Annotated in this window: 111 protein-coding genes, 3 tRNA genes and 1 pseudogene (2 of these 115 only partly in view); 35 read left to right on the top strand and 80 right to left on the bottom strand. The window is 72.3% G+C overall.

Going from position 1 to position 112,735, the window contains the following annotated elements; translation table 11 throughout:
* Together NBW76_RS05585 and NBW76_RS05580 are read left to right on the top strand one after the other, a co-directional pair.
* On the top strand, positions 1-41 hold the final stretch of the coding sequence (locus NBW76_RS05585) for an adenosine deaminase (RefSeq protein ID WP_082480234.1). 970 nt of this gene lie to the left of the window's left edge; 41 of the gene's 1,011 nt are visible here — the last part of the coding sequence; its start codon lies off the left edge, out of view; its stop codon occupies positions 39-41.
* Complete coding sequence (locus tag NBW76_RS05580; protein ID WP_156364857.1) at positions 38-364, top strand: DUF4190 domain-containing protein; 327 nt, start codon at positions 38-40, stop codon at positions 362-364. Before NBW76_RS05585 ends, NBW76_RS05580 begins: the two co-directional genes overlap by 4 nt.
* Positions 365-399: 35 nt before the next feature.
* On the opposite strand, the gene NBW76_RS05575 is transcribed toward NBW76_RS05580, so the two are convergent.
* From NBW76_RS05575 to NBW76_RS05530, 10 genes are all read right to left on the bottom strand, one after another.
* Complete coding sequence (locus tag NBW76_RS05575; RefSeq protein WP_055964152.1) at positions 400-1,425, bottom strand: UDP-N-acetylmuramate dehydrogenase; 1,026 nt, start codon at positions 1,423-1,425, stop codon at positions 400-402.
* A 115-nt stretch (positions 1,426-1,540) separates the two neighbouring features.
* Entirely contained in the window at positions 1,541-1,711 is a 171-nt protein-coding gene (gene rpmG / locus NBW76_RS05570) for a 50S ribosomal protein L33 (RefSeq protein WP_055964149.1), read from the bottom strand.
* A gap of 51 nt (positions 1,712-1,762) precedes the next feature.
* Positions 1,763-1,836 (bottom strand) — tRNA-Met (locus NBW76_RS05565).
* A 29-nt stretch (positions 1,837-1,865) separates the two neighbouring features.
* A tRNA-Thr gene (locus tag NBW76_RS05560) sits at positions 1,866-1,938 on the bottom strand.
* Between the two features lie 74 nt (positions 1,939-2,012).
* On the bottom strand, positions 2,013-3,032 hold the full coding sequence (locus tag NBW76_RS05555; protein ID WP_056555917.1) for a quinone-dependent dihydroorotate dehydrogenase: 1,020 nt from the start codon (positions 3,030-3,032) through the stop codon (positions 2,013-2,015).
* 164 nt (positions 3,033-3,196) lie between these two features.
* Positions 3,197-4,543 (bottom strand): NAD-dependent succinate-semialdehyde dehydrogenase, encoded by a 1,347-nt coding sequence (locus NBW76_RS05550; RefSeq protein ID WP_056555919.1) that lies wholly within the window; start codon positions 4,541-4,543, stop codon positions 3,197-3,199.
* A 116-nt stretch (positions 4,544-4,659) separates the two neighbouring features.
* A complete protein-coding gene (locus tag NBW76_RS05545) occupies positions 4,660-5,460 on the bottom strand; it encodes an ABC transporter permease (protein ID WP_055964139.1) in 801 nt (266 codons plus the stop codon).
* Positions 5,461-5,469: 9 nt separating this feature from the next.
* Positions 5,470-6,390 (bottom strand): ABC transporter permease, encoded by a 921-nt coding sequence (locus NBW76_RS05540; RefSeq protein ID WP_235493043.1) that lies wholly within the window; start codon positions 6,388-6,390, stop codon positions 5,470-5,472.
* A gap of 1 nt (position 6,391) precedes the next feature.
* Positions 6,392-7,567, bottom strand: a complete 1,176-nt coding sequence (locus NBW76_RS05535; protein WP_055964136.1) for an extracellular solute-binding protein — start codon at positions 7,565-7,567, stop codon at positions 6,392-6,394.
* A 38-nt stretch (positions 7,568-7,605) separates the two neighbouring features.
* The gene (locus tag NBW76_RS05530; protein WP_055964133.1) at positions 7,606-8,637 is read right to left on the bottom strand and encodes an ABC transporter ATP-binding protein; all 1,032 of its coding nucleotides are present in this window, start codon (positions 8,635-8,637) and stop codon (positions 7,606-7,608) included.
* 175 nt (positions 8,638-8,812) lie between these two features.
* Between NBW76_RS05530 and NBW76_RS05525 the strand changes: the two genes are divergently transcribed.
* Together NBW76_RS05525 and NBW76_RS05520 are read left to right on the top strand one after the other, a co-directional pair.
* On the top strand, positions 8,813-9,556 hold the full coding sequence (locus NBW76_RS05525; RefSeq protein ID WP_055964130.1) for a FadR/GntR family transcriptional regulator: 744 nt from the start codon (positions 8,813-8,815) through the stop codon (positions 9,554-9,556).
* Between the two features lie 5 nt (positions 9,557-9,561).
* Complete coding sequence (locus NBW76_RS05520) at positions 9,562-10,254, top strand: cache domain-containing protein (protein WP_056555922.1); 693 nt, start codon at positions 9,562-9,564, stop codon at positions 10,252-10,254.
* Positions 10,255-10,279: 25 nt separating this feature from the next.
* Here NBW76_RS05520 and NBW76_RS05515 read toward each other — a convergent pair whose 3' ends face one another.
* Complete coding sequence (locus NBW76_RS05515; protein ID WP_056555925.1) at positions 10,280-11,167, bottom strand: LysR family transcriptional regulator; 888 nt, start codon at positions 11,165-11,167, stop codon at positions 10,280-10,282.
* Positions 11,168-11,275: 108 nt separating this feature from the next.
* On the opposite strand from NBW76_RS05515, the gene gabT reads away from it, so the two are divergent.
* Together gabT and NBW76_RS05505 are read left to right on the top strand one after the other, a co-directional pair.
* Positions 11,276-12,628 (top strand): 4-aminobutyrate--2-oxoglutarate transaminase, encoded by a 1,353-nt coding sequence (gabT, locus tag NBW76_RS05510; protein WP_056555928.1) that lies wholly within the window; start codon positions 11,276-11,278, stop codon positions 12,626-12,628.
* Positions 12,625-13,962 (top strand): annotated as a pseudogene (locus tag NBW76_RS05505) (aldehyde dehydrogenase family protein); the annotation flags it as partial. The gene gabT and the pseudogene NBW76_RS05505, both read left to right, overlap by 4 nt.
* Before the next feature lie 168 nt (positions 13,963-14,130).
* On the opposite strand, the gene NBW76_RS05500 reads toward NBW76_RS05505, so the two are convergent.
* On the bottom strand, positions 14,131-14,769 hold the full coding sequence (locus NBW76_RS05500; protein WP_056555930.1) for a TetR/AcrR family transcriptional regulator: 639 nt from the start codon (positions 14,767-14,769) through the stop codon (positions 14,131-14,133).
* Between the two features lie 93 nt (positions 14,770-14,862).
* On the opposite strand from NBW76_RS05500, the gene NBW76_RS05495 reads away from it, so the two are divergent.
* Both NBW76_RS05495 and NBW76_RS05490 read left to right on the top strand, forming a co-directional pair.
* Entirely contained in the window at positions 14,863-16,395 is a 1,533-nt protein-coding gene (locus tag NBW76_RS05495) for an MFS transporter (RefSeq protein WP_055964111.1), read from the top strand.
* A gap of 28 nt (positions 16,396-16,423) precedes the next feature.
* Positions 16,424-17,236 (top strand): oxidoreductase, encoded by an 813-nt coding sequence (locus NBW76_RS05490; RefSeq protein ID WP_056555933.1) that lies wholly within the window; start codon positions 16,424-16,426, stop codon positions 17,234-17,236.
* Between the two features lie 3 nt (positions 17,237-17,239).
* Here the strand turns inward: NBW76_RS05490 and NBW76_RS05485 are convergent, their stop codons facing one another.
* A complete protein-coding gene (locus tag NBW76_RS05485) occupies positions 17,240-18,256 on the bottom strand; it encodes a LacI family DNA-binding transcriptional regulator (RefSeq protein WP_055964104.1) in 1,017 nt (338 codons plus the stop codon).
* Between the two features lie 274 nt (positions 18,257-18,530).
* Between NBW76_RS05485 and NBW76_RS05480 the strand changes: the two genes are divergently transcribed.
* The gene (locus NBW76_RS05480; RefSeq protein ID WP_056555935.1) at positions 18,531-19,796 is read left to right on the top strand and encodes an Nramp family divalent metal transporter; all 1,266 of its coding nucleotides are present in this window, start codon (positions 18,531-18,533) and stop codon (positions 19,794-19,796) included.
* 200 nt (positions 19,797-19,996) lie between these two features.
* Positions 19,997-20,911, top strand: coding sequence for a dihydrodipicolinate synthase family protein (locus NBW76_RS05475; protein ID WP_055964098.1), 915 nt, complete (start codon positions 19,997-19,999; stop codon positions 20,909-20,911).
* 175 nt (positions 20,912-21,086) lie between these two features.
* Here the strand turns inward: NBW76_RS05475 and NBW76_RS05470 are convergent, their stop codons facing one another.
* A complete protein-coding gene (locus NBW76_RS05470) occupies positions 21,087-21,722 on the bottom strand; it encodes an isochorismatase family protein (protein WP_056555938.1) in 636 nt (211 codons plus the stop codon).
* Between the two features lie 102 nt (positions 21,723-21,824).
* On the opposite strand from NBW76_RS05470, the gene NBW76_RS05465 reads away from it, so the two are divergent.
* Positions 21,825-22,778: a GlxA family transcriptional regulator gene (locus NBW76_RS05465; RefSeq protein ID WP_056555941.1), complete on the top strand. Its 954-nt coding sequence runs from the start codon at positions 21,825-21,827 to the stop codon at positions 22,776-22,778.
* 95 nt (positions 22,779-22,873) lie between these two features.
* Here NBW76_RS05465 and NBW76_RS05460 read toward each other — a convergent pair.
* Positions 22,874-22,955: transfer RNA gene (locus tag NBW76_RS05460), tRNA-Tyr, on the bottom strand.
* A 127-nt stretch (positions 22,956-23,082) separates the two neighbouring features.
* Here NBW76_RS05460 and NBW76_RS05455 point away from each other — a divergent pair.
* From NBW76_RS05455 to NBW76_RS05445, 3 genes are all read left to right on the top strand, one after another.
* Positions 23,083-23,487, top strand: coding sequence for a helix-turn-helix transcriptional regulator (locus tag NBW76_RS05455; RefSeq protein WP_056555944.1), 405 nt, complete (start codon positions 23,083-23,085; stop codon positions 23,485-23,487).
* 1 nt (position 23,488) lies between these two features.
* Entirely contained in the window at positions 23,489-23,974 is a 486-nt protein-coding gene (locus tag NBW76_RS05450; protein ID WP_056555947.1) for an SRPBCC domain-containing protein, read from the top strand.
* Positions 23,975-24,149: 175 nt separating this feature from the next.
* A complete protein-coding gene (locus tag NBW76_RS05445; protein ID WP_055964084.1) occupies positions 24,150-24,641 on the top strand; it encodes a YajQ family cyclic di-GMP-binding protein in 492 nt (163 codons plus the stop codon).
* A 42-nt stretch (positions 24,642-24,683) separates the two neighbouring features.
* On the opposite strand, the gene NBW76_RS05440 is transcribed toward NBW76_RS05445, so the two are convergent.
* From NBW76_RS05440 to NBW76_RS05430, 3 genes are all read right to left on the bottom strand, one after another.
* The gene (locus tag NBW76_RS05440; RefSeq protein ID WP_055964081.1) at positions 24,684-25,067 is read right to left on the bottom strand and encodes a hypothetical protein; all 384 of its coding nucleotides are present in this window, start codon (positions 25,065-25,067) and stop codon (positions 24,684-24,686) included.
* 82 nt (positions 25,068-25,149) lie between these two features.
* A complete protein-coding gene (locus tag NBW76_RS05435) occupies positions 25,150-25,890 on the bottom strand; it encodes a TIGR02206 family membrane protein (RefSeq protein WP_162239226.1) in 741 nt (246 codons plus the stop codon).
* Positions 25,891-25,907: 17 nt separating this feature from the next.
* Positions 25,908-26,495 carry a bifunctional 2-polyprenyl-6-hydroxyphenol methylase/3-demethylubiquinol 3-O-methyltransferase UbiG gene (locus tag NBW76_RS05430; RefSeq protein WP_056555953.1) on the bottom strand — a complete coding sequence of 196 codons (588 nt, stop codon included), beginning with the start codon at positions 26,493-26,495 and terminating at the stop codon, positions 25,908-25,910.
* Positions 26,496-26,588: 93 nt separating this feature from the next.
* Here NBW76_RS05430 and rarD point away from each other — a divergent pair, with 93 nt between their 5' ends.
* Positions 26,589-27,530, top strand: coding sequence for an EamA family transporter RarD (gene rarD / locus NBW76_RS05425; protein ID WP_082480402.1), 942 nt, complete (start codon positions 26,589-26,591; stop codon positions 27,528-27,530).
* Positions 27,531-27,640: 110 nt separating this feature from the next.
* Here the strand turns inward: rarD and NBW76_RS05420 are convergent, their stop codons facing one another.
* The 16 genes from NBW76_RS05420 to NBW76_RS05345 form a co-directional block, all read right to left on the bottom strand.
* Entirely contained in the window at positions 27,641-28,621 is a 981-nt protein-coding gene (locus tag NBW76_RS05420; protein ID WP_369797006.1) for a polyprenyl synthetase family protein, read from the bottom strand.
* 28 nt (positions 28,622-28,649) lie between these two features.
* Entirely contained in the window at positions 28,650-30,266 is a 1,617-nt protein-coding gene (gene nuoN, locus NBW76_RS05415; protein ID WP_056555958.1) for an NADH-quinone oxidoreductase subunit NuoN, read from the bottom strand.
* The gene (locus NBW76_RS05410; RefSeq protein WP_056555960.1) at positions 30,266-31,846 is read right to left on the bottom strand and encodes an NADH-quinone oxidoreductase subunit M; all 1,581 of its coding nucleotides are present in this window, start codon (positions 31,844-31,846) and stop codon (positions 30,266-30,268) included. The genes nuoN and NBW76_RS05410 overlap by 1 nt, the downstream gene beginning before the upstream one ends.
* A complete protein-coding gene (nuoL, locus tag NBW76_RS05405) occupies positions 31,843-33,735 on the bottom strand; it encodes an NADH-quinone oxidoreductase subunit L (RefSeq protein ID WP_056555964.1) in 1,893 nt (630 codons plus the stop codon). The genes NBW76_RS05410 and nuoL overlap by 4 nt, the downstream gene beginning before the upstream one ends.
* Before the next feature lie 10 nt (positions 33,736-33,745).
* Positions 33,746-34,015 (bottom strand): NADH-quinone oxidoreductase subunit NuoK, encoded by a 270-nt coding sequence (nuoK, locus tag NBW76_RS05400; protein WP_055966220.1) that lies wholly within the window; start codon positions 34,013-34,015, stop codon positions 33,746-33,748.
* Positions 34,016-34,035: 20 nt separating this feature from the next.
* Positions 34,036-34,842, bottom strand: a complete 807-nt coding sequence (locus NBW76_RS05395) for an NADH-quinone oxidoreductase subunit J (RefSeq protein WP_082482010.1) — start codon at positions 34,840-34,842, stop codon at positions 34,036-34,038.
* Positions 34,839-35,435: an NADH-quinone oxidoreductase subunit NuoI gene (gene nuoI / locus NBW76_RS05390; protein WP_055964060.1), complete on the bottom strand. Its 597-nt coding sequence runs from the start codon at positions 35,433-35,435 to the stop codon at positions 34,839-34,841. Before nuoI ends, NBW76_RS05395 begins: the two co-directional genes overlap by 4 nt.
* A complete protein-coding gene (nuoH, locus tag NBW76_RS05385; protein ID WP_056557128.1) occupies positions 35,432-36,694 on the bottom strand; it encodes an NADH-quinone oxidoreductase subunit NuoH in 1,263 nt (420 codons plus the stop codon). The genes nuoI and nuoH overlap by 4 nt, the downstream gene beginning before the upstream one ends.
* Positions 36,687-39,158, bottom strand: a complete 2,472-nt coding sequence (locus NBW76_RS05380) for an NADH-quinone oxidoreductase subunit G (protein ID WP_056555966.1) — start codon at positions 39,156-39,158, stop codon at positions 36,687-36,689. Before NBW76_RS05380 ends, nuoH begins: the two co-directional genes overlap by 8 nt.
* The gene (gene nuoF / locus NBW76_RS05375) at positions 39,155-40,465 is read right to left on the bottom strand and encodes an NADH-quinone oxidoreductase subunit NuoF (protein ID WP_056555969.1); all 1,311 of its coding nucleotides are present in this window, start codon (positions 40,463-40,465) and stop codon (positions 39,155-39,157) included. The genes NBW76_RS05380 and nuoF overlap by 4 nt, the downstream gene beginning before the upstream one ends.
* On the bottom strand, positions 40,458-41,318 hold the full coding sequence (gene nuoE, locus NBW76_RS05370; RefSeq protein WP_082482011.1) for an NADH-quinone oxidoreductase subunit NuoE: 861 nt from the start codon (positions 41,316-41,318) through the stop codon (positions 40,458-40,460). Before nuoE ends, nuoF begins: the two co-directional genes overlap by 8 nt.
* The gene (locus tag NBW76_RS05365) at positions 41,315-42,664 is read right to left on the bottom strand and encodes an NADH-quinone oxidoreductase subunit D (protein WP_055964043.1); all 1,350 of its coding nucleotides are present in this window, start codon (positions 42,662-42,664) and stop codon (positions 41,315-41,317) included. Before NBW76_RS05365 ends, nuoE begins: the two co-directional genes overlap by 4 nt.
* Positions 42,661-43,554 carry an NADH-quinone oxidoreductase subunit C gene (locus tag NBW76_RS05360; protein WP_082482012.1) on the bottom strand — a complete coding sequence of 298 codons (894 nt, stop codon included), beginning with the start codon at positions 43,552-43,554 and terminating at the stop codon, positions 42,661-42,663. Before NBW76_RS05360 ends, NBW76_RS05365 begins: the two co-directional genes overlap by 4 nt.
* Positions 43,554-44,108: an NADH-quinone oxidoreductase subunit B family protein gene (locus tag NBW76_RS05355; RefSeq protein ID WP_055964040.1), complete on the bottom strand. Its 555-nt coding sequence runs from the start codon at positions 44,106-44,108 to the stop codon at positions 43,554-43,556. Before NBW76_RS05355 ends, NBW76_RS05360 begins: the two co-directional genes overlap by 1 nt.
* Positions 44,108-44,467, bottom strand: a complete 360-nt coding sequence (locus tag NBW76_RS05350) for an NADH-quinone oxidoreductase subunit A (RefSeq protein WP_055964037.1) — start codon at positions 44,465-44,467, stop codon at positions 44,108-44,110. Before NBW76_RS05350 ends, NBW76_RS05355 begins: the two co-directional genes overlap by 1 nt.
* 184 nt (positions 44,468-44,651) lie before the next feature.
* Positions 44,652-45,344: a demethylmenaquinone methyltransferase gene (locus NBW76_RS05345; RefSeq protein ID WP_055964025.1), complete on the bottom strand. Its 693-nt coding sequence runs from the start codon at positions 45,342-45,344 to the stop codon at positions 44,652-44,654.
* 32 nt (positions 45,345-45,376) lie between these two features.
* Between NBW76_RS05345 and NBW76_RS05340 the strand changes: the two genes are divergently transcribed.
* Positions 45,377-46,657, top strand: a complete 1,281-nt coding sequence (locus tag NBW76_RS05340) for an isochorismate synthase (RefSeq protein ID WP_082482013.1) — start codon at positions 45,377-45,379, stop codon at positions 46,655-46,657.
* A gap of 100 nt (positions 46,658-46,757) precedes the next feature.
* Here the strand turns inward: NBW76_RS05340 and NBW76_RS05335 are convergent, their stop codons facing one another.
* From NBW76_RS05335 to NBW76_RS05320, 4 genes are all read right to left on the bottom strand, one after another.
* Complete coding sequence (locus tag NBW76_RS05335) at positions 46,758-48,302, bottom strand: aldehyde dehydrogenase family protein (protein WP_082482014.1); 1,545 nt, start codon at positions 48,300-48,302, stop codon at positions 46,758-46,760.
* Complete coding sequence (locus NBW76_RS05330; protein WP_056555972.1) at positions 48,299-49,894, bottom strand: GMC family oxidoreductase; 1,596 nt, start codon at positions 49,892-49,894, stop codon at positions 48,299-48,301. Before NBW76_RS05330 ends, NBW76_RS05335 begins: the two co-directional genes overlap by 4 nt.
* Positions 49,895-50,107: 213 nt before the next feature.
* Complete coding sequence (gene menD / locus NBW76_RS05325) at positions 50,108-51,700, bottom strand: 2-succinyl-5-enolpyruvyl-6-hydroxy-3-cyclohexene-1-carboxylate synthase (protein WP_056555975.1); 1,593 nt, start codon at positions 51,698-51,700, stop codon at positions 50,108-50,110.
* Positions 51,697-52,626 (bottom strand): o-succinylbenzoate synthase, encoded by a 930-nt coding sequence (locus tag NBW76_RS05320; RefSeq protein WP_055966210.1) that lies wholly within the window; start codon positions 52,624-52,626, stop codon positions 51,697-51,699. Before NBW76_RS05320 ends, menD begins: the two co-directional genes overlap by 4 nt.
* 149 nt (positions 52,627-52,775) lie before the next feature.
* On the opposite strand from NBW76_RS05320, the gene NBW76_RS05315 reads away from it, so the two are divergent.
* On the top strand, positions 52,776-53,429 hold the full coding sequence (locus NBW76_RS05315) for an SDR family oxidoreductase (protein ID WP_055964017.1): 654 nt from the start codon (positions 52,776-52,778) through the stop codon (positions 53,427-53,429).
* Positions 53,430-53,458: 29 nt separating this feature from the next.
* On the opposite strand, the gene NBW76_RS05310 is transcribed toward NBW76_RS05315, so the two are convergent.
* Both NBW76_RS05310 and NBW76_RS05305 read right to left on the bottom strand, forming a co-directional pair.
* Complete coding sequence (locus tag NBW76_RS05310; protein ID WP_055964015.1) at positions 53,459-54,493, bottom strand: AMP-binding protein; 1,035 nt, start codon at positions 54,491-54,493, stop codon at positions 53,459-53,461.
* A gap of 29 nt (positions 54,494-54,522) precedes the next feature.
* Positions 54,523-54,726 carry a hypothetical protein gene (locus NBW76_RS05305; RefSeq protein WP_055964012.1) on the bottom strand — a complete coding sequence of 68 codons (204 nt, stop codon included), beginning with the start codon at positions 54,724-54,726 and terminating at the stop codon, positions 54,523-54,525.
* Positions 54,727-54,836: 110 nt separating this feature from the next.
* On the opposite strand from NBW76_RS05305, the gene NBW76_RS05300 reads away from it, so the two are divergent.
* Together NBW76_RS05300 and NBW76_RS05295 are read left to right on the top strand one after the other, a co-directional pair.
* Positions 54,837-55,727, top strand: coding sequence for a 1,4-dihydroxy-2-naphthoate polyprenyltransferase (locus tag NBW76_RS05300; RefSeq protein WP_056555978.1), 891 nt, complete (start codon positions 54,837-54,839; stop codon positions 55,725-55,727).
* Complete coding sequence (locus NBW76_RS05295) at positions 55,724-56,272, top strand: metallophosphoesterase family protein (protein WP_235493045.1); 549 nt, start codon at positions 55,724-55,726, stop codon at positions 56,270-56,272. The genes NBW76_RS05300 and NBW76_RS05295 overlap by 4 nt, the downstream gene beginning before the upstream one ends.
* Here NBW76_RS05295 and NBW76_RS05290 read toward each other — a convergent pair.
* Complete coding sequence (locus tag NBW76_RS05290; RefSeq protein WP_056555984.1) at positions 56,265-57,365, bottom strand: PLP-dependent cysteine synthase family protein; 1,101 nt, start codon at positions 57,363-57,365, stop codon at positions 56,265-56,267. The genes NBW76_RS05295 and NBW76_RS05290 overlap by 8 nt on opposite strands.
* Positions 57,346-57,612 (bottom strand): DUF4229 domain-containing protein, encoded by a 267-nt coding sequence (locus tag NBW76_RS05285; RefSeq protein WP_055964001.1) that lies wholly within the window; start codon positions 57,610-57,612, stop codon positions 57,346-57,348. Before NBW76_RS05285 ends, NBW76_RS05290 begins: the two co-directional genes overlap by 20 nt.
* A gap of 151 nt (positions 57,613-57,763) precedes the next feature.
* Here NBW76_RS05285 and NBW76_RS05280 point away from each other — a divergent pair, with 151 nt between their 5' ends.
* Positions 57,764-58,039 (top strand): PLD nuclease N-terminal domain-containing protein, encoded by a 276-nt coding sequence (locus NBW76_RS05280; protein ID WP_055963998.1) that lies wholly within the window; start codon positions 57,764-57,766, stop codon positions 58,037-58,039.
* 43 nt (positions 58,040-58,082) lie between these two features.
* On the opposite strand, the gene NBW76_RS05275 is transcribed toward NBW76_RS05280, so the two are convergent.
* The 7 genes from NBW76_RS05275 to hemL form a co-directional block, all read right to left on the bottom strand.
* On the bottom strand, positions 58,083-59,024 hold the full coding sequence (locus NBW76_RS05275) for a DUF559 domain-containing protein (protein WP_056555991.1): 942 nt from the start codon (positions 59,022-59,024) through the stop codon (positions 58,083-58,085).
* A gap of 142 nt (positions 59,025-59,166) precedes the next feature.
* A complete protein-coding gene (gene ccsB, locus NBW76_RS05270; protein ID WP_056555993.1) occupies positions 59,167-60,117 on the bottom strand; it encodes a c-type cytochrome biogenesis protein CcsB in 951 nt (316 codons plus the stop codon).
* Positions 60,114-61,772: a cytochrome c biogenesis protein ResB gene (locus NBW76_RS05265; protein ID WP_056555997.1), complete on the bottom strand. Its 1,659-nt coding sequence runs from the start codon at positions 61,770-61,772 to the stop codon at positions 60,114-60,116. The genes ccsB and NBW76_RS05265 overlap by 4 nt, the downstream gene beginning before the upstream one ends.
* On the bottom strand, positions 61,772-62,518 hold the full coding sequence (locus NBW76_RS05260; RefSeq protein WP_055963986.1) for a cytochrome c biogenesis CcdA family protein: 747 nt from the start codon (positions 62,516-62,518) through the stop codon (positions 61,772-61,774). Before NBW76_RS05260 ends, NBW76_RS05265 begins: the two co-directional genes overlap by 1 nt.
* On the bottom strand, positions 62,515-63,099 hold the full coding sequence (locus tag NBW76_RS05255) for a TlpA disulfide reductase family protein (protein ID WP_082482017.1): 585 nt from the start codon (positions 63,097-63,099) through the stop codon (positions 62,515-62,517). The genes NBW76_RS05260 and NBW76_RS05255 overlap by 4 nt, the downstream gene beginning before the upstream one ends.
* A gap of 3 nt (positions 63,100-63,102) precedes the next feature.
* Positions 63,103-63,759 (bottom strand): histidine phosphatase family protein, encoded by a 657-nt coding sequence (locus NBW76_RS05250; protein ID WP_055963980.1) that lies wholly within the window; start codon positions 63,757-63,759, stop codon positions 63,103-63,105.
* Positions 63,756-65,129: a glutamate-1-semialdehyde 2,1-aminomutase gene (hemL, locus tag NBW76_RS05245; RefSeq protein WP_055963977.1), complete on the bottom strand. Its 1,374-nt coding sequence runs from the start codon at positions 65,127-65,129 to the stop codon at positions 63,756-63,758. The genes NBW76_RS05250 and hemL overlap by 4 nt, the downstream gene beginning before the upstream one ends.
* 206 nt (positions 65,130-65,335) lie before the next feature.
* Here hemL and NBW76_RS05240 point away from each other — a divergent pair, with 206 nt between their 5' ends.
* Positions 65,336-66,562 (top strand): lytic murein transglycosylase, encoded by a 1,227-nt coding sequence (locus NBW76_RS05240; RefSeq protein WP_055963974.1) that lies wholly within the window; start codon positions 65,336-65,338, stop codon positions 66,560-66,562.
* A gap of 129 nt (positions 66,563-66,691) precedes the next feature.
* Here the strand turns inward: NBW76_RS05240 and hemB are convergent, their stop codons facing one another.
* The 7 genes from hemB to NBW76_RS05205 form a co-directional block, all read right to left on the bottom strand.
* Positions 66,692-67,720, bottom strand: coding sequence for a porphobilinogen synthase (hemB, locus tag NBW76_RS05235; protein WP_082482019.1), 1,029 nt, complete (start codon positions 67,718-67,720; stop codon positions 66,692-66,694).
* A 4-nt stretch (positions 67,721-67,724) separates the two neighbouring features.
* On the bottom strand, positions 67,725-69,398 hold the full coding sequence (locus tag NBW76_RS05230) for a bifunctional uroporphyrinogen-III C-methyltransferase/uroporphyrinogen-III synthase (RefSeq protein ID WP_082482020.1): 1,674 nt from the start codon (positions 69,396-69,398) through the stop codon (positions 67,725-67,727).
* Entirely contained in the window at positions 69,395-70,375 is a 981-nt protein-coding gene (gene hemC / locus NBW76_RS05225; RefSeq protein ID WP_055963969.1) for a hydroxymethylbilane synthase, read from the bottom strand. Before hemC ends, NBW76_RS05230 begins: the two co-directional genes overlap by 4 nt.
* Positions 70,372-71,685, bottom strand: a complete 1,314-nt coding sequence (locus tag NBW76_RS05220) for a glutamyl-tRNA reductase (RefSeq protein WP_055963966.1) — start codon at positions 71,683-71,685, stop codon at positions 70,372-70,374. Before NBW76_RS05220 ends, hemC begins: the two co-directional genes overlap by 4 nt.
* Entirely contained in the window at positions 71,682-72,365 is a 684-nt protein-coding gene (locus tag NBW76_RS05215; RefSeq protein WP_055966207.1) for a redox-sensing transcriptional repressor Rex, read from the bottom strand. The genes NBW76_RS05220 and NBW76_RS05215 overlap by 4 nt, the downstream gene beginning before the upstream one ends.
* 154 nt (positions 72,366-72,519) lie before the next feature.
* A complete protein-coding gene (locus NBW76_RS05210) occupies positions 72,520-72,798 on the bottom strand; it encodes a glutaredoxin family protein (protein WP_056556001.1) in 279 nt (92 codons plus the stop codon).
* Positions 72,795-74,480: a class I adenylate-forming enzyme family protein gene (locus NBW76_RS05205; RefSeq protein ID WP_200932685.1), complete on the bottom strand. Its 1,686-nt coding sequence runs from the start codon at positions 74,478-74,480 to the stop codon at positions 72,795-72,797. The genes NBW76_RS05210 and NBW76_RS05205 overlap by 4 nt, the downstream gene beginning before the upstream one ends.
* Before the next feature lie 94 nt (positions 74,481-74,574).
* Here NBW76_RS05205 and NBW76_RS05200 point away from each other — a divergent pair, with 94 nt between their 5' ends.
* From NBW76_RS05200 to NBW76_RS05190, 3 genes are all read left to right on the top strand, one after another.
* Positions 74,575-75,453, top strand: coding sequence for an HAD family phosphatase (locus NBW76_RS05200; RefSeq protein WP_055963961.1), 879 nt, complete (start codon positions 74,575-74,577; stop codon positions 75,451-75,453).
* 88 nt (positions 75,454-75,541) lie between these two features.
* Positions 75,542-76,252: a sigma-70 family RNA polymerase sigma factor gene (locus NBW76_RS05195; protein WP_056556005.1), complete on the top strand. Its 711-nt coding sequence runs from the start codon at positions 75,542-75,544 to the stop codon at positions 76,250-76,252.
* A 145-nt stretch (positions 76,253-76,397) separates the two neighbouring features.
* Positions 76,398-77,486: a DUF5667 domain-containing protein gene (locus tag NBW76_RS05190; protein ID WP_056556008.1), complete on the top strand. Its 1,089-nt coding sequence runs from the start codon at positions 76,398-76,400 to the stop codon at positions 77,484-77,486.
* Between the two features lie 84 nt (positions 77,487-77,570).
* Here the strand turns inward: NBW76_RS05190 and NBW76_RS05185 are convergent, their stop codons facing one another.
* The 6 genes from NBW76_RS05185 to proC all read right to left on the bottom strand — a co-directional run bounded on the left by NBW76_RS05185 (position 77,571) and on the right by proC (position 82,468).
* On the bottom strand, positions 77,571-78,932 hold the full coding sequence (locus tag NBW76_RS05185; RefSeq protein WP_056556011.1) for a 1-acyl-sn-glycerol-3-phosphate acyltransferase: 1,362 nt from the start codon (positions 78,930-78,932) through the stop codon (positions 77,571-77,573).
* Positions 78,929-79,912 (bottom strand): NAD-dependent epimerase/dehydratase family protein, encoded by a 984-nt coding sequence (locus tag NBW76_RS05180; protein WP_056556014.1) that lies wholly within the window; start codon positions 79,910-79,912, stop codon positions 78,929-78,931. Before NBW76_RS05180 ends, NBW76_RS05185 begins: the two co-directional genes overlap by 4 nt.
* 6 nt (positions 79,913-79,918) lie before the next feature.
* On the bottom strand, positions 79,919-80,020 hold the full coding sequence (locus tag NBW76_RS05175) for a 30S ribosomal protein bS22 (RefSeq protein ID WP_012359487.1): 102 nt from the start codon (positions 80,018-80,020) through the stop codon (positions 79,919-79,921).
* 66 nt (positions 80,021-80,086) lie between these two features.
* Entirely contained in the window at positions 80,087-80,272 is a 186-nt protein-coding gene (locus tag NBW76_RS05170) for a helix-turn-helix domain-containing protein (protein WP_055963945.1), read from the bottom strand.
* A gap of 147 nt (positions 80,273-80,419) precedes the next feature.
* Positions 80,420-81,628: an acetoin utilization protein AcuC gene (locus NBW76_RS05165; RefSeq protein ID WP_056556016.1), complete on the bottom strand. Its 1,209-nt coding sequence runs from the start codon at positions 81,626-81,628 to the stop codon at positions 80,420-80,422.
* Between the two features lie 9 nt (positions 81,629-81,637).
* Entirely contained in the window at positions 81,638-82,468 is an 831-nt protein-coding gene (proC, locus tag NBW76_RS05160; protein WP_056556019.1) for a pyrroline-5-carboxylate reductase, read from the bottom strand.
* A 33-nt stretch (positions 82,469-82,501) separates the two neighbouring features.
* Here proC and NBW76_RS05155 point away from each other — a divergent pair, with 33 nt between their 5' ends.
* A complete protein-coding gene (locus tag NBW76_RS05155; protein ID WP_200931199.1) occupies positions 82,502-83,449 on the top strand; it encodes a bile acid:sodium symporter family protein in 948 nt (315 codons plus the stop codon).
* Positions 83,450-83,544: 95 nt separating this feature from the next.
* On the opposite strand, the gene NBW76_RS05150 is transcribed toward NBW76_RS05155, so the two are convergent.
* The 3 genes from NBW76_RS05150 to NBW76_RS05140 form a co-directional block, all read right to left on the bottom strand.
* Complete coding sequence (locus NBW76_RS05150) at positions 83,545-84,192, bottom strand: LysE family translocator (protein WP_056556025.1); 648 nt, start codon at positions 84,190-84,192, stop codon at positions 83,545-83,547.
* A 64-nt stretch (positions 84,193-84,256) separates the two neighbouring features.
* Positions 84,257-85,078, bottom strand: a complete 822-nt coding sequence (locus NBW76_RS05145) for a sugar phosphate isomerase/epimerase (RefSeq protein WP_055963929.1) — start codon at positions 85,076-85,078, stop codon at positions 84,257-84,259.
* A gap of 45 nt (positions 85,079-85,123) precedes the next feature.
* Positions 85,124-86,047, bottom strand: a complete 924-nt coding sequence (locus NBW76_RS05140) for an exopolyphosphatase (RefSeq protein WP_055963926.1) — start codon at positions 86,045-86,047, stop codon at positions 85,124-85,126.
* Positions 86,048-86,110: 63 nt separating this feature from the next.
* Here NBW76_RS05140 and NBW76_RS05135 point away from each other — a divergent pair, with 63 nt between their 5' ends.
* From NBW76_RS05135 to disA, 4 genes are all read left to right on the top strand, one after another.
* On the top strand, positions 86,111-86,869 hold the full coding sequence (locus NBW76_RS05135; RefSeq protein WP_055963923.1) for a hypothetical protein: 759 nt from the start codon (positions 86,111-86,113) through the stop codon (positions 86,867-86,869).
* A 94-nt stretch (positions 86,870-86,963) separates the two neighbouring features.
* Positions 86,964-87,602, top strand: a complete 639-nt coding sequence (locus NBW76_RS05130) for a VOC family protein (RefSeq protein ID WP_056557150.1) — start codon at positions 86,964-86,966, stop codon at positions 87,600-87,602.
* A 290-nt stretch (positions 87,603-87,892) separates the two neighbouring features.
* On the top strand, positions 87,893-89,299 hold the full coding sequence (gene radA / locus NBW76_RS05125; protein ID WP_056557153.1) for a DNA repair protein RadA: 1,407 nt from the start codon (positions 87,893-87,895) through the stop codon (positions 89,297-89,299).
* 9 nt (positions 89,300-89,308) lie between these two features.
* Entirely contained in the window at positions 89,309-90,376 is a 1,068-nt protein-coding gene (gene disA, locus NBW76_RS05120; RefSeq protein ID WP_055963921.1) for a DNA integrity scanning diadenylate cyclase DisA, read from the top strand.
* A gap of 152 nt (positions 90,377-90,528) precedes the next feature.
* On the opposite strand, the gene NBW76_RS05115 is transcribed toward disA, so the two are convergent.
* A complete protein-coding gene (locus NBW76_RS05115; RefSeq protein ID WP_156364859.1) occupies positions 90,529-91,284 on the bottom strand; it encodes a hypothetical protein in 756 nt (251 codons plus the stop codon).
* Positions 91,285-91,331: 47 nt separating this feature from the next.
* Here NBW76_RS05115 and NBW76_RS05110 point away from each other — a divergent pair, with 47 nt between their 5' ends.
* Positions 91,332-92,267 carry an A/G-specific adenine glycosylase gene (locus NBW76_RS05110; protein WP_056556031.1) on the top strand — a complete coding sequence of 312 codons (936 nt, stop codon included), beginning with the start codon at positions 91,332-91,334 and terminating at the stop codon, positions 92,265-92,267.
* A 38-nt stretch (positions 92,268-92,305) separates the two neighbouring features.
* On the opposite strand, the gene NBW76_RS05105 is transcribed toward NBW76_RS05110, so the two are convergent.
* From NBW76_RS05105 to NBW76_RS05080, 6 genes are all read right to left on the bottom strand, one after another.
* Positions 92,306-92,623: a hypothetical protein gene (locus NBW76_RS05105; RefSeq protein WP_156364860.1), complete on the bottom strand. Its 318-nt coding sequence runs from the start codon at positions 92,621-92,623 to the stop codon at positions 92,306-92,308.
* 79 nt (positions 92,624-92,702) lie between these two features.
* Positions 92,703-95,216: an ATP-dependent Clp protease ATP-binding subunit gene (locus NBW76_RS05100; protein WP_056556034.1), complete on the bottom strand. Its 2,514-nt coding sequence runs from the start codon at positions 95,214-95,216 to the stop codon at positions 92,703-92,705.
* A 188-nt stretch (positions 95,217-95,404) separates the two neighbouring features.
* A complete protein-coding gene (locus tag NBW76_RS05095; protein ID WP_056557156.1) occupies positions 95,405-95,662 on the bottom strand; it encodes an HPr family phosphocarrier protein in 258 nt (85 codons plus the stop codon).
* A 28-nt stretch (positions 95,663-95,690) separates the two neighbouring features.
* Positions 95,691-97,766: a fructose-specific PTS transporter subunit EIIC gene (locus NBW76_RS05090; protein WP_082482023.1), complete on the bottom strand. Its 2,076-nt coding sequence runs from the start codon at positions 97,764-97,766 to the stop codon at positions 95,691-95,693.
* Between the two features lie 49 nt (positions 97,767-97,815).
* The gene (locus NBW76_RS05085; RefSeq protein ID WP_056556037.1) at positions 97,816-98,793 is read right to left on the bottom strand and encodes a 1-phosphofructokinase family hexose kinase; all 978 of its coding nucleotides are present in this window, start codon (positions 98,791-98,793) and stop codon (positions 97,816-97,818) included.
* Entirely contained in the window at positions 98,790-99,557 is a 768-nt protein-coding gene (locus NBW76_RS05080) for a DeoR/GlpR family DNA-binding transcription regulator (protein ID WP_056556040.1), read from the bottom strand. The genes NBW76_RS05085 and NBW76_RS05080 overlap by 4 nt, the downstream gene beginning before the upstream one ends.
* Before the next feature lie 174 nt (positions 99,558-99,731).
* On the opposite strand from NBW76_RS05080, the gene NBW76_RS05075 reads away from it, so the two are divergent.
* Together NBW76_RS05075 and NBW76_RS05070 are read left to right on the top strand one after the other, a co-directional pair.
* On the top strand, positions 99,732-101,378 hold the full coding sequence (locus tag NBW76_RS05075) for a putative PEP-binding protein (protein WP_056556043.1): 1,647 nt from the start codon (positions 99,732-99,734) through the stop codon (positions 101,376-101,378).
* 203 nt (positions 101,379-101,581) lie between these two features.
* Positions 101,582-102,511, top strand: coding sequence for a TauD/TfdA family dioxygenase (locus tag NBW76_RS05070; protein WP_056556047.1), 930 nt, complete (start codon positions 101,582-101,584; stop codon positions 102,509-102,511).
* 16 nt (positions 102,512-102,527) lie between these two features.
* Here the strand turns inward: NBW76_RS05070 and NBW76_RS05065 are convergent, their stop codons facing one another.
* Together NBW76_RS05065 and lysS are read right to left on the bottom strand one after the other, a co-directional pair.
* Positions 102,528-103,544 carry a hypothetical protein gene (locus NBW76_RS05065; protein ID WP_056556050.1) on the bottom strand — a complete coding sequence of 339 codons (1,017 nt, stop codon included), beginning with the start codon at positions 103,542-103,544 and terminating at the stop codon, positions 102,528-102,530.
* Between the two features lie 70 nt (positions 103,545-103,614).
* Positions 103,615-105,120, bottom strand: coding sequence for a lysine--tRNA ligase (gene lysS / locus NBW76_RS05060; RefSeq protein ID WP_055963901.1), 1,506 nt, complete (start codon positions 105,118-105,120; stop codon positions 103,615-103,617).
* 160 nt (positions 105,121-105,280) lie between these two features.
* On the opposite strand from lysS, the gene nhaA reads away from it, so the two are divergent.
* Complete coding sequence (gene nhaA, locus NBW76_RS05055; RefSeq protein ID WP_235493046.1) at positions 105,281-107,110, top strand: Na+/H+ antiporter NhaA; 1,830 nt, start codon at positions 105,281-105,283, stop codon at positions 107,108-107,110.
* An 86-nt stretch (positions 107,111-107,196) separates the two neighbouring features.
* Here nhaA and NBW76_RS05050 read toward each other — a convergent pair whose 3' ends face one another.
* From NBW76_RS05050 to NBW76_RS05040, 3 genes are all read right to left on the bottom strand, one after another.
* Positions 107,197-107,367, bottom strand: a complete 171-nt coding sequence (locus tag NBW76_RS05050) for a CsbD family protein (RefSeq protein WP_082480264.1) — start codon at positions 107,365-107,367, stop codon at positions 107,197-107,199.
* 113 nt (positions 107,368-107,480) lie between these two features.
* Positions 107,481-107,654 carry a CsbD family protein gene (locus tag NBW76_RS05045; protein ID WP_082482024.1) on the bottom strand — a complete coding sequence of 58 codons (174 nt, stop codon included), beginning with the start codon at positions 107,652-107,654 and terminating at the stop codon, positions 107,481-107,483.
* A 138-nt stretch (positions 107,655-107,792) separates the two neighbouring features.
* Complete coding sequence (locus NBW76_RS05040) at positions 107,793-108,584, bottom strand: TetR/AcrR family transcriptional regulator (protein ID WP_056556055.1); 792 nt, start codon at positions 108,582-108,584, stop codon at positions 107,793-107,795.
* A gap of 153 nt (positions 108,585-108,737) precedes the next feature.
* Between NBW76_RS05040 and NBW76_RS05035 the strand changes: the two genes are divergently transcribed.
* Entirely contained in the window at positions 108,738-110,072 is a 1,335-nt protein-coding gene (locus NBW76_RS05035) for an HNH endonuclease signature motif containing protein (RefSeq protein ID WP_250246816.1), read from the top strand.
* Positions 110,073-110,442: 370 nt separating this feature from the next.
* On the top strand, positions 110,443-110,853 hold the full coding sequence (locus NBW76_RS05030; protein ID WP_156364861.1) for an ankyrin repeat domain-containing protein: 411 nt from the start codon (positions 110,443-110,445) through the stop codon (positions 110,851-110,853).
* On the opposite strand, the gene NBW76_RS05025 is transcribed toward NBW76_RS05030, so the two are convergent.
* The 3 genes in view from NBW76_RS05025 to panC are tightly spaced (at most 2 nt apart) and all read right to left on the bottom strand, a layout consistent with a single transcriptional unit that may run on beyond the window.
* A complete protein-coding gene (locus NBW76_RS05025; protein ID WP_056556058.1) occupies positions 110,816-111,592 on the bottom strand; it encodes a type III pantothenate kinase in 777 nt (258 codons plus the stop codon). The two genes, NBW76_RS05030 and NBW76_RS05025, sit on opposite strands and share 38 nt — an antisense overlap.
* A complete protein-coding gene (gene panD / locus NBW76_RS05020; RefSeq protein WP_055963884.1) occupies positions 111,589-112,059 on the bottom strand; it encodes an aspartate 1-decarboxylase in 471 nt (156 codons plus the stop codon). Before panD ends, NBW76_RS05025 begins: the two co-directional genes overlap by 4 nt.
* A gap of 2 nt (positions 112,060-112,061) precedes the next feature.
* Positions 112,062-112,735, bottom strand: the 3' portion of a protein-coding gene (gene panC / locus NBW76_RS05015; RefSeq protein ID WP_056556061.1) for a pantoate--beta-alanine ligase. It continues 175 nt past the right edge of the window; the window shows 674 of its 849 coding nt (coding positions 176-849); its start codon lies beyond the right edge, outside the window; its stop codon occupies positions 112,062-112,064.

Genomic DNA, 112,735 nt, shown 5'->3' with positions numbered 1-112,735 from the left:
CTGCGGCCCTGGCCGACGTCGACCGGTGGCGGACGTCGTGAGCGGCATCGACGTGCCGGACCTCGACCACCCCGCGCCCACCGTCCACCCCGGCGCGGACCGGGCCTACGTGCTGGGCCTGCTGTCCCTCGTCGGGGCCGTGTTCGTGCTGCCCGCCCTGCTCGGCCCGTACGTCTGGCACCTGGGGGTCTCGACGCGTCGCGAGATCGACCGTGATCCTGCACGGTGGGTCGGCCGCCGACAGGCCACGGCCGGCATGGTCCTCGGCGCGCTCGCCACGGCACTGGTCGTCGTCGGCCTGCTCGTCCTGGTGGGCTTCGCCGTACGGGCCCACCTGCAGCTCTCCGCGGACACGGGGTACTGAGGCCCTCGCCCGAACCGTTCGTCCGCGAGGCCGGCTCAGAGGGTGCAGCCGACGAGCACGGGTTCCGGCACGAGGGTGATGCCGAAGGCGTCGCGCACGCCGTCGCGCACCTCCCGGGCCAGGGCGAGCAGGTCCTCGCCCGTGGCGTCGCCGCGGTTCGTGAGGGCCAGGGTGTGCTTGGAGGAGACCGCGGCCCGCCCACCGGCCACCGTGTGACCGCGCTCGAACCCGGCGGCCTGGATGAGCCATGCCGCGCTCGTCTTGACGGTTCCGTCGGCCTGCGGGAACCGCGGGGCCCCCTCGGGCAGACGCCCGGCCGCGTCGGCGTCGAGGACGGGGTTGGTGAAGAACGACCCCGCGCTCCACGTGTCGTGGTCGTCGGCGTCGAGCACCATGCCCTTCGCGGCCCGCAGCCCGAGCACCGCCCCACGGACGTCGGCCAGGGGGGCGCGGTCGCCCACGTCGACGCCCAGGCGGGTGGCCAGCTCGGCGTACGCGACGGGCGCGGACAGGTCGCCCAGACGCAGCTGGAACGCCACGGCGAGCACCACGAACCGGCCGGGCTCGGCCTTGAAGCGGCTGTGCCGGTAGCCGAACCCGCAGTCCACGGCGAACAGGGTGCGCACCCGCTGCTCGGCGCGGTCGTAGACCCGCACCGAGGCGATGGTCTGCGCGACCTCCTGGCCGTAGGCACCGACGTTCTGGATGGGCGTGGCCCCCACGGACCCGGGGATGCCCGACAGCGCCTCCAGCCCGACCCAGCCGGACTCGACGGCCACCGCGACGAGCGCGTCCCACGACTCCCCCGCCTGCACGGTGACCATGGCGCCGCTGCAGGCGTCGGCGTCGACCTGGCGCCCCGTCGTGCGCACGAGCACGACGGTCCCCTCGAAGCCGGCGTCGCCGACCACGAGGTTGCTCCCGCCCGCGACCAGCAGGAGCGGGACGCCGGCGTCGTCGGCCGTCCGCACCGCGTCGACGAGCTCCTGCTCGGTGGTGGCCTCGACGACGTCGCGCGCCGGCCCCCCGAGGCGCAGGGTGGTCAGCTGCGCGAGATCCATGCGTCGAGCCTAGGACCCGCTCCCACGGTCAGGGGAAGGAGGTGACGCACCGGACCAGGACGCACGAGACCCCCGGCCGTGCGGCCGGGGGTCTCGTGACGGTGGTGCGGGAGGCTCAGCGCGTCTCGCGGTGGACCTGGTGGGTCTTGCAGCGCGGGCAGAACTTCTTGAGGTCGAGACGATCGGGATCGTTGCGACGGTTCTTCTTGGTGATGTAGTTGCGCTCCTTGCACTCGGTGCAAGCCAAGGTGATCTTGGGTCGAACGTCGGAGCTCTTGCTCGCCACTGGTCTGCCTCTTCTGGTCTGGGGGTGATGCCGTGCACGTGCGGTCTTCGGTAGCTGGGGCGGGACTCGAACCCGCGACACCACGATTATGAGTCGTGTGCTCTAACCACCTGAGCTACCCAGCCGCGAGGGGACGAGTCTCCCCGTCTCTCAGAGCCCCTTTACGGAATCGAACCGTAGACCTTTTCCTTACCATGGAAACGCTCTGCCGACTGAGCTAAAGGGGCAAGCCGACAGCCAACAGTACCCAATGGTCGGCGCAGGACGAAATCGGGGGGTCCCCCTTCTCCGCCGACGTCGCTCAGAGCCTGGAAGCGCGGGCCAGACGGGCCGGCCACAGCGGCCCGCCGTAGACGAATCCGGTGTACGCCTGCACCAGGTCCGCACCCGCGTCGAGGCGGTCGCGGACGTCCTGCGGCGTGGTCACGCCGCCGACGCCGACCAGGGCCAGCCGGTCGCCCACACGTCCCCTCAGGCGGCGCAGCACCTCCGTGGACCGGTCGGCGAGCACCGGCCCGGAGAGGCCCCCGGCACCCGCGGCGTCGACCGTCGCCCGGGGCGTGCGCAACGAGTCCGGGCGCGCGATCGTCGTGTTGGTGGCGCTGATGCCGTCCAGCCCTAGCTCGAGAGCCAGGTCGGCCACCGCGTCGACGTCGGCGTCGGCGAGGTCCGGCGCGATCTTGACCACCAGAGGAACGCCCTCTCGGGCGGTGACGTCGCCCACGGCCTCGAGGATGGGCCGGAGCGAGTCGACGGCCTGCAGGTCGCGCAGGCCCGGGGTGTTCGGGCTCGAGACGTTGACCACGAGGTAGCTCGCGTAGGGGGCGAGCAGGCGGGCGCTCTCCACGTAGTCGGCCACGGCCTCGGCCGCCGGCACGACCTTCGTCTTGCCGATGTTGACGCCGATCACCGCGTCGGCACCCGCACGGGTGCGGCGCAGCCGGTGCAGGCGGGACGCCACCACGGCCGCACCGTCGTTGTTGAACCCCATCCGGTTCACGATCGCCTCGTCCTCGAGCAGCCGGAACAGGCGCGGCCGTGGGTTCCCCGGCTGCGGGCGCGCCGTGACCGTCCCGACCTCGACGTGCCCGAAGCCCAGCCCCAGCAGGCCCGGGACGGCGCGGGCGTTCTTGTCGAAGCCCGCCGCCAGCCCGAACGCGTTCGGGAACTCCACCCCCATCACGGTGCGGGGCGCCGGGGGCACCGACGTCAGCGGAGCGGCGAGGCGACCCCCGAGCCGGATCGCCCGGAACGCCTGCTCGTGCGCGACCTCGGGGTCCATGCGGGCGAAGACCGTCGAGAACAGCGCGTCGTAGGCCACGGCCGCCAGCCTAGTCCGGGCCGATCACGCCCATCGCGGCGACGCTGCCGTGGCCCGGGGTGCCGGCCCCGCCCGCCCTGTTGCCGAGCGGGACCGGCACCTACTGGGACGGAGCAGGACCCCGGTCATGACGCGGGACCGGGCACCTCGTCGAGGTGCGGCGCTCAGCCGACCGTGCGGATGAGCTTCTTGTTGACGAACTCGTCCATGCCGAAGCGTCCGAGCTCGCGGCCGAACCCGGACCGCTTGACGCCGCCGAAGGGCAGCTCGGCACCCTCGGCGCCGACGCCGTTGACGAAGACCATGCCGGCCTCGATGCGGTCGGCCACCCGCTGGGCCTGGTCGGCGTCGTCGGTGAACACGTAGGAGCCGAGACCGAACGGGGTGTCGTTCGCGAGCTCCACGGCCTCCTCCTCCGACCCGACCTTGAACACGATGCCCACCGGGCCGAACAGCTCCTCGTGGAAGGCGTCGTCACCGGGCTTCACGCCCGTGAGCACGCCGGGCGGGAAGTGGGCGCCGTCGCGCTCCCCCGCGCTCTCCAGGTGCGCGCCCTGCTCGACGGCACGCTCCACCTGGTCGGCCAGCCGCTCGGCCGCGGCGACGGACGACAGCGGCGCGATGCCCTCGGCGGCCGCGAGCATCTTGGCGGTGAACTTCTCGACGAACGAGTCGTAGAGGTCCTCGACGACGATGAACCGCTTGCCCGCGTTGCAGGCCTGGCCGGTGTTGTCGAGCCGCGCCGCCACGGCCTTGTCGACCGTGTCGTCGAGGTCGGAGCTGCCCAGCACCACGAACGGGTCGGACCCGCCGAGCTCGAGGACGACCTTCTTGAGGTGGCGACCAGCGATCTCGGCCACGGCCGCACCGGCGCGCTCGGACCCGGTGAGCGAGACGCCCTGGACCCGCGGGTCGGCGATGACGTCGGCGACCTGCTCGTTCGTGGCGTAGACGTTGACGTAGGCACCCTCGGGGAAGCCGGCGTCGAGGAAGATCCGCTCGAGCGCCGCGGCGGACTCGGGGCACTGCGGTGCGTGCTTGAGGACGATGGTGTTGCCGGTCGCGAGGTTGGGGCCCGCGAAGCGTGCGATCTGGTAGTACGGGAAGTTCCACGGCATGATGCCGAGCAGCACGCCCACGGCCGTGCGCTTCACGACGGCCGATCCCTCGCCCTCGAGCAGCTCGAGCGGCTCGTCGGCCATGAACGCCGCGGCGTTGTCGGCGTAGAAGTCGTAGATGGCGGTGCAGAAGTCGACCTCGCCCAGGCACTCCTCGAGCGGCTTGCCCATCTCGCGCTGGATGATGGCGGCCAGCTCGTTGCGACGCTCGTGGTGCAGCGCGCCGACGCGGCGCACCAGCTCGGCCCGCTCGGCCACGGTGGAGGACCGCGACCACGTGCGGAACGCCTCGTCCGCGGCCGTGACCGCGTTCTCGACGTCGGCGTCGCTGGCGGTGGGGTACTCCTGGACGACCTCGCCGGTGGCGGGGTTCGTGACGGCGTAGAGGCTCATCGGGGGCTCCTTCGATCAGGGGCGGAGGGTGGTGGCTGGTCGTGAGGTCGGGAGTCCGACGTTACGCGGTGCGCGGGTCCTCGGCCCGGCGACGAGCGGCGGCACGGGTGCGCCGCTCATCGAACCGTCTCCGCCTCGCCGGCGATGCGCTGCGCGATCCAGATCGGCACCACGGAGACGACGATCAGCACCACGGCCACGACCGCGACCACCGGCGCCTGGTTGGGACGGAACAGGTTGTTGAGGATCCAGATCGGCAGGGTCGTGGTGCCGGGCCCGGCCGTGAAGGTGGTCACGATGATCTCGTCGAAGCTCAGCGCGAAGGCGAGGAGACCACCGGCGAGCAGCGCCGAGCGCAGCTGCGGGAACGTGACGAGTCGGAACGTCGTCCAGAGGCCCGCGCCCAAGTCGGCCGAGGCCTCCTCCAGGTTGCCGCCCATGCGGCGCAGCCGGGCGATGACGTTGTTGAACACCGTGACGATGCAGAAGGTGGCGTGCGCGACGATCAGCGTGGCCACGCCCAGCTCGATGGCCAGGATCCCGCGGAAGGCGTTGTTCAGCGCCACGCCGGTGACGATGCCGGGCAGGGCGATCGGCAGGATCACGAGCAGGTTCACCGTGTTGCGCCCGAAGAACGCGAACCGCTGCAGCGCGAAGGCCATGAGCGTGCCGAGCAGCAGCGCCACGGCGGTCGAGGCGAGCGCCACCTGCACGCTCGTGAGCACCGCGTCGCGGGCGCCCGCGCTGTGGAACGCGCGCACCCACCACTGGGTGGTGAACCCCTCGGGCGGCCACGTCATCGACGGGTCGGGGTTGAAGGAGTTGGCCACCACGACCAGCAGCGGCGCGTACATGAGCACCAGCACGAGGCCGGTGACGCCGAGCAGCAGACGTCGCGCGAGAGGACTGAGGGTCACGACGCGCTCCTAGAGGGTGTCCAGGGCGCCCGTGCGGCGGACCGCCGCGAGGTACCCGAGCATGACGACGATGGGGATGAGGGCGATCGCGGCGGCGAGCGGCAGGTTGTTGGCCGCGCCGACGTTCGTGTAGACGAGGTTGCCGAGCATCTGGTTGGCACCGCCCACGATGTTGACGCTGATGTAGTCGCCCAGCGTGAGGGAGAAGCTGAAGATCGAGCCCGCGGCGACCGAGGGCAGCAGCAGCGGCATCACGACGGTCCGGACGGTGGTGCCCGCCGACGCGCCGAGGTCGCCCGCAGCCTCGAGCATCGAGTCGGGGACGCGCTCCATGCCGGCGAAGATCGGCAGGATCACGTACGGCAGCCAGATGTAGGCCTGCGTGAGCACGACGGCGGTCAGCCCGTAGCCGGGCGTCTGGCCGCCGAACGGGTTCAGCACCCAGTCGACGAGCCCGCCCTCGCTGAGCAGCGACCGCCAGGCGAACGCCTTGACGAGGTAGCTCGCCCACAGCGGCGTGAGGACCGCGACCACCAGCAGACGCCGGGCACGCGGCGACGCGACCTTGGCCATGTAGAAGGCGATCGGCAGCGCGATCGCGACGTCGACGACCGTCACCAGCGCCGCGACACCGAGCGTGCGCAGCGTGACCGTGCGGTAGAGCGAGTTGGTGACGACCTCGCGCAGGTTGTCGAGGGTGAGGCCGCGGTCGATCTCACCGGTGAAGCTGTCGACCGACCACAGCGCCGTCACGAGCAGCGCCGAGAGCGCCACCACGTAGACGAGCACGAGCCACGTCAGCGGCGCGGTCAGGAACAGCCCGAGCCTCAGCCGCGGCCGCGTGGCGAGGAAGGAGGAGGCCCGGCGGGTGGCCGCCCCGGTCCCGGACAGGGACGGGACGGCCACCTCGGACGTGGTCGACTGGGTCACGTCAGCCCTTGATCTCGGTCCAGGCCTTGGTCCAGTCCGAGTAGTCGGTGCACTCGACGTCCGTGCGGCCGTCGAGGCACTCGGCGATCGGCGTGCGCCAGTACCAGATCTTGTCCGAGTAGGCCTTGTCGCCGGCGTGGTACGTCTCGCAGAAGCCCTCGCTCGCGAAGTCGCACGCCTCCTCGCTGTTCGGCGACTCGCCGAAGTACTCGGTGGCCTGCGCGTTGGTCTTCGGGTCCTCGATGTGGTCGAGCCACTTGTAGGCGCAGTTGGGGTTCTTGGCCTTGGCGGCGATCATCCAGGTGTCGTTCCAGCCCGTGACGCCCTCCTTCGGCACCGTGACCTTCACGTTGTCCTGGTCGATCGTGTTCGCGATGACCTGCCAGGTGGTGCCCACCACGGAGTCGCCGGTCTTGAAGGCCGAGGCCTCCTTGAGGTAGTCCGACCAGTACTCGCCGACGTTGGTGCGCTGGCCCTTGAGCAGGTCGACCGCGGCGGCCAGCTGCTTCTCGTCGAGGGCGTAGGGGTTCTCGATCTTCAGCTCCGGCTGCGTCGACATGAGGTACATGGCGGCGTCGGCGATGTAGATCGGCGAGTCGTAGGCCGTGACCTTGCCCTTGTACTGCGAGGACTTGTCGAACACGACGTCCCACGACGTCGGCTCGTCCTTCACGACGTCGGCGTTGTACATGAGCAGGTTGGCGCCGTAGCCGTGCGGGACGCCGTAGTTCTTGCCGTCGACGGTGTTCCACTCCTGGTCCTTCAGGAAGTCGAAGACCTTCTCGTAGTTCGGCACCAGGTCGGTGTTGACCTCGGCGGCCGCCTTGGCGGCGATCATGCGCAGCGTGAGGTCGCCGGACGCGGCGACGACGTCGTAGTCGCCGGACTTGGCGAGGTTGAACGCCTCGTCGGACGTGCCGTAGACCTTGCTCGTGACCTTGCAGCCGGTCTCCTCCTCGAAGGAGGTGACCCAGTCGGCGTCGGGGTCGTTGCTGCCGTCCTCGACGTAGCCGGGCCACGCCAGGATCGAGACCTGGCCCTCGGTCTTGCCGAGCTTCGTGGGTGCACCCGTGGCGGCGTCGTCGTCGGAGCCCCCGCCACAGGCGGCGAGAGCGAGGCTGCAGGTGACGGCGGCGGCGATGGCGCCGACGCGGCCTCTCCTGGTCGTGGGGATCATCTCGGATTCCGTTCTCTTCTGTGGGTGTGGTGGGGGGATCAGGTGAGCGTCACGAGGTCGTCGTGGCGCCACGAGGCGACGACGGCGTCGCCCCGCTCGACCGCCGCCAGGGCGGTGGAGGGCTCGAGGACGACCAGGCGGGCGCCCTGCTCGGTGTCGACGACGACGCGCCGACCGATGCCGAGGTAGATGGTCTCGGCGACGACGCCGCGGACGCTGTCGCGACCGTCGACCGGGTCGCTGGCGATGCCGGAGGCCGCGAGGTGGATCTTCTCCGGCCGCAGCGCGTAGCGACCCTCCCGTCCGAGGACGGTGCGCGAGGCGTCGGGGTCGAAGAGGTTCGACGTGCCGACGAACGACGCGACGTACTCGTCGACCGGGGTCTCGTAGACGTCCCGGGGGCTGCCCAGCTGCACGATCCGCCCCTCGTTGAAGACGGCGACGCGGTCGCTGAGCGTGAGCGCCTCCTCCTGGTCGTGGGTGACGAAGACGAAGGTGATGCCGAGCTCGCGCTGCAGCTGCTTGAGCTCCACCTGCATCTGCTCGCGCAGCTTGAGGTCGAGGGCGCCGAGGGGCTCGTCGAGCAGGAGCACCTTCGGGCGGACCACGACGGCCCGGGCCAGGGCCACACGTTGGCGCTGGCCGCCCGAGAGCTGCGTGGGGCGACGGTCGGCCACGTGCTGCAGGCGCACCGTCTCGAGGGCCTCGAGCGCACGGGACCGGCGCTCGCGGCGGTCGACACCGCGCACCCGCAGTCCGTAGGCCACGTTCTCGAGCACGCTCATGTGCGGGAACAGCGCATAGTCCTGGAACACGGTGTTGACGTCGCGCTCGAAGGGTGCCGAGCCGGTGACGTCGCGGCCCCCGAGCTCGATCGAGCCCGCGGTCGGCTGCTCGAAGCCGGCCACGAGACGCAGCACCGTGGTCTTGCCGGACCCCGACGGACCCAGCATCGAGAAGAACTCGCCGTCGGCGATCTCCAGGTCCACGCCGTCGACGGCCCGGACCTCGCCGAAGTGCTTCTGCAGGCCGCTCAGTCGGATCGCGGGGGTGGCGCCGGTGCCGGTCATCGGGCTCCTTCGACGGATTCTCCCCGTCCGTCCTGACGGTCGGGAGGAGTGGTGCGGATCACCTTCCGCCGCAAAACATATGGTCTTGGATGTTAAATGTCCACACCTTCGTGTCACGATCCGGTAAACATGTGCGCACCGGCAGCCCGGCCGGTCCGAGGACACGAGGAGATCCATGGCCGCCGTCCGTCGACGCTCGACCCGGGCGCGGACCGCCGTGTTCGCGCCGATCGGCGAGCTCGGCCGCGCGGTCCGCGTGGAGCAGCGTCTGGCGCAGGCGATCCGCTCGGGGATCCTCGAGGACGGGGAGCGACTGCCCAGCGAGTCCGAGCTGGCGAGCATGCTCGGCGTCGCCACGGTCACGGCGCGCGAGGCGCTCGTGTCGCTGCGCGCGCAGGGGCTCGTCACCACCACGCGCGGGCGCGGCGGCGGCTCGTTCGTCACCCGCCCCGTCGGCGCGACCGACGACGTCCTCGAGCGTCGCGTGGCTGCCATGACGCGCGTCGACATCGCCGACCACGGCATCCACTACGCGACCGTGCTGAGCGGGTGCGCCGAGCTGGCCGCCGAGCGGGCCAACGTCGAGGAGGTCGAGGACCTGCGGGCGATCCTGCCCCCCGACGACACCGACGACGCGGCCACGTGGCGCCACGTCGACACCGAGCTCAACCTCGCCGTGGCGGCGCTCTCGCACTCGGCCCACCTGGCCCGCGACGTGATGCGCCTGGAGATGGAGTTCGGTGGGCTCCTGCGGCTCGGGTTCGGGCACGCGGACCAGCAGTCCGCCCTGCGCGACCACCACGGTGCCCTGCTCGCCGCCATCGCGAGCCACGACGGGAACGAGGCCCGACGCGTGGTGCGCGCCCGGGTGCGACGTCTGCTCGGCGAGCTCGCCGAGCTCCACGCGAGGATCAGGTGAGTCCGATGTCCCAACCCCCGAACGCCTCCGCCCCGGGTCCCGGCACCGAGGTGCCCCCTCAGGTCGCGGCCTGCGTGCAGGCCGTCGAGGACCTGTTCCACCCGCTGCTGGTGACGCTGCGCGAGAGCGGCGAGGCCCTGGCCCCCCTCTTCGACGGCCCCGTCGACGCCGCGCGGGTGCTCACCGCGTCGCGCCCCCACGCCCTCGAGGTGCTCGCCGACCCGCACACCGTGGGCGCGGGCTTCGTCGTGTCACCGGGGATCCTCACCGACGAGACCTACCTGCTCGCGTGGTGGCAGGGCGACGACCAGGGGCTCATCCCCGACTCCATCGCCCTCGTGCAGTCGACGGACTACAGCCGCCAGGAGTGGTTCCGCACCCCGCAGCGCACCCACGCGTCGCACGTGACCGGCCCCTACATCGACTACGTGTGCACCGACGAGTTCATGCTCACCTCGACGGTCCCGGTGGAGCGGGACGGACGCATGCTCGGGGTCATGGGGGCGGACGTGCTGGCCGAGACCGTCGAGCGGACGCTGCTCGAGGTCTTCCGCGCCGCCGACGCGACGCTCGTGAACGACCACGACCGCGTGGTCCTGTCCTCGCACGTGCACCTGTTCGCCGGCGAGCCGGTCGACCGCGGCGACTTCACGGCCCAGGTACCGTGCCCGGGACTGCCCTTCACGGTGCTGGTCTGACCCAGCAGGGCACCGGGCACTGGGATCAGGCGGGACCCGCGCCCGGGTAGGCGTCCACGACGAAGGTCCGCAACCGGTCGGCCAGGGCCGCGAGCGTCTCCTGCGCGGGATGGGTCGAGGACCAGGCCACGAACAGCCGGACCGTGAGGTCGGCTCCCCCGGCCCGGACACGCACCCCGTGCAGGCCGTACCGGCTGTCGTCGGAGACCACCGCCACGCCGCGACCAGCGGCGGCGAGCGCCTGCGCCACGGTGCCGCTGCTCGCCTCCACGAGCGACGCCGGCCAGCGCTGCTCGCGCTCGACCACCGCGTCGAGCACCTGCCGGGCGGCGAACGTCCGGGGCACGGTGACCACGACCTGCTCGAGCAGCTCGGCGAGCCCGACCCTTTCGCGGTCGCCCCATGGGTGGTCGGCCGGCACGAACGCCCACACCGGCAGCTCCGGAAGCGCGGCCGAGCGCAGCGGTCGGCGCGGGCGGCGGGTGGTCACCACGAGGTCGGCACCCCGACGCAGCGCCTCGTCCACGTCGAGCGGATCGGTCTCGACCACCGACGGGGTCGGGTCGTCGGGGGCCAGGCTGGCGAGGAAGGGCGACACGACGTCGGTGAGCGTGGTGGCGGGAGCGGCGATGGTCACGCGGTCCAGACCGCCCTCGGCCCGCACCCGGGCAGCGGTGCGCAGGGCGTCGGCCGAGGCCAGGACGTCGCGGGCCAGTGGCAGCAGGCTGCGACCCGCGGAGGACAGCACCAGCCGCCCGCCGTGCCGCTCGAACAGGTCGACACCCAGGTCGCGCTCGAGCTGGCGGACCTGGCGCGAGAGCGACGGCTGGGTCACCCGCACGCGTTCCGCCGCCGCGCTCACGGTCCCGGCGTCGACCACCGCGACGAAGTAGGTGAGGGTCCGCAGCTCCATCCGCCCACCATATGCCTGTCAGGCATCGACTTGATCCGATATCGGCATTGGACGGCATGACGTGACCGGCGGGAGACTGGCGTGGTCACCGCGTCCCAGGAGGAACCGATGTCCGTGCGACCGCCCGTCGTCCAGAAGCGCCACCTGGCCACCGAGCTGCCCGGACCGCGCTCGCGCGAGCTGATGGCCCGCAAGCACGCCGCGGTCGCCGCCGGCGTGGGCACGACCATGCCCGTCTTCGCCGTCGAGGCCGGGGGCGGCATCGTCGTGGACGTCGACGGCAACAGCCTCATCGACCTGGGGTCCGGCATCGCCGTGACCACAGTCGGCAACAGTGCGCCGCGCGTCGTGGCGGCCGTGCAGGAGCAGGTCGCCGCGTTCACGCACACGTGCTTCATGGTCACGCCCTACGAGGGCTACGTGGCCGTCGCGGAGACACTCAACCGGCTCACCCCGGGCGACCACGACAAGCGCACCGCCCTGTTCAACTCCGGCGCCGAGGCGGTCGAGAACGCCGTCAAGATCGCCCGCGCCCACACGAAGCGGCAGGCCGTCGTCGTCTTCGACCACGCGTACCACGGCCGCACGAACCTGACGATGGCCATGACCGCGAAGTCGATGCCGTACAAGCACGGCTTCGGACCGTTCGCCTCGGAGGTCTACCGCGCCCCGCTCTCCTACCCGTTCCGCGACGGCGACCTCGACGGGGCGACCGCGGCCGCCCGCGCGCTCGACGTGGTCGAGAAGCAGGTGGGGGCCGCCAACCTGGCCGCGATCGTCATCGAGCCCGTCCAGGGCGAGGGTGGCTTCATCGAGCCGGCGCCGGGCTTCCTCCCCGCGCTGGCCGCGTGGTGCCGCGCGAACGACGTGGTGTTCGTGGCCGACGAGGTGCAGACCGGCTTCGCGCGCACGGGCGACCTGTTCGCCTGCGACCACGAGGGCGTGGTCCCCGACCTGATCGTGACGGCCAAGGGCATCGCCGGCGGCCTGCCGCTGTCGGCGGTGACGGGCCGCGCCGAGATCATGGACGCCGCGCACGTCGCTGGGCTCGGCGGCACCTACGGCGGCAACCCGCTCGCCTGCGCCGCCGCGCTGGCCGCGATCGAGACCATCGAGGCCGAGGGGCTCGTCGAGCGGGCCCGCGAGGTGGGGACGCTCATGACGGAGCGGCTCCGAGCCCTGCAGGCGCGCGACGACCGACTCGGTGACGTGCGCGGCCGTGGCGCGATGATCGCCGTCGAGCTGGTGAAGCCGGGCACGACCGACCCCGACCCCGACCTCGCGAAGACCGTGGCGTCGGCCGCCCACGCCGAGGGCGTCATCGTGCTGACCTGCGGCACCTACGGCAACGTGCTGCGCTTCCTCCCGCCGCTGGCCATCGGTGACGACCTGCTCCACGAGGGGTTGGACGTGCTCGAGGCGGCCTTCGCGGCCGCGCCGCGGTCCGGGCAGACCCGATGAGCGTGCAGGTCACGTCCGCCCACGTCGAGGCCCTCGACCCGACCCGTGGCGTGCTCGTGGGTGGCGTCTGGCGGGCCGGGGGCTCGGGGCACTTCGACGTCGTGGACCCGGCCGACCTCTCGGTCGTCGCCCAGGTGTCCGACGGCGACCTGGGCGACGCCACCGCGGCCGTCGACGCCGCCGCGGACGCGTTCGTGGCGTGGCGTCGCACGTCGCCGCGCCAGCGGTCGGTGGTGCTGCACCGAGCGTTCGAGCTGATGATCCGCGACACCGACCGGCTGGCCGACCTCATCGTCAGCGAGAACGGCAAGTCCGTCACCGACGCGCGCGGCGAGGTCGTCTACGCCGCCGAGTTCTTTCGCTGGTTCGCCGAGGAGGCGGTGCGCCCTCACGGCGACTACGGCTCCTCCCCCGCCGGCGGCACGCGCACGATCGTGACGCACCGACCCGTCGGCGTGGCCGCGCTCGTGACGCCGTGGAACTTCCCGGCCGCGATGGCCACGCGCAAGATCGCGCCGGCCCTCGCAGCCGGCTGCACGGTGGTGCTGAAGCCCGCCGCCGAGACGCCGCTGACGGCCCTGGCCGTCGCCCGTCTGCTGACCGAGGCCGGCGTGCCCGACGGTGTCGTGAACGTGGTGCCGACGACCGACGCCGCCGGGGTCGTGGGCCACTGGCTCGCCGACCCGCGGATCCGCAAGATCTCGTTCACCGGGTCCACCCGCGTCGGCTCGATCCTGTTGGGCCAGGCCGCCGAGCGCGTCGTGAACGCGTCGATGGAGCTGGGCGGCAACGCCCCGTTCGTCGTAGCGGACGACGCCGACGTCGACGCGGCCGTGGCCGGCGCGATGGTCGCGAAGTTCCGCGGTGGCGGCCAGGCCTGCACGGCGGCGAACCGCTTCTACGTGCACGCCGACGTCGTGGACGCCTTCGTCGAGCGCCTCGGCGCCGAGGTCGAGCGGCTGTCGGTCGGTCCGGCACGCGGCGGCGCCACGGTCGGCCCCCTCATCTCCACCACGGCGGTCGAGACCCTGGGCCGCGTGGTGGACGAGGCGGTGCGGGCCGGCGCGCGCGTCAGCCACCGCGCCGAGCTGCCCGACGCACCCGGCCACTTCTTCGCGCCGACGGTCCTCGTGGACGTCCCGGCCGACGCCGCGATCCTCGACCACGAGCTGTTCGGTCCCGTGGCCCCGATCGTCACGTGGCACGACGACGAGGAGCTGCTCCGGCTCGTGAACGCCAGCGAGATGGGCCTGGCCGCGTACGTCTTCTCGCGCGACCTGCAGCGAGCGATCCGGCTCGGGGAGGCGTTCGACGCCGGCATGGTCGGCGTGAACCGCGGCCTCGTCTCCGACCCGTCGGCCCCGTTCGGCGGCGTCAAAGCAGAGCGGTCTGGGCCGCGAGGGCGCCCGCGAGGGCCTCGAGGAGTACACCGAGACGCAGTACCTCAGCGTCGACTGGCCCGCCTGACCCCGCGCCTCGGGAGTCCTCACGAGGTACGACGGCTACGGCAGCAGGTCGCCGGCGCGCGTCTCGGTGCCGGTCGTCGCTCCGTACGACCGGTCGATCGCGGTGAGCACGGTCTCCAGAGCGGCCTCCCGCTCAGCGTCGGACGCACCGCGCACGGCGCCGTCGACGGCGAGCACGGAGAACCCGTGCATCGCGGACCAGCACGTGATCTCCGCACCCGGGCGAGCCTGTGCCGACAGGAACCCGACCTCGACCAGCTCGTCCAGGGCCTGGCCCAGCAGCAGGTAGGGACCGGCTCCCTCCAGGTCCGTCGAGACCGCCACGCTGGAGAACGCCAGCGAGAACAGGCCGGGCTCGCCCACGGCGAACTCCACGTACGACCGTCCGACCGCCGCGAGGCGACGGCGCGCCCGCAGCACGGGATCGTCGGTGTCGACGTCGGCCCAGCGCCGCTGCATCGTCTCGACCAGGCGGTCCATGACACGGCCCGCGACCTCCGCCACCAGGTCGTCGCGATTGGCGAAGTGCCGGTAGGCGGCGTTGTGCGAGACACCCACCCGGCGCGCGAGGTCGCGCAGCGCCAGGCCGTCGGCACCTCGCTCGCGGGCGGCGTCGACCGCGGCGTCGACGAGTGCCTCGCGCAGGTTGCCGTGGTGGTACGCGGGGGACGCCATGGCACCACCCTAGCGAAGGACGGCTCTGATGTTGACAGCGACAACACTAGCCCTCATGCTCGATGTTGACGCCATCAACTTCGAGGAGCGCGCATGCCCCGGAAGTCCCTGATCCTGCTCACCGTGTGCCTCGCGACGCTGACGATCAACCTCTCCACGATGATCGTGAACATCGCGCTGCCGTCGCTCGCGGACGAGCTCGACGCCGGCACGCGTGACCTGCTGTGGATCGTCGACGGCTACAACCTGGCCTTCGCCTCGCTCGTGCTCGCGATGGGCAGCCTGTCCGACCGGTTCGGCCGACGCCCTGCGCTCGTCCTCGGCCTCGCCGGCTTCGGACTGAGCAGCGGCGCCGCCGCGCTGGTCGACAGCAGCGGGCAGCTGATCGCCCTCCGGTTCGCCATGGGCGTGTTCGCCGCCGTGATCTTCCCGACCACGCTGTCGATCATCGCCAACACCTTCACCGAACGCCGCGCACGTGCGTCCGCGCTCGGTCTGTGGGGCGCATCGGTGGGGGTCGGCGTCGCCATCGGGCCCGTGGTCGGTGGCATCCTGCTCGAGCACTACTCCTGGCACAGCGTCTTCTGGGCGCTCGTGCCCCTGACCGTCGCCACCATGGGCATGGCGATCGCGTTCGTCCCGGAGTCACGCGACCCGTCGGTGCCGCGCATCGACCGGTACGGCTTCGCCGTCTCCGTCGCCGCCCTGGGCACGCTGACCTACACGATCATCGAGGGACCCGAGCACGGGTGGCGCAGCATCGAGACGTTGACCGGGTTCGCCGGCGCCGCGGCGCTGATCGCCGCGTTCATCGCGATCGAGCGGGCGGTGGAGCACCCCATGATCGACGTCACGCTGTTCCTCGACCGCCGGTTCAGCGCCGCCTGCGCGGCGGTCACGATCGCCTTCTTCGCGCTCTTCGGCTTCATCTTCCTCATCACGCAGTTCTTCCAGTTCATCCGTGACTACACGCCGCTCGAGACCGGCCTGCGCTTCCTGCCCGTCGCCCTCTCCCTGGCGGTCGCCTCGATCGTCGGCGCCCAGCTGGCACCGCGCATCGGCACGAAGCTCGTCGTCGCGCCCGGGCTCGCCCTGCTGGGTGGCGCCTTCCTCTGGATCTCCCAGATCCCGGCCGACGTGGACTACCCGACCGTCGTCGTGCCGCAGATGCTCATGCTCGGCATCGGGATCGGACTGGTCAGCACGCCGGCCACGGAGTCGATCATGCAGGTGCTCCCGCCCGCCCGCGCCGGGGTCGGCTCGGCCGTCAACGACGCGACCCGCGAGCTCGGTGGCACCTTGGGCGTCGCCGTCGTGGGCTCGATGTTCGCCTCCCGGTACGCCGACGCGCTCCGCTCGGCCCTCGAGGGGCGCGTCGAGGGGACGGTCCTCGACCGGGCCGCCGACTCCGTCGGGTTCGCCGACGTCGCCGCGTCCCAGGTCCCCGGCCTGTCCGCGGTGGTCGACGCGTCGTTCCTCGACGGCCTCGAGCTGGCGTGCGTCGTCGTCGGCGTGCTGTGCCTCGTTGGCGCCGCCGCAGGACTCCTGGCCCTGCCCGGCGACCGCTACGACCCCCTCGACGCCGAGGACGAGCCCGCCGACGGCACGGCACGCCTCGACGCGTGACTCCCTCACCCCCACCACGGAGGACCACATGAACGAAGCACGCCCCGTCGCCATCGTGACCGGTGCGTCGTCGGGCATCGGCCAGGCCGCCGCCCGGGCGCTCGCAGCCCGCGGGTTCGTCGTCGTCGGCACCAGCCGTCGCGGCAGCGGCGAACCCGACACCGACGGCACGCTGCTCCTGCCGCTCGACGTCACCAGCGACACGTCGGCGACCGCCCTCGTGCAGGACGTGCTCGACCGGTTCGGACGGATCGACGTGCTCGTCAACAACGCCGGCATCGGGCTGCTCGGTGCCGCCGAGGAGAGCTCGGCCGAGCAGGCCGCGAAAGTGTTCGACGTCAACGTGCTCGGTGCCATCCGGATGACGAACGCCGTGCTTCCGCACATGCGCGGACGCGGCAGCGGACGGGTCGTCAACGTCTCGTCGGTGCTGGGCCTGATGCCCGCCCCCTTCATGGCGGTCTACTCCGCCACCAAGCACGCGCTCGAGGGCTACTCGGAGTCGCTCGACCACGAGGTCCGCGCCCTCGGGGTGCGTGTGCTGCTGGTGGAGCCCGCCTACACCAGCACGTCCTTCGAGGGCAGCGCCCTCGCTCCGGACCGACCCCTCACCGGGTACGACGCGCAGCGGGCCACTGCGGCCGACGTGCTCGCCGGCGCCATGCGCGGTGCCGACGATCCGGCCGTCGTCGCCGACGTCGTCGCGAAGGCGGCCACCGACCGCCGACCTCGCGTCCGCTACCCCGCGGGCCCCCTCGCGCGGCGGGTGTCCGTCCTGCGTCGGCTCGCCCCGCGGGCGGCGTTCGACCGCCAGGTCCGCAGCCTGAACCGCCTGCCGTGAACCTCAGCGGGGCGGACGCGCCGACGTGCTGCGCGGGATGAGCGTGGGGGCGACGGTGACGTGCCGCGGCGACGCTCCGGCACGCGCCTCGTCGAGCAGCTCGAGCGCGGCGGCGGCGATCTGGTCGAACGGCACGCGCACCGTCGTGAGCGGACGGGGCAGGCGGGCCGAGACCGGGACGTCGTTGTAGCCCACCACGGAGAGGTCCTCGGGCACCGAGAGACCCAGTGCCTGGGCCGCCGCGAGCACGCCGATGGCCGTGTTGTCGTTGACCGCGAACACCGCGGTCGGCCGGTCGCGTGCCGCGAGCACCTCGCGCGCGACCAGCTCGCCGGACTCCATGCTGAACGCCGACTCGTGCACCAGGTCGTCGACGTCCGTCACCCCGGCCTCGGCCATCGCGCGCCGGAAGCCCGCCTGACGACCGACCGCGCTCGAGGCGAACGAGGGCCCGGCCACCAGGGCGATGCGCCGATGACCGAGGTCGAGCAGGTGCCGGGTGGCGAGGTAGCCACCGAGCTCGTCGTCACCGGTGGCCGACGGGGTGGTTCCGTCGGAGCGCAGAGCCAGCACCACCGGCACCCCGTGCCCACGCAGCCCCGACGTCACGTCGTCGTCGAGGCGCGCGGTCGTGAGCACCAGGCCGTCGATCCGTTGGTCGAGAAGCTGCTCGACGGCCTCGGCCTCGGCGGCCGGGTCGTCGTCGGTCGTGGCGACGATGGCGAACTGACCGCGGCGGGCGCACGCCGCAGCCAGCTGCTCGAAGGTCATGGCCATCACCGTGTCGGTGAGCCGTGGCACCAGCACGCCGATAGTGCGGGTCTGCTGGCGTCGCAGCGCAGAGGCGAAGCGGTCGCGTCGGTAGCCGAGCCGTCGCGCGGCCTCGCGGACGCGCTCCGCGGCCGGACTGCCCGACGGCGGCAGTCGCTCGTCGAGAACCCTCGAGACGGTCGACTTCGAGACGCCTGCCTCGCGCGCGACGTCGAGGATCGTGGGGGGACGCACGGGCGTCTCGGTCACGCTGTCCTCCTCTGGTCGACGAGCCGGGTGCTGGCCAGCATAGGCGCAGACGGTGCTCGCACCCATCTGCCCGCTCCCGAAGACGCTCACCCGAAACAGTTGACACCGTGGTCCCGGTCACACACGATGGGAACGTTCCCGTGAACGTTGTCACACTCCGGCTGCGCAGCGTGGCCACCCGCCGACGACGTCCGTCCACCACGAGGACACCGCCCGGACCGACCGGACTGCCCACACGGACGAGCCCCCGTGGGATAGACAGAGAAGGACGACCATGACTGACACCGCCCCCGCCACCGCCGAGCAGGCGGGACCCCGCTCGGACCGATCCCGCCGCTCACGCCGCGGGCTCGCCGCCACGCTCGCCCTCATGGGACCCAGCTTCATCGCCGGGGCCTGGCAGTTCGGACCCGGCAACCTCGCGTCGGCCGTGCAGGCCGGCAGCGCCCACGGATACGCCCTCATCTGGGTCATCGCCGTCTCGACGCTCCTCATGATCGTCTTCACCGACATGAGCGTGCGCCTGGCCATCGTCTCCCCCGGCTCCCTCGTGCAGACGATCAAGGACCGACTCGGCCGCCCGGTCGGGACGGCCGCCGGCATCGGCGTCTTCCTCATCAGCCTCTGCTTCTCGGTCGGCAACGCCGTCGGGTCGGGCCTGGGCTTCTCGATGCTGTTCGGGGGCTCCCCCACCCTCTGGACCATCGGCTGCACCGTCGTCGTCGGGGCCGTGGCCTGGGCACCCAACTACTACAAGCTCTTCGAACGCGCGATGCTCGGGCTGGTCGTGCTCATGGGCATCGGCTTCGTGCTCGGCGCCTTCCTGTCCAAGCCCGACTGGGTCGCCGCGGCCGACGGCCTCTTCCCGACCATCCCCTCCGACGCGGGCCTGCTGATCATCGCCCTCGTGGGCACCAACTTCTCGATCAACGCCGCCTTCTTCACCGGGTACGCCTCGCGCGAGCGGGGTCTGAAGGCCGAGGACTACCGCACGACGACGATCGCGGACACGATCCCCGGCATCCTGGCGCCCGGCATCATGACGGCCCTCGTCATCGTCACCGCGGCCGCCGCGCTGCAGAACACCGGCACCGGCGCCGCCACCTTCCCCGAGCTGGCGAACGTCCTCCGTCCGGTCGCGGGCGAGCTCGGCGCCACGCTGTTCGGGCTCGGCTTCTCCGCCGCTGCGTTCTCGTCGATGGTCGCCAACGCGACGGCCGGCGGCACGCTGCTCTCCGACGGCCTCGGACGCGGCAACACGATGGACCGGGTGAGCGTCAAGCTCGGCATGCTCGCGGTGCTGGCCTTCGGGCTCGTGGTCACGCTCGTCTCGAACGGCTCACCCGTGGAGCTGATCATCACGGCACAGGCCCTCACGGTGATCGTCGCACCGCTGCTCGGCCTCCTGCTGTTCGTCATGACCACGCGCCGCGACCTGATGGGTCGCTACGTGAACCGGTGGTGGCAGAACGCGCTCGGGCTGGTGGGGCTCGTGGCGATCTTCGCGCTCTGCTACCGACTGCTCACGATCGTGCTCTGACCCGCTGCGCAGCACGCCGCCGTCGGCCCCGCTCCTTCTCGAGGAGCGGGGCCGACGGCGTTCGCAGAGGCCGTCCCGATCGATCTCGGGTCGACGTCGCTTGGCCCTTGACACGGTGACCGGGGTCACGCACACTCATTGCGGGAACGTTCCCGCGAACGTTCCGTAACCACGACCGACCCGTTCGAAGAGGACCCACCATGACGCTCGATCTCCGCGGCCTCACCCCGGCCCCCGTCACCCCGTTCACCCGCGACCTCGAGGTCGACTACGACGCCGTGGCGTCACTGACCCGCTGGTACGCCTCCATCCCCGGCATCACCGGCCTGGTCTATCTCGGCCACGCGGGCGAGGGCACCTACCTCACGCAGGAGGAGCAGGTGAAGGTCATCGAGGTGGCCGTCGCGAACGCCGGCGACGTGCCGGTCATCGCCGGCATCACCGGCGAGGGCGACAAGGTCGCGGGTCTCGAGGCCAAGCGCGCCGTCGACGCCGGCGCCAGCGCCGGACTCCTGTACCCCTCGCACGGCTGGCTCCGCTTCGGCTACCAGCAGGGCGCCCCGCAGGAGCGCTACCGCATCGTGCACGAGGAGTCGGGCCTGCCGCTCATCCTGTTCCAGTACCCCGATGCGACCAAGGCCTCCTACGACCTGCAGACCCAGCTCGAGATCGGCGCGCAGCCCGGCGTCTTCGCGACGAAGAACGGTGTGCGCAACATGCGCCGCTGGGACACCGAGATCCCCGTCCTGCGCCAGGAGCTGCCCGACCTGCAGATCCTCTCGTGCCACGACGAGTATCTGCTCCACACGATGTTCGACGTCGACGGTCTGCTCGTCGGCTACGGAGGAATCGCCCCCGAGCTGCTGGTCGAGCTCATCGCCGCCGGCAAGGCGCACGACTACCCCGCGGCCCGCGCCCTCCACGACGCGCTGCTCCCGGTGACCAAGAACGTCTACCACCGCGGTTCGCACATGGAGGGCACCGTGGCGCTGAAGCTGGCCCTCGTGGAGCGCGGCAAGCTCGAGCACGCCGCCGTCCGCCCTCCGCTGCTCGACCTCGCCCCCGAGGCGCAGGGCGAGATCAGCCTCGCCCTGAAGCAGGCCGGGATCATCTGATCCCACCCCGCGACCCGGTGGCTCCCGGCGTCGCGCCCCGACCCGCCGTGTGGACACGCGGGGCTCGGACCCACCTGACGGGTCCGGCTCGGGGCGCGACCCTGGGGGTCACCAGCGCACGAGACGCCCCTCGCCGACCGGCGAGGGGCGTCTCGTCGTGCGGGACGCGTGGCGCTCAGCCGCTGAAGCGCTCCCGGCCCTGGAGAGCAGACGTGCCGAGGTCGCTCTTCGGCAGCGCGGTGCCCGCCCGGGCGGCCTCGACCCAGTCGTCCGTGGTCCCGACGGCGGCGAAGTTGGAGTTGAGCAGCACCATCAGCGTCGAGTGCACCTGCTCGGCCGACGCGCTCCCCGCCTCGTTCGCGAGGTGGATGGCCCCGGTCGCGTCCGACAGCACCTCGGCGGCGATGCCCCGCGTCTCTGCGTCGGCGGCCGTGGCGAGGTCGCAGTTGTTGGTCATGTAGCCGACGATCGTGATCGTGTCGACCTGCCGGTCGGCGAGCCACTCGGTGACACCGTCGGCGCTGAACGCGCTGCCGTGGACCTTCGAGGCGCGGCCGAACTCCGGCCTCAGGCGGCGCTCGACCTCCGGGTGCAGCTCCCAGCCCTTCGAGCCGACCGCGAAGACGGGCGAACCCTCCGGCAGCTCGTGCTGGAGCACCAGGACCGGCACGTCGAGCTCGACGGCGACGTCGATGGCTCGGGTGATGTTGGCGAGCGACTCCTCGCGGGGTGGGTGCTGGACCTCGAGCGGACCGTCGACGTACTCGTTCTGGACGTCGACGACGACGAGGGCGCGGCGGGTGGCGGTCACGATGGTGCTCCTTGGTTCGTCCGGGTGGACCTCCATCCTCGGGGTGGGGGCCAGGTACCGTGAGTGGCCCGAACGCCACCTATCGATGCTTCCAGGACAATCATGCGGATCGCGGTCCACGCCTTCGACGGCATCAGCCTGTTCCACCTTTCCGTGCCGACGACCGTCTTCGCCGAGGTCGCGCGGCTCGGCCTCGACTCCTCCTGGCGCACCACGGTCTGGAGCAGCGAGGCCCGCGTGATGACGGCGGAGGGAGTCTCCCTCGGCGACCTGGCCGGTCCCGACGCGACGACGGACGCCGACCTGCTCGTCTTCCCCTCGTGGCACGCCGACCTGCGCCCGGCCGACGACACCGTGGCCACGGTGATCCGGGAGGCGGCCTGGCGGAGTGCTCGCCTGGTGGGGCTGTGCCTGGGAGCGTTCCCCCTGGCCGGAGCGGGGGTGCTCGACGGACGGTCCTCGGTCACCCACTGGGGCGCCGCCGAGGACCTGGCGGCGCGGTACCCCGACGTCGACGTCGACGCCGACGCGATCTACGTCGACCACGGCGACGTGCTCACCTCGGCCGGGACGGCCTCGGCCATCGACGCCTGCCTGCACGTCGTCCGACGCGAGCTCGGCTCCGAGGCGGCGACGACCCTCGCCCGGCACCTCGTCGTCGCACCCCACCGCGAGGGCGGGCAGGCGCAGTACATCGCTCGCCCCATGCCCGAGCCCGACGGCGTCGGACAGCTCGGTGACACCATCGCGTGGACCATCGAGCACCTGGACCAGCGGATGTCCGTCGAGGCGATGGCCGACCACGCACGGATGAGCACCCGCAACTTCACCCGTCGCTTCACCGAGGCCACCGGCGCGAGCCCCGCGCGGTGGCTGTCCGGACGCCGCCTCGACGAGTCGCGCCGACTCCTGGAGCGGACCGACCTGCCGGTCGCGTCGGTCGCGCGGCGGTGCGGCTTCGGCAGCGTCGTCACGTTCCGCCAGCGCTTCACCGACGCCTACGGCACCACGCCGACCTCGTACCGTCGGCGCTTCGCTGCGCTTCCCCATCACTGAGCCGCCCGCAGCGGGTGGAGCTCGATCATGAAGAACGGGCCCCGCCGGGCTCTCGCCCGACGAGGCCCGTCGGTTCCAGCGACTCTCTCACGCTGTGGCAGGTGCAGGATTCGAACCTGCGAAGGCAATGCCGGCTGATTTACAGTCAGCTCCCTTTGGCCGCTCGGGCAACCTGCCAGGGATGCTGCCCGCCGAGACGGGCAACGACGAGAAACCATACCGCAGAGGGGCCTGCGCAGCCCAACCGCATCCGTGCCGTCGAAGGGGTTGACAACCTACAACCATCTAGTTGTAGGTTGTGCTCATGAGTGATCACCAGGACGACGACCGGGCCGATGCCCTGTTCGGCGCCCTGGCCGACCGGACCCGGCGCGACATCCTGCGCCGCGTGCTGGCCGGGGAGCACTCCGTGAGCCGGCTCGCCGAGCACTACCCGATGAGCTTCGCCGCCGTGCAGAAGCACGTCGCCGTGCTCGAAAGGGCCGGTCTGGTCACCAAGCGTCGGGTCGGCCGCGAGGCCCTCGCGAGCGGGGACGTCGAGGCCGTGCGGTCCGTCGCCTCGATGCTCGGCGAGATCGAGGCCGTGTGGCGCGGACGCGTCGCCCGGATCGACGACCTCCTCGCCCAACCGACAGCCCAACCCACCGCACCATCCGCCACACCGTCCGAGCAGCACGACACCACCACCCACACCACCCAGGAGAAGTGACATGCCCGTCATCGACGTCCAGAAGGACCTGGACCAGCGCACCATCACCATCACCGCCGAGTTCGCCGCTCCCGTCGAGCGCGTGTTCGGCATCTACGCCGACCCCCGCCAGCTGGAGAAGGTCTGGGGACCGCCCACCCACCCCGCGACGTTCGTCGACCACGACCTGACGCCCGGCAGCCGCATCACCTACTACATGACCGGCCCGGAGGGCGAGAAGTACGGCGGCTACTGGGACGTGGTCTCCGTCGACGCCCCGCACGGCTTCGAGGTGCGGGACGGCTTCGCCGACGCGGACCTGAACCCCGTCGAGAGCATGCCGTCCTCGACCAACAGCTTCCGCTTCGAGCCGATCGACGGCGGCACCCGCGCCACCTACGTCTCCACCTACCCGACCGCCGAGGCCCTGCAGCAGGTGCTCGACATGGGGGTCGAGGAGGGCGCGCGCGCCGCCATGGGGCAGATCGACGACTTCCTGGCGGCCTGACCCGGCAGGGGTGCCGGGCCCTGGGCGGCAGACGGCCCGGCAGGGGTGCCGGGGCTGCGTCACGGCCTGGGGCGACGGACGGCACGGCGGGCACTCGAGGCGAGCGCCTAGTCTGAGGGGCGGGACCCGCGGGTCCCGCCCCTTCGCCGTCCCAGCCAGCACAGGAGAGAGAACCGTGGCCGACTCCTCGTTCGACATCGTCAGCAAGCTCGACCGTCAGGAGGCCGACAACGCCCTCAACCAGGCGATGAAGGAGATCTCCACCCGGTACGACTTCAAGAACACCGGCGCACTGCTGGAGTGGAAGGGCGAGGAGGGCATCGAGATCACCGCGAACGCCGACGAGCGCGCTCTCGCCGTGCTCGACGTGTTCAAGGAGAAGCTCGTCAAGCGCGGCATCAGCCTCAAGGCGCTCGAGACCGGCGATCCCCGTCAGAGCGGCAAGGACGTCAAGATCAACGGCACGTTCAGCCAGGGCATCAGCACCGAGCAGGCCAAGAAGGTCTCCAAGCTCATCCGAGACGAGGGGCCCAAGGGCGTCAAGGTCCAGATCCAGGGCGACGAGCTGCGCGTCACCAGCAAGAAGCGCGACGACCTCCAGGAGGTCATCGCGCTGCTGAAGGGTGCCGACCTCGACTTCGCGGTGCAGTTCGTCAACTACCGCTGACGGACGCACCACCCGGTCGAGGCCGGCCGCACCCCCTCGGCGTCAGCGGTCGACGCGGACCACCGACAGGTCCTCGGCGATCTCGACGCTGACGTCGTCGTCGTTGCCGAGGTCGACCTCGACCTCGTAGGCGTGGTCGCGGTCGTCGCTGCGCTCGACGTCGGTCACGCGCCCCTGGCCGACCTCGTCGAGGGCGACCTTCTCGAGCTGGCCGCGCAGGTCGGCGTCGGTCACGTCGTCACCGTCACCGCCGTTCGTGGACCCGGCCGACGGGCTCTCCGACGTCGGCGCACTCTCGGTGGACTGCGCGGACGAGGTGGCGGCGGGGACGACGTCGTCATCGGCGTCGTCGGAGCCGCAGGCGGTCATGCCGAGTGCGAGCACGAGGGCGGTGGCGGAGGCGGCGAGCAGGCGGGTGGTCTTCATGGGGTTCTCCTCGGGGGCTTGGTGTGGTCCCCATGCAAGGCCCCGTGCGTGAGAGCGGCATGACGCGACGGTGAGAGGCTTCTCATGCAGGGCGCGCGGCGCCGGCGAGGGTGCCGGTGCGGGCGCGCGTCCACGGCCACACCAGCAGAGCCCAGACTGCGGCGACCACGGCGATCTCGACCGCCACGTACCAGGGCCACGCCGGCAGGACGTCGAGCAGCGAGGCCCGGCTCGGCTTGCCGTTGAGGTAGCCGTAGTTGGTGTCGGCGAGCGTGTTGTAGACCATGACCGACACCGCCCACACGAGCGTGATCACGACCGTGCGGCGGTAGGTCGACCACGTCGGCAGCACACCGAGCCCGAGGACGAGGTAGACCGCGGCCCACACGATGAGCAGGTGCATCGCCCAGAACATGACGAACCTCGGCTCGGGCCACGCCGAGGCGAGGTCCGGAGTGGCCATGCCCTGCGTCGTGAGGGTGAGGCCCCAGAGGTAGGTGACGGTCGACGTGAGACGAGAACGCGTCCACAGGGCGTGCACCGCGAACATCCAGGCCAGGTCGCACAGCTGGAAGGGCAGGGACGTGCGCGGGTTCCACTCCGCCGGCAGCAGCTGCAGGACCTGCAGGGGCACCGTCACGGCGACGATGCCGACGGCCAGGACGCGGCTCGTCGTGGCCTCCCCTGCCGTTCCGCGCACCCGCCGGCCGAGCAGCACGATCGGCACCAGGCCGACGGCGAACAGCACGAGCACCGTCACGTGGCTGGTGTCGTACGCCTGGAACTCCCCCGCTGCGAGCACGTCCCGTCCGTCGATCACCACGACCGCAGCGTAGACCGCTAGGCGGGCCGCCGGGCGATCGTCACCGCGAAGTCGGACGCAGGGGTGAGCGGCCGCAGGTCCCACGTGGCGAACCGCTGCTCCACGGCGAGGCCGGCGGCGTCGAGGTCGGCGTCGAGGTCGGGCAGGCCGTAGTGCCAGTCGAGGCGGAAGCCGAGCACCAGCGCTCCGTCGTCGGTCACGTGGCTCGCGAGCCGCTGCACCACCTGCCGTTCGGTGCCCGGCGCCAGGAAGACCATCACGTTGCCGGCGGTGACCACGACGTCGAACGTCTCGCCGAGGTCGAGCCCGGCGAGGTCGGCGACCAGCCAACGAGGCCCGGGGTGCGTGGCCTGCGCCTCGGCGACCAGCACCTCGTCGGCGTCGACGCCGGTGACGTCGTGCCCCCGCCGGTGCAGGGTCCCGCCGAGACGTCCGGCGCCGCACCCGGCGTCGAGCACCCGGGAGCCGCGCGGGCTCAACGCGTCGACGAACCGCGCCTCGCCCTCCAGGTCGGCACCCTCGGCCGCCAGCTCGCGGAACCGGTCGCGGTACCAGGTGGAGTGGTTCTCGTCGGTGTCGGTGAACCAGCGTGGTGTCGACGTCATGGACACCATCGTGGACGATCGCCCACCCCCGTGCGCGTCCGGCCGGACGGCCCGTCGCATCGACTCGGACCGGACCGGGCCTACGCTCGGACGGTGACGCAGCAGGACACCCCCACCACCACGGCGCCTCGAGAGGGCAGCGGGCTCCCCTACGGCATCGGCGCGTACCTCTGCTGGGGACTGTTCCCGCTGTACTGGCCGCTGCTCGAGCCGGCCGGACCGCTGGAGGTGCTGGCCCACCGCATCGTGTGGTCGCTGGTCTTCGTGCTCGTGCTCATCGCCGCGACCCGACGCTGGGGACGCTTCCGCGACATCGCCCGTGACCGCACGCTCATGCTGTTCCTCGCGCTCGCGTCGGTCACGATCGCGCTCAACTGGGGCGGGTTCATCTGGGGCGTCACCAACGGGCACGTCATCGAGACGTCGCTCGGCTACTTCATCAACCCGCTGGTCACCGTGCTCCTCGGCGTGTTCGTGCTCAAGGAGACCCTGCGGCCCGCCCAGTGGGCCGCCGTCGGCATCGGGTTCGTGGCCGTGGTCGTGCTCACCGTGGACTACGGGCGCCTCCCCTGGATCGCGCTCCTGGTCGCGGGCTCGTTCGCGACCTACGGGTTCCTCAAGAAGCGGGCCTCGCTCGGGGCCTTCGAGGGGCTCGGCATGGAGACGCTCATTCTGGCGCCCGTGGCCGTGGCGTTCCTGGTCGTCCTCCAGCTGCGCGGCGACCTGACCTTCGGCCACGCGGGTGCCGCGAACGCGACGCTGCTCGTCGGGACCGGTGTGGTCACGGCCATCCCGCTGCTCATGTTCGGGGCCGCCGCCACCCGGCTGTCGCTCACCACCATCGGGCTCCTGCAGTACCTCGGACCGTTCCTGCAGTTCCTGCTCGGCCTGTTCGTCTTCGACGAGGCGATGAGCACCGCGCGCTGGATCGGCTTCGCCCTCGTGTGGTCGGCGCTCGTGATCTTCACGATCGACGCGATCGGCAACCGGCGCCGCATCCTGCGCCAGACCGCCACCAACGCAGAGGCCTGCTGACCTCCCCGTTCGCTCCCGGGACCGCGTCCTGACGCGTCGCGTCGATCCCTCCCGGCAAGACCGACGCGAACGCGTCAGAACGCGGGGTGGAGGCGCGGGCGGTGGGGCTGTCAGGCCAGACGCGTGGCGAGGGAGTCGCAGAGCGCCTCGAGGGCGCGGCGGGCCGGCACGTCGGGCAGGTCGGCCAGCAGGGCTCGGGCGGCGTCGGCCTCGGCCTGCACGTGCGCCCGCGCCTCGGCCATGGCCGGGTGCACCCGCAGCGCGGCGAGCACCTCCTCGACGACGGCGTCGTCCTCGATCGGGCCGGCGAGGAGCTCGCGCAGCTCGGCGTCGGCCGGGTCGGTGCCGCGCAGGGCGAGCAGCGTGGGCAGCGTCGGGACGCCCTCTCGCAGGTCGGTGCCGGGCGTCTTGCCCGAGTCGTCGCTCTCGCTGGCGATGTCGAGCACGTCGTCGCTCAGCTGGAACGCCACGCCGATGCGCTCGCCGAACTCCGTGAGCGCGGCCTCGACCTGCTCGCCCGCGCCCGCCGCCCGCGCACCGAAGCGCGCCGACGTGGCGATCAGCGAACCGGTCTTGTCGGCCACGACGTCGAGGTAGTGCTGCAGCGCGTCCTCACCCTCGGACGGACCGATGGTCTCGCGGATCTGCCCTCGGACGAGCCGCGAGAAGGTCTCGGCCTGGATGCGCACGGCCTCGGTGCCCAGCGTCGAGACGAGCTCGGAGGCCTGCGCGAAGAGGTAGTCGCCCACGAGGATCGCCAGCGAGTTGCCCCAGCGGTCGTTGGCGCTCGGCGCCCCCCGCCGCAACGGGGCCTCGTCCATCACGTCGTCGTGGTACAGCGTGGCCAGGTGGGTGAGCTCCACGACGACGGCCGACGGCACGACGTCGGGGTGGTCGGGGTCGCCCAGCTGCGCGGCGAGCACCACGAGCAGCGGCCGGAACCGCTTGCCCCCGGCGTTCACGAGGTGGGCGGCGGCCTCGGCCACGAACGGGTCGGGGCTGTCGACGGCCTCGGCGAGGCGACGCTCGACGGCCTCCACCCCGAGGCGCACGCGCTCCTCGAGGGTCGGGTCGTCGAACGAGACTCCCAGCGACACGTCTGCTCCTGGTCCGGTGGGCTCAGCGCACGAACGTGCCCGCGTGCTGAGCGAGATCGAGCACCGGCCCTGGAAGGATGCCCATGGCCACCGTGCCCACAGCGGCTGCTGCGATGACCACCGTAGTCAAGAGGCTCGGCAGCGCGACCGTCGGCCCGTCGCCGACGGGGTCGGTGAAGAACATCAGCACGATGACGCGCACGTAGAAGTAGGCCGCCACGGCGCTGGTCAGCACGCCGGCGACCACCAGGGCGCCGTACCCGCCCGACCATGCGGCGCTGAACACGCTCCACTTGCCGATGAAGCCGCCGGTGAGCGGGATCCCGGCGAACGACAGCATGAACAGGGCGAACGACCCGGCCAGGAACGGCGACTCCTTGCCCAGCCCGGCCCACCGCGACAGGTGCGTGGCCTCGCCTCCGGCGTCGCGCACCACCGTGACCACGGCGAACGCCCCGATGGAGGCCACGCCGTAGACACCGAGGTAGAAGAGGATGCCCGAGACCGAGGTGATCCGGTCGGTGTCGGCCACGTAGGCGCCGGCCAGCCCCACCATGAGGAACCCGGCGTGCGCCACCGACGAGTAGGCGAGCATGCGCTTGACGTCGGTCTGCGCGATGGCGATGACCGAGCCGACGACCATCGTCAGCAGGGCGATCACCCACAGGGTCGGACGCCAGTCCCACGAGGCTCCGCCGAAGGCCACGAACAGCACGCGCATGAACGCGATGAACGCCGCGGCCTTCGTGCCCGCCGCCATGAACGCGGTGACCGGGGTGGGGGCGCCCTGGTAGACGTCGGGGGTCCACTGGTGGAAGGGCACCGCGCCGACCTTGAACAGCATGCCGACGCTGATCAGCGCGACGGCCGCGAGCAGCAGGTGCTCACCGCCCGTGCGCGACGTGACCGCGGTGTCGATCTCCGAGAGCCGGAAGCTGCCGGAGTACCCGTACGCCAGGGCGACGCCGTAGAGGAAGAACACCGACGAGAACGCACCGAGCAGGAAGTACTTGAGCGCGGCCTCCTGGCTGAGCAGGCGCCGACGTCGCGCCAGCCCGCACAGCAGGTACAGCGGGAGGCTCATGACCTCCAGCGCCACGAACATGGTGATGAGGTCGTTGCTGGTGGCGAACAGCATCATGCCCGTCAGCGCGAACAGGGCCAGCGGGAAGGTCTCGGTGTGCTCGAGGCGCAGTGTCGTGGCCTCGGCCTCGCCGGCCGAGCCGGGAGGATCGACCGCCCGGCCGGTGAAGGCGCTGAGCCCACCGTCGAGGCGACGCTCGGCGAACAGGGCCACGCTGAGCAGGGCGAACAGCAGCAGCAGGGCCCACGTGAAGACGCCGGGCCCGTCCACGGCGAGGGCGCCCTCGGTCACGACCGAGCCGCGCGCCGTGACGTCGCCCTCGATGCGGTCGAGGGACAGGTAGACCCGCACCGTGTCAGCGAACGCGGCCACGATGCCAACGGCGGCGAGCAGCGCCTGTGCGGCGAATCGCGTGCGGCGGGGCCAGAAGGTCTCCACGAGCACGGCCACCATGGCCACGCCGCCCACGATCAGCAAGGGGGAGACGAGCGACCACTCGACGGTGGGCGCGGCGATGTCGGGTCGGTCGGCGACCAGTGGCAGCAGCGTCGACATCAGTGACCACCCTCCGTCTCGTGCGACTCACGGGTCGGGACGTAGGCCCCCGACTCGCTCAGACCGTCCAGGCTGGCCGGGGTCCGCGGCGCGGGGTCGCCGACGCCGACCTGGCTCACGACCTCGGTCACCGCGGGGTTGATGACGTTGAGCAGCGGCTGCGGGTAGAAGCCCAGTCCGACGATCAGGACGATCGCCGGCGTCAGGGCGGCCACCTCGCGCGGCTCGAGGTCGCGCACGGCCTCGGCCCCCGGCTGCAGCGGTCCGGTCATCGTCCGCTGGTACATGATCAGGATGTAGAGCGCCGCGAGCACGATGCCCAGCGTCGCGAGCACCGCGGCGGGCACCGACCGGGTGAACGTGCCGGCCAGCACCATGAACTCGCTGACGAACGGCGCGAGGCCGGGCAGCGACAGGCTCGACAGGCCCGCGACCAGCAGGATCCCCGCGAGCACGGGCGCGATCTTCTGGACCCCGCCGAAGTCACGGATGCTCGCCGACCCGCGGCGCGAGATCATCATGCCGGTCACGAGGAACAGCGCGGCCGTCGAGAGCCCGTGGTTGAACATGTAGAGCGTCGAGCCCGCGGTGGCCGTGTGGGTGAAGGTGAAGATGCCCAGGATGATGAAGCCGAAGTGCGAGACCGACGTGAACGCCACGAGCCGACGGATGTCGTCCTGGCCGATCGCGCACAGCGCCCCGTAGAGGATGCTGATGACCGCGAGGGTGATGACCACGGGGCTGGCCCACTCCGAGGCGCCGGGGAAGATCTCCAGGCACCAGCGCAGCATGCCGAACGTGCCGACCTTGTCGATCACGCTGACCATGAGCACCGACGTGCCCGGCGTGGCCGTGCCGGCGGCGTCGGGCAGCCAGGTGTGGAACGGGAAGAGCGGCGCCTTGATCGCGAACGCGGCCATGAAGCCGATGAACAGCAGCCGCTCCGTCGTGGTGCTCATCTCCAGCCCCGAGAGGTCCGAGAGCAGGTACGTGGGATCGCCGGCGCGGGCCGTGACGACGTACAGGCCCACGATCGAGGCGAGCATGAGCAGGCCGCCGACCAGGTTGTAGATGAGGAACTTGACCGCCGCGTAGGTGCGCCCAGCCCCACCGTAGGAGCCGATGAGGAAGTAGATCGGGATCAGCGTCGCCTCGAACAGGACGTAGAACAAGAAGGCGTCGGTGGCGCAGAAGACACCGATCGCGAGACCTTCCAGCACGAGCATCCATGCGAGGTAGGAGTTCACGCTGCGGCTTGAGGGGATGCGGTCGTCCCAGGCGGCGAGCAGCACGATGGGCACGAGCACCGTGGTGAGCAGCACGAGCGTGAGGCCGATGCCGTTGACGCCCAGCGAGTAGTGCGCCCCCAGGGGACCGATCCAGTCGTGCAGCTCGGTCAGCTGGTAGCCACCGGCCTGCACGTCGTAGCGGGCCATCATCGCGAGCGAGAGCACGAGCGTCAGCACGCTGAACGCGAGCGCCACGATCTTCACCGAGCGCGCGCTCGCCGCGGAGCGCGGCATGAGCGAGATGGCCAGGGCACCCACGAGCGGGGTGGCGGCGAGGACGGACAGGATCATGCGAGGGTCACCGCCAGGAGAGCGAGCACCACGACGAGCGAGCCGACGAGGATGCTGAGGGCGTAGCTGCGCACGTAGCCGGTCTGGGGCTTGCGCAGGAACTGCGAGGTGTCGCCGAGTCGGTCGGCGAGGCCGGTGACCAGTCCGTCGACGAGCTTGGCGTCGAGGTACACGAGCACCCGGGTGAGGTGGCTCGTGGGCCGGACGACCAGCACGTCGTTGACGGTGTTGCCGTAGAGCTCGTGGCGGCCCGCGCGGGTGAAGGGGGAGACGTCGCCGTCGGACGGCGCCACCTGCGTGATGGGGCCGCGTCCGAACGAGCCCCGCGTGTAGGTGAGCCAGGCCAGGGCGACGCCGACCGCGACGACGAGCGTCACGATGATCGACATGCCCCACGCCGGAACCGCGAGCTCGTGGTGCTCGGTGGGTCCGACGACCGGCTCGAGCCAGTGCTCGATCCAGCCGCCGAGGAGCAGCACGCCGCCGAGCACCGACAGGGCGGCCAGCACCATGAGCGGCACCGTCATGACGCGCGGCGACTCGTGCGGGTGCACGTCGTCGAGCCAGCGCTTCGGCGAGGTGAACGTCATCACCATGAGCCGGGTCATGTAGAACGCCGTGACCCCGGCACCGATCAGCGCCGCGAGGCCCACCCAGAACGAGTGCCCGAACGCCGCCTCGATGATCTTGTCCTTGGAGAAGAAGCCGGAGAACCCGGGGAACCCGATGATGGCGAGGTAGCCCAGGCCGAACGTCGCGAAGGTGATGGGCATGGCTCGCTGGAGCGCGCCGTAGTGCCGCATGTCGACGTCGTCGTCCATGCCGTGCATCACCGAGCCGGCCCCGAGGAACATGTTGGCCTTGAAGAAGCCGTGGGTGATGAGGTGGAAGATCGCGAAGGCGTAGCCCGCCGGGCCGAGTCCGGCGGCCAGCATCATGTAGCCGATCTGGCTCATGGTCGAGCCGGCCAGCGCCTTCTTGATGTCGTCCTTCGCGCAGCCGATCCATGCACCGGCCAGGAGCGTGACGAGGCCGACGACCACGACCGCCGTCTGCGCCGTGGGCGCCGCGTCGTACACCCCGTTGCTGCGGACCACCAGGTAGACGCCGGCGGTGACCATCGTGGCGGCGTGGATGAGGGCCGAGACGGGCGTCGGGCCCTCCATGGCGTCGAGCAGCCAGGCCTGCAGGGGCACCTGGGCGGACTTGCCGCACGCGCCGAGGAGCAGGAGGAGGCCGAGCGCGGTCGCGACCGACTCGCTCGCCGAGCCGACCGCACCGTTGACCGCCTGGATCGACGACGTGCCGAACTGCGCGAACATCAGCATGATCGCGAGCGCCATGCCGAGGTCGCCCACGCGGTTGAGCACGAAGGCCTTCTTGGCCGCGGCGGCCGCCGACGGCTTGTGCTGCCAGAACCCGATGAGCAGGTACGAGGCCAGGCCCACGCCCTCCCAGCCCAGGAACAGCACCAGGTAGTCGTCCGCGAGCACGAGCGTGAGCATCGCCGCGATGAAGATGTTGAGGAACGCGAAGAACCGACGGCGCCGCTCGTCGTGCTCCATGTAGCCGATCGAGTAGACGTGGATCAGCGTGCCCACGCCGGTGATCAGCAGCACGAACAGCGCCGACAGCGGGTCGAACCGGTAGGCCATCTCGACGTTGAACGGACCGGCCGAGATCCAGGTGAACAGCGAGTCGGCGACCGAGCGGTCGTCCTCGGGTCGACCGAGGAGCTGGACGAAGGCCACCAGCCCGATGACGAACGAGGCCGCGGAGGCCGCCGTGCCGACGAGGTGGCCGACGCGGTCGCCCTCCTTGCCCCACACGAGCAGGCCGAGGCCGCTGACCAGCGGCACCACGACGAGCAGCCAGACGAGATCGAGCACGCCTACCCCTTCAGAGCTTCAGGAGGCTCGCCTCGTCGACCGAGGTCGTACGACGCGTGCTGTAGATGGACACGATGATGGCGAGGCCGATGACGACCTCCGCCGCGGCCACGACCATGACGAAGAACGCCGCGATCTGGCCGTCGAGGTTGCCGTGCTGACGGGCGAAGGTGACCAGGGCGAGGTTGGTCGCGTTCAGCATGAGCTCGATGCACATGAAGACGACGATCGCGTTGCGGCGCACGAGGACGCCGACCGCACCGATGGTGAACAGGATCATCGACAGCGTCAGGTACTCGTTCACGACTCGTCCTCCCGACCCGCGGCCCCGGAGCCCCGCCGGGGCTCTCCGTCGTCCTCGTCCTCGTCACGGAGCTGGTCGGTGACGGCGTGGATGTCGTCGTCGAAGCCGTCACGCAGCTGGCCGCGCGCGACGATGCTCGGCGAGACCGAGTCGTCGGCGGGGGTGCCGTCGGGCAGCGGGGCCGGGGTGTCGACCGCGTTGTGGCGGGCGAAGACGCCCGGCGTCGGCGGGTTTCCCGGGTGGCGACCGGTGGCGGCGTACTCGGCCATCCGGTCCCGGGCGATGTCGCCCTGGCTGCGCCGGGGCGACAGGGCCTCGCGGTGCGCGAGCACCATGGCGCCCAGCACCGCGGTGACCAGCAGCGCGGCGGTGAACTGCATCGCCACGACGTAGGGGCTGAACATCAGCTCCGCGAGCCCGAACACGTTGCCGTTCTCGTTGGCCGATCCGAGACCGGTGACCGGGCCGAGGGCCGTCTGGCCGACGGCCGTGACGAGCACGAGGCCGAACCCGAGACCGGCGACCGACGCGGCGAGCCGCTGGCCCTTGATGGTCTCGGTCAGCGACTCCGAGGAGTCCACGCCCACGAGCATCAGCACGAACAGGAAGAGCATCATGATCGCGCCGGTGTAGACGATGATCTGCACGGCGAACAGGAACGGGGCGCCCTGCGCGGCGTACAGCACGGCCAGCCCGATCATGACGACCGCGACGCTGAGCGCCGCGTGCACCGCCTTGCGCGCGAAGACCAGCCCGAGGGCGGCCACCACCACGATCGGCGCGATGATCCAGAACGCGGTCACTCGCCCGGCTCCTCGTCCGTGGTGGCGCCACCGCTGGTGACGCCGACGATCGGGAGGGTCTTGCCCGCGTAGTAGTCGTGGTGGTCGTCGCTGATCAGCATCCCGTGCGGCGGCTCGACCATGCCCGGAAGCAGGGGTGCCAGCAGGTCGGACTTCTCGTAGATGAGGTCCTCGCGGTTGTTGTCGGCCAGCTCGTACTCGTTGGTCATCGTCAGGGCCCGCGTGGGGCACGCCTCGATGCACAGGCCGCACAGGATGCAACGCAGGTAGTTGATCTGGTAGACGCGGCCGTACCGCTCCCCCGGGCTGAAGCGCTCGTCGTCGGTCGTGCCGTTGGAGGCACCCTCGACGTAGATCGCGTCGGCCGGGCACGCCCAGGCGCACAGCTCGCAGCCCACGCACTTCTCGAGCCCGTCGGGCCAGCGGTTCAGCTGGTGCCGGCCGTGGAAGCGCGGCGCCGTCGGCACCTTCTCGAAGGGGTACTGCTGCGTGACGGGCTTCTTGAACATCGTGCGGAACGTGACGCCGAACCCGGCGATCGGGTCCCACAGCGTCTCCTTCAGGCTGCCTCCGCCGTTCGACTGCTGACTCATCGTCGGACGCCCTCCTTCCGGTTCCAGGACTGCTCGGGCATGGGCGGGGTCGGGTACCCCGCAGCGGGGCCCTCGTCGTCGGACGCGGACGCGCCGTCGGCTCCACTGGTCGGCACGGGTTCGGGCTTCTTCCGCTCGGGGATGAACAGGCTGACGAGCAGCACCACGGCGGCGACCCCGGCCGCGACGAACAGCGTCTGGCGGTCGAAGGTGCCGTCGGTCATGCCCTTGCGGACGACGATCACGGCCACGATCCAGGCCAGCGAGATGGGGATGAGCACCTTCCAGCCGAACGCCATGAACTGGTCGTAGCGCATGCGGGGCAGGGTGCCGCGCAGCCAGATGAACAGGAAGATGAAGCCCAGCGTCTTGCCGAGGAACCACAGCACCGGCCAGTAGCCCTCGTTGAGCATGCCGTCGTTGATCTGGCCGAGGCCGAACGGCGCGCGCCAGCCGCCGAGGAACAGCGTGGTGGCCAGCGCCGAGACGGTGACCATGTTGATGTACTCGGCCAGGAAGAACAGCGCGAACTTCAGCGACGAGTACTCGGTGTGGAACCCGCCGACCAGCTCGCCCTCGGCCTCCGGCAGGTCGAACGGCGCACGGTTCGTCTCGCCGACCATGGCGATGATGTAGATGATGAACGACGGCAGCAGCGGCACGAAGAACCACAGGTCCTCCTGGGCGGCCACGATCTCGCTCGTCGACATCGAGCCGGCGTAGATGAACACCGTCACGAAGCTCAGCCCCATCGCGACCTCGTAGGAGATCACCTGGGCGCTCGAGCGAAGACCGCCGAGCAGGGAGTAGGTGGAGCCCGAGGACCAGCCGGCCAGGACGATGCCGTAGACGCCGATCGACGTGACGGCCAGGACGTACAGCACGGCGACGGGCATGTCGGTCAGCTGCAGCGGGGTGACGGTGTCGGTGAAGGGGATCCGCACCTCGGGACCGAACGGGATGACCGCCCAGGCCAGGAAGGCCGGGATCGTGGCGAGGATCGGCGCGAGCACGTAGACGACCTTGTCGGCCGCCTTGACGACGATGTCCTCCTTGAGCGCGAGCTTGACGCCGTCGGCGAGGCTCTGCAGCAGGCCGAACGGGCCGTGCACGTTCGGGCCGACGCGGTGCTGCATGCGCGCCACGACGCGACGCTCGAACCAGATGTTGAACAGCGTGTAGACCACGAGGATCACGAAGACCAGCAGCGCCTTGAGCGCCACCACCCACAGCGGCTCGTTGCCGAACAGCTCACTCACGAGCGGCACCTCCTGCGCTCAGGCGGACGACCGAGCCGTGATCGGCGCCGAGGACGCCGCGCAGGTGGACGCCGTTGTTGCCGGGTGCCCACACGACGCCGTCGGGAAGGTCGGCCACCTGCGTCGGGAAGGCGGCGCTGCCGAGGTCGGTCGCGATCGTGGCGATGCCGCCCGGCTCGACGCCGGCCGAGGCGAGGGTCGCGACCGAGGCCTTGAGCACGGCCGGTCGCGCGGTGGCGCGGTAGCGCTCCTGGCCGTCCTGCAGCCGGCCGTCGTCGACCAGCTGGCGCCACGTGGCCAGCAGGACCTCGCCGGACCCGGGTGCCGACGGTTCGGGAGCTGCCAGGTCGGGGTCGGCGACGCCGGACCCGTCCCACGGTCCCAGCTCCCGCATGCTGCGCATGGCGCCGGTCGTGGTGCGGAAGCCGAGCGGTGCGCCGAGCTCCTCGGCGATGCCGGCGAGCACCCGCACGTCGGTGAGGGACCCGGGCACCTGGAGCACCGTGTCGAACGGACGCAGCCGTCCTTCCCAGGTGACGAAGGTGCCGGACTTCTCCACGGGCGGGGCCACCGGCAGCACCACGTGCGCAGCACGGGTGACCTCGCTCTCGCGGACCTCCAGGCTGACGACGAAGTCGGCGCCGGCCAGGGCGGCACGTGCAGCCGCCGGGTCGGCCAGGTCGTCGATCTCGACGCCGCCCACGACGAGGGCGCGCAGCTGGCCCTTGGCGACGGCCTGCAGGATGCCGCTCGTGTCGCGTCCGGCCTTCGCCGGCACGGAGCGGATGCCCCAGGCCGCGGCGAGGTCGGCGCGCGCCTCGGCGTCGCCGACCGGGCGTCCTCCCGGCAGCAGGGTGGGCAGGCAGCCGGTCTCGACGGCGCCACGGTCCCCCGCACGGCGCGGCACCCACGCGAGGCGGGCTCCCGAGCGCTCGGCCAGACGCACGGCGGCGCTGAAGGAGCCGGGCGCACTGGCGAGCCGGTCACCGAGCAGGACGATCGCCCGGGCGTCGAGGCCCAGCTCGTCCGCGGCGATCGCGTCGGTGCCCAGTCCGTCCAGCACCGAGGCCTCCTCGCCGGGTCGGGCGGTGAGCAGCTCACCGCCGCACTTGGCGAGGCCACGGGTGGTGTGCGAGCCCACCGCGACGACGCGGACGCCGTGCTTGGAGGCCTTGCGCAGGCGCAGGAAGAGCGTGCCCGCCTCGTCCTCGGGCTCGAGCCCGACGAGCAGGACGGTCGAGGCCGACTCGAGGTCGCGCGTGACGACGTCGCGTCGGGCCGCCACCCGCGCAGCGAGGAACGCCGACTCCTCGAGGGAGTGCGGTCGGGTGCGGAAGTCGATGTCGTTGGTGCGCAGGGCAGCGCGCGCGAAGACGCTGTAGGCGTAGGCGTCCTCGGCGGTCAGGCGACCTCCGGGCAGCACGCCGACCTTGCCGGCGGCCTCGCGCAGACCGGCCGCGGCCGCGGCCAGCGCACCCGGCCACGAGGCCGGCACCAGCTCGCCGGAGTCCGGGTCGCGCACGAGCGGCGTCCGCAGCCGGTCCTGCTGACGGCTCCACGCGAACGCGAAGCGGTCCTTGTCGGTGATCCACTCCTCGTTGACCTCGGGGTCGTCACCGGCCAGGCGGCGCATGACCGCGCCGCGACGGTGGTCGACGCGGATCGCGGCGCCACAGGCGTCGTGCTCGCCGACGGACGGTGTCGAGACGAGGTCGAAGGGGCGCGACCGGAACCGGTAGTCGGCACTCGTGAGGGCGCCGACCGGGCAGATCTGGATGGTGTTGCCGGAGAAGTAGGAGTGGAACGGCTGCTCGCCGCCCTCCCGGCGGTCACCGAAGGCCGCCTCGTCGGTGGCCGGTCCGATCCCGACCTGCTGACGGGCCCCACGCTCGACGAGCGCGATGAACGGGTCGCCCGCGATCTGCTCGGAGAAGCGGGTGCAGCGGGCGCACAGCACGCAGCGCTCGCGGTCGAGCAGCACCTGCTCGGAGACCGCCAGCGGCTTGGGGAACGTCCGCTTGGTCTCGGCGAACCGGCTCTCGCCGCGGCCATGGCTCATGGCCTGGTTCTGCAGCGGGCACTCGCCGCCCTTGTCGCACACCGGGCAGTCGAGCGGGTGGTTGACGAGCAGCAGCTCCATCGTGCCGTGCTGGGCCTTCTCGGCGACGGGCGACGTGACCTGCGTCCTGACGACCATCCCGGGGGCCACCTCGAGGGTGCACGACGCCTGCGGCTTGGGGAACCCACGACCGTTGCCGGCGTCGGGGACCTCCACGAGGCACTGGCGGCAGGCCCCCACGGGCTCGAGCAGCGGGTGGTCGCAGAAGCGCGGGATCTCGGTGCCCACCAGCTCGGCGGCGCGGATGACGAGCGTCCCCTTGGGCACGCTCACCTCGACGTCGTCGATGGTGCACGTGACGAGGTCGACGGGGGTCTGCGTCTCGCGGGAGGCCTCGAGGGTCATGCGGTCACCTCGCTCGGGAACAGGGTCGACGCCGCGGGCGGGAACAGCTCGCCGGACGGCGTGTGCAGGCCGGCCTCGAACTCGCTGCGGAAGTGCTGGACGGCCGACGTGATGGGGCTCGTGGCGCCGTCGCCCAGCGCACAGAAGGACCGGCCGAGGATGTTGTCGCAGAGGTCGAGCAGCAGCTCGATGTCGCCCTCGCGGCCCTCGCCCGCGTCGAGACGCTGCAGCACCTGCACGAGCCACCACGTGCCCTCGCGGCACGGCGTGCACTTGCCGCACGACTCGTGCTTGTAGAACTCGGTCCAGCGCAGCACGCAGCGCACCACCGACGTGGTCTGGTCGAAGACCTGCAGGGCCTTGGTGCCGAGCATGGACCCCGCTGCGCCGACGCCCTCGTAGTCGAGGGGGACGTCGAGGTGCTCGGCGGTGAGGATCGGGGTGGATGAGCCACCGGGGGTCCAGAACTTCAGCTCCGAGCCGTCTCGCAGGCCGCCGCCGAGCTCGAGCAGCTGGCGCAGGGTGATGCCGAGCGGCGCCTCGTACTGACCGGGACGCTTCACGTGGCCCGACAGCGAGTAGAGCGTGAAGCCCTTGGACTTCTCGGTGCCCATGGAGCCGAACCAGTCGATGCCACCGCGCACGATGGCCGGCACCGAGGCGATCGACTCGACGTTGTTGATGACCGTGGGGCTGGCGTACAGACCCTCCACGGCGGGGAACGGCGGGCGCAGCCGGGGCTGGCCGCGGCGGCCCTCCAGCGAGTCGAGCAGCGCCGTCTCCTCGCCGCAGATGTAGGCGCCCGCACCGGCGTGGATGACCAGGTCGACCCGCCGGCCGGAACCCAGCACGTCGGCCCCGAGGTAGCCGGCCTCGTAGGCCTCGCGGCACGCGGCCCGGAGCCGGCGCACGACGTGCAGCACCTCGCCGCGCACGTAGATGAAGGCCTGCTCCGCCCGGATCGCCAGGCTCGCGATGATGACGCCCTCGATCAGCTCGTGGGGGTTGGCCATCATGAGCGGGATGTCCTTGCAGGTGCCCGGCTCGGACTCGTCGGCGTTGACCACGAGGTACTTGGGGTTCGGGTTGTCCTGCGGGATGAAGCTCCACTTCATGCCCGTCGGGAAGCCGGCGCCTCCACGGCCGCGCAGGCCCGCGTCCTTGACCAGGGTGACGATCTCGTCGGGCGCCATGTCGAGCGCCGAGCGCAGGGCCGCGTAGCCGTCGCGCTCCTCGTAGGCCGCGCGGGTCCAGGACCGCTCGTCGGCCCAGTTCCGGCTCAGCACCGGCGTCAGCACGTCAGTCATCGGACTCCCCGCTCTCCTTCGAGCCGCCACCCTCGACATCGGCGTCGGACTCCTCCGCCACGGTCTCGTCCTCGGCCCGACTGGTGTCGGCCTCCGCCTCGGCCCTGTCCTTCTCCGCCCGCGACCCGGAACCCCCGCCGGCGGCCTCGGACTCGGCCGCCGCGCTCGTCGAGCCGCCGTCGGTCGTGTCGAGCGGCGGGGCGGACCAACCACGCTCGTTCGCGATCTCCAGACCCACCAGCGACGCGGCTCCCGCGGACGGACCCTCGTCGACCCGGCCGTCCTCGAAGCCGGCGAGCACCCGCTCGGCCTCGCGCCAGCTGGTGATCGTGGCCCCGCGGCTGGAGGTGACCTGCTCGCCGGCACGCAGCCGGTCGACCAGCTCCACGGCCGACTCCGGCGTCTGGTTGTCCATGAACTCCCAGTTGACGGTCAGCACCGGCGCGTAGTCGCAGGCCGCGTTGCACTCGATGTGCTCGAGCGTGACCGTGCCGTCGGCGGTGGTCTCGTCGTTGCCGACGTCGAGGTGCTCCTTGAGCCGCTCGAAGATCAGGTCGCCGCCCATGACCGCGCACAGCGTGTTGGTGCACACGCCCACGTGGTGCTCGCCCATCGTCCGACGCTTGTACATCGTGTAGAAGGTCGCGACGCCCGAGACCTCGGCCGCCGAGAGGCCGAGCAGCTCGGCGCAGAGCTCGATGCCCTCGGCCGTGACGCTGCCCTGCACGGACTGCACGAGGTGCAGCATCGGCAGCAGCGCGGAGCGCGCCTGCGGGTACCGCCCCATGAGCTCGCGCAGCTCATCGACCGTGCTCTCGTCGATCGCCGGCGTGGACGACTGCAGCTCACTCACCTGTCGACACCTCCCATGACCGGGTCGATGCTGGCGATGGCCACGATGACGTCGGAGATCATCCCGCCCTCGCTCATGATCGACGTGCCCTGCAGGTTGATGAAGCTGGGATCGCGGAAGTGCGCGCGGTACGGGCGGGTGCCGCCGTCGGACACGACGTGGCAGCCGATTTCGCCGCGCGGCGCCTCGATGGCCGCGTAGGCCTGGCCGGGCGGGACCCGGAAGCCCTCGGTGACGATCTTGAAGTGGTGGATGAGCGCTTCCATCGACTCGCCCATGATGTGCCGGATGTGCTCGGCGGAGTTGCCCTGGCCGTCGGAACCGACGCTGAGCTTGGCCGGCCACGCGATCTTCGGGTCGTCGACCATGACCGGCGCTCCCTCGAGGGTCGCCAGACGGTCGATGGCCTGCTCGACGATGCGCATGGACTGCCACATCTCCTCCAGGCGCACCCGGAAGCGGCCGTAGGCGTCGGGCTCGTCCCAGGTGACGACGTCGAAGTCGTACGTGTCGTAGCCCCAGTACGGCTGCTTGCGGCGCAGGTCCCAGTCGTAGCCCGTGGCGCGCAGGGGCGGGCCGGTGAGACCGAGCGCGAGGCAGCCGTCGAGCTCGAGGTGGCCGACACCCTTGAGGCGCCCCTTGAAGATCGGGTTGGCGTTGCAGAGGGCGGCGTACTCGGGCAGGCGCTTCTTGAGCACCGCCACGGTGTCGCGAAGCTGCTGCAGGCCCCCGGCCGGCAGGTCCTGGGCCACGCCGCCGGGGCGGAAGTACGCGTGGTTCATGCGCAGCCCGGTGATCGCCTCGAACAGGTCGAGGATCAGCTCACGGTCGCGGAACCCGCAGGTCATGACCGTCAGCGCGCCGATCTCCATGCCGCCCGTGGCGATGCACACGAGGTGGGAGCTGATGCGGTTCAGCTCGAGCATGAGGACACGGATGACCTGGGCCTTCTCGGGGACGTCGTCCTCGATCCCGAGCAGCCGTTCGGTCGCGGCGACGTAGGCGGCCTCGTTGCTGAAGGGGGCCACGTAGTCCATGCGGGTGCAGAAGGTCACGCCCTGCGTCCAGGTGCGGAACTCCATGTTCTTCTCGATGCCGGTGTGCAGGTAGCCGATGCCGGGGCGGGCGTCCTTCACGGTCTCGCCGTCGATCTCGAGGATCAGGCGCAGCACGCCGTGCGTCGACGGGTGCTGCGGGCCCATGTTGACGACGATGCGGTCACCGTCGACGGCCGAGGCGTCGATGGTGTCCCAGTCCTGGCCGGTGACCGTGAAGACCGGTCCCGACGGCGTCTCGCTGGTGCCGGCGTACGCGTCGTGAGTGCCGGTCTCGTGGGTGCTCGTCACGAGTAGCTCCTGCGCTGGTCGGGGCTCGGGATCGTGCCGCCCTTGTACTCGACCGGGATGCCGCCCAACGGATAGTCCTTGCGCTGGGGGTGGCCCTGCCAGTCGTCGGGCATGAGGATGCGGGTGAGGGCGGGGTGGCCGTCGAACTCGATGCCGAACATGTCCCAGGCCTCGCGCTCCTGCCAGTCGGCCGTCGGGTAGGTGGCCACGACGCTGGGCACGTGCGGGTTGGCGTCGGGGCAGGTGACCTCGAGCCGGATGCGGCGGTTGTGGGTCATCGACAGCAGGTGGTAGACGACGTGCAGCTCGCGGCCGGTCTCGTGCGGGAAGTGCACGGCCGAGAGGCTGCTGCAGAACTCGAAGCGCAGGGCCGGGTCGTCGCGCAGGTGGCGGGCGGTGTCGGCGAGGGCCTCGCGGCGGACGAAGAAGGTGATCTCGCCGCGGTCGACGACGACCTTCTCGATCGCGCCGGTCTCCTCGGTGAGGGTGGCGAGCCGGCCGTGGACGTCGTCCCACCAGCTGGTCCCCCCGGCACCGAAGGGTGGCTGCGAGGGGGCGGGCATGGCCACGGGACGGGTCATGCCGCCGTAGCCGCTCGTGTCGCCCGTGCCGTGCACGCCGAACATGCCCTCGCGGACGTCGACGACCTCGAGGGTCTCGGCGTCGCTGGGGACCACGCTGGTGTCGGCGCTCGCGGCCCCGTCGTCAGTGGCCTCGGCGTCCGCGGCCCCGGCCTCAGCAGCCCCGGACCGAGCAGCCTTGGGGTCGCGGGAGCGGTCCTGCGTGTCGGTGTGGGCGTCGACCGTCTCGGTCTTGTCGCCCACCGCGGGCTTCGTCGCCTTGTCGGCGGCCTTCTTCCTCGCGGGCTTCTTCTTCTTCTCGTCCGCCATCAGCGCATCAGGCCCTTCATGGCCGACGTGGGCGTGGCCGACAGCGCGACCTGCTCGTCGGCCTTGATCTCGGCGAGGCGGTTGGCGCCGAGCTTGGTGTGCTGGATCTGGTCGTGCAGCTTGAGGATCGCGTCGATCAGCATCTCGGGTCGCGGCGGGCAGCCGGGCAGGTACATGTCGACGGGGACGACGTGGTCGACGCCCTGGACGATCGCGTAGTTGTTGAACATGCCGCCGGAGCTGGCGCACACACCCATGGCGAGCACGTACTTGGGCTCGGCCATCTGGTCGTAGATCTGGCGCAGGACGGGGGCCATCTTGTTGCTCACGCGGCCGGCGACGATCATCAGGTCGGCCTGGCGCGGGCTGGGGCGGAAGACCTCCATGCCGAAGCGCGAGGAGTCGAACCGGGGCGCGCCGAACGTCATCATCTCGATCGCGCAGCACGCCAGCCCGAAGGTGGCGGGCCAGAACGACGCCTTGCGCATGTAGCCGGCGAGGCCCTCCACCGTCGAGAGCAGGACGCCGCTGGGCAGCTTCTCCTCGAGACCCATCAGGTCCACTCCATTCCGCCGCGCCGCCACTCGTAGGCGTACGCGATCGTGACGTTGACGAGGAACAGCAGGATCGCGAAGACCGCGAACCAGCTCATCTGGTCGAAGGCGACCGCGAAGGGGTAGAGGAAGACGATCTCGATGTCGAAGACGATGAACATCATCGCGGTGAAGAAGTACTTGATGCTCACCTTGCCGCCGCCCTCGGGCAGCGGGCTCGGCTCGATGCCGGACTCGTAGCGATCGAGCTTGGCGCGGTTGTACCGCTTGGGCCCGGTGAACGGGGCGATGCCCACGCTGAACACGGCGAACCCTGCCGCGAGCGCACCCAGGACGAGAACGGGTGTGTACTCGTTCACCGCCACCTCCAGCGAGATCGACGCAACCTGACGTAGAGCGAGATCGTGACCTTGTGAATCACTTCACAACGTGACCTGCGCCTCACTCTACGCCCGGCTGGGACCACCTGTAACTGAGGTCACACTAACCTCGCGACCGCCCTGGAACGACGGGCTCCGCGCGCGCACTTCGCGGGGATCGCGATCAGGGACGCACCGAGTGGTGCAGCGCGACGATCCCGCCGGAGAGGTTGTGCCACTCCACGCGGCCCCAGCCCGCCTCGACCATGCGCAGCGCCAGACCCTTCTGGTCGGGCCAGGCGCGGATGGACTCCGCGAGGTAGACGTACGACTCCGGGTTCGACGACGTGCGGCGCGCGATGCTCGGCAGCGCCCGCATGAGGTAGTTGGAGTAGAGCGCGTCGAACGGCTCCCACGTGGGCGTGCTGAACTCGCACACGACGATCCGTCCGCCGGGGCGGGTCACGCGCAGCAGCTCGGTGAGCCCCTGCACCGGGTCGTGGATGTTGCGCAGCCCGAAGGAGATCGTGACGGCGTCGAACGAGGCGTCCGCGAACGGGAGCCGCATCCCGTCGCCCGCGACGAACGGCAGGTGCGGGAAGCGACGACGGCCCTCCTGGAGCATGCCGAGGGAGAAGTCGCACGGGACCACGGTGGCGCCGGCCTCGCGGAACGGCTCGCTCGACGTGCCGGTGCCCGCGGCCAGGTCGAGGATGCGCTCGCCGGGCTGCGGATCGACCAGCTCGACGACCCGACGGCGCCAGCGTCGGTCCTGTCCCATCGACAGCACGTCGTTGGTCAGGTCGTAGCGACGCGCGACGGTGTCGAACATGCGCGCGACGTCGCGGGGCTCCTTGTCCAGGCCTGCTCGGGTCACCTCCTTACCTTCCCACGAGTAGCCTGGATCGGGTGACGAGCCCTCCGACGCCAGCCGTCGACACCGCCTCAGCAGCGAGCCCCCTGCCGAGGCCGCTCGTGGCCCGCACCGTGGAGGTCGACGACCCGGGCCCCCTCCTGGCCCTGCTGGGCCGCGACGTCGACGCCGTCGCCTGGGTGCACCACGGTGACGGGCTCGTCGGCTGGGGTCGTGCCGCCGCGTTCTCGACGGACGGCCCCGGCCGCTTCGAGCGCGCGCACCGCTGGTGGCGCGAGGTCACCCGGCACAGCGTCGTGCGCGACGAGGTCGAGGTGCCCGGGAGCGGCCTGGTGGCCTTCGGCAGCTTCGCCTTCGCCGACGACGGCCGCGGCAGCAGCCTCGTCGTCCCCGAGGTCCTGGTGGGCCGACGCGACGGTCGCAGCTGGGTGACGGTCGTCGGCACCTCCATCAGGACCGCGCCCGAGCTCGTCCCTGCCGAGGCTCCCGTGCACCCGACCGGCATCGAGCTGGTCGACGGGCCCGTCGACAGCGACGCCTGGCAGGACGTCGTCGCCGAGGCGGTGCGTCGCATCGCCGCCGGGCAGCTCGACAAGGTGGTGCTCGCCCGCGACCTCGTGGCCGAGCTGGACGAGCCGCTCGACGTCCGCGCCCCCCTGCGTCGCCTCGCCCGCGACTACCCCGGCTGCTGGACGTTCCACGTCGACGGCTTCTTCGGCTCCACGCCGGAGATGCTGGTGCGCCTGGAGCGCGGGCTGGTCACGTCGCGCGTGCTGGCCGGCACGATCCGGCGGACCGGCGACGACACCCGCGACCTCGCGCTCGCCGCGTCCCTCGCGCGGTCCAGCAAGGACCTCGAGGAGCACGAGTACGCGGTGCGCTCGGTGGCCGAGGCGCTCGCACCGCACTGCCGCAGCACCAACGTCCCCGACGCCCCGTTCGTGCTGCACCTGCCCAACGTCATGCACCTCGCGACGGACGTGACCGCCGTGCTGCGCGGCGACGCCAGCGCCCTGACGCTCGCGGCCGCCCTGCACCCGTCGGCGGCCGTCGGCGGCACCCCCACCGACGCCGCCGTGGCCCTGATCGCCGAGATCGAGGGACTCGACCGCGGCCGCTACGCCGGGCCGGTCGGCTGGATCGGGGCCGAGGGCGACGGCGAATGGGGCATCGGGCTGCGCTCGGCCCAGCTGGAGGCCGACGGCCACCGCGTTCGCCTCTTCGCGGGCTGCGGCATCGTCGCGGACTCCGTCCCCGCCGACGAGCTGGCCGAGAGCCAGGCCAAGCTCGTGCCCGTGCGCGACGCCCTCGCCTGACGCCGACCGACCAGTCCTCACGTTTCGGACACTTCCGGGGCACTTTCGTGCCCTCGAATGCCCCGCAAGTGTCCGAAACGTGGGGACTGACGGGTCGGGACTACTCCTTGAGCGTCTTCTTGCCGCCGTGCAGCAGCGTGACGATGAGGTTGAGGCCCTTCTCGTCGCGCACGGTGCGCTTGAAGGACGTGAGGTTCAGCGGCGGGGCGTAGCGCTGGCGCGTGATGGCCTTGGCGTACGTGAACTCCTTGAGCCCGTCGGGGCCGTGGATGCGCCCGAAGCCGGACTCGCCGACGCCGCCGAACGGCAGGCCGGGCACGCCCGCGAACGTGATGATGCCGTTGACCGACGTCATGCCCGAGCGGATGCGACGGGCGATCTCCATGCCGTTGCGCTTGGAGAACACCGCACCGGCGAGGCCGTACTTGCCGGCGTTCGTGAGCCGCACCGCCTCGTCCATGTCGCGCACCGGGTTGATCGCCAGCGTCGGGCCGAACGTCTCCTCGGTGATCGCGCTGGACGTCTCCGGGACGTGGGTCAGGATCGTGGGCTGGACGAACCGCTCGCCCACTGCGTCGATGCCGCCGACGACGGCGGTGGCACCGCGGTCGAGGGCGTCCTGGACGTGGCCGCGGATCACGTCCACCTGCGACGGCATGGTGATGGGGCCGATGTGGGCGCCCGCGTCACCGCCGGCGCGCAGGCCCTGGGCCTGCTCGGTGATCTCGGCGACGAACGCGTCGAACACCCGCTCGTGCACGTACACGCGCTCGGTGCCGATGCAGGTCTGGCCGGCGTTGGACATGCCGCCCCAGAGCGCGGCCTCGGCCGCCTTCGCGATGTTGGCGTCCTCGTCGACGATCAGCGAGTCCTTGCCGCCGGCCTCGATCACGACGGGCGTGAGCCGCTCGGCGCACGCGGCCATGACCTTCTTGCCGGTGGCGGTGGAGCCGGTGAACGCCAGCTTGTCGACGCCCGAGGTGCACAGGGCGGCACCCGTGGGGCCGAGGCCGGTGACCGTCTGCAGGACCGGGATGCCGCCGACGACCTCGCTGAGGGTGTCGGCCAGCCACACGCCGACGCCCGGCGTGTACTCGCTGGGCTTGAACACGACGGTGTTGCCGGCGGCGAGGGCGTAGGCGATCGAGCCCATGGGCGTGAAGACCGGGTAGTTCCACGGACCGATGACGCCGACCACGCCGAGCGGCTTGTACTCGACCGTCGACTTCTGGTTGGCCATGACGAGCCCGGACGACACGTTCTGCGGGCCGAGCACCTTCTTGGCGTGCTTGGCGGCCCAGGCGACGTGGTCGATCGCGAGCGCGATCTCCAGCTGTGCGTCGGCGATCGGCTTGCCCGTCTCGCTGCGCGAGAGCGCCGCCAGCTGCGCGATGCGGCGAGTGATGACGCTGCGCCAGGTGAGCAGGTGCTCGGCCCGCTCGTCGAAGCTCAGGGCGCCCCACCACTGCGCGGCGTCGCGGGCCCGCTCGACGGCGAGCGCGACGTCCTCGGGGCCGGCGACCGGGTGGACGCCGACCACGTCGCCCGTGGCCGGGTCGAGCGACTCGAAGGTCTCGACGCCGTCGGCGGGCACCGAGGCGGACGTGGCGGGCGGGTTCGGGTGACGGTCGAACGTCGAGGTCATCGGGACTCCTTGATGAGGTCGGCAGCCTTCTCGCCGACCATGATGGTGGGGGCGTTGGTGTTGCCACGGGGGACGGCGGGCATGACGGAGGCGTCGGCGATCCGCAGGCCCTCCACGCCGCGAACGCGCAGCTGCGGGTCGACGACGCTGTCGTCGCCCGTGCCCATCGCGCAGGTGGCGACGGGGTGGTAGAGCGTCTGGCACAGGCGCCCGATGGAGGCGAGCACCTGGTCCTCGGTCGGGTCGAGCGACGCGGGCTCCCACGGCGCCTTGACGAAGCGGGCCAGCGGACCGTCCTTGAGGATCTCGCAGGCGCGACGGATGCCGGCGGCGAGCGCCTCGAGGTCGGCGCGGTCGTCGAGGTAGCCCGCCTCGATCTCCGGCTTCCACGTCGGGTCGGCCGAGCGGAGGCGCACGTGGCCGCGGCTCTTCACGTTGACGAGCGTGGCGGCGAGCGTGAGCGCCGGCTGCGACGGCTCGTGCAGGCCGTTGTCCCAGAAGCCGGTGGGCGCGAAGTGGAACTGCAGGTCGGGCAGGTCGAGGTCGTCGCGGCTCTTGAAGAACGCACCGGCCTCGGCGACGTTCGAGGTGAGCGGTCCGCGGCCGAGCTTCTGGGCCTTGAGCAGCTGGGGCAGGTTGAGCGACGCGGCGATGTCGGTGGTGTCCTGCGTGTGGGCGAGCACGCCCGACACGGGGTGGTCCTGCAGGTTCTGGCCGACGCCCGGCAGGTCGACCTGCACGTCGATGCCGTGCTCCTTGAGATGGGCGCCCGGGCCGATGCCCGACAGCATGAGCAGCTGCGGTGAGTTGACGGCGCCACCGGCGAGCACGACCTCGCCGTTCACGCGCACCGACTCGGTGAACGCGCCGCGCCGGTACGTGACGCCCACCGCACGCTTGGAGCCCTTCGTGCCCTCGAGGTCGATCGACGTCACGAAGGCCTCGGTGCGCAGCACCAGGTTGGGGCGGCCGAGCGCAGGCCGGATGTAGGCGTCGGCCACGGACCAGCGCCGACCCTTGCGGCACGTGACCTGGTAGAGCCCGGCGCCCTCCTGCTCGGCGCCGTTGAAGTCGTCGGTGCGCTTCATGCCGTTGGCCACGGCCGACTCGACGAACGCGGTGCTGAGCTCGTGGTCGTGGCGGCGGTCCTCGACGTGCAGGGGACCGTCGTTGCCGTGGAAGGAGTTGCGGATCCGCTGGTTGCCCTCGGACTTGCGGAAGTACGGCAGGACGTCGTCGTAGCCCCAGCCCTCGGCGCCGTAGCCGTCGCGCCACTCGTCGTAGTCGGCGTGGTTGCCGCGGATGTAGATCATGGCGTTCATCGACGTGCAGCCGCCGAGCGCCTTCATGCGCGGCCAGTCGGCCCGGCGGTTGCCGAGGTGCTTCTGCGGGGTGGTCTGGTAGCCCCAGTCCCACGACGTCTTGAAGAGGGTGGAGAAGCCGGCCGGCAGGTGGATCATGTCGTCGTCGTCGGCCGGGCCCGCCTCGAGCAGCAGCACCCGGACGTCGGGGTCCTCGCTCAGGCGCGTGGCGACGACGCCGCCACCGCTGCCCGACCCGATGACGACGTAGTCGAAGGTCTCGATCCCCATGTCCGTCCTTCCCTCGTCCGGCTGCGAGGTCGTGGACGACCTTCCGCCGGGATGCGTGATGCGCGTCACCACCGTACTCCCGGCATGGTCGATGACACCAGAACTGTCACGGTTTCTCGCCCACCGGACGGCCCCGTCGGACGGCGCCGTTGGAGGGGGCCATTGGAGGGGGCCATCGGACGGGGCCATCGGACGGGGCGCGGCCCTCTGCGGTCAGGAGCCGGTGAGGGCGCCCGTCGCGGCTGCGCGCAGAGCGGCGTCGAGGGCACGGCGGTCGTCGCGACGCAGGGTCACCTCGACCACCTCGAGCCCACCCGTCGGCGACGCGAGTGCGGCGGCGAGGCCGTCCGGCTCCACGCGTCGGTGCGGCACGCGGTACCCGGCGCAGAGCGCGCCGAGGTCGGCACCGGTGGGCGTGCCGAAGACGCGCTCGAAGGCGTCGGCGTGGTCGGGGCCGCCCTGCTCGAGCGTCGCGAAGATGGCGCCGCCGTCGTCGTTGACCACCACCACGGTGAGGTCGGGTCGGGGCTCGTCGGGGCCGACCAGCAGTCCGTTGCTGCCGTGCAGGAACGTGAGATCACCCATCACGGCGAGTGCTCGGGTGGAGTCGCGGGCGAGCGCCGCGCCCACCGCCGTCGACACCGTGCCGTCGATGCCCGCGAGGCCGCGGTTGGCGACCACGTAGCGGCGTTCCCCCACGATCCATGGCCTCGCGACGACGTCGAGGTCACGGATCGGCTGGGACGCGCCGACCACCAGCAGACCGCCGGGTGGGAGCGCCTCCGCCACGGTGCGGGCGACGGCGAGCCCCGACGCGGGGTTCGCGGCGACGACGGCGTCGACCGCGCCGACCACACGCGCGTCGGCGTCGGTCCACTCCTGCAGCCACGCGGCGTCACCGACCCCGGCCGCCGCGACCTCGTCGGTGAACGTGACGCGCGAACCGGCGGGCACCGGGAACGTGGCCTGCGTGCCCACGTGCACCACGTCGACGTCGGCGCGGGCGAGCAGCCGCGTGACGGGTCGGCTCAGCGTCGGGTGGCCGAACGAGACCACGCGCTCGACGCGGTCGGCGAGCGGCGGGTGGCCGAGCAGCAACCGGTACGTCGCGAGCGCGTCGCCGGTGCGCGAGCCCGACGTCGGCTCGGCGAGCAGCGGCCAGCCGGCGTCGCGGGCGAGCACCCGCGCGCGTCGGCCCGCGTCGTCGCCGGCGAGCACGACGGTGCGGGGCCCGGCGTCGAGCGTGACCAGGGTGCCCGGCTCGTACGCCCGACGCACGCTGCCCAGGACGGACGCTGCGGATTCGTCGAGGGTCCAGTCGATCGGCTCCACCAACGGCTCGTCGAGCTCGAGGTTGAGGTGCACCGGCGCGTCCGGGCCCATCAGCAGCTGCTTGACCCGGTCGATGCTCCGGATGCCGGGGAAGATGTCCGGCTGCACGGTGGTCTGGTTCGCGCCGGTGCCGCGCAGCCGCGCCGGGCGATCCGCGGTGACGGCGAGCACGCCGATGCCCGCGTGGAGCGCCTCGAGCATCGCCGGGTGCAGGTTGGCCACGGCGGTGCCCGACGTCGTGACCACGGGCACCACGCGGTGGGAGGTGCGGGCCAGGCCCAGCGCGAGGAAGCCGGCCTCCCGCTCGTCCACGCGCACGTGCAGACGGATGCGTCCGGCGCGGTCGGCGGCGTGCAGGGCCAGGGCGATCGGCGCCGACCGCGAACCGGGCGACAGGACGGCGTCCGTCACGCCGTGGGCCAGCAGCGTGTGCAGCAGCCGACGCGCGACGCCGGTGGCGCGCTGCTCGCTCACGGCGCGTCCCCCACCCGGAGCAGGGCGTCCACCCGGTCGAGCCGGGCGGTCCAGGCGGCGGCGGTCGGCAGGTCGGCGGCCACCGAGGCCAGGGCGGCGGGGTCGACGTCGACCCGGCGCACGGGCAACCAGCCGTCGACGGGCACCAGCGGGGCGTCCGTCACGTCGCCGCCGAGCAGCGAGGTGGTGCCCAGGCCGCAGGCGTAGGGCAGCTCCGGGAGCGCCGCGGCGAGCGCCACCCCGGCGGCCAGCCCCACGGACGACTCGACGGCGCTGGAGACCACGACGGGCAGCCCGATCTCCTCGGCGACCCGCAGGCACGCTCGCACCCCACCGAGTGGCTGGACCTTGAGCACCGCGACGTCGGCGGCCTCGAGGTCGCGCACGCGGTACGGGTCGGCGGCACGCCGGATCGACTCGTCGGCCGCCACCGGCACGTCCACCCGACGTCGGACGAGTGCGAGCTCCTCCACGTCGGCACACGGCTGCTCCACGTACTCGAGGGTGCCGACGGTGTCGAGCGCCCGGATCGCCACGACGGCGTCGTCGACCGACCAGCCGCCGTTCGCGTCCACCCGGACCCGCCCGGCAGGACCCAGGGCGTCGCGCACCGCCTCGACGCGGGCGATGTCGTCGGCCAGCGACTGTCCGCGCTCGGCCACCTTGACCTTCGCCGTCGACGCTCCCGAGGCGCGCACGATCGCCGCCGCCTGCTCGGGGCCGACGGCCGGCACGGTGGCGTTCACGGGCACCCGGTCGCGCACCGGGTCCGGCCAGCCCTGGTGCGCCGCCTCGAGGGCGCTGGCGAGCCACGGCACGCACTCGTCGTCGTCGTAGTCGAGGAACGGGCTGAACTCGCCCCAGCCGGCCACGCCCTGCAGCAGCACGCCCTCGCGTCGGGAGATGCCGCGGAACCGCACGGGCATCCCGATGGCGAAGGTGTGCACCGGCCGAGCCTATCGCCGTCGGGACGCGCGCACCGGCTCGTCGGCCGCCGGCTCCTGCGAACGGTGAGCCTGCGCACACCACGCCGTCCGGACCTGCACCCTCACCACGGGCGTGCCACCGTGGAGGCATGTCGCAGATCGCCATCGTCGGGGGCCACGGCCAGATCGCCCTCCACCTCATCGACCAGCTCCGTGCCCGCAGCCACGACGTCGTCGCGCTCGTGCGCAGCGACGCCCACGTGTCCGACGTCGAGCAGCGCGGTGCCACCGCGCGCCGCCTCGACATCGAGAAGCAGGACGCCGACGGCTTCGCCCACGCCTTCGAGGGATGCCACGCCGTGGTGTTCGCCGCCGGCGGCGGCGCCGACGGCAACATCGACCGCAAGAGGAGCGTCGACCTCGAGGGGTCGCTGAAGTCGATCGACGGGGCGAAGCTCGCCGGCATCAGCCGCTTCGTGCAGGTCTCGGCCATCGGCGTCGACCTGCCGCTGCCCGAGGACACCGACGACGTGTGGCGCGCCTACGTGGAGGCCAAGCGCGACGCCGACGTCGCCCTGCGCGGGAGCGGCCTCGACTGGACGATCGTGCGCCCCGGCCGCCTCACCGACGACCCGGCTCGCGGCACCGTGACGCTCGGCGACTCCGTGGCCCGGGGGGAGATCCCCCGGGCCGACGTGGCCGCCGTGCTCGCGGAGTCCCTCGACACCGGGGCGGGCATCGGCCGCCAGTGGGACCTCGTGTCCGGAGACACCCCGATCGACCAGGCCGTCGCCTCCGCCTGACGCCACTCGGACCTGGGGCGGGCGGCGGCTCACCCGCCGGTGAGCCGCCGCACGGCCAGCCGGTCGACCTTGCCCCCGGGCAGGAGCGGCACCGCGTCGACGAGCACGACGTCGCGCGGCCCCCACGCCCGGGGCAGACCGGCATCCTCCAGGGCGTCGCGCAGGCGCTCGGCCCGCACGCCGTCGAGGCACGTGGCGTCGGCCGGCACCACCACGGCGACGACGCGCGTGCCCCACTCCTCGTCGGGCACACCGGCGACCGCCGCGTCGTGCACCTCGGGCACCTCGCGCAGCGCCCGCTCGACGGCGGGCAGCGGCACGTTGACCCCGCCACTGACCACCACGTCGTCGGCGCGACCCACCACGCTCAGCACACCGTCGTCGACCCGGCCGAGGTCGGCCGTGTCGAACCACGCACCGACCCGAGGCTCGTCGCCGTAGCCGTCGAACAGCACCGGGCCCGACACCTGGACGCGCCCCACGCCGTCGACGGGCTCGACGATGCGCAGGTCCACGCCGTCGAGCGGGACGCCGTCGTACACGCAGCCGCCGCTCGTCTCGCTCATGCCGTAGGTCCGCACCACCCGCACACCCGCCTCGCGCGAGCGCTCCAGCAGGGCGGGGTCGACGGCAGCGCCGCCGACGAGGACGGCGTCGAGCGACGCGACCACGTCGAGTCGTCCGGCCTGCGCCAGCCGGTGCAGCTGGGTCGGGACCAGCGAGGCGTACCGCCGGGGTGCCGCCGTCGGTGGCCGCATCGCCGCCACGGCCTGCTCCAGGTCGGCGTGCTCGTCGAGCAGCACCGGCTCGGCTCCCGCGAGCAAGGACCGCACCAGCACCTGCAGGCCACCCACGCCGGTGACCGGCAGGGCCAGGAGCCACTGGCCCGGCCCACCGAGACGCGCGGCGCTGGCGGTGGCGGACGCCAGCACCGCGTCGCGCGACAGCCGCACGTCCTTGGGCTCGCCCGTGCTCCCCGACGTGCGCACGACGAGGGGGGCGGTGTCGACGCCGTCGACCCACGGCCGGAGCAGCTCCAGGACCTCACGCGCCGGCCCCGCCACCGGGCGCAGCGACGCCGGGCCCGCTCCGGTCAGGGCTCCGTCCCCAGGTCGTCGTCGGTGATCGGGTCACCGGGCTCGCGCACCGGACGGGACTGGTACAGCGCCGCCGCTCCGGTGAGCAGCGCCCCGAACCCCGCGGCGATCGGCAGCCAGCCACCGGCCGTCGTGACCGCGAGCCACACGAACAGACCGGTCAGCCCCACGAGCACGAACGGGAACGGCGGCTGCTTCATGCGCCCAGCGTAGGCGCTGGCAGACTGACGGCTGAACCTTGCGGAGCCCGCGCGGAGAGCCCTCGACCGGAGGAGCCCCGGGCCGAGGGGCCCCCGGACGAAGGAGCACGGTGACCGACAGCAGCAGCGCGACCCTCTCGCAGTGGGTCGAGGGGGCCCGTCCCCGCACCCTCCCCGCCGCCGTGGCGCCCGTGCTCGCCGGGACGGGCGTGGCCGCGTTCGTCGACGACGTGGTCTGGGCCAAGGCGCTGCTCGCCCTCGGGGTCTCGCTGGCCCTGCAGATCGGCGTGAACTACGCCAACGACTACTCCGACGGGGTGCGCGGCACCGACCACGACCGCGTCGGCCCCCTGCGCCTGGTCGGGTCGGGGCTCGCGTCGCCGGCCGCGGTCAAGGCCGCGGCCCTCGGGTTCCTCGGCCTCGGCGCGCTCCTCGGCCTCGCCCTCGCCGCCACCACCACGTGGTGGCTGCTGCTCGTGGGCGTCGCTGCGCTCGGGGCCGCGTGGACCTACACCGGCGGCTCGAACCCCTACGGCTACCGGGCCCTCGGCGAGGTGAGCGTGTTCCTGTTCTTCGGGCTCGTGGCCGTGCTCGGCACCGTGTACGTGCAGGTCGAGTCCCTGCCCTGGGAGGCATGGGCGGCTGCCGTCGGCGTCGGCGCACTCGCCTGCGCGATCCTCGTGGCCAACAACCTGCGCGACATCCCCACCGACGTCGAGGCCGGCAAGCGCACGCTCGCCGTCGTGCTCGGCGACGCCCGCTCGCGCACCTTCTACGTCGCGCTCGTGGTGGTCGCCGCGGCAGCGGCCGTCGCGATCGCCGTCGGCGCCACCCCGTGGGCCCTGCTGGCGCTGCCGGGGCTGCTCCCCGTCGTCCCCGCCGTGCGCGCGGTCGTCGGCGGGGCCGTGGGCCCGGCCCTCGTCCCCGTCCTCAAGACGACCGGCATCGCCGAGCTGCTGTGGTCGGCCGGACTGGCGCTCGGCCTCGTGCTGGGCCGGTGAGCTCGGCCGATATGCCGCCCACGGCCCGGCACCCCCGCCGGCTCCGCGTCGGAGTCGTCTCCGACACCCACGCGCCGCGGTTCTGGAAAGGCCTGCCCGAGCGCGTCGCCGAGGAGCTGCGCGGCGTCGACCTGGTGCTGCACGCCGGCGACGTGTGCGTGCCGTCGGTGCTCGACGAGCTGGCCGCGCTCGCCCCCGTCCGCGTGGTCCTGGGCAACAACGACGGCGCCGACGTGGCCGCGTGGGGCGCACCGGAGACCCTCGAGCTCGAGCTCGCCGGCGTGCGCGTGGCGATGATCCACGACGCCGGCGCCAAGCAGGGCCGTGTGCGGCGCATGCGTCGGCGCTTCCCCGACGCCGACGTGGTCGTGTTCGGCCACTCCCACATCCCGTGGGACGAGACGAGCGAGGATCCCGACGACGGCCTGCGGATCCTCAACCCCGGCTCGCCCACCGACAAGCGACGCCAGCCGCACGGCACGCTGGGCCACCTCGTGCTCGCCGACGGACGCGTCGAGTCGTGGACGCTCGTCGAGGTCAGCTGACCCCACGATCGTTCGGCACCGGCAGGGAGCCGGTCGCGTCGTACTCCTCGAGCATCGCCGAGAACGGCGCGAGGTCGATGCCGCGCTCGGCCAGCCACGCGTCGTCGTAGTACGAGCTGAGGTAGCGCTCCCCCGCGTCGCACAGCAGCGTGACGATGCTGCCCTGCTCCCCTGCCCGGTGCATGCGGGTGGCAAGGGTCAGCGACGCCCACACGTTGGTGCCGGTGGAGCCGCCCACGAGTCGTCCGAGCCGGTCGCTCGTCCAGCGCATCGTGGCGATGGAGGCGGCGTCGGGGACGCGGAGCATGTCGTCGATGACGCCGCCGACGAACGACGGCTCCACGCGCGGCCGGCCGATGCCCTCGATGCGCGACGAGGCGCCCGTGACCACGTCGGAGGTGTCCTGCGCCCAGCCGTCGAGGAACGCGGAGTTCTCGGGATCGGCCACCAGCAACGACGTGGGGTGGCGGCGGTAGCGCAGGTAGCGGCCGATCGTGGCCGACGTGCCGCCCGTGCCGGCGCTGACCACGACCCAGGTGGGGACGGGATGACGCTCGGCCGACATCTGCTCGAAGATCGACTCGGCGATGTTGTTGTTGCCCCGCCAGTCGGTGGCTCGCTCGGCGTAGGTGAACTGGTCCATGTAGTGGCCACCGCAGTCGGCGGCCACGCGGCGGGCCTCGTCGTACACGTCGGCGGCGTTCTGCACGAAGTGGCAGCGGCCGCCGTGCCACTCGATGAGCGCGACCTTCTCGGTGCTCGTGGCGGCCGGCATGACGGCCACGAACGGCAGGCCGACGAGCCGGGCGAAGTATGCCTCGCTGACGGCGGTGGACCCGCTGGACGCCTCGACGATCGTGGAGTGCGGACCGATCCAGCCGTTGCAGAGGGCGTGCAGGAAGAGCGAGCGGGCGAGGCGGTGCTTGAGGCTGCCGGTGGGGTGGACCGACTCGTCCTTCAGGTACAGGTCGACGTCGGGCGTGGCGACGGGCACCGCGTGCAGGTGGGTGTCGGCGCTGCGGTTGGCGTCGGCCTCGACGCGGCGGATCGCCTCGTCGATCCAGGCGCGGGTCTCAGTCGACGTCTTCGGCACTGCGCGACTCCTCGATGCGCGACGACATGCGCTCGGCCCGCTGCTGCACGTTCGCGGCGAGGTCCTCGCGCATCCCGGCGAGCAGGAAGATCGAGATGATCGAGGAGATGATCATGGCGGCGAGGAGGACGAGCAGGTTCGTCAGCTCGTCGAACTCCAGGAAGAACTGGCCCACGCCCCACAGGAGCAGGTAGGTGACGGCCAGGACGCTGAGCCGGGCGAGCGTGTACCTCCAGAAGGCCTTCATGCCCCGAGGTTATCGGTCGACGCGTCGAGGCAGGTCGCTCGCCCGCGCTCACGCCCTCGACGGCGGGGCCGGGGTGGTCGTCCGCCGCTCGACCGTCGCGCGGCCCGGCCGTCGACCAGCCGAGGTTGAGGGTCGCGGGTACGGTGTCGCCATGGGCAAGGCACTGATCGCGATCGTGGGCGTGGTCCTGCTCGTGTACGCGTTCTTCGACCTCATCGCCACCCCTCGCTCGCAGGTCCGCGGCCTGCCGAAGGCGGCGTGGTTCGTCGCCATCCTGGTCCCGTTCGTCGGACCGCTCGCCTGGGTGTTCCTGGGCTCGCAGCCCCGCAAGGGCCGCCCGCCCCGCGACTCCGGCTACGGCTGGCCCGGCGGCCGCCCGCCCACCCGCGGCCCCGACGACGACCCCGACTACCTCCGCGGCCTCTGACCCCACCCCGGCCGTCTCCCCGTTTCGGACAGTTGCGGGTGGGTCAGGCGGCTCGTCGTGCCCCGGAAGTGTCCACAACGGGAGCCCGAGTGAACCAGCGGAGCCACTGGACGCTCGTCACCGGACGCGGTCCGTCGTAGCCGCGCTCGACCAGGGCGCGATGAACGCGCCACGGAATGTGCCGTGGCTCGGCCAGGTCGGCGGCCGCAACCACGATGACCCGGTAGCCGAGCGCCTCGAGCGCCTCCCGTCGCCACCGGTCACGTGCCCACTGGCGAGCGTCGGTCTCGTGGTGCCGCCCGTCGTACTCCACCACCACCTTCCAGCGCGGGTACAGGAGGTCGACCCGCGCGACGAACCGGCCCTGTGCGTCGCGGACGTCGACGTTGACCCGCGGCTCCGGCAACCGTGCGAAGACCAGCATGAGCCGGAGCAGGGACTCCATGGGTGACTCCGCTCCCTCCCGCACCAGGGCCATCGCTCGCCGTGCGCGAACCACGCCATGGAGGTGATGGGTCCAGCAGAAGGTGTCCAGGACGTTCCTCGTCGTGGCGGTCCGCAGGAGGTGTTCCGCCGCCTGCACCAGCGCGACGATCCCGAGCCGGGTCGCGCAGTCGACGAAGGTCCGCTCCGGCGTCGTCACCCGGAGGCCGTCGCGCTCGACGGTCTGGATGGGGTGCATTCGACGGTGCAGCACGACCCCGGGCAGACGGGTACGCAGCTCGGTGCGGGTGGAGAGCTCCAGTCCCGCTCCCCTGGTGTCGTGTCCCCAGAGGGCCAGCGCGGTGCGGTGACTCACCGCGCAGTCGTCAGGGAGCACGAGGAGCACCGCGAGCAGCCGCACCCGCAGGGTCAGCGCGACGTCGGCTCCGACGTACACGCCGCGCAGCAGACGACGGAACCGGCGACTCCGCAGGACGTCGCGTGTCACCCCGCTCGCCGCTGCCTCGCTCACGGTGAACGGTCGGTCGGTGGGCAGGTTCATCGCCCCACCGTGGCCGCACCCCGGTCGCAGGGCAACGCACCCCTGTGGACAACCGGCACGTCCCTACGTTTCGGACAGTTGCGGGGCACTTTCACCGGCCGAAGTGCCCCACAACTGTCCGAAACGTGGGGACTGGTCGGGGCTACTTGGCGTAGGAGTGGAGGCCGGAGCCGAAGAGGTTGACGCCGTAGTAGCTGAACAGGAAGGTGGCGAAGCCGACGATCGCGATGGTCGCGGCGCGCTTGCCCTTCCAGCCGGCCGTGGCACGGGCGTGCAGGTAGCCGGCGTAGACCACCCAGGTGATGAACGCCCAGACCTCCTTGGGGTCCCAGCCCCAGTAGCGGCCCCAGGCGTAGTGCGCCCAGATCGGGCCCGCGATGAGGGCGCCGAACGTCCAGAGCGGGAAGCCCACGGCGATCACGCGGTAGGCCAGCTGGTCCATCACGGCGGCGGTCGGGAACCGCGACAGCGTCGGGCCGACGGTGCCGTTCTCCTCGGCGCGGGCGCGGACGAGGTACAGCACCGACGCCGCCGTGCCGAGCAGGAAGAAGGCTCCCGCGATCATGACCGCGGCCACGTGGATGACGAGCCAGTAGGAGTGCAGGGCGGGCACGAGCGGTCCGGCCGGCACGTACGTCGACGACGCCATCCCGAGCACGACCAGCGCGAAGCCCGTGACGATGCCACCGAGCCACTCGATGGGCGAGATCCGCGCGACGACGACGTAGACGACGAGCGCCACCAGGGCACCGCCGACGCCGAACTCGTACATGTTGCCCCACGGCACCCGCTGCGCCGCGAGCCCGCGGGAGACCATGCCGACGACCAGCACGACGCTCGCGAGCACGGCGAGGGAGTAGGCGATCGACGAGAGGACGTCGGGACGGCTCGGCGACTCCTCGGGCGAGGCAGGCGCGTCGTCGGCGACCGTCTCGGCGGGGGCACCGGCGGTGACCGGCACCTGGGCCGACGCGGGCGCGCTGCGCCGTGCGAAGCCCCACTCGGCGACGTGCGCGAGGAAGGCCAGGGCGACGATGCCCGTGGCCGAGGCGATGGCGTAGTTCGAGACCTGCGCGTAGTCGGCGAGGTTCATCGGGTCTCCTTCTGCGGATCGGTCCGGTCACCGAGCCCGCTGCGCAGCCGCTCGAGCAGCTCGTCGAGGCTCGTGCCGAGGTCGTCCCGGGGGACGCGGTCGAGCGCGGCGACCTCCACCACGGTACGTGAGCCGTCCCGACGGGCCCGGACCCAGGTGCGCCGGGGGCGGATCGCCAGCGAGAGCACCAGCCCGACGATGCCGATGCTGATGCCACCGAGGGGCAGCCACACCAACGGCGTCGACGCGATCTGGAACCGGGCGAAGAGGGTCAGGTCGACGAACTCGATGGTGCCGCCGTCGGGCAGGTCGGCCTCCTGGCCCGGGCTCAGGCTCACCCGGAAGTTCGACCCGTCGGCGTTCTTGTACTGCTCGAGGTTCTCCTTGTCGAGCACGTAGACCGACTGCGGGAGCCCGTCGTCGATGCCGAGGTCGCCGTGGAAGACGAACAGCCCGAGCAGCGGGTTGACGGCGCCGGGGAAGGCCGAGATCGACGCCTCCTCCGTGCCGTCCGACACCGCGGTCGGCAGGAAGAAGCCCTGGAAGCCGAGCTGCTCCGGCTGGGCCTCGGGCACCTTGATGACGCCGTTGGAGGTGTACGTGCCGTCCGCGGGCAGGAACGGGACCGCCCCGTCGAACACGACGTCGCCTTGTGCGTCCGTGACCCTGATGACGGGAGCGTAGCCCTGGCCCACGAGGAACACCGACGTGCCGTCGACGGCCAGGGGGTGGTTGACGCGGATCTCGTACGGCTTCTCCGCGCCGTCGACGCCGGCCCGGTAGGAGCCCGACGCCTCGAACAGCCGCGGCGCACCCCGCTGCGGGCCCTCGGTCCAGAACCGCGCGACCATCCGGTCCAGCTGCAGCGAGAACGGCGGCAGGTCGTCGGTGTCGAACAGCGCACCCGAGGAGAACTCGTCGTACTGGGTGAGCACGTTGGCGAAGCCGTCGCCCTGCGTCACGATCGCCGCACCCCGGTAGCCGAACAGCGCCCCCACGGCCACGCCGACCAGCACCGCAACGATGCTCGCGTGGAACACCAGGTTGCCGAGCTCGCGCAGGTAGCCGCGCTCCGCCCGGACCTCGGCAGCGTCGTTCGCCGCCCCGGGCCCGGCACCCCCGCCGGCGTCGTTCGCCGCCCCGGGCCCGGCACCCCCGCGCACGACGTCGATGCGCGTGGGCAGCAGGCGCGGGCCACGCAGCGTCTCGCGCGCGACGGCCAGCACCTCCTCGACGTCGGCGTCGGTCTCGAACACGGCCGACGCGGGCAGGCGCTCGAGGTTGCGCGGGGCCTTGGGCGGACGGGCGCGGACGGCCTTCAGGTACACCCGGGTGCGCGGCAGGATGCAGCCCACCAACGACACCATGAGCAGCAGGTAGATCGCGCTGAACCAGGGCGACGTGTAGGTGTGGAAGACGCCGAGCCGCTCCAGCCACGGCGTGAGGTCGGGGTGCCGGGCCTGGAACGCCTCCACCGCCCGGGCGTCGACACCGCGCTGCGGGACGATCGAGCCCGGGATCGCGGCCACGGCGAGCAGAAGGAGCAGCAGGAGCGCCGTGCGCATCGACGTGAGCTGGCGCCACGCCCACCGCAGGGTCTCGACCGTGCCGAGCGCAGGCGCCAGGTCAGGGCGCTCACGAGGTTCGCGGGCCATCAGATCGCCGCCCCGTATCCGCCGGCCCACGTCTGCAGGTCGGTCACGAGGGCGTCCCACACACCGGTCACCAGCAGCACCCCCACGACGACGAGCAGCCCGCCACCGACCCGCTGCAGCGTCTGCTGGTGGCGGCGGGCCCAGCGGACGGCACCCATGAAGCGGCCGAAGGCGAGCGCCGCGACCACGAACGGCAGCCCCAGCCCGAGGCAGTACGTGAAGGTCAGGAAGGCGCCGCGCTCGAGCGTGCCCTCGGTGTTGGCGAGCGTGAGCACCGCACCGAGCGTGGGGCCGATGCAGGGCAGCCACCCCAGCCCGAAGAAGACGCCCAGCACGGGGGCGATGGCCACGCCCACGGCGGGCACGGCGTGGACGCGCACCTCGCGCTGCAGCACCGGCAGCACGCCGCTGAACACGAGGCCCAGCACGATCACCACCAGGCCGAGCACGATCGACATCAGCCGCCGGTAGTCGTAGAGCTGCTGGCCCACCGCGCCGAACAGGGCACCGCCGGCCACGAACACGACCGTGAAGCCCAGGACGAACAGCACGGAGCCGAGCAGCAGGCGCGACCGGCCCGACGTCTCGAGGTCCTGCACGCCCACGCCGCTCACGTAGGACAGGTAGCCGGGCAGCAGCGGCAGCACGCACGGCGAGAAGAAGGACACCAGGCCGGCCACCACGGCCACCGGCACCGCGAGCAGCAGCGACCCCGACAGGACGGTGTCGGCGAACCAGTCGGTCATGACCGGCTCGTCAGCACGTCGTCGATGACGCCCGAGAGCGTGGACGCACGCAGGTCGGGGTCGATGATCCTCGCCGCCACCCGGCCCTCGGCGTCGATGACCCAGGTGGTCGGGATGGCCTGCGACGGCAGGCTGTCGGCGAACCCGAGCTGCTGGCGACCGTCGGTGTCGACGATGCTCGGGTAGGTCGTGCCGATGCGCTTCTCGAAGGCCCGCGCCGCGGCCGTCTGGTCGCGCACGTTGAGCCCGAGGAACTGCACGCCCTGGTCTGCGTACTGCTCCGCGACACCCTGCAGCACGGGTGCCTCCTTGCGGCACGGCGGGCACCACGAGCCCCACACGTTCACCACCAGCGTCCTGCCCGCGAAGTCGGCGGAGCTGATCGTCTCGCCCTCCAGGTCCTCACCCTCCAGGACGGGCGCCTCCTCACGCTCGTCGACCGGCACGAGGCTGACGAAGCGGCTGCCGCTCACGTAGCCGCCCGTGGAGCCCTCGGTGCCGCGACCGGAGCAGCCGGCGAGCACCGCGAGGGTCACGACGAGCAGCAGCACGCCACCTAGCCGGGGGAAGGATCGGGTCACGGGTCAGGCGCCTCCGACGAACTTCTTGCCGGCCTTGAGGTCGTCGGGCAGCAGGTCGCCCGCGGGCTCGGCGTAGGTGAAGCCGACGTAGTCGTCGCCGTCGAAGGTGAGGCTCGTGATGCTGGCGAGCGTGCACTGCCGCTTGCGCGGGTCGTGCACGAACGAGTTCTGCTCGAACGCCTGGCGGGCGATCCAGACCGGCAGCTGGTGGGAGACGATGACCGCCTCGTGGCCGCGGGCGGCGTCGCGCGCGTCGGCCACGGCGGCCCGCATGCGCGTCGCGATGTCCTGGTAGGGCTCGCCCCACGAGGGACGGAACGGGTTGCGCAGCAGCCACCAGTTCTTCGGGTGCGCCAGCGCCCTCGGCTCCGCCCCGACGGTGCGGCCCTCGAAGAGGTTGTCGGCCTCGATGACCCGCGGGTCGATCGTCACCTCGGCCTCGAGCAGGGTCGCGAGCGGCGCGGCGGTCTGCTGGGCGCGCTCGAGGGGCGAGGACACGAGGTGGACGATCTCGTGCTTGGACAGGAAGTCGGCTGCCTTGACGGCCATCTGGTGACCGAGGTCGGAGAGGTAGAACTCCGGGAGCCGGCCGTAGAGGACGCCCTCGGGGTTGTGCACCTCGCCGTGGCGCATCAGGTGGACGATCGTGCGTTCGCTCATGAGGGGGTCCTTGCGATGGTCGACGGCTCTACCGATGACGGAGCGGCTGCCTCCTGGGGGGCCGGCGTCGCTGCGGCAGCAGCACGAGCGGCGGCGGGCAGCGCCTCGGCCATCCTAGAGAGTGCGCGGTCGTCGTGCGCCGCCGAGACGAACCAGGACTCGAAGGCGCTCGGGGGCAGGTACACGCCGGCGTCGAGCATGGCGTGGAAGAACGCGGTGTAGCGGTACGTCTCCTGGCGCTGCACGCCCGCGAAGTCGCGCACCGGCTCGGTGAGCCCCCACACCACGCTGAACATGCTGCCGACGTTCTGCACCACGTGCGGGACCCCGGCCTCGTCGAGCGCCGACGACACGAGGTCGCGCGCCTGGGCCGACCAGTCGTCGAGGCGGGCGTAGGCCGCGTCGTCGGCGAGGCGCAGCGTGGTGAGTCCGGCCGTGGAGGCCACGGGGTTCCCGGCGAGGGTCCCGGCCTGGTAGACCGGACCGCTCGGCGCCAGCAGCGACATGACGTCGGCGCGACCGCCGAAGGCCGCCGCAGGGAAGCCGCCGCCCATGACCTTGCCGAAGGTCAGCAGGTCGGGCCGCCATCCCTCGACCGCCCCGTCGAGGCCCCAGTGCCCGGAGCGCGTGACGCGGAACCCCGTCATCACCTCGTCGCTCACGAACAGCGCACCGTGCGCCGCGCACGTCTCGGACAGGAAGCGGTTGAAACCGGGCTCGGGCGCCACGACGCCCATGTTCCCGGCCGCTGCCTCGGTGATCACGCACGCGATGTCGGCACCGTGCTCGGCGAACGCCGCCGCCACGGCGTCGCGGTCGTTGAACGGGAGCACGATCGTGTCGGCGGTGACGTGGGCGGGGATCCCGGGCGAGCCGGGGAGCCCGAGCGTGACCACGCCCGACCCGGCCTCGGCCAGGAGGGAGTCGACGTGCCCGTGGTAGCAGCCGGCGAACTTGACCACCCGGCTGCGCCCGGTGAAGCCGCGGGCCAGGCGGATGGCCGACATGGTCGCCTCCGTGCCCGACGTGACCAGCCGGACCTGCTCGACGGGAGCGCGGCCGACGATCTCCTCGGCCAGCTCCACCTCGGGCGGGCTGGGCGTGCCGAACGAGGTGCCGCGGGCCGCCGCGGCCGTGACCGCGGCGATCACCTCGGGGTGCGCGTGGCCGAGCAGCATCGGGCCCCAGGACCCCACGAGGTCGAGGTACTCGGTGTCGTCGGCGTCGCGCAGCCAGGCCCCCTGGGCCGAGACCATGAAGCGCGGGGTGCCCCCCACCGCACGGAACGCTCGCACCGGGGAGTTCACACCGCCGGGCGAGACCTGCACGGCGCGGTCGAACCACTGCTGGGACACGGGAGTGGGGGCCATGGATCCAGTGTCTCAAGCCGTGCCCGAGGAGGAGGCCCCACGCCCCCTTCCACCCCGGGAGAGGGATGCCGTCGTCCCTCGTTCGCCGTAACCTTGCGGTGATCCGTCTCGTTGGTGAGACGAGGGCCACACCTGCGAAGCCGCACCAGCAGGTAACATCTGTTTACTGTGACGCGAGCCACGCTGTCACGGGAGGGACGAGACGCATGGGAGCACGCAAGCTCAGCCGCTGGCAGAAGGCCAGCGCCCTGGTGCCGATGAGCCTGCTCGTCGTCGCCTGGGGTGCCGCCATCAGCAACTCCGGTCTCGCCACGGCGGACGACCGGGTCAGCGCCGACGAGGTCCCCGACGTGCCCGCCACGGCGTTCGAGAAGCCGGCCAGCGTCCAGGCCGAGCCCGCGGGCGTCGACTCGCGCGCCGGTGCCTCCGGCACCCTGGCCACGCTGTCCACCAACGGCATCCCGTCCTCCGCGCTCTACGCCTACCGTCGCGCCGAGACGCTGCTCGCCAAGGCCGACGCCTCCTGCAACCTGCCCTGGAACCTCGTCGCCGCGATCGGCCGCGTCGAGTCCAACCACGGCCGCACCGGCGGCAACGCGCTCGACTCCAAGGGCGTGGCCAAGCCCGGCATCTACGGCATCCCGCTCGACGGCCGCGACGGCGTCGCGAAGATCACCGACAGCGACAACGGCGCGCTCGACAAGGACTCGGTCTACGACCGTGCGGTCGGCCCGATGCAGTTCATCCCCGGCACCTGGCGCTCGGTCGGCGTCGACGCCGACGGTGACGGCAAGAAGGACCCCCAGAACATCAACGACGCCGCCACCGCGTCGGGCATCTACCTGTGCTCGGGCAGCGGCGACCTCTCCGACGAGGGCGACGCGGCAGCGGCCGTGCGGCGCTACAACAACTCCTCCTCCTACGTCGACCTCGTGCTGAGCATCAGCAAGGCCTACGCCGGCGGCGACTTCACCGCCACTCCCAACGGCACCTCCACGGGCTCGGTCCTCACCAGCCGCTCGTTCGACCAGACCCTCACGCCGGCCCAGCGCACCGACGCCGCCAAGAAGGAGAAGAAGGTCCGCCAGAGCGAGGCGTCCGGCGGGTCGAAGGGCGGATCGGGAAGCGGATCGACCGGCGGCAGCGGCTCGACCGGCGGCGGGACCGGGTCCACCGGTGGCTCCACCGGCGGTGGCACGGGCTCGACCGGCGGCTCCACGGGTGGGTCCTCCGGCGGTGGCGGCTCCACGGTCGGCGGTGCCGTCCAGGGCGCGGTCGAGAACACGCCCCTGGCACCCGTCACCAAGCCGGTGACGGACCTGCTCTCGGCCACCGAGGCCAACCTGCGCTGCGCGCTCGAGGTCTCCGCTCTCCCGCTCAGCACCCACGCTGCTCGGTTCAAGACCTGCATGGACAAGTACACGAAGGGCTGATCGCCCTGCTCGAAGCCCCCGGTCGTCCCACGACCGGGGGCTTCGTCGTTCCTGGCCCACCCGCCGCGACGGGACGGGGGCGCTGCGGAGCGCGTCGTCGCGACGACGGCACCTCCGGACCCGGAGGTCTCAGGCGCGACGGGCGAGCTCGGCGGCCCAGTACGTCAGCACGATGTCGGCGCCGGCGCGGCGGATCGACGTGATCGTCTCGTCGACGGTGCGGTCGCGATCGATCCAGCCCTGCTGGGCGGCGGCCTCGACCATGGAGTACTCCCCCGAGACCGTGTACGCGGCGACCGGCAGGCTCACGTGCGCGCGCACGAGCGAGACCAGGTCGAGGTAGGCCAGTGCCGGCTTCACCATCACGATGTCGGCACCCTCGGCCACGTCGAGCAGGGTCTCGCGCAGCGCCTCGCGGGCGTTGCCCGGATCCTGCTGGTAGGTCTTGCGGTCCCCCTGCAGCGAGGAGTCGACGGCCTCGCGGAACGGTCCGTAGAAGGCGGACGCGTACTTGGCCGCGTAGGCCAGGATCGCCACGTCCGTGTGACCGGCCGCGTCGAGGGCGGACCGCACGACGCCGACCTGGCCGTCCATCATGCCGCTGGGACCCACGAGGTGGGCCCCCGCCTCGGCCTGCGCCACGCCCATCCGCCCGTAGATCTCGAGCGTGGCGTCGTTGTCGACCCGCCCGTGGTCGTCGAGCACGCCGCAGTGGCCGTGGTCGGTGAACTCGTCGAGGCACAGGTCGGCCATCACGAGCAGGTCGTCGCCGACCTCGTCGCGCGCGTCGGCGAGGGCGATGTTGAGGATGCCGTCGGCCGCCAGCGCCCCGGACCCCTCGGCGTCCTTGTGCTCGGGGACGCCGAACAGCATGACGCCCCCGAGGCCGAGGTCGGCGGCCTCGCGCACGGCACGCCGTGCCGACTCACGCGAGTGCTGCACGACGCCGGGCATGCTCGCGATCGGCCGCGGCTCCCGCAGGCCCTCGGCCACGAACATCGGCAGCACCAGCTGCGACGGCTCCGTGCGCGTCTCACGCACGAGCGCCCGCATGGCGGGCGTCGTGCGGAGACGGCGCGGTCGGTGGAGGGGCGGTCGGTGAAGGGGCGGACCCTGCACCGGTCCTGCGGAGCGATCGGCCGAGGGTCCCGACGTCATCGACTCAGGCCTTGCGCCGCGAGGAGGGCTTCTTCTGCGACGGCTTCAGCACCGGCTCGCCGGCCTCGAGGAACTCGAGACGGCGCGCGGCACCGAAGGCGGCCAGCGCGTCGGCCAGCACCTCGGCCGACGGCTGCTCGGCCATGACGTCGACCCGCAGACCGTGCTCCTCGGCCGTCTGGGCCGTGGCCGGGCCGATGCACGCGATGATCGTCGACGCGTGCGGCTTGCCCGCGATGCCGACCAGGTTGCGCACCGTGGAGCTCGACGTGAAGAGCACCGCGTCGAACTTGCCGGTCTTGATGGCCTCGCGGGTCGGCGCCGGCGGCGGGGCCGCCCGCACGGTGCGGTACGCCGTGACGTCGTCGACCTCCCAGCCGAGCTCCTGCAGACCCGCCACGAGCGTCTCGGTCGCGATGTCGGCGCGCGGCAGGAACACCCGGTTGATCGGGTCCAGCAGCTCGTCGAACGGCGGCCAGTCCTCCAGGAGGCCCCGGGCCGACTGCTCGCCGCTCGGGACCAGGTCGGCCTTGATGCCCCAGGTGGCGATGGCCTCGGCCGTCTTCTCGCCCACGGCTGCGATCTTGAGACCGGAGAACGCACGGGCGTCGAGCCCGTACTCCTCGAACTTCTCGCGGACGGCCTTGACGGCGTTCGCGCTCGTGAAGGCGACCCACTCGTACCGGCCCTCGACGAGTCCGCGCACGGCCTTGTCCATCTGCTGGGGGTTGCGCGGCGGCTCGACCGAGATGGTGGGGACCTCCTCGGACACGGCGCCGTAGGACCGCAGACGCGCGGCCAGGCCGGCCGACTGCTCCTTGGTGCGGGGCACGAGCACGCGCCACCCGTAGAGCGGCTTGGTCTCGAACCACGAGAGCGCCTCGCGCATGGCCACGACCTCGCCCACGACCGTGATGGCCGGCGAGGTCATGCCTGCGGCGCGCGCGTCGACGGCGATGTCGGCGAGCGTGGAGACGACCGTCGACTGCTCGGTGGTGGTGCCCACGCGGGTCATGGCGACGGGGGTCTCGGCGGACCGGCCGGCCTCGATCAGGCCCGCGGCGATCTCACCGATCCGCGCCACGGCCGACAGCAGCACCAGGGTGTCGGTGCCGGCGTAGTCGGGCCAGGCGATCGACGCGTCTCCGACGCTGACGACGCGGTACTGGCGGTGCGCCTTGTTGGTCAGCGGCACGCCCGCGTAGGCGGGGACGCCCGTCACCGACGAGACGCCGGGGACGATCTCGAAGGCGATGCCCGCCTTCGCGCAGGCCGCGGCCTCCTCGGGTGCCGTGGCGTACGTGAACGGGTCGCCGCTCACGAGCCGCACGACGTGCGCCCCGGTCTTCGCGTGGCGCACCACGAGACGAGCGCGCGCGGCGTGGGTGAGGACGACGCCGTCCTCACCGAGCCCGCCGTCGACGACCTCGACGCCCTCGGGCACGAGGGCAGCCTGCTCGGGCTGCTCGATGATGGCGACGTCGGCCTGCGCGATGAGCTCGGCCGCGCGGACGGTCAGCAGGCTGGCGTCGCCCGGTCCCGTGCCGACGAAGCTCACGTGCCCCAGCGGCTTGGGGCTGCGCTTCGTGGCGGGCTCCTTCTTCGCGGGTGCTTCGACGGTGGCGGTGGTGGGTGGTGTCACGGTGGTGGTCTTCTTCCTGGACTGCCGGGTGGTCATGAGGCGGAACCGATCGATGGACCGACCGCAGGGGTGGCCATCAGCTCGGCTGCGCCCTCGGCGAGCATCTCGGCAGCGAGACGTTCGCCGACCGCTGCCGGCTCGCTGAGCGAGCCGGAGGCGGACAGGCGGATGGTGGGTGAGCCGGAGGGGTCTCCGACCACGGCGCGCAGCCACAGCTCGTCGCCGTCGTCGCCCCAGACGACGTCGGCGAGAGCTCCGACCGGTGCGCTGCACCCTGCCTCCAAGGTGGAGAGCAGGGAACGTTCTGCCGTGACGGCGGCCCGGGTGTCCGGGTCGTCGAGCACGGAGAGGAGGCGAGCGGTCGCGTCGTCGTCGACGCGGCACTCACAGGCGAGGGCCCCCTGTCCGGGGGCGGGGAGGACCTGGATGGGGTCGAGGACCTCGGTGGCCTCGGACTCCCGCCCCAGGCGCAGCAGGCCGGCGCGGGCCAGCACCACGGCGTCGAGGTCGCCGGAGCGGACCTTGGCGATCCGGGTGTCGACGTTGCCGCGCACGGGGACGACCTCGACCCCCAGGCCGAGGGCGTTCAGCTGGGCCTCGCGACGCGGGGAGCCGGTGCCCACGCGCGCACCACGGGGCAGCTCGCCCAGGGTCAGGCCGTCGCGGGCCACGAGCACGTCGCGCGGGTCCTCGCGGACGCTGACCGCCGCGAGGGAGAGCCGGGGGTCGGCGGCGGTGGGCAGGTCCTTCAGGGAGTGGACGGCGACGTCGACGGTCCCGTCGACCAGGGCCTCGCGCAGCGCGGCCACGAACACCCCGGTGCCACCGATCTGGGTGAGCGGCGCCTGGTTGCGGTCGCCCTCCGTGCTGATGGTCACGAGCTCGACCTCGACACCGGTCAGCTCGGTGATCCGAGCCGCCACGTGACCGGACTGGGTCGTGGCCAGGGCGCTGGCGCGCGTGCCCAGACGCAAGGGGGTCTCACGCGCGGGATGCTGGGAGGCGGTGGTCATGCCTTCTCCCCCTTCACCTGGGTGACCGCCTGGACCGCGGCGGGGTCGAGCGCGAACAGGTCGGAGAGCGCGTCGGCGTAGGTGAGGCCGCCCGGCCCGTCGACCAGCTGCTGCACGCGCACGGTGGGAGCGTGGATGAGCTTGTCGGCGACCCGCTTGAGCGCCAGGCGCACCTGGTCGACCTGCTCGTCCGGCAGGCCGTGGAGCCGGCCGAGCAGGCGGCTCGTCTCGGCCTCGACGACCTCGGTCGCCATGCTGCGCAGCGCCACGACCGTGGGCGTGACGCGTGACTGGCTCTTGGCGGCGAGGAAGCTGCGCACCTCGTCGTCGACGATGGCGCGGACCTGCTGGACGTCGGCCGCGAGCTCGGCGTTCTCCGAGCGAGCGGCCAGCGTGACGAGGTCGATGACGCTGACGGACTCGAGCTCGGCCACCCCGGCCTCGACGTCGCGCGGCAGCGCCAGGTCGACGAAGACCAGCTCGCCGGTGACGTTGGACAGCCCGTCGTCGAGGACACGGGACACGCGGTCGGTGGCGAACACCGAGCCGGCCGCCCCCGTGCAGCTGATGACGACGTCGGCCGCGGACAGCTCGACGTCCATGGCCTCCCACCGCACGGCGCTGACGCCGAACGTGGCGACGAGCTCGTACGCCCGCTGGAACGTGCGGTTGGCGACCATGATCCGGTGCGGGGCCACGCCGCGGTCGACGAGCGTGCGCACGGCGAGGCTCGCCATGGTGCCGGCACCGGCCACCAGGAAGCGCGTGCCCGGAGCGGTCACGACCGGGCCGACGGCGTCGAGGCCCGCCGTGACGGTCGAGGGCGCGAGCCGGTCGATGCCCGTCTCGGCGTGGCCGCGCTTGCCGATGCGCAGCGCCTGCTGGAAGAGGGCGTTCAGGGCCGACCCGATCGTGGACTCGGCCTGGCCGGTGTGCAGCGCCTGCCGCACCTGGCCGAGGATCTGGCTCTCGCCGAGGATCATCGAGTCCATGCCGGAGGCCACCGAGAACAGGTGGGCCACGGCCGAGTCGTCGTAGTGCACGTAGGCGTGGTGCACGAGGTCCTCGCGGCCCATCCCGGCCTGCTCGGCGAGCAGGTGGGAGACGTCCTCGAGGGCGTTGTGGAAACGGTCGGCCTCCACGTACACCTCGACGCGGTTGCACGTGGAGATCACGGCCGCCTCGGTGACCGACGCCGACTCGAGGGCACGGTGGGCCAGCTTGACCGCCGCGTCCGTGTCGAGGGAGGCGCGCTCCAGCACGTCGATGGGGGCCGAGCGGTGGGACATGCCCACGACCAGCACGCTCATGCAGTCTCCGCCTTCCGCTGCTCGTGGTAGGCCAGGATCTGCAGCTCGACGGAGAGGTCGACCTTGCGGACCTGGACGTGGTCGGGGACCTGCAGGACGGCCGGGGCGAAGTTGAGGATGCTCGTGACGCCGGCGGCGACCAGCCGGTCGGCGACGTCCTGGGCCGCGTCGCCCGGCACGGCCACGACGGCGATCGCGATGCCCTGCTCGGACACGAGCGAGTCGAGCGCGGCGAGCGGCTGCACCTGCAGGTCGCCGATGGTCGAGCCCACCCGGTCCGGGTCGGTGTCGACCACCGCGGCGACCCGGATCCCGCGCGGGCTGAAGCCCGGGTACGTGGAGAGTGCCGAGCCGAGGTGGCCGGCACCGACGATCACGACGTCCCACGTCTGCGTCTGACCCAGTCCGCGGGCGATCTGGTAGCGCAGGTACTCGACGTCGTAGCCGACCCCGCGCGTGCCGTAGGAGCCGAGGTGGGAGAGGTCCTTGCGCACCTTGGCCGGGTTGACCCCTGCCGCCTCGGCGAGCTCGACGGACGAGCACGTGGTGGCGCCGGCGTCGGCGAACGACGCGAGGACCCGCAGGTACAGCGGCAGCCGGGCGACGGTGGCGTCGGGAACGTCACGCGGGGCCTGGGCCGTTGCACGGTCAGGGGTCCCGGCGAGCCGGGGGGTGCGCAGAAGGGTCACGGTGCTCCATCGCGCCGCGGCGGGGATTCACCCAAGGGGGTGTTCGCAGCGCCACATCAGTTTACGAGCTTGTGAACGTGGGAACAAAATCGAGAGCAGGGGTGGGTGGGATTCCTCACACGCGCCGTGGTAAAGGTCGCGACGCTCAGGAGCTGCCGAGGGCCGTGCGCAGCCGCGCCTCGGTGACCCGGAAGAAGTCGTGCTGCCGGCCGTCGACGAAGGTCACCGGCACCATGTCGGAGAACCTGCGGACCAGGGCGGGGTCGGCGTCCACGTCGACGCGGGCCCACGTCGCGTCGACGTCGGCGCACACCTCGGCGACCGTGGCCTCGGCGGCCTCGCACAGGTGGCAGCCCTCGCGGCTGTAGACGACGACCCGCGCGTCGAGGGCGTGCGGGACGTCGGTGTCGGCGGGACCGGTCACGGTGCGAGCAGCCCGAGGTCCTGGCTGCGGGCCAGCGCCCGCAGGCGCCCCTTGGCGACCTTGCCCGTCGCCGAGTGCGGCAGCCCCTCGACCACGACGACCTGGCGCGGCTGCTTGAACCGGGCGAGCCGCGTGGAGCAGTGCTCGACCACGCTCGCCTCCAGCGCCGCCGCGTCGACGTCCGAGGACGCGGGGACGACGAACGCCACGACCGCCTCGCCGGTGCTCTCGTCGGGCAGGCCGACCACGGCCACCTCCGAGACCTCGGGGAGCTCGACGACCACGGCCTCGACCTCGGCGGGGTAGACGTTGAAGCCGGACACGATCACGAGCTCGCGCACCCGGTCGACGAGCGTGAGGTCGCCCTCGTCGTCGAGGTAGCCGATGTCACCGGTCGGGTACCAGCCGTCGTCGCGCGGGCCGTCGGATCCGTCGGGCCAGTAGCCGGAGAACAGGTTGGCGCCCCGCACCCAGATCTCCGCAGGGTCGCCGGGAGCGGCGTCGGAGCCGCCGGCGTCGACGAGGCGCAGCTCGACACCCGGCAGCGCGCGACCGACCGAGCCGGGGCGCGGCGGGACGCCGACGTCGCGACCCGACGCCAGCGTGGCGGTGATGACGGGGGCGGTCTCCGTGAGCCCGTACCCCTGCTCGACGTGGTGCCCCGACGACTCGGCGAAGACGGCCGCCAGCTCCGGGTCGAGCGCCGACGCGCCGCTCAGCACGTGCTTGACCCCGCCCAGGTGCTCGCGCAGGTCGGAGCGCCCGGCCCAGGCCGCGATCACGGGGGGCGCGAGCGCCACGTTCGTGACCCCCTCGTCGCGGATCGTGCGGAGCAGGCCGGCCGGGTCGAACCCGTCGACCATCACCACCCGCGCACCCTGGCGCACGGCTTGGCCGAGGACGGCGTTGAGGCCGTAGATGTGGAACATCGGCAGCAGACCGAGCACGACGTCGTCGGCCGTGACGATGGCCGGCTCGACGGCCGCGGTCTGCTCGACGTTGGCCAGCAGGGCACGGTGCGACAGGACCGCGCCACGGGGCTTGCCGCTCGTGCCCGACGTGTAGAGCACGACCGCCGGGGCCTCGTCGTCGCGGGGAGCTGCCGGCTCCACGGCGGGCGCGTCGCGCAGCAGGCGCTCGAAGGCGATCTCGCCCGGTCCGGGCTCGGTCCCGTCGACGACGACCGTGAGGCCGGGGCCCTCGTGGTCGAGCCCGGCGACGGCGGCGCGGACCTGCTCGATGCCCGTCTCGTCGCAGAGGACGACCCTGGCGCCGGAGTCCGCCAGCATGCGGCCGATCTCGCGCTCGGTCGAGCGGGGGTTGACGGGGACGGCCACCATGCCGCCGCGCAGGATGCCGAAGTAGGCGACCGCCAGGTCGATCCGGTTGGCCATCACGAGGGCGACGCGATGGCCGCCGCGCAGCCCCACCCCGCTCAGGCCGCGGGCCACGGCGTCGGCCGCTGCGTCGAGCTCGGCCCAGGTGCGCTCGTGACGCCCGCCGCGGTGCTCCACCAGGGCCAGGGCGTCCGGCGTGCGCTCCGCCGCGGCGCTCAGCAGCCCCGAGACGTTGGTGGGCCCCGAGACGCTGGTGGGCCCCGAGACGCTGATGGGCCCCGGGACGCTGGTGGGAGCCGGGACGTTCGTGAGCCCAGGGACGTCCGACTCGTTCGAGGAGGTCACGATGCGAGTCAACCACAGCGCGCCCGGCCCTCGCGGGGGGTTCGAGCGACCGAGGAGCCTGGGCGAAGGACCACTCGACCGATAGCCTCGTGGCATGACCAGCCAGCGGGTCCCCCGGACCGGGCCGAACCTGCGGTCGCGCTCCGTCCTGGCCGGTCAGGCCGCCGCCGCCGCGAGCGAGGTCGAGCACTGGCTGGCACCGCGTCCGGACGCCGACGCCGCAGCGTTCTTCGACGTCGACAACACGATCATGCAGGGCGCCTCGATCTACCACTTCGCCCGCGGGCTGCACCGGCGCGACTTCTTCACGACCGGCGACATCGCCAAGGCCGCCTGGCAGCAGGTGTACTTCCGCCTCGCCGGCGTCGAGGACCCCGAGCACATCGCGAAGGCCCGGTCCTCCGCCCTGGCCTTCATCGCCGGGCACAGCGTCCGCGAGCTGGAGGAGGTCGGCGAGCAGATCTTCGACGAGCACATGGCGCACAAGATCTGGCCCGGCACGCGGGCGCTCGCCCAGCAGCACCTCGACGCCGGCCAGCGCGTCTGGCTCGTGACCGCCGCGCCGATCGAGATCGCCGCCGTCATCGCCCGCCGTCTCGGCCTCACGGGCGCGCTCGGCACCGTGGCCGAGCACGTCGACGGCGTCTACACCGGCGAGCTGGTCGGCGAGCTGCTGCACGGCGAGGGCAAGGCCGTCGCCGTCACGGCGATCGCCGAGCGCGAGGGCCTCGACCTCGCGCGGTGCTTCGCCTACTCCGACTCCCACAACGACCTGCCGATGCTCTCGCTCGTCGGGCACCCCTGTGCCATCAACCCCGACCCGAAGCTGCGCTCCCACGCCAAGGACCAGGGCTGGGACGTCCGCGACTACCGCACCGGTCGCAAGGTCGCCCTCGCCGGCGGACGGGTGGCCGGCAGCGGGGCCCTCGCCTTCGCGGCCTGGCGTGCGGCACGCGCCCTCCGGCGCCGCTGACCGCCCAGGGAGCGAGACCGATCCCGGATTTCTGCAGACACGCGCCGTCCCAGCGGCATACGATCGTCTCGATCTTCGGGAGGGATCGATGGCCGCGAACGTGGGAGCACTGCGATGGGCGCTGTCCCACGCCCTGGCGACCCCTGACGACACCGTCCTCGCCATGGCGCTGGCCGAGCCGGCGCCCGCGCCCGGCCCCTCGCTCAGCTCCGCGTTCTCGAACGGACCGATCGACCCGCACGGCGATCCCGAGGAGCTGCGCCTGCGCGCCCTCGTCGACCTCGCCCGCGAGGGCGACGCCGAGGCGTTCGGCCAGCTCTACGACCACTACGTGAACGGGATCTTCCGGTTCATCTACTACCGGGTCGGGTCCCAGCAGCTGGCCGAGGACCTGACGAGCGAGACCTTCGTCCGCGGCCTGCGTGCCATCCAGCGCTTCAGCTGGCAGGGCAAGGACTTCGGCGCGTGGCTCACCACGATCGCCCGCAACCTCGTCGTCGACCACTTCAAGTCCGGCCGGGCTCGGCTCGAGATCGTCTCCGACGACGTGCCGGAGGGCCCGCAGACCGCCCCCAGCACCGAGGACGACGTCATGTCGCTCCTGTCGAACGAGATGCTCTTCGCGGCCGTGGCCGAGCTGCCCACCGAGCAGCGCGAGTGCGTGCTGATGCGCTTCATCCAGGGCCTGAGCATCGCCCAGACGGCCGCCGCCCTGGGCCGGACCGAGGGCGCCATCAAGCAGCTGCAGCTGCGCGCCGTGCGCAACCTCGCCAAGAAGATGCCGGAGGGCATCCGATGAGCGGCGTCGCGCGGACCGGGCCGACGCGCCGCCTGGCCACCGGGCCCCTGATGGACGAGATGGTGCGAACCGCGTCACGAACGCGTAACTCCGACGTCTTCCCCATCGTTGGAGCTGTAGACGCCACCACAGACAGGACGACGCGATGAGACCCCGCTCGGGCCGCGACGACGCCCAGGCCTTCCACGAGGCCTGGGAGTCCGGCACCCCCGCCACCGCCGAGGTGGCCGAGCTGGTGCGCGCTGCCGAGCTGGTGTGCGAGTCCGCCGTCGCGACCCCGCGACCGGAGTTCCGCGCCGCCCTGCGCGAGCGACTCATGACCGAGGCGCAGACCGTCCTCGTGCCCGACCCGGGCGCCTCGCGGCGTGCCGTGGCCGACCGCACGCCGGCCACCGTGGCGCCGTCGGCTCCCCGCACCCGCCGCCGGATCGCCGGCCTGGCCGTGGCCGCCGTCTCCTCCCTCGGCGTGGTCGGCATGGTCGCGGGCAGCGCCCAGGCCATCCCGGGCGACGTCCTCTACCCCGTCAAGCGCGGCGTCGAGAACGTCGAGCTGGCCATGCAGCGCACCGACGAGGGCCGCGGCACGCAGCGGCTCGAGATCGCCGCCGAGCGGCTCCGCGAGGCCCGCGCCGTGCTGGGCGACGGCTCGACCAAGCAGCGGGCCCAGGTCGGCGCGCTCCTCGACGACTTCAGCACCGAGGCCGAGCAGGGCTCGGCCGAGCTCTTCGGCGCCTTCGACTCCGACGGATCCACCGCGACGATCGACACCGTCAACGACTTCGCCGCGGCGTCCGCGGTCGACCTGAGCGTCATGTCGGCCGAGGTCCCCGCCGACGCGGCGTCCGCGTTCGACTCGGCGACGGCCGTCGTCACCGACCTGGCCGGTCAGGCCGGCCGTCTGTGCGGCACGTGCGCCAAGGCCGACGTCGACGCCCTGGTCCAGGTCGTCCAGCAGGTCGTCCGACCGGGCCGTCCCGCGTCGGCCTCCGACGCCGAGCCGGCCGCCAGCACCCGCGACGACACCGCCCCGGCCCCGGTCACGAAGGCGCCCACGTCCGACGAGGCCACGAGCGCCCCGACGCCGGCTCCGGCACCGGTCGCCCCCTCGCCCTCGGCGAAGCCGCAGGGCCTGCGCGCGGTCACCGATCCGCTCGTCGGCGGCCTGCTGGGCAACGAGGAGACCGAGGGGCTGGTCCCCGGCCTGCTCAACGGCCTGCTCGGCACCAAGAAGTAGCTGGGGCTCCGCCGCAGGGCGAAGCAGCAGAGGCTCCGCCGCAGGGCCACGTCCTGGGCGGCCGCGCCCGACCCGTCCCGCCGCTCAGAAGAACGCGTTGCCGCGATCGACGAGCAGCCGGTACAGCGTCTGCTGGATGGTCTCGCGCACCTGGTCGGTGACGTTGAACAGCAGCATCGGGTCGTCCGCGGCGTCGGGCTCGTAGGCGTCGGTGCGGATGGGCTCGCCGAACTCGATGATCCACTTGCTCGGGAGCGGGATCATGCCGAGCGGGCCGAGCAGCGGGAAGAACGGGGTGACCGGCAGGTACGGCAGACCCAGCAGACGAGCCAGCGACGGCACGTTGCCGACGAGGGGATAGATCTCCTCGGCACCCACGATCGAGACCGGCACGATGGGCACCTGGGCCCGCAGCGCGGACGACACGAAGCCGCCGCGACCGAAGCGCTGAAGCTTGTACCGCTCGGCGAAGGGCTTGCCGATGCCCTTGAACCCCTCGGGCCAGACGCCGGCGATCTCGCCGGTGCCGAGCAGACGCTCGGCGTCCTGGGTGCAGGCCAGGGTCGCGCCGGCACGGCGGGCCATCTGGCCCACGAAGGGCAGGGCGAAGACCAGGTCGGCGCCCAGCGGACGCAGGTCGCGGCCGCTGTACTTCTTGACCGCGTACCCGGTCATCACGCCGTCGAGCGGCACCGTGCCCGAGTGGTTGGCCACGAGGAGCGCGCCACCGTCGGTGGGGATGTTCTCCGCACCGCGCACCTCGAGCCGGAACCACGTCTCGGCGAGCGGCTCGACCGCGGCGATGAGGATCTCGGTGAGCTGGGGGTCGAAGCCGAACTCGTCGACCTCGAAGTCCCCGGTCAGCCGCTTGCGCAAGGCCGCGAAGGCGAGGGCGAGCCGGTGCTCCCAGTCGGAGCCGAGGACCCGCTGGGCCGCCTGCGCGACGGCCAGGACGATGTCCTCGACCGGCAGGCCGGGCAGGGTGGCCCTCCCAGATGCCGTGCGCGTCTCGCGTGCCGCCTCCTCGGCCGCAGCGGCGGCAGCAGCCGCGGCGTCCTCCTCGGTGACCGCCCGGAGCCGAGAACCCCCGGCGGTGGACCGCGACGAGGCGGGCCGCTTGGCCGAGGCACCCGTCGCACGCTTGGCCGAGGCGGCCTTCTTCGTCGCCCCGGGGCCGGTGGCGGCGGACTTCTTGGCGCCCGACGTCGCGCCCTTCGTGGTCTTGGCTGAGCCGGACGTCACGGCCTTCGTCGCGGCGGGCGGGGTCTCCACAGCCGGGGTGTCGGCGGGCTCCACGGGCTCGGCCGGTGCCGCAGCCTTGCGGACGGGCTTGCCCGACGCCGGGGTCTTGCCGGCGAGGGAGCGTGCGCCCGAGGAGGGCGAGCCTCCGCGGGAACCGCGTCCGGCTGCGCCCTTCGTGCCGATGGTGCGGCGCTCGTCCGTCATCGGCCACCTCCCAGGAGCGCCAGGACACCGGGTCGCTGCGCGAGTCGGAACTCCTCGAAGACCTGCTCGGTCGTGGCCGAGAGCTCGTAGCCGAAGATGTCGCGCAGGGCGCTGGTGTCGACCGCGCGGCCGTACGTCAGGAGCCGGTGCAGGTCGGGGGAGATCTCGCCGCCCATGCTGCGCACGATCCGTGCCGCAGCGGCACCGAAGCCGATGCCGGGCAGGGGCACCACGGGCTTGCCCATGCGGCGCGCGGCCTGCGACAGCAGCAGCACGCCGGACCCTGCCGCGTTGAACGTGCCGGGGCGGTCCTTCACGACCGACTGCTCGATGATCGAGAGCGTGTCCTGCAGCGAGAGGAACTGCAGCCGGGGGTCGAAGCCGATCACGGCCGGCAGCAGCGGGTTCAGGAAGTAGCTGCGCAGCGGCGACTCGATCTCCGGGTGCAGCGTCTGCGCGGCCCGCACCGTCGTGATCAGGATCTCGGGCCGACGCCGCGCGAAGCCGCGCACGTAGGACTCCACCTCGACGACGTCCTTGGGGAAGCCGGTCCGCACCCCGCCGCGAGCGGAGTCGGACTCCATGAACAGGGCGGGGTCGCGAGGCGACGAGCCGTACACGGCCACCGAGGACCCGACGACGAGCTTGGAGACCGTGGTGGAACGCTGGCAGGCCGCCAGCAGCTGCATCGTCCCGATGACGTTGCGCTCCTTGACGCCGGAGCCGGAGCGGCCCCGGGCCGGGGCGAGGTCGAGGTGGACGACGGTGTCGACGTCCTCGACCGCGATCACCTTCGCGACGACGGGGGTGCGGATGTCGGCGCGGACGAACTTGACGCCGCCGAGGTCACCCTCCGGGGGGCGCAGGTCGATGCCCACCACGCGGTCGATCCCGGCGGACTCACCGAGATCGGCGAGATGGCGCGAGACGCGCGAGGCGAGAGTGCCCGAGACCCCCGTGACGAGGACGACCCGCCCCATAGGTCCCTACTTGCCGAGCTTGCGACGCTGGACGCGGGTTCGCTTGAGCATCTTGCGGTGCTTCTTCTTCGACATCCGCTTACGACGCTTCTTGATGACTGAACCCACGGATATGACCTCTGCTTGTTGCGGAACTGGCGGACGCCAAGACTACGCGACGACGGACTGGACGGCTCAGCCGGCCTCGTAGTAGGACTTCTGGAGGTAGTCCTCGACCGCCTTCTCCGGCACACGGAAGCTGCGGCCGACGCGGATCGCCTCGAGCTGTCCGTTGTGGACGAGTCGGTACACGGTCATCTTGGAGACGCGCATCTGTGCCGCGACCTCCGCGACGGTCAGGAAGGTCGTTCCTGCGGTCATGTCCTCACCTTTGCTTTCGGGGCACCCGCGCCTCCCCGGCTTCCCCTCCGGCGACGCGTCACGAGTGCGTGCTGGGAAGCGTAGTGCCTCGTGGGACGTTTGGGATAGGGGAGACGAAAGTGGCCGGGCGCGACGGACCCGCGCAGGTCACAGGTGCGGGTCGAGACCGAGCAGCGGGAAGGTGTCGGTGCGAGCCGCGAGGATCGAGCGGTCGAGCCAGCTGGCGGGGTCGTAGCCCAGCTCCCAGGCACGGTACGAGGCGGACCGACCGTCGGTCATGCGCTGCGGGGCCCGCACGCCCCGGAGCCGCTCCACGTGGTCGCGCCAGCCCTGGGTCGTCGCGGTCTCGGGGTCCACGTCGTGGTCCGCCAGGATCGCGAGCAGGTGCGTCCACGCCCTGGGCACGACCTCGGTGACCGCGTAGCCGCCACCACCGGTCGCCACCCACCGTCCGCCGCAGACCTCGCGGGCGAGGTCACGCACGGCCAGGTACGACGCGCGCTGGCCGTCGACGCTGAGCATCAGGTTCGTCAGCGGGTCGTCCATGTGGGAGTCGCACCCGTGCTGGGAGACGATGATCTCGGGTCCGAACTCGCGGATCACGTCGGGGACGATCGCGTGGAAGGCGCGCAGCCACCCCGCGTCGGACGTGCCGGGCGGGAGCGGGATGTTGACCGCCGAGCCCTCCGCGCCCGGGCCGCCGGTCTCCGTGGACCAGCCCGTGCCCGGGAACAGCGACTGCGGCCCCTCGTGGATCGAGATGGTCAGCACCCGCGGGTCGTCGTAGAACATGGCCTGGACGCCGTCGCCGTGGTGGGCGTCGACGTCGAGGTAGACGACCTTCTGCGCGCCCTGCGCCAGCAGCCACGCGATCGCGACGCCAAGGTCGTTGTAGATGCAGAACCCGCTCGCCGAGCCCGGCATCGCGTGGTGCAGGCCGCCCGAGACGTTGGCGGCGTGGGTGTTGCGCCCCGTCCAGACCCGACGCGCGGCTTCCAGGGTGGCCCCGGCGATGAGCGCGCTCGCGTCGTGCATGCCGCTGAAGACCGGGTTGTCCTCCGTGCCGAGGCCGACGCTCGGGTCGGCGTGGGTGGGGTGCTGCGACAGCTTGCGCACACGCTCCACGTAGGCGGGCGTGTGGACGGTGCACAGCTCCTCGTCGGTGGCGGGCTCGGCGCCCACGACCTCGAGGTGGTCGAGCACGCCGAGCTCGCCGGCCAGGACCATCGTCAGGTCGACGCGCACCGGCGCCATGGGGTGCGCGGCACCGAAGTTGTACCCGGTGAGGCGTTCGTCGAAGACGAGGCAGGGCCCAGCGGTCTCGTCGCTCGCCCCGGTCGGTTCGGTGTCCGGCATGCTGGCAGCCTACGACGCGGAGAGCTCGGCCGAACGGCGTGCCGCCGCTTCGACCCCCGCACGCAGGGCCGCGTCGACGCCGTGGTCGTCGAACGTGCTGATGGCGGCGTGGGTGGTGCCGTGCGGCGAGGTGACCCGGCGGCGCAGCTCGGCGGGCTCGTCGTCGGTGTCGGCGAGCAGGGCCGCGGCTCCCCGGATGGTCTGCTCCGCCAGGGCCCGGGCGGTGGCGCGGTCGAGGCCGGCCGCCACACCGCCGTCGATCATCGCCTCGGCCAGGTAGAAGACGTAGGCGGGTCCGGAGCCCGAGACCGCCGTGACGCCGTCCTGCTGGTCCTCCGGCACCACGACGACCCGACCGCCGGTCTCGAGCAGGGCCACGGCCTCGGCCAGCCGCGTGTCGTCGCAGGCGGCGCCCGGCGAGACGCCGAACATGCCCTCCCCCACCAGCGCCGGGGTGTTCGGCATGGCTCGCACGACGGCGACGCCGTCGGCCAGCGCGCTCTCGTAGGTCGCGATGCGGACGCCTGCGGCCAACGACACGAGGGTGGCCGCGGGGTCGACGAGCGGGGCGATCTCGGCCACGACGGACGGCACGTCCTGCGGCTTCACCACGACGAGCACCACGCCGGCGCGCTGCACGGCCGCGGCGACGTCGGTGACCTCGACCCCGTGCCGCTGCCTCAGCTCCTCGGCACGCTCGGGCATCTTCTCGCTGACGACGAGGTCGACGGGGCGTCGGCCCGACGCGATCAGGGCGGTCAGCAGCGTCTCGCCCATGACCCCGCCGCCGAGGATCGCGATGCGTGCGGGGTCGATGCCGTCGCTCGAGGTACCAGTCATGACGCCAGCGTAGGCGGGCGTAGCGTCGTGGCCGTGCGCCGTGTCGACCCGTTCCTCCTGCTGCTGCTCGCCGTGGCCGTCGCCGGCTCCGTGGTCCCGGCGACCGGGCCGGCGTTCGAGGTCGTGCGGATCGCCTCCATGGTGGGCATCGGGCTGCTGTTCTTCCTCTACGGCGCGCGACTCTCGGCGGCCGAGACCCTGCACAACCTCCGGCACTGGCGGCTCCAGCTCAGCATCCTCTCGGTCACGTTCGTGGTCCTGCCCGTCCTGGGGCTCGGCGCCCGACTGCTGACCGACGCGTGGCTGTCCCCGCAGCTCGCCGCCGGCCTCCTGCTCGCCACGCTGGTCCCGTCGACGGTGCAGGGCTGCGTCGTCTACACCCGCATCGCCCGCGGCAACGTGGCCGCGGCCGTGGTGAGCGCCTCGACCTCGAACCTGCTGGGCGTGGTCCTGACCCCGGTGCTCGTCGCCCTGCTGCTGGGTGGCGAGGCCCGCGTCGACGCCGACTCCGTGCTGCGGATCGTGCTGCAGCTGCTCGCCCCGTTCGTGCTCGGCCAGCTCCTGCGACCCGTGGTCGGCGGCTGGGTGACGCGCCACGACACCGGGCTCAAGCGCTTCGACCGGTCCACCATCCTGCTGATCGTCTACGTCGCCTTCAGCGAGGGAGCCGAGGCGGGCATCTGGTCGGCCGCCCCCGTCCTGGACGTCGTCGCCGTGGCACTGCTCTGCGCGGCGCTGCTGGGCGCCGCCCTCGGCTGGTGCGTGGCCTGGGGACGGCTCGTCGGGTTCGACCGCGGCGACCGGGTGGCTCTGCTGTTCTGCGGCAGCAACAAGAGCCTCGCGAGCGGCCTGCCGATGGCGACCGTGCTGTTCCCCAGCGACGTCGTCGCGTTCGTCGTGCTGCCGCTCATGATCTACCACCAGCTGCAGCTGATCGTCGGCTCCGTGCTGTCGAGCCGGCTGGGGCGGGCGGGGGCCTAGGTCGTCCGTCCGCGTCGTCGCAGGTAGGCGTAGCACCTCTCGGCGGTCCGAACAGGTGCGTCACCTACCTCTGGCTGCCGCGACACGTGCGTCACCTACCTCCGGTGCCCGGTGGCGGCGAGGGCCACGCCGAGCCCGATCATCGACACGCCGCCGAGGGCGCCGACGGCCTCGCCGCGCCGCGGCGACCGCGCGAACCAGGACCGCAGGCCGCTGGCCACGACGGCCCAGAGCCCGTCGCTCAGCAGACCGATCGCGAAGGCCACGAGTCCGAGCAGCAGCATCTGCGCTGGCACGTGGCCCGCTCCGCGGTCGACGAACTGAGGCAGCACGGCAGCGAAGATCATGAACGCCTTCGGGTTGGTGATCCCCACGACGAAGCCCTGCCGGGCCGCCACCCGCAGCGGGAGGCGCCGCTGCGGCGCAGCCCCGTCGACGTCGGCCATGGTGAGGTCCTTGCGGTGCCGCACAGCCTGCACCCCCAGCCAGACCAGGTAGGCCGCGCCGGCCAGCTTGACCACGGTGAACGCGAGCACCGAACGTTCCAGGATCGCGGACAGGCCGAGCGTCACCAGGCCCACGATCACGAGCAGCCCGGCGGAGTTCCCGACGACGGTCGCCAGGGCGACGGCGCGGCCGTAGGCGAGGGCGCGCCCGATCACGAACACGACGCTGGGCCCCGGGATGGCGATGAGCACGAGCGCGGCGAGGCCGAACGCGACCAGCTGGTCCAGGGAGATCATGGCCGCATCCTGGCACGCGGTCCCGTCGTCGGGGCGCTGTTCGCGGGGTCCGACGCGTGACCCGTCAGGGACGTCGCGCGGCGTGCAGCCGGGCGAAGGCCAGGGCCTCCAGCAGGTCGGCCTCGCGCTCGGCCGTGTCCGAGGCCTTGCGGGTGTTGATCTCGACCACGATCTCGCCGTCGAAGTCGGACTCGGCGACGAGCTCGAGGAACTCCGCGCACGGCTGCGTCCCGCGCCCGGGCACCATGTGCTCGTCCTTCGGCGAGCCGGCCCCGTCGGCCAGGTGCACGTGGGCCAGGCGGCTGCCCAGCGTGCGCGCCATCGCGACCGGGTCGTCCCCGGCGGTCGCGCTGTGCGAGAGGTCGAGCGTGACGTGCGCGTACTCCTCGTCGACGGGGTTCCAGTCGGGCAGGTACGCGTGGAACTCGCGCTTGCCCGTGCGCCATGGGTACATGTTCTCCACGGCGAACACGACGCCGTGCTCGGCCTCGAGGTCGGCGATGCCCTCGACGAAGCCCTTGGCGTAGTCCCGCTGCCAGCGGAACGGCGGGTGCACCACCACGACCGACGCGCCGGTGGCGTGAGCCATCTCGGCGCTGCGGTGCAGCTTGCCCCAGGGGTCGGTGCCCCACACCCGCTGCGTGAGCAGCAGCGTCGGGGCGTGGATCGACACGATGGGGACGCCGTGGAAGTCCGAGAGCGCGCTGCAGGCCACCGCGTCGGTGCTCACGTCGTCGACGCCGACCATGACCTCGACGCCGTCGTAGCCCAGACGCGCCGCGGCCTCGAACCCGCTGGCCGTGCTGCCCGGGTAGACCGACGACGTCGACAGCGAGACCCGCAGCTGCGGGTCGGAGCGGCGCTCGGCAGGCTTCCGGGTCGACATGGCAGGGGCAGCCTAGATCAGCGGACCATGGTCAGGGGACCGGGCCTACAGGTGCGCGAGGTGCTCGAGGAGCACCCCTTCGCGCAGCGCCCACGGACAGATCTCGAGCTCGTCGACGTCGAAGAGGTCCATGGCGGCCTCGGCCACGACCGCGCCGGCCACCATCTGGTGAGCACGGTCCTGGGAGACACCGGGCAGGGCGGCGACCTCCTCGTCGCTCAGGTGGACGATCTCGGAGATGAGCGGGCGCAGGTCGGCGCGGCGCAGCACGCGCCTCACGTACCGACCCTCGCTCGACGGCGCGGCACCGCACATGCGCGCGAGGGACCGGAAGGTCTTGCTGGTGGCGACCGCCCGGTCGAATCCACCGCCACGCAGCAGCGGCCCGGCCACGTCGGCCATCACCGAGCGCGCGTGCAGACGCAGCTCGACGTGACCGCGCTCGCGACGCGGGTCCGACGAGAGCCAGTCGCGGGTGAGACGCCCGGCACCGAGCGGCACCGAGCGGGCGACCTCGGGCTCCTCGTCGGCTCCCACGGCGATCTCGAGCGACCCGCCGCCGATGTCGAAGACGCCGAGGCGGCCGGCGGACCAGCCGAACCAGCGGCGGACCGCGAGGAACGTGAGTCGTGCCTCGTCCTCGCCCGGGAGGACCTTGAGGTCGACGCCCGTCGACTCCCGGACCGCGGCCAGGACCTCGTCGGCGTTGTCGGCGTCGCGCACCGCGGAGGTGGCGAAGGCGACCACGCTGGAGCAGCCGCGCTCGAGCGCCTCGGACTGCGCCTCGCCCACGTACTTCACGAGCCGGGCGAGGCCCTCGCCGGTGACCCGGTTGTCGTCGCCGAGCTGCTCCGCCAGGCGCAGCGGCTCCTTGAAGGAGTGCGCCGGGAGCGGGGGTCCGCCACGGTAGGCGTCGACGATGAGCAGGTGCCCGGTGTTCGACCCGATGTCGAGGACGCCCATGCGCATGGCCCCATCCTCCCACGGATGCCCACGGCCGGGGCGCGGCGTCGGTCTCCGTACAGTGGACGCATGCCGGAGGTCGACCTGGGATTCCCGCGGACGTGGGTCGAGTTCGCGAACCCGGACGACGCCGACGAGGTGTTCCGGTGCGACCTCACGTGGCTCACGTCGCGGTGGACGTGCATCTTCGGCGGCGGCTGCGCCGGCATCTACGCCTCGAGCCCGGACGCCGGGTGCTGCACCCTCGGGGCGCACTTCGCCGACGACGAGGACCAGGCGCGCGTGGCCACGGCGGTCGAGCGCCTGACGCCGGAGCGCTGGTACCGCCACCCCGACGGCCCGAACCCGTTGGACGGGTCGTGGACCGAGACCGACGAGGACGACGAGCCCAAGACCCGCGCCGTCGAGGGCGCCTGCGTGTTCCACAACCCGCGTGGCTTCGAGGGTGGCTACGGCTGCGCGCTCCACGGGCTCGCGCTCGCCGAGGGCGTGCCGCCGCTGACGCTGAAGCCCGACGTGTGCTGGCAGCTGCCGCTGCGCCGCCAGTTCCGCGACGTCGAGCGCGGCGACGGCACCTCCTACTCGGAGGTCCAGATCGGCGAGTACGTCCGGGCCGGCTGGGGCCCCGGCGGTCACGACCTCGACTGGTACTGCTCGTCCAACACCGAGGCGCACGTGGCGCCGGAGCCGCTGTACCTGACCAACCGCGACGAGCTGGTGGCGCTCATGGGCGAGTCGGGCTACGCCGAGCTGGCGCGCCAGTGCGAGGACCACCTCGACGCCGGCGGCCCCAACCCCCACCCCGCGACGGTGGGAGCGACGCCGTGAGAGCCGCTGCGGGAGCGGTCCGATGAGCACCGCGCACCTCACGCTGGTCGACCCCGGTCGTCCGGACACCTGGGCCGTCTGGCAAGAATGGCCCATGCACCTCGACCACCTCTCGTACGCCGCCGGACCCGCTGGCCTCGACGCCACCGTGGCGGAGCTCTCCGAGGCCCTCGGAGCCACGTTCCTCGACGGCGGGGCCCACCCCCGCTTCGGCACCCGCAACATGGTGCTCCCCCTGCGCAACCGTCAGTACGTGGAGGTCGTGGAGGTCCTCGACCACCCGGCCGCCGACAAGGCCGCTTTCGGCCAGGTCGTGCGCCAGCGCACCGAGGCCGGGGGCGGCTGGATGGCCTGGTGCGTGTCGGTCGACGACATGGCCGAGGTCGAGCACCGGATCGGTCGGCACGCCGTGCCGGGCAACCGACGTCGCCCCGACGGCTTCAACCTCGAGTGGCGCCAGATCGGGACCAGCGGCATGAAGGCCGACCCGCAGCTGCCCTACGTCACCTGCTGGGACGTCCCGCCCGAGGAGCACCCGTCGCAGATGGCGCCGTCCGACATCGCCCTCACGGCCGTCGAGATGGCCGGTTCCCCGCAGCGGCTCTCGGACTGGCTGGGCGAGCCCGCCGTGACCGCACTCGAGGAGATCGCCGTCGAGTGGGTGGCGCCCCACGGCCTGCCCGGCATCATGAGCGTCTCGTTCTCCACGCCCGCGGGCGACGTGCGGATCTGAGCCGTCCTCCGGCCCACCCGGCGCCCCGGCGTCACCCATGCGGGCCGCGTACTGACCGGCGCTCCGACCGGGCCGTCAGAGGTAGGTGGCCCGCGCTTCCCCGCCGCCAGAGGTAGGTGGACCGCGAATACGCACGTGGTATCCGCGGCTGCCCTACCGGCGGCCGGTAGATTCCGCGGCCCTCCTACCTCTCACCGAGGAGGACGGTCCCGGCGGGAGCCGACGTGACGCGGGCGCGCCCTGTGCGTGCGGCCGACCTCCTGTCGGCACCCGCGCCTAGGGTGGGCAGCATGCCCACTGCCAAGGCGACCAAGGCCGCCAAGCCCGTCTACGCCTGCGCGGAGTGCGGGTGGACCACCAGCAAGTGGGTGGGCCGCTGCGGCGAGTGCCAGGCGTGGGGCACGGTCGACGTCGCCTCCCCCGCCGCCCGGGCCGGTCGCACGGCCCCGGCCGCCACCGTCACCCCCGCCCGCCCGATCACCCAGGTCGAGGTCGAGTCGGCACGGTCCATCTCCTCGGGCATCGGCGAGCTCGATCGCGTGCTCGGAGGCGGCGTCACGCCCGGCGGCGTGCTGCTGCTCGCAGGCGAGCCCGGCGTCGGCAAGTCCACGCTGCTGCTCGAGCTGGCCGCCCGGTGGGCCCAGCAGGGCCGCCGCACCCTCTACGTCTCCGGCGAGGAGTCGGCCGGCCAGGTACGGCTGCGCGCCGAGCGCACCGGTGCCGTCCACGACGAGCTGTACCTCGCCGCCGAGACCGACCTGGGGGCCCTGCTCACCCACGTCGAGCAGGTGCGCCCGAGCCTGCTCGTGGTCGACTCCGTGCAGACCATCGGCTCGGCCGACGTCGACGGCGTCCCCGGCGGCGTCACCCAGGTGCGCGAGGTCGCCTCGGCGGTCATCCAGCGCGCCAAGGCCGAGGGCATCGCCACCCTGCTCGTCGGGCACGTCACCAAGGACGGCTCGGTCGCCGGTCCGCGGGTGCTCGAGCACCTGGTCGACGTCGTCCTCCAGTTCGAGGGCGACCGCGCCTCACGACTCCGCCTGCTGCGAGCGGTCAAGAACCGTTTCGGTCCGGTCGACGAGATCGGCTGCTTCGACCTGGCCGACTCCGGGCTCGTCGAGGTCCCGGACCCCACCGGTCTGTTCGTCAGCCGGCACGAGCAGCCGGTCCCGGGCACGTGCGTCACGGTCACGATGGAGGGTCGTCGCCCGCTCCTGGCCGAGGTGCAGGCGCTGGCAGTCGAGACGAACGCCCCGTCGCCCCGTCGCACCTCCAGCGGCCTCGACTCCTCGCGCGTGGCCATGATCCTGGCCGTGCTCACGCGGCACTGCGGCGTCAACCTGTCCCGCCACGACGTCTACACGGCGTCGGTCGGCGGCGCCCGTCTGGTGGAGCCGTCGGTCGACCTCGCGGTGCTCGTGGCGGCCGCGTCGGCCCAGGCCGACCGCGTGGCGCCGCGGGGCCTGGTGGTGCTGGGCGAGGTCGGCCTGGCCGGCGAGGTGCGCCCCGTGCGGCACACCGCCGAACGTCTGCGGGAGGCCGCCCGCCTCGGCTTCACCTCGGCCATCGTGCCCGCTCGATCCGAGGGTCTCGACGACGTCCCGCGCTCGCTGCGCGTCACCCAGGTGGCCGACGTCGTCCAGGCGGTGCTGGCCCTGCCGAGCGCGCGTGGTCGCGACACCCCCGCGCGGCCCTAGACTGCTCCCGTGGCCTCCCGACCCGACCTGCGCACCGTCCTGGCAGCGATCGCGCCCGGCACCGCCCTGCGCGAGGGGCTGGAGCGCATCCTGCGCGGCCGCACCGGCGCGCTCATCGTGCTGGGCCAGGACAAGGTCGTCGAGTCCGTCAGCACCGGTGGGTTCGCGCTCGACATGCCCTTCACCGCCACCGGCCTGCGCGAGCTGGCCAAGATGGACGGCGCGATCATCCTCGACTCCGACGCCCAGCGGATCCTGCGGGCCGCCGTGCACCTCATGCCCGACCCGTCGATCCCCACCGACGAGTCCGGCACCCGCCACCGCACCGCCGACCGGGTCGCCCGCCAGACCGGGCTGCCGATCATCTCCGTCTCGGCCTCGATGCACATCATCGCCCTCTACCTCGAGGGCACCCGTCACGTGCTCGAGGACGCGGGCGCGATCATCGGCCGCGCCAACCAGGCCATCGCCACGCTCGAGCGGTACCGCAGCCGCCTCGACGAGGTCTCCGACGCCCTCTCCGCGCTCGAGATCGAGGACCTCGTGACGGTGCGCGACGTCGCCGCCGTGGCCCAGCGTCTGGAGATGGTCAGCCGCATCGCCACCGAGATCGACCAGTACGTGCTCGAGCTCGGCACCGACGGTCGCCTCCTGGCGCTCCAGCTCGAGGAGCTGATCAGCGGGGTCGACGCCGAGCGCGAGCTGGTCATCCGCGACTACATGCCGTCGGGCCGTCGCGGACGCGCCGTCTCGACCGTCCTGAACGACCTCGCACGGATCGACTCCTCCGAGCTGGTCGACCTCACGAGCGTGGCCACCGCCCTGCGCATCGGCGCCGGCGACTCGCTCGACCACCCTCTCGCCCCCCGCGGCTACCGGCTCCTCGCGCGCGTCCCGCGACTGCCCCACACGGTCGTGGACCGGCTCATCGACCACTTCGGCACGCTGCAGAAGCTGCTCGCCGCCAGCATCGACGACCTCCAGACCGTCGACGGCGTCGGCGACCTGCGCGCCCGCGGCGTTCGCGACGGCCTCTCCCGCCTCGCCGAGTCGAGCATCCTCGAGCGCTACGTCTGACCCGTCCCCCTCGTCAGAGGTAGGTGACGCACCGAACCGGGCCGTCAGAGGTAGGTGACGCACCAGATCGCGCGTCCGAGAGGTACGACACCTACCGTCGACCCCTCAGCGAGGGGGTGCGCTGCCGGAGTCCACGACGGAGGCCACCGGGCTCACTCCTCGTCGGGCGCCGGGGTGGGGGTGGTCGTCTTCGGCGACGGCGAGCCGCTCGGCTTCGGGGTGGCGCTCGCGGAGCTGCTGGCGGTGGCCGACGGCTTCGGCTTGGCGGCTGCCTGCCCGAGCCGGAACTTCGCCGACCCGGGCTCGCCGCCGAGGGTGCCGATGCGGAGCGTGTACGTGCCGGGCGAGGCCCAGCCCTCCTTGGCCGAGCAGGCGGGACCGGAACCGCGACCGGACCAGCTGGTGGCCACCGACGTCGACCACCCGGGACTCAACGCGACCGGATCCTCGAGCAGCGCCGACCGGCAGACCGCCGAGTCCCACACCGCCGTGTCACCGCTGCTGATGACGGCGACGAGGTCGGCATCGGCCGGGTCGAGCGTGCAGCCCTTCGCCTCGGTGGTGGACACGAGGAGCTCCACGCGCACCGCCTTCTTGGCCCGCTGGTCGGCCGGGACGGTGGGCGTGATCCGCACCGCCTCCGGGTCGCACGGGGTGCTCGCCGTGGCGAGCGCCACCTGGACGTCCGACTGCGCGGCCTGGGTGGGGGCGGGCTCGGGCGTGGGCGTGCCGCCGGCCGACGTGGACGCCGACGGAGCAGGCGCAGCGGCCGGCGGGTCGTCGTCGGCGCCGCCCGGCCAGAGGGTCACGCCGACCCACACCAGCGCGATGACCAGGGCCAGCAGCATGAAGCGACGACGCCAGTAGATCGCCCGCGGAACGGGGCGTCGGACCGGTCGCGAGCTCACCCTCCGACCCTAGTTCGCGCGGCACCCCGTGCGAGGATCGACGCGCCATGACCTCCTCCCCCAGCACACCGGTCGAGGACCTGCCCGGACTGCACGCCGCGGTGGTCGACTGGTTCGACGCGAACGCCCGCGACCTGCCCTGGCGGGGACCCGTCCGCCGCCCACGGCCCGGCACCCCCACCGGGGGGCCCGACGAGCTGCCCGATCCGTGGGCCGTCCTGGTCTCCGAGCTCATGCTCCAGCAGACCCCCGTGTCCAGGGTGCTGCCGGTCTTCGAGACCTGGATGACGCGCTGGCCCACCCCCGCCTCGCTGGCTGCGGAGCCCTCGGGCGAGGCGGTCCGGGCCTGGGGACGACTCGGCTATCCGCGTCGGGCGCAGCGCCTGCACGCCGCGGCCGTCGCGATCACGACCGACCACGGCGGCCGGGTGCCCGACGACCACGCCGCCCTCCTGGCGCTGCCGGGGGTCGGCGAGTACACCGCCGCGGCCGTCGCGTCGTTCGCCTTCGGGCAGCGGCACGCGGTCATGGACACCAACGTGCGTCGCGTGCTGGCACGCGTGGTCCTCGGCCAGGCGTACCCCTCGACCTCGATCACGGCGTCCGAGCGACGACTGGCGGCAGCGCTGCTGCCCGCCGAGGGCGCCCACCGCTGGGCCGCGGCGACCATGGAGCTGGGCGCGCTCGTGTGCACCGCCCGGGCGCCGCGGTGCGACGTGTGCCCGGTGGCGGACCGCTGCCGCTGGCTCGCGCTGGGCCGACCCGACCACGACGGCCCGCCCCGCCGAGGACAGACCTGGGCCGGCACCGACCGCCAGTGCCGTGGTCGCCTGCTGGCCGTCCTGCGCGACGCCACGGAGCCGGTGGACCAGGGGCGGCTCGACGCCGTGTGGGACGACGCGGCGCAGCGCGAGCGCTGTCTGGACGCCCTGCTGGACGAGGGCCTCGCCCAGGTGCACCCCGACGGCACGTTCAGCCTGTGAGCGCGCGCCTCGGCGACGCTGCGGCGTGACTCAGGGGCTCAGGGAGCGTTCGGCGAGCTCGCGCCTCCACGGCGGCCGATGACGAGGGCGGCCACACCCGCGCCCACGCCCGCGACGAGCAGGAGCAGCCCGGCGATCCGGAAGGGCTTCGGCGCCGACCGGTAGTCGGCGATCTCCTCGTAGCTCTCGATCGAGATCGGGCACCCACCCTGGTCCTCGTCGACGAAGCCGGACGAGGGCGTGCCCTCCTGCACGCACACGGCCTCGGGCTCACCCGGCTGCAGTGCGAAGGCGAGGACGCCTGCCACCACGAGGGCTGCGGCGACGATGAGGAGCTTCTTGGCCTTCGAGGTCATCCCCGCATCCTCGCCCAGCACGACGACGGCGTCCAATCCCGGAGGGATCGGACGCCGTCGTCGTGACTGCTGCGTTCTGCTACTCGGAGCTGCCTGCCTCGACCGCGAGCGGGTCGTGGCCCTCGGTCAGCTCGAGGTCGGCCTTGGGCGTGCCCACGAACGTGAACACGGCCTCGGCACCCTCGCCCTCGACGTCGACCAGGACGATCTCGCCGGCCCGAAGCTCACCGAAGAGCATCTTCTCGGCCAGCGTGTCCTCGATCTCGCGCTGGATGGTGCGGCGCAGGGGGCGCGCACCGAGCACCGGGTCGAACCCGCGACGCGCGAGCAGGTCCTTGGCCGCGGTCGTGAGCTCGATGCCCATGTCCTTGTCGCGCAGACGGTCCTCGAGGTTGCGGACCATCATGTCGACCATCTGGATGATCTCGTCCTGCGTGAGCGGCGGGAACACCACGATCTCGTCGACACGGTTGAGGAACTCGGGCCGGAAGTGCTGCTTGAGCTCCTCGGAGACCTTGGCCTTCATCCGGTCGTACGACCCCATCGTGTTGTTCGCGTCGGCGAAGCCGAGCGAGACGCCCTTGCCGATGTCACGCGAGCCGAGGTTCGTGGTCATGATGATCACGGTGTTCTTGAAGTCGACCACGCGGCCCTGGGAGTCGGTCAGGCGACCTTCCTCCAGGATCTGCAGCAGCGAGTTGAAGATGTCCGGGTGGGCCTTCTCGACCTCGTCGAACAGCACCACGCTGAAGGGCTTGCGGCGCACCTTCTCGGTGAGCTGGCCGCCCTCCTCGTAGCCGACGTAGCCGGGAGGCGCACCGAACAGTCGTGCCACGGTGTGCTTCTCGCTGTACTCGCTCATGTCGAGCTGGATGAGCGCGTCGTCGTCGCCGAACAGGAAGTTGGCGAGCGCCTTGGACAGCCACGTCTTGCCGACGCCCGAGGGCCCGGCGAAGATGAACGACCCACCGGGACGACGCGGGTCCTTCAGACCCGCACGCGTGCGGCGGATGGCACGGCTGAGGGCCCTGATGGCCTGGTCCTGGCCGATGACCCGCTTGTGCAGCTCGGCCTCCATGTTGAGCAGGCGGCCGGACTCCTCCTCGGTCAGCTTGACGATCGGGATGCCGGTGGCGAGCGCCAGGACCTCGGCGACGAGCTCCTCGTCGACGACGGCCACGACGTCCATGTCGCCGGCCTTCCAGGCCTTCTCACGCTCGGCCTTGGCGAGGATGAGCTTCTTCTCCTCGTCGCGCAGGGAGGCCGCGGCCTCGAAGTCCTGCGCGTCGATGGCGCCCTCCTTGCGGCGGCGGACGTCGGCGATCTTCTCGTCGAACTCCTTGAGGTCCGGCGGAGCCGTCATGCGGCGGATGCGCAAGCGAGAGCCGGCCTCGTCGATGAGGTCGATGGCCTTGTCCGGCAGGAACCGGTCGGAGACGTAGCGGTCGGCCAGCGTGGCGGCCGCGACCAGCGCGTCGTCGGTGATGGTGACGCGGTGGTGCGCCTCGTACCGGTCGCGCAGGCCCTTGAGCATGTCGATCGTGTGGGCGATCGACGGCTCCGGCACCTGGATCGGCTGGAAGCGGCGCTCGAGCGCCGCGTCCTTCTCGAAGTGCTTGCGGAACTCGTCGAGCGTCGTGGCGCCGATGGTCTGCAGCTCACCACGGGCCAGCATGGGCTTGAGGATGCTGGCGGCGTCGATCGCGCCCTCGGCGGCACCGGCACCGACGAGGGTGTGGATCTCGTCGATGAACAGGATGATGTCGCCGCGGGTGCGGATCTCCTTGAGCACCTTCTTGAGGCGCTCCTCGAAGTCGCCGCGGTAGCGCGAGCCGGCCACGAGCGCGCCGAGGTCGAGCGTGTAGATCTGCTTGTCCTTGAGCGTCTCGGGCACGTCGCCGCGGACGATGTCCTGGGCGAGACCCTCGACGACCGTCGTCTTGCCGACGCCGGGCTCGCCGATGAGCACCGGGTTGTTCTTGGTGCGGCGGCTGAGGACCTGCATGACGCGCTCGATCTGGTTCTCGCGTCCGATCACGGGGTCGAGCTTGCCCTCGCGGGCGGCCTGCGTGAGGTTGCGACCGAACTGGTCGAGCACGGCCGACGTGCTGGGCGCGGCCTCGGCGGGGGCGCCGGAGGTCTCGGCCTCCTTGCCCTGGAAGCCGGAGACCAGCTGGATGACCTGCTGGCGGACGCGGTTGAGGTCGGCGCCGAGCTTGACGAGGACCTGGGCGGCGACGCCCTCGCCCTCGCGGATCAGGCCGAGCAGGATGTGCTCGGTGCCGATGTAGTTGTGGCCGAGCTGCAGCGCCTCGCGGAGGCTGAGCTCGAGGACCTTCTTGGCGCGCGGCGTGAACGGGATGTGCCCGCTGGGCGCCTGCTGGCCCTGGCCGATGATGTCCTCGACCTGTCCGCGGACGGCCTCGAGCGAGATGTCGAGGCTCTCCAGGGCCTTGGCGGCGACGCCTTCACCCTCGTGGATGAGGCCGAGGAGGATGTGCTCGGTGCCGATGTAGTTGTGGCTGAGCATGCGCGCCTCTTCTTGGGCGAGCACGACGACGCGACGGGCGCGGTCGGTGAACCTCTCGAACATGGGGCCCCCTTGATCGGGTGTGTTCTTGTCAGTCTAGGTGCGGGTGCCCCAGCGCACTGCGGGACGTCCACGTACGTCACACAACTGGAACCCGGGGCCGGGTGTTCCGCTGTTCACCCTGGGCGTAACGACCGCCACCCCCGCCGTGGACGGCGAGGGTGGCGCGGCTCGTGCTCAGGGGCCGGTGCTCAGGCGTCGAGGTCGGCCTCGACGAGTGCGGCGACCGCGTCGACCGCGGCCTGGTCGTCGCCCTGCACGACGATCTCGGTGCCCTGGGCGGCGCCCAGCGTCATGATCATCAGCGCCGATCCGGCGTCGACGGGCTCGCCGCCGGGCGCGGTGAGCGTGACGGGTGAGGACTGCTCGGCCGCTGCCGCGGCGATGGTGGCGGCAGGTCGGGCGTGCAGGCCGACGGCGGAGCCGACGGTGACGGTCTTGCTGGGCATGGTGGTTCCTCTCGGAGGGGGTGGGATGTCAGGCGTCGACGGGGACGCGGGTGTAGACGTGCTCGAACTCGGTGCCGGTCTTCTCGGTCCGCAGCTGCTTGAGCAGCGTCACGGACGCGGCGCTCACGAGCGTGCCGATGACGAGCGCCACCAGGAACCACAGCACGTGGTCGACCGCGAACAGCACGAAGATGCCACCGTGCGGGGCGGCGAGCGTGACGCCCGCGCCCATCGAGATCGCGCCCGCCGTGGCGGAGCCGAGCATCATCGAGGGGATGACGCGCAGCGGGTCGGCCGCGGCGAACGGGATGGCCCCCTCGCTGATGAAGGCGGCACCGAGCAGCCAGGCGGCCTTGCCGTTCTCCTTCTCGGCCTCGGTGTAGAGCGTCGAGCGGACGGCCGTCGACAGCGCCATGGCGAGCGGCGGGACCATGCCGGCGATCATCACGGCAGCCATGATCTTGACCTCCGTGCCGCCGGAGGCGATCGCCTCGGCCGTGAGGCCGGTGGTGGCGAAGACGTAGGCCGCCTTGTTGACCGGGCCGCCGAGGTCGAAGCCCATCATCGCGCCGAGGACGGCGCCCAGCAGGATGATCGAGCTGCCCGACATGCCGTTCAGCCGGTCGGTGAGGCCGGCCGAGAAGTCGGCGATCGGCTTGCCGAGCACCATGAGCATCAGCAGACCGGCGATCAACGTCGTGACGAGCGGGATGATGACGACCGGCATGAGGCCGGAGAGCCAGCGCGGCGCCGGGCGCTTGGCGATCTGGTGGGCGATGACACCCGCCAGGAGGCCGCCGACGATGCCGCCGAGGAAGCCCGCGCCGACCTGGTTGGCCAGGAAGCCCATGACGAAGCCGGGCGCGATGCCCGGACGGTCGGCGATGGCGTAGGCGATGTAGCCCGCGAGCGCCGGCACGAGGAATCCGAAGGCCCACCCGCCGAGCGAGAAGAGCAGCGCGCCGATGTAGGTCGCGAGCGCACTGCCGAAGAGCGCGTGCTCACCAGCGGCCGGCAGGTCCCACAGGGTGTTCTCGAGCGCGATCTTGTTGCCCTCGCCGGTGATGTCGTATCCGGCGAACAGGAAGCCCAGGGCGATGAGCAGGCCGCCGGCGGCGACGAACGGGATCATGTAGCTGACGCCCGTGAGCAGCCACTGCCGCAGCTTCAGGCCCAGGCCTGCTCCCGACGACGACTCGTCGGCCTGCGCGGCGGCCTGGCCGTCGACCCGCTTGGCCGTCGGGTCCGATGCGGCGGCGACGGCCTCGGAGACCATCGTGTCGGGCTCGTTGATGGCGCGCTTGACACCGCTCACGATGACCGGCTTCCCGGCGAACCGCGAGGCGTCCTTCACGCCCACGTCCGTGGCGAAGATGACCGCGTCGGCCCCGGCGATGGTCGCGGCGTTGAGCGGGCGAGCGCCCGAGGAGCCCTGCGTCTCGACCTGGAGGTCGATGCCCGCGCGCTCGCCGGCCTGCACGAGCGAGTCGGCCGCCATGTAGGTGTGGGCGATGCCGGTGGGGCACGCGGTGACCGCCACGACCCGCACGACGGCGGCGCGCGTGTCGGTGGCGGTGGTGGGGGCCGGGGCGGCCGGCGACGCCGCCGCTCCCTCCGCCGCGTCGGCCGTTCCGGACGAAGCCGTGGCCGGCTTCGGGTCCACGACCTCGTCGACGAGAGCGACGATCTCGTCGGCCGACGTGGCCGAGCGCAGCGCGGCGGTGAACTCCGCACGCACCAGGGCGCGGGCCAGGGTGGACAGGAGCGCGAGGTGGCTCGCGTCGGTGCCGGCCGGGGCGGCGATCAGGAAGACGAGGTCCGCGCCCCCGTCGGGTGCACCGAAGTCGGCCCGCGGCTCGAGACGGGCGAAGGCGAGCGTCGGCTCCGTGACGGCCTCGGAGCGGCAGTGCGGGATGGCGATCCCGCCGGGCAGACCCGTGGCGGAGGTGGCCTCGCGGGCCATGACGTCGGCGGCGAGCGCGTCGGCGGAGGTGGCGCGCCCGGCGTCGGCCACGCGCGTGGCGAGCGCCGCGACGACGGACGACGCGTCGGCCCCGAGGTCGGCGTCGAGCGCCACGAGGGCGGGGGTGATCAGGCGGGACATGGTGTTCTTCTCTCGGTGGGAGCGGTGCGGGAGTGGACGAGCAGGACGGTCAGGACAGCGCGGTGACGCCGAGTGCACGCGCCGTGGTGGGCACGAGGGCGTCGACGTCGGCGGGGGTGGGTGGCGTGGAGCCCTCGAGGGCGGCGGCGGCGCTGCCGTGCGCCACCGCGGAGGCGAGGGCGCCTTCGTCGTCGGCGCCGCTCTCGCGGGCGAGCAGAAGCCCGGCGAGGGAGGCGTCGCCGGCCCCCACGGTGCTGCGGGGCGTGATCGGGGGCGACGGGCAGAACCAGGTGCCGCGCGCGGTGGCCAGCACCGCGCCGGTGGCGCCGAGCGTCAGCAGCACCTCGCCGGGGCCGCGCTCGGCGCGCAGCCGCTGCGCCTCGGCCGCGGCCAGGGACGGGTCGGACTCGATGGCCTCGGCGTCGCCGCCGATCAGCTCCACCAGCTCGTGGCCGTTCGGCTTCACGACGTCGGGCGCGTGCTCGGCCGGCCCCGATCCGTCGAGGGCGAGCACGGCGTCGAGTGCCGGTCCGGACGTGTCGACCGCGACCCGGACGCCTGTGGCGCGCAGACGAGGGAGCAGAGCCGCGTACCAGTCGACCGGGACGCCCGGGGGTAGCGAGCCGCACAGCGCCACCCAGGTCGCTCCGCGGGCGGCGTCGACGAGGGCCGAGGCGAGCGCGTCGAGCTCGGCCGGGGCGGGCGAGGTGCCTGGCGCGTTGAGCTTGGTCGTCGTGCCGTCGGGCTCCGCGAGCGTCAGGTTCACGCGGGTGGACCCGGCGACCGGCACCACGACGACCGCGAGACCGGTGGGGCGCAGTGCGGTGAGCAGTGCGTCGTCGGGAGCCACGGGGACCACGGCACGCACGGGGACCCCGGCGGCCTGCACCACCCGGGCCACGTTGAGGCCCTTGCCCCCGGGCTGGTCGGAGGACGGCGCGGTGCGCAGCACGGCTCCGCGCCGGAGGGGGCCGTCGAGCGCGACCAGCCGGTCGATGGCGGGGTGCGCGGTGAGCGTGACGATCATGCGACCACGACCTCCACGCCGGCGCGCTCCAGGCGGCTGACCTGCTCGCGCGCCACGCCACGGTCGGTCACCAGCACGTCGATCTCGTCGATCGGCGCGAAGCTCATGGCGTACTCGGTGTCGATCTTCGAGGAGTCCGCCAGCACCACGACGCGCCGGGCCGCGGCCACGACCGCTCGCTTGACCGCGGCCTCCTCGACGTCGGGGGTGGTCAGGCCACGCTCGAGCGCGATGCCGTTCGTGCCGAGGAACGCGACGTCGAGACGCATGCGCCCGTAGGCCGCGACCGTGTCGGCGCCGACCGCCGCGGCCGTGGTGGGCCGCACCCGGCCGCCCACCAGCAGCAGCGACACACCCTCGTGACGTGCGAGCGACGACGCGATCGAGGTGCCGTGCGTGACGGCGTCGAAGGCGGCGTCGGCCGGGAGCGCGTCGACGAGGGCGGCCGTGCTGGTGCCGGCGTCGAACGCCGCCCAGCCGTCGGCGTCCGGGAGGAAGGCGAGGGCTGCGTGAGCGATCGCCTCCTTCTCGGGGGCGTGCTGCGCCTCCCGGTCCGTGAGCCCGAGCTCGACGACCTGAGCCACCGAGCGCGCGACCGCCCCGCCGTGCACGCGGCGAGCGAGGCCGTGCCGCTGCAGGACGTCGAGGTCGCGGCGGATGGTCTCGCCCGAGACACCGAGCTCGTCGGCGGCGTCGACCACGCTGACCCGGCCGTGCTCGCTCAGGCGGGAGGCGAGGAGAGCGCGACGTTCGGCGGCGTACACAGGAGCTCCTGGAGGTCGGTCCACCTCGTCCCCACGGCCGCGTGCCCCACGTGGGCTACGTGGGCTACGTCACGACATCGTGTGGATTTGTGTGGATTTGATGTTGATGTCTGCCGTTCTACGGGATAACCTCGGGTCATGTCAAGCATGCCGGGCACATCCCCACAGGAATCCATGACCACGGTCACCCTCATCGGCACCCCCGTGGTGGCCGGCGTGGGACACGGCGCCGTGCTGGTGCCCGGCGACCGTCCCGCCGTGCCCGCCGACGAGCCCGCTCGCGACGACACCCCCGCAGTGTTCGCGTCGGCGGCCGCCGTCGTCGCCGACCGGCTGCAGGAGCGGGCCGCCCTGTCCACCGGCTCCGCGTCCGAGGTGCTGAGCGCCACGGCCGCCCTCGTGCAGGACCGCGGCCTGGCCGCCCTTGTCGCGAAGCACGCCGGCGCCGGGAACGGTCCTGCGACGTCGACCTCCAAGGCCGTCGACGAGCTCGTCGCCATGTTCACCGCCGCCGGTGGCGTGATGGCCGAGCGCGTGACCGACCTGCGCGACGTGCGCGACCGCGTGGTCGCCGAGATCCTCGGGCAGCCCGAGCCTGGCGTCGGCGTGCCGACCCAGCCGTCGGTGCTGCTGGCCGACGACCTCGCCCCCGCCGACACCGCCGGCCTGGACCCGACGCTCGTGGTGGGCATCGCCGTCCGGCTCGGTGGACCCACGAGCCACACCGCGATCATCGCCCGCCAGCTGGGCATCCCCTGCGTCGTCGGCATCGTCGACCTGCCGCAGGAGCTGCCTGCCACCGCCCTCGTCGACGGCGGCACGGGAGAGGTCGTGCTGTCCCCCGACGCCGACGCGGCGCGGACCCGGGTCGAGGCCGACGCCGTGCGACGCTCCGCCGACGCCGCGTGGGAGGGTCCGGGCCGCACCGCCGACGGCCACGCCGTGCAGGTGCTCGCCAACGTCCAGGACGCGGCCGGCGCCGAGCGCGCCGCGCAGGAGCCGGTGGAGGGCTTCGGCCTCTACCGCACCGAGCTCAGCTTCCTCGACCGTCCGTCCGAGCCGTCGGTCCAGGAGCAGACGTCGATCTACGCCGCGGTCATGGAGGCGGCGGGCGCGGGCAAGGTGGTCGTCCGCACCCTCGACGCCGGCTCCGACAAGCCGCTGGCGTTCGCCGACATGGGGTCCGAGGCCAACCCGGCGCTCGGCGTGCGCGGACTGCGGGTCGCCCGCCGACGTCCCGACCTCCTGGCCCACCAGCTCGACGCGGTCGCGGCGGCGGCGGACGCCACCGAGGCAGACGTCTGGGTGATGGCACCCATGGTCTCGGTCCCGTCGGAGGCCGCGGCGTTCGCCGCCCAGTGCCGGGAGCGGGGGCTGGTCCCGGGCGTCATGGTCGAGACGCCCTCCGCCGCGCTGCTCGCCGACCGCGTCCTCGAGCACGTCGACTTCGTCTCCATCGGCACGAACGACCTCAGCCAGTACACGTTCGCCGCCGACCGGATGTCGGCCGAGCTGGGCGACCTGACCGATCCCTGGCAGCCCGGTCTCCTGGTGCTCGTGGAGGCCGTGGCGCGAGCCGGGGAGCGTGCCGGCAAGCCGGTCGGCGTCTGCGGGGAGGCCGCCGCCGACCCCGCGCTCGCGTGCGTGCTGGTGGGTCTCGGCGTCACGTCCCTGTCGTGCGCCGCCGGCGCGGTCCGTCCCGTGGGCGCCCGCCTCGCGTCCGTGACGCTGGCCCAGTGCCAGGAGGCCGCCCGTGCGGCCGTGGCCGCCGCCGACCCCACCGCGGCCCGTGCCGCGGTCGCCGACGTCCTCGACGCCTGACCGGCTCGGCGATTCCCATCACGTGATGGGAATCGCGAGCTCACCATGGCTCTCCCCCGCTCACCATGGCGGACCTCCACAGGTGAGTGAGGGAGGACCGAGGTGAGTGCGGGCGGGTCGTCCACACTGCGAGACCGTCGCCACGCGAGGGCGATCCGGCGCACGGTGGTAGCGACCCACCCGCGAGACGTCCGGAGCGACCCATGACCCTCACCGCACCCGATCCCACGACGACGGCCTCCTCGGTCGAGGTGCGACCCGTGGGTGGACGCGTCGGTGCCGTGGTCTCGGGCGTCCGGCTGGGCGGCGGGCTCGCGCCCGAGGAGGTCCGCGACGTCCGCGCGGCCCTGCTGCGCCACAAGGTCCTCTTCGTCCGCGGGCAGCACCACCTCGACGACATCGAGCACCACGCGTTCGCCGCCACCCTCGGCGTCCCGACCTCGCCGCACCCGACGGTCCGCGGCGTCGGAGCGGCGGTGCTGCCGATCGACTCCTCGCACGGCAAGGCCAACGCCTGGCACACCGACGTGACCTTCGTCGACCGCGTGCCGGCGATCAGCGTCCTGCGGTCGGTGACGCTCCCGCCGTACGGAGGGACGACGGTCTGGGCCAACACCGCGGCGGCCTACGCGTCGCTGCACCCCGCGGTCCGGGCGATGGCCGACAGGCTGTGGGCCGTGCACACCAACCGGTACGACTACGCCGCGGACGTCGACGAGCAGCGCATCGGCGGCATCGACGTCGCCGAGGAGACGTACCGGGAGGAGTTCGGGTCGAGGCTGTTCGAGGCCGAGCACCCGGTCGTGCACGTGCACCCGGAGACCGGCGAACGGTCGCTGCTGCTGGGCCAGTTCGTCAAGCGCCTCGTGGGACTGTCCACGCGCGACTCGGCCTCGGTCCTCGAGATGCTGCAGCGCGAGATCACCCGCCTCGAGAACACCGCGCGATGGAGCTGGGAGCCGGGCGACGTCGCGATCTGGGACAACCGCGCCACCCAGCACTACGCGGTGGCCGACTACGACGACCACCACCGCGTCATGCATCGCATCACCGTCGCGGGCACCGTTCCGGTGAGCCTCGACGGCACCCGCTCCACGCAGCGCGTCGGCGACACCTCGGCCTACTCCTCCTGACGGCCGACGCAGCCGCCTACCGCGTCGGGACGCGGTCCACCCGGTGGTGGAACGCCGCCGCGACCGTGCATCCGGACAGGACGAGTACGGCCAGGCCCCGGCGCAGCATCTCGCCGCCCTCCGCCGCGTCCGGCGCGAGCCCGCTGGAGAACCAGCCGAGGAACAGCAGGAGCAGACCGAGCAGCACGCCGACGACGGCCGAGCCGCGCCACACCAGCGCCACCCGGCGACGCGCCGTCGACGCGGGGGCGCCCGACGTCGTGACCCGCGCGACCGCCTCCTGCTCCCGCACGAGCAGCGACACGGCGGCGAGCGCCACGAATCCGGAGAGCACGGCCGTGCCGCGGTCGGGCCAGCCGAGGGGAACGACGAGCGCGAACAGCGTGAGCACGAGCATGCCGATCGGCAGCTCGGGCGAGCGCGCCGCGCGCTCCAGCCGGTCCGGCTCGGCGTCGGCGGCCGCGCGCGTGCCGGCGAAGCGTCGGCCGAGACCACCGGGCTCGCGCGACGCGACCACCGTGGCCAGCACGCAGCCGAGCAGGAGCACGCCGAGCACCAGCCCGACCGTCCACCGCGTCAGCGTCGCCCGGTCAGCAGCGGACGAGGCCGCGTCGACGCGCCGTGCGATCTCGACGTCGAGCGAGGCGAGGGACTCCCCCCACTCGACCGCCTCGGCCCGACCCCGGTCGTCGCGCGCGATGCGCAGGTCGAGCCGGTCGGGCTGCTCGGACTCCTGCGGCGGACCGCTGTCGCTGCGCGCAGGCACGTCGACCTCGACGGGCGAGGACGCCCCGCTCACCTCGACCTCGTAGGTGGAGCGGGCGCTGTAGGAGCGCGGGAGCACCTCCTGCACGCGGCTCATGCGCACGAAACGGCCCTCGACCAGCTGGGTCGTCCCCTCCCACCCGCGGGCCTGGGCGAGCTCCTCGGCCGTCGACTCGGCACGGTGCTCGACCGAGCCGACCGGCACGATCGCGACCCCCGCCGCGACCAGCAGCAGTAACCACCAGAGGGCGACCGGCGCACGGGACATGCCGCGATCCTGCCCGACGTCGCACGGCCGACGCGACCGCCGCGCGCCCCCGCGGGTCGTGCGTCCGGTCTCAGACCTCGCGACGCGAGATCGGGAACAGGATCGCCTCGCGGATGCCGATGCCCTGCAGCAGCATCACCAGCCGGTCGACGCCCAGCCCGAGCCCACCGGCCGGGGGCATGCCGAACTCGAGCGCGCGCAGGAAGTCCTCGTCGACGTCCATGGCCTCGGGGTCACCGGCCGCGGCGAGGCGCGCCTGCTCCTCGAGCCGCTCGCGCTGCACGACGGGGTCGTTGAGCTCGGTGTAGGCCGGAGCCAGCTCGACGCCGTTGATGATCAGGTCCCACGCCTCGACCAGGCCGGGGGTGGTGCGGTGCTTCTTCGCGAGCGGACGCACGGCCTCGGGGTAGTCGCACACGAACGTCGGCTGGATCAGCGTGTGCTCGACGAGCTTCTCGAACAGCTCGAGCACGATCTCTCCGGCGCCCCAGTGGTCCTGCAGCGCCACGTCGTGCCGGGCGGCCAGGGCCTTCAGCGACTCCTCGGACGTCTCGACGTCGACCTGCTGGCCGACGGCCTCGCCCACCAGCTCGTGGATCGTGGCCCGCCGCCAGGGCTGCTCGAGGTCGATCTCGCTGCCGTCCCGACCGGGGACGACCGTCCGACCGACCGCACGGGCCGCGTCGACCACGAGCGCGCGGGTGAGGTCGGCCATCGTGTCGTAGGAGCCGTACGCCTCGTACGCCTCCAGCATCATGAACTCGGGGTTGTGGGTGTTGTCCACGCCCTCGTTGCGGAACGTCTTGCCGATCTCGTACACGCGGTCGATGCCGCCGACGAGCGAGCGCTTGAGGTGCAGCTCGAGGGCGATGCGCAGCAGGGCGCTCTCGTCGAAGGCGTTGACGTGGGTGTGGAAGGGGCGGGCGGCCGCTCCACCGTTGGTGTGCTGGAGCACCGGCGTCTCGACCTCGACGTAGGCGCGCTCGTCGAGGGTGCGGCGCAGCGACTGCAGCACCTTGGCCTTCACGCGGACGTTGTCGCGGGCCTCGGGGCGGACGATCAGGTCGACGTAGCGCATCCGACTGCGCGCCTCGTCCGAGAGCGGGTTGTGCTCGTTCGGCAGCGGCCGCAGCGTCTTGGCGGCGATCGCCCACGACGACGCCTGGACGCTCAGCTCGCCGCGCCGCGACGTGATGACCTCGCCCGTGACGGCCAGGTGGTCGCCGATGTCGACGAGGTGCTTGAGCCGCTCGAGCGACTCCTCCCCCACGCCGTCGAGCGAGACCATCGCCTGCAGGCTCGTGCCGTCGCCCTCGCGCAGCGAGACGAACACCAGCTTGCCCGTGCCACGGCGGAAGATGACCCGCCCGGCCACCGTCACGACGTCGCCGGTGTGGTGGTCGGCGCCGAGCACCTCGGGGTCGTAGGCCTCGCGCACCTGCGCCAGGGTGTGGGTGAGACCCAGGTCCGTCGGGTACGGCTCGAGGCCGGCGTCGATGAGCTGCTGGCGCTTCTCGCGGCGGATCCGCAGCTGCTCGGGCAGGTCGTCGTCGGGGTTCTGGGTGTCGGCGCTCACGGAAGGGGAGTCTAGTGGCCGGGCACGGCCCGGCTCGCCCGGCGGGCGGGTCCGGGCAACGGCCCACCCGCCGCGGTCGGGTGCCACCGACGGCAGCGGGAACAGCACGGCGAGGCCGATGGTTGGTGCACTCCGTGACCCGACTGCGAGGATGTCGCCCGTGAGCGAGACCGAGACCGCTGCCGACTCCCGCCTGACCCGGCTCCGTCGTGGGGTGGCCGGGGCCGAGACCGAGCAGCTGGGCGCCGGCATGCTGCTGGTGGCCACCCTCGCGGCCATCGCCTGGGCCAACCTCGGCAGCGGGTACGACGCGTTCTGGCACACCGAGGCGCGCGTGGCCGTGGGCGACTGGTCGATGGGCCTCGACCTCTACCACCTGGTCAACGACGCGCTCATGGCGTTCTTCTTCTTCGCCGTCGGGCTGGAGGTCAAGCGCGAGCTGACGATCGGCGAGCTCACCGACCGGTCCCGCGCCATCGTGCCCGCGACCGCGGCGCTCGCCGGGCTGCTGGTCCCCGCGCTCGTGTTCCTGCTGATCGCACGCGACTCCGGCCAGGCGCACGCCTGGGGCGTGGTCATCTCCACCGACACGGCGTTCCTCGTGGGCGCGCTCGCCATCATCCGGCCGCACCACCCCTCCCGGCTCCGGGTCTTCCTGCTGACGCTGGCCGTCGTCGACGACATCGGCGCCCTGGGCGCCATCGCGATCTTCTACACCGACGACCTGCGCGTCACCCCGCTGCTCGTCGCGGTGGGGGCCCTCGCGCTGATCGCTCTCGTGCGACTGCTGCCGTCGGGCCGGGGCCCGTTGTACGCGGCGCTGTCGGTGGTGGTCTGGTTCGGTCTGCACGAGGCGGGGGTGCACGCCACCCTCGCGGGCGTCGCGGTCGCGCTGCTCATCCCCGTCGCAGCGCCTCGCCGGCACGACGTGGAGCGCGTCGTGGAGCTGACGCGTGCGTTCCGCCAGTCCCCCAACCCGGCCTACGCCGCGGCCGCGGGCCGCCAGCTGCGCGAGTCCATCTCCATCAACGAGCGGCTCCAGCAGTCGTTCGCGCCCTACGTCGCGTTCGTGATCCTGCCGATCTTCGCGCTCGCGAACGCCGGCGTGGTGCTCGACGCCGCGACCCTCGAGCGGTCGGCCTCGTCGTCACTGACGTGGGGCGTGGTGGCCGGGCTCGTCGCCGGAAAGCTCCTCGGCATCACCGGCGCGACCCTGCTCGCCCAGAAGGTGGGCCTCGGTGTGCTCGCGCCCGGTCTGACCATCGGCCGCGTCGCGGGCGGGGCCGCCCTCTCGGGGATCGGCTTCACGATCTCGCTGCTGATCGTCGGCATCGCCATCGACGACCCCGCGGCGCAGGACGAGGCTCGCGTGGGCGTCCTCGCCGCCTCCGTGCTGGCGTTCGTGCTGGGCTGGGTCGTCCTCAAGGCGCTCGACGCCCGCCGGCCCGTCGTGCAGCCCGGTGCCGTGCTCCTGCGGCCGTTCGACCCCGAGCGCGACCACTTCAAGGGCCGTGCCGACGCCCCGCTCGTGCTCGTGGAGTACGGCGACTTCGAGTGCCCGTTCTGCAGCCGGGCCACGGGCATGGTCGACGAGGTGATCGAGCACTTCGAGGGCGACCTCGTGTGGGTGTGGCGCCACCTGCCGCTGCACCAGCACCACCCGCACGCCGAGCTGGCGGCGCGCGCCTACGAGGCGGCCTACCTGCAGGGTCGGCACTTCGACTACGCCCGCCTGCTGTGGGCCAACCAGGCGCAGCTGGAGCGGCTCGACCTGCTCCGCTACGCCGACGAGATCGGCCTGGACCTCGAGCGCTTCGAGGCCGACCTCGACTCCGACCCGGTGCGCCGACGTGTGCGCGAGGACGAGGACGACGCCGACCTCATGGACGTGTCCGGGACGCCGACGTTCTTCATCGGCACCGCCCGGCACGGCGGCCAGTGGGACGCGCCCACGCTCATCGCCGCCCTCGACGCCAGCCGGGGCCGCTGAGTCCGTGCCCGCACGTGCGGGCACAGAAAAGCCCGGTCGCCGTCGTGACGGTGACCGGGCTTCGCCGGATGCTCAGCGAGCAAGGATCACTTGAAGGCGTCCTTGACGTTCTCGCCGGCGTTCTTGACCGAGCCGGACGCCTGGTCCTTCTTGCCCTCGGCCTCGAGGTCCTTGTTGTCGGTGGCCTTGCCGACGTTCTCCTTGACCTCGCCGGCGACCTTCTCAGCGGTGTTCTTGGCCTTGTCGATGAAGCTCATGATGATCCTCCTGGATCGGTGGGTGACACTTCGACGGTACGACGGCTGGAAGTCGCTGCAACTCCAACGAGCGCTGCCCGATGAACGTTCAGTGACTTCTCAGTGACACGCGTTTACTTCTTGAAGGCGTCCTTGACGTCCTCGCCCACGTTCTTGATCGAGCCCTTGGTCTGGTCCTTCTTGCCCTCGGCCTCGAGGTCCTTGTTGTCGGTCGCCTTGCCGACGGCCTCCTTGACCTCGCCGGTGACCTTCTCCGCGGTGTTCTTGGCCTTGTCGATGAAGCTCATGGAACTCTCCTTCTCGGGTGGGGGAACGGGGTGGCTTACGTTGTAAACCTTACGCCGTAAGCCTGCGGCCCACAAGACGAGTGTCGTGCGACCTCGGTCACGAACGGGGGCGCGCTCGCGACCCGGTCGGCGAGCAGGTCAGTCGGCGAGACGCGAGGCGATGCCGTCGAGCATCTCCTGCAGGGCGCGGTCGAACTCCTCGGCGTAGCGGTCGGCCGCCAGGCCGGCAGCCAGCCGGTGGATCGTCGGGTACGTCGCCTCGTCCACGGCGCCGGAGGGGTCGAGGATCTCCAGGGGCGTCTCGGCCTGCGCCACCGCCTCCTGCTCGTCCTCGTCACGGGTGGGGGTGAGCCCACCGGGCACGGGCTCCGCGGCGTCGGCACCTGCGGAGAAAGACCCGTCGCCGTCCCGCGGGTCTCGCAGCGTCCGCGCCCCCGTCTCCATGAGCAGGTAGCCCAGCAGGAAGCTGTTGAACGACCGGTAGGCGAACACCACCTGGTCGTCGTCGAAGCCCTCCGCCTGCAGCGCCTCGAGCACCGACTCGATCCAGGTCAGGGACCGCAGCGGCGGGTTGATCCACGGCGCCTCCGACGGTCGCGTGGCCACGATCGGGAAGGCGTGCGGGTGCGCCATCGCGTAGCGGCGGACGCCGCGCGCGAGCCGCTCCAGGTAGTCGCGCCAGCCGTTCTCGGCCACCCGCAGCACCTCGGGATCGGCGTCCAGCTCGGCCACCACCAGGTCGACGACCGCGTCGAGCAGGTCGTCACGCGTGCCGACGTGCTTGTAGAGGCTCATCGCCTCGACGCCCAGACGCTTGGCGATCCCCCGCATCGAGGCCGACCCGATGCCCTCGTCGTCGATCAGCCGCAGGGCGGCCTCGGCGATCTTGCGGCGCGTCAGCGTGCCGCGTCGGGAGGTCGTGGAGGGCATGGGGGGATCGTGCCACGGAGGAGCAGGGCCAACGACCCGGAGTGCCGGCGCCGAAGGACTCGAGGGTTTCGGACCTTCGTCACGCATTCGAACATGTGCTTGTTTCCTGCCTGATACTACCTCTACAATGGGGGTAGGCCAGCAGGAGGAAGCATGAGCGTCGCCGCACTCGACACCCACCCGGTGCCGTCGTGCGTGCACGGACTCCACGCCCTGCTCGACACGGTCCCCACCGAGGCGTGGGACGGCCTGGACCCCGCCGAGGTCCGACGACTCCTGGCTGAGATCAGTCGCGCCGAAGCTCGGTTGTCGGCCCACAAGATGGCCGCCGCACGTGTGCTGGAGAAGGCTCGCAGGGCCGCTGCGAACGGTGACGGACCGCGACCGGGGACGGGCACCTCTACCGGGGCAACGATCTCGATCGACTTCGGTGGTGACCGCAGTGGCGCCGACGCGTTGGTGAACACCGCCGAACGGATCGAGGAGCAGACCACCCTCACCGAAGCCGCCCTCGCGGCAGGCGAGATCACGATGAAGCAGGCCGACATCCTCTCCCGCGCCCTCGCGAAGCTGCCCGAGGACGTCACCAGCGAGCAACGCCTGATGTGTGAGAAGACCCTGCTCAAGGACGCGCAGAAGCTCACCCTCAAGGACCTGCGCCGCAGGGCCGCCCGGATCACCGAGACCTACCGCAAGACCGTCGACGAGGTCGACGCCGACGAGGACGAGATCCTGCGTCGCCGCGAAGAGGAAGCCCGCAAGAAGACCAGCTTCTCGATGTGGGACAACAATGACGGCACCGTCACCGGACGCTTCACCCTCCCCGAAGCACAGGGCGCCATGCTCAAGACCGCCCTCGACGCGCTCGCAGCCCCGCACCAGAAGGTCGGGACCGTCAACGCCGCCACCGGCGAGCACGACGAGGTGGGGTTCGGCCAGTCCTACCCGCAGCGCCTCGGCCACGCCTTCGCCACGTTGATCGAGCACATCCCGGCTGATTCCCTGCCGTCCAACGGTGGCGTCTCCGCCGTCGTGACGGTCAACCTCGACCTCGACACCCTCATGGGCGGCGTCAAGGCCGCCGGGCTGTCGGACGGCACCCGCATCAGCGCCGGCGAAGCGCGCCGGCTCGCCTGCTCGGCACAGATCGTCCCCATGGTCCTCAACGGAACGCCACTCCCGCTCGACCTCGGCTCCGCCAACCGGTACTTCAACCGCAGCTCACGCCGGGCGATGGAGAAGCGCGACATGGGATGCACGACACCCGGATGCGACCGTGACGCCAGGTGGACCGAGGCTCACCGCCTGAATCCGTACGCGATCTCCAAGACCACCGACATCAGGGACGGCGCACTTCTCTGTCCGTTCCACCACCACCGAGCACACGACCAGGGCTGGATCGGACGCATCAACCCCGACGACGGACACGTCGAGTGGAAGCTCCCCGGCTCCGACACCTGGCAACGCAACCAACGCTGGCGACCCTGAACCCTCACGCCCACGACACCCCGACCTCTTGGTGGGGGGTGCTCGTGCTGCCCGCGCATCGCTGAGCTGCCCAGAGTGGTCTCGATACGCGGTTCCGAGCTCCTCCGTCGCCGGAACCGCTACTCGACCACCGGGCGTGAGCCGCGCTCGACCACCGAGGCCGACGTCGCTGGTCGAGCAGGACGGGCGAGCGTGCGAGGCCCGTCCGTATCGAGACCACTCACCGACGGTCTCGACACGCAGGGCGGCTACCGCTGGACCGCCCAGGAGTGGTCTCGATACACCTCCCCTCGCTGGCGCTCGTGGAGGCACTCGACCACCGAGTGCCGGCCCGGCCGGCCCTAGACTCGCGGCGACGAAGGGAGTGCCCATGTCGGGCGGGGACTTCAAGGACATGTTCGCCGCCGCCGTGCGCGGCGACGTCGAGCTGGTCCGCTTCCACCTGGAGCGGGGCGTCGACCCCGACTACGTGCACCCCGAGCTGCAGTCGACCGCGCTGGTGACCAGCATCCTGGCCGGTCAGGATGCGGTGGCTCGAGAGCTGCTCGGCCACGGAGCCGACCCGACGCTGGTCTCCGAGCTGGACGAGACCACACCGGTCGCGGCGGCCCGGGCTGCGGGCCTGACCGCGCTCGAGGCCCACCTCGTCGAGCTCGGCGCACGCCCGGCAGCGGGTGCACCTCCGGCAGGGCCCGCTCCTCGTGGGCGGGGCGACCGACGGGCGGCGTGGTGGCCCGCGTGGCTCAGTAATTCTTCTCGTGCACCAGACGCAGACCGGTGAGGGTCAGCCACGGGTCGCGTGACGTGATCGTCGTGCAGTGGTCGAGCACCACGTCGGCGTAGGCGCCGGTCGCGATGACCGCCACGTCGTCGGGGTCGGCCTCCAACGACTCGATGATCCGGTCGACCATCCCGTCGACCAGGCCCGCGAACCCGTAGACCGCGCCCGACTGCACGGCCTCGACGGTGTTCTTGCCGATGACGTCGCGGGGGACGGCCAGCTCGACCGCCCGCAGCTGGGCGCCGCGACGAGCCAGCGCCTCGAGCGACAGCTCGACGGCCGGCGCGATCGCCCCGCCCAGGTACCGGTTCCGGTCGTCGACCACGTCGAAGATCGTGGCCGTGCCGTTCATGTCGACCACGATCGCCGGCCCGCCGTACACCTCGGCCGCGGCGAGCGCGTTGACGATGCGGTCGGCACCCACCTCGCGCGGGTTGTCGGTGTGGATCGGGATGCCGGTCTTCACGCCCGGCCCGACGATCGAGACCGGGAGTCCGCCGTAGTACCGCTCCAGCATCGCCTTCAGCTCGACCTGGATCGACGGCACGGTGCAGCACATGGCCACCGCCTGGACGTCGGCCAGACCCGCTGCGCGCACGAAGCCGTGGGCGAGCAGGTGCCACTCGTCGGCCGTGCGCTGCGTCTGCGACGAGACGGTCCAGTGCTCGACGAGCTTCTCGCCCTCGAACGCGCCGATGACCGACTGGCTGTTGCCGACGTCGAGCGTCAGGAGGGTCACGGCGCCACCGTCGCCGCCCCCGGCCCGGCACCCCCGCCGGCCGCCACGAGCGGGTTCTCCACGACGTCGCCGCGGGTCAGCCCCGACCCGGGCAGGGCCTCGGCCGGGTCGGACCCGGTGCCGATGATGCGGTTCTCGGAGTCCACGAACACGACGCTCGGCTGGTGCTCGCGTGCCTCGGCGTCGTCCATCTGGCCGTAGCCGATGAGGATCACCAGGTCGCCGGGATGCACGAGGCGAGCGGCGGCACCGTTGATGCCGATGACGCCCGAGCCGCGCTCGCCGGCGATCGTGTAGGTCTGGATGCGGGCGCCGTTGTCGATGTCGACGATGTGCACGAGCTCGCCCGGCAGCAGGTTCGCCGCGTCGAGCAGGTCGGCGTCGACCGTCACGGAGCCGACGTAGTGCAGGTCGGCCTGCGTGACAGTGGCGCGGTGGATCTTCGAGGTCATCATCGTGCGGAGCATGGTCAGGGTCCCTTCCGGAGCACCACGGGTGAGTTGTCGAGCAGGCGCGTGGTGCCGACCCTGGCTGCCACCAGGATCCGCGCCTCCCCCTCGTAGGAGTCGTCGACGTCGCCGAGCAACAGGTCGGTCACGACCAGGTAGTCCACCTCGACGCCGTCGGCGGCGTCGAGCACCTCGCGCGCGGCCTTCAGCACGGCGTCGCGTCCGACGACGCCCTCGTCGGCGGCGGCTCGCAGCGCGACGGAGAGGGCGAGCGCCTGCTCGTGCTGGATCGGCGTCAGGTAGGTGTTGCGCGAGCTGAGCGCCAGGCCGTCGGCCTCGCGGACGATCGGGTGGCCCACGACCTCGACGTCGAGCGCCAGGTCGCGCACCATGCGGCGGATCAGCGCCAGCTGCTGGAAGTCCTTCTCGCCGAAGACGGCGACGTCGGGGCGCACGAGGGCGAACAGCTTCGCGACCACGGTGAGCACGCCGCGGAAGTGCGTGGGGCGGGCGGCGCCCTCGAGCACCTGCCCGAGCGGGCCCGGGTCGACGGTCACGGCCCCGTCCAGGCCGCCGGGGTACATCTCGTCGACGTCGGGCGCGAACACGACGTCGACGCCCTCGCGCTCGCAGACGACCAGGTCGGCGTCGAAGGTGCGCGGGTAGGCGTCGAGGTCCTCGCCCGGCCCGAACT

The organism is Aeromicrobium sp. Leaf245 (assembly GCF_942548115.1).
GTDB lineage: Bacteria > Actinomycetota > Actinomycetes > Propionibacteriales > Nocardioidaceae > Aeromicrobium.
Note: the sequence above shows the minus strand (reverse complement) of the source record. Positions and strands in the feature narration are given on the sequence as shown.

Coding starts and splice junctions, on each gene's coding strand:
- NBW76_RS05450 (WP_056555947.1), top strand. CDS start 23,489: ATGCCCGTCATCGACGTCCAGAAGGACCTGGACCAGCGCACCATCACC.
- NBW76_RS05430 (WP_056555953.1), bottom strand. CDS start 26,495: ATGACGTCGACACCACGCTGGTTCACCGACACCGACGAGAACCACTCC.
- NBW76_RS05230 (WP_082482020.1), bottom strand. CDS start 69,398: ATGACCACCCGGCAGTCCAGGAAGAAGACCACCACCGTGACACCACCC.
- NBW76_RS05190 (WP_056556008.1), top strand. CDS start 76,398: ATGAGACCCCGCTCGGGCCGCGACGACGCCCAGGCCTTCCACGAGGCC.
- NBW76_RS05165 (WP_056556016.1), bottom strand. CDS start 81,628: ATGCCGGACACCGAACCGACCGGGGCGAGCGACGAGACCGCTGGGCCC.
- NBW76_RS05170 (WP_055963945.1), bottom strand. CDS start 80,272: ATGACCGCAGGAACGACCTTCCTGACCGTCGCGGAGGTCGCGGCACAG.
- NBW76_RS05475 (WP_055964098.1), top strand. CDS start 19,997: ATGACGCTCGATCTCCGCGGCCTCACCCCGGCCCCCGTCACCCCGTTC.
- NBW76_RS05180 (WP_056556014.1), bottom strand. CDS start 79,912: ATGGGGCGGGTCGTCCTCGTCACGGGGGTCTCGGGCACTCTCGCCTCG.
- panD (WP_055963884.1), bottom strand. CDS start 112,059: ATGCTCCGCACGATGATGACCTCGAAGATCCACCGCGCCACTGTCACG.
- NBW76_RS05240 (WP_055963974.1), top strand. CDS start 65,336: ATGGGAGCACGCAAGCTCAGCCGCTGGCAGAAGGCCAGCGCCCTGGTG.
- NBW76_RS05335 (WP_082482014.1), bottom strand. CDS start 48,302: ATGACCTCGACGTTCGACCGTCACCCGAACCCGCCCGCCACGTCCGCC.
- nuoN (WP_056555958.1), bottom strand. CDS start 30,266: ATGTCGACGCTGCTGCCACTGGTCGCCGACCGACCCGACATCGCCGCG.
- NBW76_RS05030 (WP_156364861.1), top strand. CDS start 110,443: ATGTCGGGCGGGGACTTCAAGGACATGTTCGCCGCCGCCGTGCGCGGC.
- NBW76_RS05530 (WP_055964133.1), bottom strand. CDS start 8,637: ATGACCGGCACCGGCGCCACCCCCGCGATCCGACTGAGCGGCCTGCAG.
- NBW76_RS05315 (WP_055964017.1), top strand. CDS start 52,776: ATGTCGCAGATCGCCATCGTCGGGGGCCACGGCCAGATCGCCCTCCAC.
- NBW76_RS05410 (WP_056555960.1), bottom strand. CDS start 31,846: ATGATCCTGTCCGTCCTCGCCGCCACCCCGCTCGTGGGTGCCCTGGCC.
- NBW76_RS05110 (WP_056556031.1), top strand. CDS start 91,332: ATGACCTCCTCCCCCAGCACACCGGTCGAGGACCTGCCCGGACTGCAC.
- NBW76_RS05035 (WP_250246816.1), top strand. CDS start 108,738: ATGAGCGTCGCCGCACTCGACACCCACCCGGTGCCGTCGTGCGTGCAC.
- NBW76_RS05145 (WP_055963929.1), bottom strand. CDS start 85,078: ATGTCGACCCGGAAGCCTGCCGAGCGCCGCTCCGACCCGCAGCTGCGG.
- NBW76_RS05285 (WP_055964001.1), bottom strand. CDS start 57,612: ATGAAGGCCTTCTGGAGGTACACGCTCGCCCGGCTCAGCGTCCTGGCC.
- NBW76_RS05480 (WP_056555935.1), top strand. CDS start 18,531: ATGACTGACACCGCCCCCGCCACCGCCGAGCAGGCGGGACCCCGCTCG.
- NBW76_RS05070 (WP_056556047.1), top strand. CDS start 101,582: ATGACCCTCACCGCACCCGATCCCACGACGACGGCCTCCTCGGTCGAG.
- NBW76_RS05095 (WP_056557156.1), bottom strand. CDS start 95,662: ATGCCCAGCAAGACCGTCACCGTCGGCTCCGCCGTCGGCCTGCACGCC.
- nuoF (WP_056555969.1), bottom strand. CDS start 40,465: ATGACTGACGTGCTGACGCCGGTGCTGAGCCGGAACTGGGCCGACGAG.
- NBW76_RS05090 (WP_082482023.1), bottom strand. CDS start 97,766: ATGTCCCGCCTGATCACCCCCGCCCTCGTGGCGCTCGACGCCGACCTC.
- NBW76_RS05135 (WP_055963923.1), top strand. CDS start 86,111: ATGCCGGAGGTCGACCTGGGATTCCCGCGGACGTGGGTCGAGTTCGCG.
- radA (WP_056557153.1), top strand. CDS start 87,893: ATGCCCACTGCCAAGGCGACCAAGGCCGCCAAGCCCGTCTACGCCTGC.
- NBW76_RS05085 (WP_056556037.1), bottom strand. CDS start 98,793: ATGATCGTCACGCTCACCGCGCACCCCGCCATCGACCGGCTGGTCGCG.
- NBW76_RS05490 (WP_056555933.1), top strand. CDS start 16,424: ATGAACGAAGCACGCCCCGTCGCCATCGTGACCGGTGCGTCGTCGGGC.
- nuoI (WP_055964060.1), bottom strand. CDS start 35,435: ATGAGTCAGCAGTCGAACGGCGGAGGCAGCCTGAAGGAGACGCTGTGG.
- NBW76_RS05140 (WP_055963926.1), bottom strand. CDS start 86,047: ATGCGCATGGGCGTCCTCGACATCGGGTCGAACACCGGGCACCTGCTC.
- hemC (WP_055963969.1), bottom strand. CDS start 70,375: ATGACCACCGCCTCCCAGCATCCCGCGCGTGAGACCCCCTTGCGTCTG.
- NBW76_RS05360 (WP_082482012.1), bottom strand. CDS start 43,554: ATGGCGGACGAGAAGAAGAAGAAGCCCGCGAGGAAGAAGGCCGCCGAC.
- NBW76_RS05455 (WP_056555944.1), top strand. CDS start 23,083: ATGAGTGATCACCAGGACGACGACCGGGCCGATGCCCTGTTCGGCGCC.
- NBW76_RS05320 (WP_055966210.1), bottom strand. CDS start 52,626: ATGCCCGTGCGGTTCCGCGGCATCTCCCGACGCGAGGGCGTGCTGCTG.
- NBW76_RS05105 (WP_156364860.1), bottom strand. CDS start 92,623: ATGACCTCGAAGGCCAAGAAGCTCCTCATCGTCGCCGCAGCCCTCGTG.
- NBW76_RS05305 (WP_055964012.1), bottom strand. CDS start 54,726: ATGAAGCAGCCGCCGTTCCCGTTCGTGCTCGTGGGGCTGACCGGTCTG.
- NBW76_RS05040 (WP_056556055.1), bottom strand. CDS start 108,584: ATGCCCTCCACGACCTCCCGACGCGGCACGCTGACGCGCCGCAAGATC.
- NBW76_RS05280 (WP_055963998.1), top strand. CDS start 57,764: ATGGGCAAGGCACTGATCGCGATCGTGGGCGTGGTCCTGCTCGTGTAC.
- NBW76_RS05265 (WP_056555997.1), bottom strand. CDS start 61,772: ATGGCCCGCGAACCTCGTGAGCGCCCTGACCTGGCGCCTGCGCTCGGC.
- NBW76_RS05495 (WP_055964111.1), top strand. CDS start 14,863: ATGCCCCGGAAGTCCCTGATCCTGCTCACCGTGTGCCTCGCGACGCTG.
- NBW76_RS05525 (WP_055964130.1), top strand. CDS start 8,813: ATGGCCGCCGTCCGTCGACGCTCGACCCGGGCGCGGACCGCCGTGTTC.
- nuoK (WP_055966220.1), bottom strand. CDS start 34,015: ATGATCCTGTTCACCATCGGTGCGGTCGGCGTCCTCGTGCGCCGCAAC.
- NBW76_RS05550 (WP_056555919.1), bottom strand. CDS start 4,543: ATGAGCCTCTACGCCGTCACGAACCCCGCCACCGGCGAGGTCGTCCAG.
- NBW76_RS05330 (WP_056555972.1), bottom strand. CDS start 49,894: ATGGGGATCGAGACCTTCGACTACGTCGTCATCGGGTCGGGCAGCGGT.
- NBW76_RS05260 (WP_055963986.1), bottom strand. CDS start 62,518: ATGACCGACTGGTTCGCCGACACCGTCCTGTCGGGGTCGCTGCTGCTC.
- NBW76_RS05275 (WP_056555991.1), bottom strand. CDS start 59,024: ATGAACCTGCCCACCGACCGACCGTTCACCGTGAGCGAGGCAGCGGCG.
- NBW76_RS05195 (WP_056556005.1), top strand. CDS start 75,542: ATGGCCGCGAACGTGGGAGCACTGCGATGGGCGCTGTCCCACGCCCTG.
- NBW76_RS05045 (WP_082482024.1), bottom strand. CDS start 107,654: ATGAGCTTCATCGACAAGGCCAAGAACACCGCGGAGAAGGTCACCGGC.
- NBW76_RS05355 (WP_055964040.1), bottom strand. CDS start 44,108: ATGGGTCTCGAGGAGAAGCTGCCCAGCGGCGTCCTGCTCTCGACGGTG.
- NBW76_RS05465 (WP_056555941.1), top strand. CDS start 21,825: ATGCGGATCGCGGTCCACGCCTTCGACGGCATCAGCCTGTTCCACCTT.
- NBW76_RS05185 (WP_056556011.1), bottom strand. CDS start 78,932: ATGACGGACGAGCGCCGCACCATCGGCACGAAGGGCGCAGCCGGACGC.
- NBW76_RS05200 (WP_055963961.1), top strand. CDS start 74,575: ATGACCAGCCAGCGGGTCCCCCGGACCGGGCCGAACCTGCGGTCGCGC.
- NBW76_RS05100 (WP_056556034.1), bottom strand. CDS start 95,216: ATGTTCGAGAGGTTCACCGACCGCGCCCGTCGCGTCGTCGTGCTCGCC.
- NBW76_RS05575 (WP_055964152.1), bottom strand. CDS start 1,425: ATGGATCTCGCGCAGCTGACCACCCTGCGCCTCGGGGGGCCGGCGCGC.
- NBW76_RS05515 (WP_056555925.1), bottom strand. CDS start 11,167: ATGGAGCTGCGGACCCTCACCTACTTCGTCGCGGTGGTCGACGCCGGG.
- NBW76_RS05050 (WP_082480264.1), bottom strand. CDS start 107,367: ATGAGCTTCATCGACAAGGCCAAGAACACCGCTGAGAAGGTCGCCGGC.
- ccsB (WP_056555993.1), bottom strand. CDS start 60,117: ATGAACCTCGCCGACTACGCGCAGGTCTCGAACTACGCCATCGCCTCG.
- proC (WP_056556019.1), bottom strand. CDS start 82,468: ATGACTGGTACCTCGAGCGACGGCATCGACCCCGCACGCATCGCGATC.
- NBW76_RS05065 (WP_056556050.1), bottom strand. CDS start 103,544: ATGTCCCGTGCGCCGGTCGCCCTCTGGTGGTTACTGCTGCTGGTCGCG.
- NBW76_RS05250 (WP_055963980.1), bottom strand. CDS start 63,759: ATGAGCGAACGCACGATCGTCCACCTGATGCGCCACGGCGAGGTGCAC.
- NBW76_RS05150 (WP_056556025.1), bottom strand. CDS start 84,192: ATGATCTCCCTGGACCAGCTGGTCGCGTTCGGCCTCGCCGCGCTCGTG.
- gabT (WP_056555928.1), top strand. CDS start 11,276: ATGTCCGTGCGACCGCCCGTCGTCCAGAAGCGCCACCTGGCCACCGAG.
- NBW76_RS05220 (WP_055963966.1), bottom strand. CDS start 71,685: ATGAGCGTGCTGGTCGTGGGCATGTCCCACCGCTCGGCCCCCATCGAC.
- NBW76_RS05535 (WP_055964136.1), bottom strand. CDS start 7,567: ATGATCCCCACGACCAGGAGAGGCCGCGTCGGCGCCATCGCCGCCGCC.
- hemL (WP_055963977.1), bottom strand. CDS start 65,129: ATGGCCCCCACTCCCGTGTCCCAGCAGTGGTTCGACCGCGCCGTGCAG.
- NBW76_RS05380 (WP_056555966.1), bottom strand. CDS start 39,158: ATGACCCTCGAGGCCTCCCGCGAGACGCAGACCCCCGTCGACCTCGTC.
- NBW76_RS05520 (WP_056555922.1), top strand. CDS start 9,562: ATGTCCCAACCCCCGAACGCCTCCGCCCCGGGTCCCGGCACCGAGGTG.
- NBW76_RS05440 (WP_055964081.1), bottom strand. CDS start 25,067: ATGAAGACCACCCGCCTGCTCGCCGCCTCCGCCACCGCCCTCGTGCTC.
- NBW76_RS05500 (WP_056555930.1), bottom strand. CDS start 14,769: ATGGCGTCCCCCGCGTACCACCACGGCAACCTGCGCGAGGCACTCGTC.
- NBW76_RS05130 (WP_056557150.1), top strand. CDS start 86,964: ATGCACCTCGACCACCTCTCGTACGCCGCCGGACCCGCTGGCCTCGAC.
- NBW76_RS05075 (WP_056556043.1), top strand. CDS start 99,732: ATGACCACGGTCACCCTCATCGGCACCCCCGTGGTGGCCGGCGTGGGA.
- hemB (WP_082482019.1), bottom strand. CDS start 67,720: ATGACGTCGGGACCCTCGGCCGATCGCTCCGCAGGACCGGTGCAGGGT.